The sequence below is a fragment of the Natrarchaeobius halalkaliphilus genome (assembly GCF_003841485.1).
Taxonomy (GTDB): domain Archaea; phylum Halobacteriota; class Halobacteria; order Halobacteriales; family Natrialbaceae; genus Natrarchaeobius; species Natrarchaeobius halalkaliphilus.
This window is the reverse complement of sequence record NZ_REFY01000007.1, coordinates 1-115343: the sequence shown is the minus strand read 5'-3', so window position 1 is coordinate 115343 and position 115343 is coordinate 1. Positions and strand designations below refer to the sequence as shown.

Sequence of the window (115343 nt, the reverse complement as noted above, 5' to 3'; positions counted from 1 at the left end):
CGAATTCGTTTAGCATTCCACTAATGGAATAACGAACCCACACCGTCGACACCACTCTTCGCGATTCGTCCACAGTTCGAACCGTGAACGTCCTCATCCACAGTCGACGGAGCGAAATGCCGTGCCTGTTGGCGATCGTTTCTGTCACCATTGAATCATACCCATTCGATCGATGGACAACTCGTTCCTGTCAGTGCATCCTCGAGAACGCTTCGTACGACGGCTGGATCGGTTTCGCCACCGGCGCGTGCGAGGCTCCCGACCGACTGTGGATCGAACGGTACCTCGAGTGCGTCGTACACCGGTGAGAGCACGCGTGCAATTTCTCCGTGGTCACGGACGAGTACGATTCCAGAGACGAGAGCGGCGTCGTTTCGCACTCGTTGGGCGATACCGACGAGTTTTCCATTCGCGCGAAACGAGTGCGTTCCGGGACAGAACGAGTCGTCCGGTTCGCCACGCCTGGCGTCGACTCCGAGTTCGACGAGTGCTGTGCGAACGTCGCTACTGGTCGATTCGTATCGCTCGTTGAGACCGGTTCGAGGGTCATCGATCGGCACACACCGAGCGAACGCGACGGTCGTTCCGGTGTGGGCGACGGCTCGACCGCCGACGGTTCGTTCGACGGGCTCGAACCCTTCCCGGCGAGCGATCTGACGCGCACTGTCGTACTGCCTCGCGTTTGTGTCACGCCGCCCGAAGGCGACCTGACGGTGGGGGTGCCATACTCGAACGACGGGCGTTCGGTCGTGAGCCGTTCGCTCGAGTAAACTGATCGTCACTGCCGTGTCCGCTTCGAGAGATTGTGTCTCACCGCGAATCACTCGCATGGCTGTGGATTCTCGGTGGAGTGTATTAACATCACGCTTGATTTCCCTGCCAACCAGCTTCTTTTCAGAGATAACATATCAAGTATGTCTCGTAGAATATATTCTATATATGACATTCCAGTAAAGCTATTTGAGTCGCTTCTTCGGCTGATCCATTCTCGTCGCCAGTGATTGGTAATGCTGCATACAGATTACTTTTGCTTGTCGCTGTGAGCTCGTTTCCGGTCTGATATCGGCCGATAACCGATATTCGTTGGGTATTTCGATACCGTTCCGCTCAGTTCGGATTTTATGATGGGCCGCTTCCAATCTCGTTCCGAATAGCATTTGAACCGCTTTGTAGACCTTGAAAGGTCTGATCACCCCTGTTCGCAATCTGATCGCGTCCGCAGGGACCGTCACTGTTTTCCGTTCGTGCTACTCCTCGATACACTCAAAAAATATCAAACGTAGAAGCATAATCTTTCAATTATAGATTTTGTATACGTGACCCTATCGATGAGTATGACCGATTTCCCACGCCGACTATAACGCAGATATCGACTCGCTTGGTCAGCACGATAGTGGGGAAACTGAAACTCCGATTTCTGTATCGGGTTGATGACACATGTCGTACACTGTTTGTTCAGCTTTCGTGCGCGGGAAATACCGTGGATAGTGTCTGATACTGTTTGTCATTACCCATGAACAGTGTTCTGACACTGACACACGACCTCGGTTCCATCACAGCGTGCGTCTCGTTTTTCACAACCATTCACTTGCTTGCCAATATTTATAAGGTGATGTTACCATATTACGTTCAGTATGCGTGTTGGACTGGACTTTCCAGCGGGTCGTTCGGGAGTTGATTGTAATGTGGCTCATGGGCTCGTTGGATCCTTTGATAGCCACGAACGACATCGAACAGACGCTATCGACGCGATAACTGACGTTTGCGATCCCTCCCGCGTTGCGTCCGTTTCGGAAACTCCGGAGGAGGCAGTTGAACTCGTCAGAGAGCGATTGGTCGAACGTCTCGAGTCTGAGCTGCCAGTTCGATCGCCAACCGATAATTCCCGTCTCGATACAGCAACACCTCATAACGTCGTACGACCACTCTATACGGATGGCGGGACGTCCATTGCCGACGGAGACGGGGAACCGTTGGAGCGTTCCCACGAGCGCGATCTCCCGATCTCCCTTGGGTACGCGTTCGATCGTATCGATACACCGATCTTTACGATCGGCCGTGATCGTCGCGTTATCCACTGGAACGCTGCACTCGAGCAACTCTCTGGGGTTTCCGAACCCGAGGCACAATCCAAGGAGATGGCAAGTCAGGCGATGTACCCCGACGATCGTCGCCAGAAGCTTCTCGCGGACAAGGTCCTCGAAGCCCCCAGAACGGCACACGAGCAGTTCGATATCGAACGAGCGGAGGCGAACGGAATACCGGTCTACCGTGATGAGACACAGTTCGTCGCCCAGGACGGCAGTGAACGACACATTCGGTTCAGCGCCGTTGCCCTCTATCGCGACGAGGAACTCGTGGGCGTTGCCGAGATGGTCACCGATCGAACGGAGGACGTCATGCGGGCGATCGAAATGGAAGCACTCGTAGAGGAACTCGAGTCAACGGTATCGGCCATTATGGACGGCGATAAGTCCGCTCGGGCGACGTTCAGTGGCGATGGGCACGTCGATCAGTCGCTGGTAGCTGTTCAGGACGAACTGAACGCGTTGGCCGATCAGTTCGAACAGCTCTCGACGCACGTCGTCGAACAGGTCGAGGATCTCGAGCGGTCGGCGGAGTCGGTGACCGAGACTACGGTCGGAATCAGTGATGCAGTCGTCGAACAGTCGGAGCGAATGCAGACCGTCGACGACGAGGTTGCTGACCTCTCGGCAACGATCGAGGAGATCGCCTCGACGGCCGACGAAATCGAACGGTCCGGCGTTCAGGCGGAAGAGCTGGTTGAATCCGGACAAAACGCGGCCGATCACGCACTGACTGCGATGAACGACCTCGATGAGACTACCGACGCTGTTCGAGACGATGTCGAGCAGCTTCACGATCGGATCACCGAAATCGACGAGATCGTCGCGGTGATCGACGAAATTGCCGACCAGACCAACTTGCTGGCACTCAACGCGAATATTCAGGCTGCACGATCGAACGACACGACCGACGGATTTCTCGTGATCGCGAACGAAATCAAAAGTCTCGCTGAGGAGTCGAAAGAGCACGCCGAGGATATCGAAGCGACGGTTCGTACGATCCAGAGCGACGCCAGCGGGGCCGTCGACGAGATCGCTGACGCCTCTATGGTCGTCGATGACGGGATCGAGCAAGTTGAGACGGTACAGCAGCGATTCGAATCCATCGTGGACGCTGTCCAGGAGACGTCACAGGGGATCCAAGAGATCTCTACGGCGACGGATACCCAGGCGGCCAGCACCAACGAAATCGCGACGATGGTCGATCAGGCGAGTCGAAACGCGGACGCCGTCGCGACGGACGTACGGACGATTCCCGAACTGACCGAGTCACAGCGAAACCAGATCGCCGATATCCGATCCTCGCTCGAGCGATACACGGTTTGAATGCCCCGACGATCGGTTTTTGTCGTGACCACGTGGCCGGATGGGAGTCTATCCGGTCGTCTTCTCGTCCGTTCACCGAACTGAGCTCTCCAGTGCGGTGCTGTTCAGTACCGTCGGTTTCGCTCCTGTTTGTGGTTCCCAAACACGTTGGCTGGTACCGCCCGTATGATTTTACGATAATACGAATGTAAAATACCCCGACTGATCGGCTGCAACTGGCGACTCACCCCAGAATCGACCGCGTTTGGGCAAAACAAACTTCGACGACACCGCCAAAGTACGGTAGCCTGCCGAACTACTCGGCGTGCGTACTCCTCCCAACCAGACGTGTTGTTTGCTATTAGCAAACTATTTAGCGCTGAGATCCTATACACCGATATGAGCAAACACTCGGGTGGGGGACAACGGCGGATCAAGTCCGTCGATAATGCGTTTCGAATAATTTCGGCGCTTCACGACCAGGAGGGTTCCGGTGTTACGGCGCTCGCGAACCGCGTCGACATGTCCAAGGGATCCGTCCACACGTATTTGAGTACGCTCAAGAGCCAGGGTGTCGTGACCGAGAACGACGGGGAGTACCGCCTCGGGCTTCACCTTCTCGAGCTGGGCGAGTTCGCAAAACGTCAGAATCCCGTCTACCAGTGTGCACAGGACCCTCTCGAGGAAATAGCGACTGAGACGGGTGAGCTCGCCCGTCTCGTCGTGAAAGAGCAGGGATACGGAGTGTACCTCTCCAAAGCCGAAGGGGAGAACGCGATCGAAACGACCATTCAGCCGGGCCAGCGGGAGTATCTTCACTGTACGTCACAGGGGAAAGCGATTCTCGCACACCTCTCCGAAGCGGACGTCCACGATATCGTCGAGGAGCACGGGCTTCCGGCGAGAACCGAGGATACGATCACTGACATCGACGAACTGTTCGATGATCTCGAGACGATCCGCGACCGTGGGGTCGCCTTCAGTCGGAGTGAAGTAACTCGTGGGATGCGCTGTGTGGCGTCGCCCGTCCACGCCCCGGATGGGAACGTGGTGGCTGCGATCGGCGTCTGTGGACCGATGAGTCGGCTGCAGGGCGACCGATTCCGAGACGAAATTCCCGAACTCGTCAAAAATGCGGCGAACATCGTCGAGATCAATATTCAGATGCGACACAACTCCTGAAGACTACTACCGGTCGACCGCTCGTTGGCTGCTCATCGACCGCTCACTGGCCGCTCATCGACTGTCCCCGGTCACCACGAACCGTGCACGACCTCCTGCTCGAGTTAAGCGTGGCGCTGGTCGCAGTCGAGATCAGCGCCGCTTCGATGGATGGATAGAATAATATACGCGGAGTCAGTACCATCCGATATCTCCACACTACCATGAGCCAGATCGAGCTACGGGACGTCGAAAAGGTGTACAACTCCGAGGTCGTTGCGGTCGACGGCGTTACTGCGACTATCGAGTCCGGCGAGTTCGTTAGCATTCTCGGCCCGTCCGGCTGCGGAAAGAGTACGCTCCTGTTCATGATCGGCGGGTTTATCGAGCGCACGGACGGCGACATTTTGGTCGAAGGTGAGACCGTACACGAGCCCGGTCCGGACCGTGGTATGGTCTTTCAGGAAAGCGTCCTCTATCCCTGGCTCACCGTCGAAGACAACATCGGCTGGGGACTGAAAATCCAGGGAGTCCCACGGGACGAACGCAGGGAAGCCGTCCAGGAGTTCATCTCCATGATCGGCCTCGAGGGATTCGAGGAAGCCTATCCATCCGAGCTTTCCGGTGGGATGCAACAGCGCGCGGCCATGGCGCGCGTTCTGGTGAGCAATCCGAACGTACTTCTAATGGACGAACCGTTCGGTGCGCTCGACGCACAGACCCGTGAAGTGATGCAGAACGAACTGCTGGATATCTGGCAGCGGACCGGACAGACCTGCGTGTTCGTCACCCACAGTATCGACGAGGCGCTGTTCCTCAGCGACCGCGTACTCGTTCTGACCGCTCGGCCGGCATCGATCAAACTCGAGGTAGATCTCACGGAGTTCGAGCGCCCACGCGACTCGTCGCTCAAACAATCCGAGGCGTTCCGGTCCCGCCGAGAAGAAGTCTGGCAGACGCTTCAAGAAGAAGTCGCCATCGCTGAACCGTAGCCGGCTTTCGATAGTGTCGTATCGCCGTCCGACTCGCGCGTTCGCCGGAATCGTTCTCGCTTCGATCTAGAGCGTCCGTAGGAAGTCGGCGGTGACGCCGGCCACCTCGGACTCGGCTCCCGTAAAGAAGTGATCGGCCTCGACGGGATGAACGTCGACGGACGTCGATCCGGGATACGCGTCGGCTATCTCCTCCGCTTCTGCGGGCGTTACGTTTCGATCCGCGGCGTGTGGCACCAGCAGGTTCGGAACGTCGATCTTCGGCACCCAGTCGATCGTCGCACACGCGCTTTCCGGCGATCGGTACGAGAGGAAGGCTTCGGCGGTCATCGGAATGTATTCGATATCGTCACCGACCGGTCGCGGTAACGCGACGATTTCCGTCTCACGGCCGTCTTCGACGAGCTCGCGTGCGTCCGCGACGAACGACTCGTACGCCTCGTCCGGCTCGTCCGAAATCGCCTCGAAGTAGCCGCGCGTCGATCGCTCGCGAATGTCCGCAAACGGTGCGGCCAGTACCAGCCCGTCGACGTCGTCGTCGTTTCGCTTTCCCTGGTAATATGCCGCTTCGGTCGCGCCGAGACTTCGGCCCCAGATGACGACGTCCTCACAGCCTTGATCGAGGAGCCACTCGACGCCTCCTCGGATGTCGCGATCGATCTCAGCGAAGTCCGACGTCACGTATCCCTTACCGCTGTTTCGCTTGTTGATCGTGAGACAGCGAACGCCCGCTCGAGCCAGCGGATGCGCGACGGGCGAGATGCCGGCACCGAGGGCGAATCCGCGGAGTCCGTGTAAAAAGAGGACGCCAACGTTTCGTCCCTCGAACGTGGAGACGTCGCTCGTGAGTTCGAATCCGTCGAATTCGGTTCCATCGTCGCTCTCGTAGTTGATTCCGCGAAGGGTGATGTCCTCCGGCGTCGGATTCATGACTGCCATTGTGACGTTCGATACCTGTGTGGGGAGGACAATTATACTGTCGGTCACCGATCGATACGTTCGGGCTGGGACTGGAACCGCTGGTTACTGAGTAAGTGTCTCCGAGAGCTCGGCCATCGCTCGAGCACGTTCTTCCTGGTAGACCGGACAGATGGCGTCTTTTTCGGTGGCTAGCTGTCTGATCAAGGCCTGTCGGATCGTGTGATCGCAGCCACCAGCGACCGGCTTTCGGTGCGGGCAGTGAAGGCAACATGCACCAGGTGAGAGATCTCCAGTATCCATGTGGTGTGTTTACTCGTCCCGCGTATTGAATGTGACGAAAGTGGGTCTCCGGACCGTCGTCTATATGTCCATACTGACGTCCTTTGCCCAGAACAGGAGCCGCTCGCGGATGACCGCGAGCAGCCGGTCGAAGAGGACTCCGATGGCCGAGATCACGATGACGGCCGCGAACACCGTTTCAGGTTCGAAGGACGCCTGTGAATAGATGATGAGGTAGCCGATTCCCTGTGATGCGGAGATCATCTCGGTCACGACGGTGACGATGATCGCGATCGGCATCGCCATCCGAATGCCCGAGAAGATGTACGGTAGACTTCCCGGAAGAATAACCTCTCGGAAGGTCTGTAGTTGGGATGCACCGAAGTTGCGAGCCGACCAGAGATACCGTTGTTGGACGCCGCCAACGCCGTAGTACGCCCCAAGAATTATCGGGATCAACGCCTCGACGAAGATGATCGCGATCTTCGAGGAGTGACCGAATCCAAGGATAACGAGCAACAACGGATAGAACGCGATCCGCGGCACGGGATACAGCGTACTGATGTAGGGCTCGAGGAGGTACTCGACCGTACTCGAAGACCCCATCAACAGACCGAGCGGGACGCCGATCAGGACGGCGGCGATAAAGCCGACCGCCACCCGATAGAGGCTCGCCCAGATGTGTGGATAGACCGATCGATCCACGAGAAACATCTCCCACAATCGCTCTGAGACGGCTGGAATGTCGGGCAACAATAGTGGATTGTTGACGTATATTGCGGTCGCCTGCCAGACAGCGAGAAGCAACAGCACCGAGACGAGTCCGAGCGCTCGAGAGGACCCCTGCAGCCACGAGGAGAACTGATCTAGTCCGGAAGCGGTCTGTGTCTTCGAAGACATTATTCTTCACCCCCGCTGTTCCACGACAGGATACGATTTCGAACGAGGAGCAACGCGCGGTCGTGAACGAACCCGAGCGTCCCGATTACCGCGATCGAGGCGAACATCAGCTCGAAATTGTTACTCTGTTGGGCCGACACGATGAGGCTTCCGAGTCCGATCTGAGACGCGATCAACTCGACGGAGAAGATCACGACGAACGCGAGTGCCAGACTGACGCGCAGTCCCGACAGTATCTGTGGCAAGCAACTCGGCAGGACGACCGTAAGGAAAACTCGCGTACGCGACGCGTTGAAATTGCGCGCCGACCAGATGTAGAGATCGTTGACGCCCTTTGCGCCGTCGTACGTGTATATGTACGTCGGATAGAACGCAGCCAGAAATACCACGACGACCTTCGAAGTAAACCCGAGTCCGAACCAGATGAGAAAGATCGGAAAGAGCGCGATCTTCGGGATCGGGTACGTGATCGAAATGAGCGGATCGAACAGCTTGCCGAGCGTGTCGACCCGTCCAGTGACGAGCCCCGAGAGAATCCCCAGCGCCGCTCCGCCGAAGAAACCCACGTAGACGAGTTGGAGTGAAGCGGAGGCGTTTGGAACGAGAACGCCGTCCTGTAGCAACTCGAAGATTTCTTGAACGATCACGGACGGTGCCGGCAAGTAATACGGCAACGCGTTTACTATCCCCGCGAGTTCCCACGCCACGAACAGGGCCAACACTGGCGCATAGTTCACGAGCGTGTCCCGGGTTCTCGAGCCGACGGTGGTCAGTCGCCCCGTCGACCCGAAAAGCGGGGATCGATCGCTGTCCGTTGAAGTCGTTTCTGTCATGTACGCCCTGATATACCCATTCTGGGTGGCCAATAAAAATCTAACTACTCACCGAAACCCGCTCCGATTGTCCCGACCCAGTTCGTCGCTGGAATCTCTCTGCTAATCCGGACAAACCGACCGTCGGTAATCGATTTTCACCATTCTTCGTGACTGTCATTACAGCTATCTCTCACACCGTGCGTCCTCGGTGTTCTCAGCTCCGAACCTCGTCGTGTACGGTGCTTTCGGACGGTGTCCGATGAAACGTCTCCGCACGACCGAAAGAGACACAACAATTATGTGTGCTCGCCACCGTGATTCGAACGAATTTACTCATGGTCGGTAGTGCAACACATTACGGGTTGAACGTAGCGGATATGGAAGAGGCAATCGCGTTCTACGAGGGAACGCTGGGCCTCGAGGTCGACCGGAGCTTTCCGATAAGCGAGGTTCAAAGCGATATCGTGGGCGTCGAGGGCGTCGAAGGCGACATCACGTTTCTCGATGCCGGCGGGTTTTCGATCGAGCTGATCGCATACGACGAACCACCGAACGAGAACGTCCACGACGAAGCTTCCGGTCACGACGTCGGGGTTGCGCACCTCTGTCTCGAGGTGGAGGATATCTGGAACCTGTACGACGACCTCGCTCCGGATGTCGAGTTCGTTAACGAGCCGGAGACGGTTGGCAACGGCGCACAGATCGCGTATCTTCGCGATCCGGACGGGAATTACGTCGAGTTGATGGAACCGCCGGCCGACTCGTAGCGTCCCGACACTGTCGCTCAGATCTGATCGCTTCGAACTAACGGCGATCTACGATCGCGCTCTCACTGACGAATCCGATTCCCGCGGGGAAACACTTATAAATTCACAATCTAATACCTTTGCACATGCCAGTACGATCAGGTAATGGTGGGAGGAGTCACATTTCACGGCGAGCCGCGATACTGTCCTCGGGGGCAGCACTGACCGCTGGATTCGCTGGCTGTCTCGATTCGAACGGAGAGACGGACGACGACACCGGTAACGGCGATGGATCGATTCCGACAATCACGCTCGGCCACGGTATCGCAGCGGAGGAACCGCTCTGGCTGATGGAGGTCATCTCCGACGAACTCGATCACTGGGGTGAGGCGTACGAAGCCGAGTTCATCCCGTTCAGCGCGAACGACGAACGGCTCCAGGCGTTCCAGGCAGGTGAGCTTCAGGCCGGAACCGCGGCCGCGATCACGACGATCTTCGCAACCGAAAGCGGCCTTCCGATGACCGTCGTCGCGAACGTCTCGCAGTGTCGCGAAGAGACGTTTACCGAGGAGTTCCTGGTCACGCCTGACTCCGATATCGACGGGCTCAACGAAGAATCGCTTCAGGATACCCGAATCGGCATCTGTGCGCCCCGGTCTTCCTGTGACATGTGGGCCCAGTCGGCCGCGCTCCAGGCCGGTCTCGAGGTCGGAACCGACGTCGAAGTCGTCGTGACGCCGTTCCCGTCGATGCCCGAAGCGGTCAACGGTGGCGAGGTCGATACCGCGATGTTCCCACAGCCGTTCCACCACACCGGAATCAACGAAACCGGACTCGAACCGGTCTTCGACGTCATCGATTCGACCGGGTTCGAACACGATCTGATGGAGCTGTGGTTCTCGACGCAGTTCCTCGAGAACAACGGCGACGTCGTCGAACTGTTCCTCGAGGACTACTCGACTGCCGTCGACCGGTTCAACGACGATCCCGAATCATCCCTCGAGATGATCGCCGAAGCCGGCTACGTCGAGACCCCGACGGAACTGTACGTCGACTTACCCTACTACACGTACTCGGCATCACCGATGACCGAAAGTCTCGAAGAGATCAATTCGCTCGCTGTCGACATCGGCTGGCTCGACGAAGAGGTTTCGATCGATCACCTCTGGGATCTCTCGTACCTTCCTGACTGAGTATCCTCTCGAGTCCAACCCAGTAGATCTTTAATTCTTATTGATCGTTTTGACCGCTACCAGATCCGCCCCGAGACGTACTCCGCGGTCGGATCGATTCGGACGTCGAGCACGACGTGTTCGTCAGCCTCGAGTGCCTCCTCGAGCGCCGGTCGAACCTCATCGGGTTCGGTGACGCGGATGCCGCGAACGCCGAACGATTCCGCCATCGTGGCGATGTCGACCGTCGGGATGTCGGTGGCGACCTCGGCGTGTCCCGCGCTTCGCTGGTAGTTCCAGATCATTCCGTACTTGCCGTCGTTGAACACGATCGTTACCGCATCGGTTTCGGTTTCGACTGCAGTTGCGAGTTCCATGTTGCACATCAGGAAGCCGCCATCACCGATGAGATTGACGACCTGGCGGTCGGGATCGACCAGTTTCGCGGCGTTGCCGGACGGAACCGGGAACCCCATCGAATCGTAGAGACGCGAGTGCTGGAAGCTATTTGGCTCGCGGTATTCGAAGGCGTCGTTCGGCCACGCGCCGCCGGCCGCACCCGCGTCGCCGGTCAGGAGGACGTCGTCGTCGACCACCTCGCGAAGCTCGGCCATGATCACGAGCGGATGGACCGGCGTCTGCGAGCGAACTTCCTCGAGATATGCGTCGATCTCCGCCGAGACCCGATCACTCTCTTCTCCGACCGCCCGTGCGTAGGCGGCGTCGGTCTCGCCGGCGTTCCCGTCGAGTGCCGCACGAGCGTCAGCGAGTGCCGGACCGAGATCGCCCGAGACCACCTCGGTCGCGCTCGAGGCGGGGAACTCGTACGGCGGATCGTCGAGATAAACGATGTCGGTATCGTCTGGCGTTCGATCACCGAGTACAGCCGCTTCGTGTGAGTTCGTTCGGACGCCGAGCGAAAGGACGGCATCGGCGTTCGCCAGCGCGGTGGTTGCGGCGGGGTGGTCCGACATTCCGACGGTGCCGGCGAACAGCTGGTGGTCGTTCGGAAACGCGTCGGGGTAGTGTCGTGGACAGACGACGGGGGCGTCGAGGGACTCCGCGATTTCGACGACGTCGTCGCTCGCGAACGCCCGCAGGACTCCCTTGCCGACGTACAGACAGCGTTGTTCGGCGGCTCGGACTGGCTCGAGCGCGTCCGCGACGTCGGATGAGGCGACAGCGGGCGTCTCGTGGGATTCGTGATCGAAGGCAGCCGGTGGGATCTCCACGTCGGATCGCAGAATGTCCTCGTCGACGCCGATAAACACGGGACCAGGTCGACCACTGGTCGCGATGTCGAACGCTCGAGCGACGACCTGGGGGAGCCGAGCCGAATCGTGGACCTGTGTGCTCCACTTCGTTGCCGGTTCGAACGCTTTTCGAAGGAAGTGTTGATCGTCGACTCCGTGGAGTGCTTCGGTGTGTTCGTCTTCCGGAAGGACGGCGCTGATGAGTATCATCGGGGACGCCGCGGTGTAGGCCTGTGCAACACCGGTCAACGCGTTCGTCCCGCCCGGTCCGGCGACGGTGATTGCGATCCCTGGATCGCCGGTGAGCCGGCCGTATGTGTCCGCCATCACGGCCGCGTTGTACTCGTGGCGGGCCGTAATCACGTCAGCGTCGCGTTCATAGAGCCCGTCCGCGATCGTTACCGTCTGATTTCCGAGCAGTACGTACGCTTCCGAAACGCCGTTCTCAGCGAGTACTCGCGCGACAGCGTCGCCTCCAGTTGTCATACTAGTGGAAGACTAGCCCGACCTAATAAATTTGTCGTCGTTCGGTCCGAACGCTAATGAGTGACGGAAGTTATCGGTATAAAATCATTACAATAATTCACAAAACCTATACCGATAATCACATCGTCGTCCGCTATGTTTCGAATGGTGCTCTTCAGGCATCCTCGAAAATACCTTCCTCGACAAGGATCTCACGTGCCTCCGCCATCGAGGTTACGGTGGCGTCACAGTGTGGCTCGACGACCGGCTTCGGCTCGAAACCGATCGCAAGTCCGGCTACTTCGAGCATCGGCAAGTCGTTTGCGCCGTCCCCGATCGCACTCGTCTTCGTGAGGGACGTCCCGACGGTGTTGGCGAGTTCTTCGAGTGCATCGTCTTTTGTTCCTTCAATAAGTGGTCCTTCGACCTGTCCGGTTAGCGCTTTGCCATCGTCGGTCATCGGCATCTTGTTAGAGACAATATGATCGACAGTCGCCCCTTCGCGCTCGAGTGCAACTGCAACGCCGCGTTCGAATCCACCTGTGAGAATCGCTGTGGTTACTCCAGCGTCGTTTAACTTTTCGAGGAGGTCGGCTGCACCGTCGCGGAGTTTGACCTCGCTGAAGGCTGCTGCAACATCGGTTTCTGGAAGCCCCTCAAGAAGCGCCACGCGCTCGCGAAGGCTTTCAGCGTACTCGATTTCATCGTTCATCGATCGTTCAGTGATTCTGGCCATATCATCAGCTACGCCACACCGTTTGCCGAGCAATACGGTCATCTCGGAATCAGAAAGCGTCCCGTCGAAATCGAATGCTACGACTGACATAATCCTCTCTTTGACGGGGCCGGATAAAGTAGTTTATATTTGCCAATTCTATTTACACGTTATGTGTGGGGTAATAATATTCACAGTAGCCGTGGTGACAACTGTCGACTGAGGCGTGTTTTGGATTTCCCTGAACAGGAACCGTCCTTGGTCCGGTCGTTCCTTCGAGCCGAATCCAGTACTCAATCTTGTCCGTTTAGCGTTATGTGATCAATACCGATAATCGACTCGTGAGCTTTGAGCTCTTCTTTAACACCGTTAGGAACCTCTCTATCTACATTGTAAACCGTCAGCGCTTCGCCACCAATCGTCTCGCGAGCATTGAACATCCCAGCGATATTGATTTCGTTCTCGCCCAGCACAGATCCGATGAAGCCGATCACGCCAGGTGTGTCTGCATTTCGCGTTACAACCATTTTCCCGTGTGGAATTGCGTCGACGCGGTATCCATCGATCCGAACGATTCGCGGATCATCGTCGGCGAAAAGCGTCCCGTCGACCGAAATTTCGTCGTTGCTGTTGTTCACAGTTACGGTGATCAAACTTTGGAAGTCCTCTGCCTGGCGGGTCTTGGACTCTGTCACGTCGACGCTACGCTCTTCGGCTATCTGGGGGGCGTTGACGGCGTTGACCTGCCATTTAACCGGCTCGAAGATACCTTTCAGAGCGCTAGCGGTGATGTATTCGACGTCCTCCTCGGAAATATTACCCTCGTATGTAATTTCAATACCTTCGACGCGATCGTCAAGCAACTGAGCAGCGATCCTTCCGGCGGTTTCGGAAATCTCAATGAACGGCTCGAGACGTGAGAAAGCGCTGTCATCGATCGACGGTGCGTTGAGCGCGTTCGCGACAGGTTCCTGAGAAAGCGCAGCGTTGACTTGCTCGGCCGTCGAGACGGCAACGTTTTCCTGTGCTGCTTCAGTTGACGCACCGAGGTGGGGAGTGAGGATAATTTCTTCGTGTTCGAGTAACGGCGAATCTTCGGCCACTGGTTCCTCTGCGAAAACGTCGAGTGCTGCCCCGGATATCGTTCCATCTTCAACCTTGGCCGCAAGGGCGTCCTCTTGAACAATGCCGCCGCGACCAACGTTTACAAGGTAACCCCCCTCAAGTAGCTTGAGTTCTTTCTTACCGATCATTCCCTCCGTTTCCGGAGTCAGCGGCGTGTGGATTGTTGCAAAGTCAGCACGCTCGAGGCAGGCCTCGAACTCGATGAGTTCGGCACCAATTCGTTCCGCGCGCTCCTCGGAAATGTACGGGTCGTAGGCGACGATATCCATCCCCAGCGAGTTGAGCTTTTTACTAACCTCCTGACCGACACGACCGAGGCCGACTACCCCGAGCGTTTTGGTATTCAGTTCGGCTCCGAGATAATCGCTTTTCGCCCAGTCACCGTGTTTGAGCCGAACGTGGGCCTGTGGGATTGATCGGGCAGTTGCGAACATCATTGCGACCGTGTGTTCAGCCGCCGCGCGGACGTTCCCTTTGGGTGCGTTGGCGACGATGACGCCGTTATCCGTTGCTGCGTCGATATCGATGTTATCGACGCCGATTCCGGCTCGGCCGACGATAACTAACTCCGTTGCAGCTTCGATCACGTCTGCGGTCACTTCAGTTCCCGAGCGAACGATCAGTCCATGAACGTCTGAGACCGCTTCTAGAAGCGGTTCACCCTCGAGATTATAGCCCCTTTCGACTTTGTGGCCGGCGCTTCTGAGTTTATCTAAACCTGCATCTTCGATTGGATCTGTAACTAATACCTTCATCTACAGGGCAAATCTTGTATAGGGATATAAATTAGTTTCGGTACAGTTGCTATGACAAACCACACCAGTATCGAGCTCTTCACATCTATGTCGCGAAAAACTATCCTTCGATTCCAGTAACCGAATCATTCGCTTGCTTTTCGATTGGGAACGTCTTTTGATCATCTATCATCACTGCAACCCGAATCTAACAGATTTCCCCCCCGTTTGTGTTTAGCAAACAATAGTGTCTGTTTTGAATTCTGTTTTTACAAATGTACTTGTGAAAGATATTGATCGTTACCTCCTTACGGTGTCGCCTCATCCGTCTGCTAGGCCAAGAAACACGTGACAGCGGAGGTTTACCGGTGCTAATTTTCGGAAGAAATGAGGAGGTGGCAGCTGTGCACATCGAACCCTCCTCACGTCATATTGAACGCCATCTCACTAATCATCTTCCCTCTGAAGCGCTTGAAGACCACGCCGATGTTTAATGCCATCGAACCGGTCTGGAAAACGCTCAAACAGTTCGTTACTAACACGTTCCTATACTTGTCCAATTGTATTAATTTTCCATATGATTAGATCGAACGATCCTCCGGATATCCAAAAGTTACGCTGACCACTCTAGGCGAAAGCCAAACGCTTGCGACATTCAGACGTACCTACAATTCCACTGTCGACGAGTCGCTCTCTCCGGGGGCTTCTACACGGTTGACTCCGATACTCGCATATCTCGTGACCTCGTCGAATACGGTTTCGACCGGCTGCCGGTTGTAAAGGCGGCAGCCCTTAACTTTGGCACAACTATTTATCGGTAGCAGTGGTTCGTTCAGTCAGCAGCGTTTCCGTAGGTGAAGTACTGAGAATAGTTCCCGAACTATTCTTCTCGTTCCCAGTATGGCGGAACGTAGATGTCTTTTTCGACCATCAGTTCTATCTGCTTTTGAGTAACTTCTTCGTTGTATTCTTCGTGATTAACCGGCAGGTCGTCGAGCCATAGGTTCTTCGGATACAATTCACGATCATAGATGACCTCACACAACTCCGTTCGGAGGTCTTTGATCCAGTTCATCTGTGGGGACCGCGTTCTGAACTCACGGAGCCCTTCGATATCGATAACGCCGGCACAGTACGATGATCCTGCGCCGTAATCGTGTTCGGAGATCGTTCGTCCCTTGTGATCCACAAGCATTGAGCCGCCGCCGAACGTGTCGATCGGCTCTTCTTTATCTTGTGTGAGATAGTAGGTGCCCAAGTTAGGGGCCATGAAGTACACATTGTTGTCAAGCGCTCGAGCTTTGTTTTGGATCTCCCAAGCATTGTTCGCAACCATCGGTTCGGGACATGCAATCCGGCAGACGACTTCTGCCCCATTCATTGCTAATCCTCTAACGTATTCAGGATACGCCCCCTCGATTGCGAGTGAGATACCGATTCGTCCGATGTCGGTATCAACAACTGGGAAAAACGAGTCGAGGTCTTTTCCGTGTTCCTCGACCCAGTCATCCCACATGTCATGTGGCGTTACAGACCGTTCTACCGGCAAAAGTGGCGTATTCTTCCGATGTTTGAGGATCAACTCTCCGTCAGGACTGATCACAAACGCCGTGTTATAGAACCTGTCATCGTACTCTGGTGCTTTCTCCTTCGCTGATGCAACGATGTAAATTCCAAACTCTTTGGCGTACTCCCCAAGCGTATCTGACTCTTTCCCCGGAATGTCGACAGCGATTTCGTCACGGTAGGTTTGGTGGTCCATATCAAAGACCTCATCCGTGAATCCTTGCAACGCACCTTCTGGGATAACCGCTAATTTGACCGGTAAATCTGTCCCACTTAGCCAGGTTGCGGCCGAGAGATTTTCGTGTATATGATCCAGATTCTTTTGAATGTCGCTTCGTTCCTCAGCGCCCCACACGGTTGGCGACAACCCGACGGCCATGTACTTGTCAATTCGTCCCATGATAAATATAAAGTTTAGTCCAAATGTTATAGATCTTCTGGTCTACGCTCTCCGGTAAAAGATTGTTGATACTGCTGAGCGGTAGCTACAATGATAACGACAGTCCAAATCTCGCCGGGATCGAGGGGCGAGCGCTCGAAGTACGTAGCGTCAATCGCGCCAATCGGACCGGTGTTGTGAAGCTGAGCGGACTGTTGAAGAAGAGTCCGGCAGACCGCCATCTCGATTCTATCGAACGCGAGACATAACGTGGATGGATGTGGGAGATCGGCCGGTTCGAAGCCGATCTTCCGCGATATTCGTTGCATTTCCTTCAGTAGATCAATCGTCATCCGGTAGGTTGTCTCGAGGTAAATCCGGAGACAGTGGAGGGATATCATCGCCGCATCGGTGAACCCGCCGCCCCTTCTGAGGCGGCAGGTTCGTCCCAACCATCGGCGACCCTTTTGACTGCGAAGACCACACGTTCGGTGAAGAGAAGATTTGCGTTGGCGCAAACCGCACTCTTCCGCTTCATTTTCCTTACTCTGACGACCTGATCCAACGCTGTCTAGGGATTAAACACGGCCGGAAGTACCGACTGTGCCGAACTCTATCAACAATCTCCTACGGAAGAGAGAAGACGTTGGTGTTATTTATTACGCCACTGTTCCTGAAGCCATCCGCCAACACCCTGCGGTAGATATGCTAATATGAGAATAATCAACACGCCGTAGACAATTAACCGGTATTGCTCGATAGCACGGAGGTATTCGGGGAGTAACACGACAATGCTTGCACCGAAAATGCTTCCGAAAGGGATCGATAGTCCTCCTGCAACACCAGCTAGAATAATCTCTATCGTCGTATCAAGGTCGAATACCGGTGGAGACACGAATCCATTAACTGGTGCGAATAGCCCGCCAGCCAGCCCACAAACGGCACCTGAGAGGGTAAATGAGTGGAGACGGTACCGGTGTGAATCAATTCCGATCGATTCGGCGACAACAGTGTCTTCTTTGATCGCGAGGAACGCAGATCCAATTTCCGAGTCCAGAATCCTCGAGAAGAACAAAAACACACCAATGTATGTAACCAACACGATATAGTATAGCAGTACGTCTTCAGGAAGCGCTCCAGTAACAACTTCCGGTAGCAGATCCGGACTTGTCAGCCCGACGTTACCACCTGTCACGTTGGAAAAAATCTCTAAAGCGATCACAAACAACATGTTAAATGCGAGCGTGATGATGCCGAGATAGATCCCATGGGCTCTCGTCGCAGGTTTTCCCAGCAAATACGCAACAAGTGCCGTCAGAGTAACCGCTACCACGACGCCAACAATACTGGGGACTCCACGGCTGACCAATAGTACAAACGAATACGCGCCGATCCCGAAGAACGCTCCCTGTGATAGGATTAGTTGACCCGTGTAACCAATTGGCAAAATCACGGCGAATGCAAGTATAGCAAAAATCAGCATAATTTTGAGATCGAAGAGGGTCGAACTCGTTACGATGAACGGGAGCACAGCACTGATGAGCGCGGAGATGATAATTAACTCTTTGCTGTATGGTTGAACCTGGTTCATCACCGATTTGACGAACTCTTGAATCTGATTCATGAACGGACACCTCCAATGCCCTGCGGACGAAGTATGAGGACGACAAAGAGAAGGAAGAATACTGCGAATAACCGCCACTGACTACCAATGAACGTTGATGCGAAGCTTTCAACTAACCCGACCAAGAAGCTCGCGATAATTGCACCTTGGAAGCTTCCAATACCACCAACAACGACGATCGTGAAAGCGAACAACGTCAGTAAGACCCCAAGTGTCGGGCTGAGTGTGTAGGACATTCCATAGAGAATTCCTGAGATCCCAGTGAGTGCCCCACCCAAAGCGAACGTGACCATGTAGATCCGCCCGTAATTAATTCCAAGAATTTCGGTTCCAGTCTGATCATCTGCCACTGCTCTCATCGCCAATCCTGTATACGTGTATTTAGTGAAGATATACAAACCAATGATCATGATGATAGCAAAAACGCCACTAAGAACGTTCAACAGGCTGTAGGTACTGCCCACTAGTGAGATCGTTCCTAGTTCCGGACCCTGAATTTGACGAAACCCGCCAAAAATCATTTGGTGTGCGTTTTCTGATATGATTGTCACACCAAATGTCGCGAAGAAAGTAAGAAGAAGGAACTCTTCTCGACCATAAAACCGCGCAATGACAAGCCGCTCTAATGCGATTCCAGCAACGACTGCTGCGACGATTGCGACAATGATACTCGGTACCAGACCCAGACCAAAGCCCATCAGTCCAACGACGATGAAACCCGAAAGTGTCGCGAACTCTCCTTGAGCAAAGTTTGGAACATCAAGCACACCGTAGATCAGACTCAATCCAACCGCAATCAACGCGAGGATCGATCCGAAAACCAACCCATTGATGATCGCGAACGCGATTTGTCCAAGGTCGAGCATCACGCACCACCCAAGTACTGCTCGATTACTTCGTCGCTGTCTAACATAGCACTCGCATCGTCTCGATGGACAATACAGCCATTCTCGAGCAGACAACCGGAGTCTGCCAGTTCGAGTGCCTCTTGGGCACGCTGTTCAACGAGGACGATAGAGACTCCCCGATCATTGATTTCCCGTATCTTCTCGAACAGTTCCGGGATGAGGTGAGGTGCAAGACCGATTGAGGGCTCATCCAGCAAAAGGATGTCAAGGTCGGTCATCAGACTTCGACCTAGTGCTAACATTCGAGCTTCCCCGCCGCTTAGTGTCCCGGCATGTTGACTTTGCCGTTCTTCAAGCCGGGGGAATAGCTTAAAAACACGCTCTAAGCGTTTTTCCTTTTCGTCCCCACGTGCTGTGTACGATCCCAGCTTGAGGTTTTCAGCAACTGTCATCTCTGTGAATAGGTTCTGCTTTTCAGTGACAAGGGACATACCCATTTTGACTCTTTCGTGGGTCGGTCGATCGGTGATTAGTCCCCCTTGAAGTTCTACCGATCCCGAACGAGCTGGAATAAGTCCCATTAGTACCCGCATGAGAGTAGTCTTCCCAGCACCATTAGGACCGATGATCGACAGTATTTCGCCTTCAGGTACCTCAAACGCGATCTCATCCAGAATCTCGACCTGGCCGTAGCCAGCGTCAACGTCACTGGCTTCGAGTATATTATTTGCCAATGTATGCCTCCCTGACCTTGTCGTTTTCCATTACTTTCTCGGGCGAGCCACTGGTGAGTTCGCTACCTTCGTGTATCGTTATAATTCGGTCTGAGATCGAACGGATTATACCGAGGTCGTGTTCAATAATCAGGAAGGTAGAACCGAACTCTGTATTGATTGTCTTGATTGTCGACATCATCTCTTGCTTTTCGGTTGGATTCAACCCGGCCATGATTTCGTCCAGAAGAATCAATTTCGGACCAGTCACGAGTGCTCGAGCCACGTCAACGAACTTTTGCTCAACGAGTTGGAGTTCCTTTGTTATCGTATCTTGCTTTTCCTCGAGGGAAAACAACTCGATTACTTCGTTGATTGATTGTATTGTTTCTCTCTTTTCATTGTCGCCAACACCGTATTTACGAGCGACTTGGAGGTTCTCTCTGACAGTCAGCGAACGGACTGGTTTGGGTGTTTGGAAGGTCCGACCAATTCCCTCATGACAGATCTGATGTGATTTCAAACTTGTTAATTCTTTTCCCTCGAATCGAATCGAACCTGAATCCGGTGTCAAGACACCGGTAATCACATTAAATAGCGTCGTTTTCCCAGCCCCGTTCGGACCGATCAGACCTGTTATTTCGTCTTCATTGACCGTTGCTGTAAACTGATCAAGCGCAACAATTCCTCCGAAGGTCTTGTGCACCTCCTCAATACGCAGGAGTGTTGTCGTTCCCATCACCATCACTCTGTGGACACAACGTGGCTTGTATACTCAACGTTGGGCGCTAATTCACCGTCGTCATCTTCTTGCCACTGGCCCACAATCATTTGAAATTCTGTATTGTTCCCATTCTGATCGAATCTCACGTCCCAGCCTGATGCGGTTTCATATTCAATGTCGGCCAGGCCGTTGCGAATGTCTTGTGGATCAACTGATCCCTGTTCCCCCATTACTTCTGCGATTAGATGGATGGTGTCGTAATACGGTAGGCTCAGTGGGTCCATTCTCACGTCGAACATCTCTTGCATCCGTTCGTTTGCTTGTTGGGCCTGCTCGTTTTCAAGATCGACCCCCCAGAAGTACATATCTTGAAGGTCGTCACCGAGTGACTCGTAGAACGTTTCTGTCCCGTACGAGTCGTGCCCAATAACAATGTCCACCTCGTCGAACAGCCCTTGCTCACGAGTTTGACTTATGAGTGTCGGTGCAGTCCCACCTGGGAACGGATAAAACAGTGCATCGATTTCATCGGTATCGAGGTCCCCAATTTCCGGCACGAAGTTGTCGGTCTCCATTGGAACTTCTGCTGAATGTACTAACTCCATTCCGTACTCTTCGGCACGTTCTTCGAAAAATTCAATAGAGGACTCCCCCATCGAATAGTCTGCTGCAATCACCGCAATACCGGACACGCCCTCCTCTTCTAGGAACTCGGCCATCCCCTTGAGCTTCTGAGTCGTGTCTCCGGTCATACGGAACGTATACTCGTCATCCTCATTGATGATCTCTGGATCAACCGAGATCGACGTTATAAACGGAACTTCCTCATCCTCAGCAAGGTCACTAAGTACGTTCGACACGTCGCTCGAGAACGTACCAGTGATAACTGGAATGTTATTATCATACATGTTTCTAGCAACACTAACTGCTCGATCGGGTGCTGCCTCACCGTCTGTGGCCTGTAGTTCGATCGGCTCATCCAATTCTTCTGTTAATTCTTCGATAGCAACTTCCATTCCGCGAATACCGGCAGTCCCATCCGGTTCAAGTGGTCCGGATTGGGGAGTTGCTGCGCCAATAGCTCGTTGAACTTCATCGTCTCCCACGCAACCAGCAATAGCTGCTGCACCGAGGGCTCCTGTACTAATAACAAACCGTCTTCGCGTGCTGTTGTTTGTCACGTGCCTCTTTCGTTATTGATTACACATAAATATTGGGATCCACTTAATATCTGCACGAAACACTAACTCCTATGTCATTAACATCACAGCTATTGCCGAATTGTGTGCTGTATTTTAGATATTACTGCCTCTATGGGTTATGTAGCCGAAAAAACGGTATAACGGACTATCGAAATTGAACAGTACGCTTATTCCACGAACTAAGAGTCAAGCTTTATATCCGTTTTTACACCTAACTGCTATAGTCTATAGTAATAACTAAGCGATTTGTGTACTGACCGGTCATAATTCGTGCGGTCAGGTGTACATTGACTTGCAGTGGCAACTATAGCCCAAGCGCGATACTTTCTTTGTACATGTCGCTACTCCCCATCAGATGCACTTTTCGGAGTGACAGTCCGTTCTCCGATTCGGCTGATTTCGAAAGTGCCGTCCACGTCCGGATCTGGATCAGTCACTTTCACAGGAGTCGACATCCAATCGTTCGAATCGCTTTCGCGCTGCTTTGCCGGTAAGAGGGGAATGAGTGCTGAGAGCGCGTATATTGGGAACGTCTGTTTTTCCGGAAAAACAAGATTTTCGCCGTGAACTTCGAAATAGTCTCCAACATCGTAACTGCCTTCTGCGTCGCCATTTATCTCGACACATTCGACGCGGAGGTCGTACACAGTGAACTCCGTTTCCGATGATATTTTTGCCATCGTGAGCTTATCACGATTGCCTGGTGAAATAAGTATTTCCCCAGTAGGGGAAGTTTTCGCCGCTAGGTTAGCAATAGTGTAGCATCTCATCGAGTACGAAGTTAAAAAACAACATGTATTCTCACTCAAAACTCATCGTCACACGATCAGCCGTTCGCTCAATTCACAACCCTGCAACGTCTTCGATCGCGTCAGTGAGTTCTTTGATGCTCTCGAGATCGTGTTCGCCCATGTGACCGATTCGGAACGTCTTTTCGCCAAGAGTGGAACCGTAGCCGTTCGAGAAGACCATGTCGTACTCTTCGCTCACGGCGTCAATGGTGCTGGCGACATCGATACCCCTAGTGTTTTCGATACAGCTCACCGTCTGGGACTCATAGCCCTCTTCGGGAAACATCTCAAAGTGTTCGTGTGCCCACTCGCGGGTGTACTCGGCCATCTCGCGGTGGCGTTGATCTCGTGCGTCGTGGCCTTCCCTAAGCATGTGTTTCATCTGCTTTCGGTAGGCAAGCATGATCGAGATAGCGGGGGTGGAATGGGTCTGGCCCTTCCGATCGTAGTAATCGAGCGTACGCTGGAAACCACCGTACCAAGAGGCTGAGTCTGCCTCGAGTTCGGCCTCGTAGGCATCCTGACTGACGACACAGACGCCCAGACCAGGCGGCATGGCGAAGGCTTTCTGTACGGAGGTGAAGATGACGTCGATGTTGTGCTCGTCAATGTCAACGTAATCGCCCCCTAGCGACGAGACGGCGTCGACGACGAAGGAGGTGTCCGGGTACTCGGCAACTACGTCGCCGATCTCCTCGACAGGATTCCGGACTCCAGTCGAACTCTCGTTTTTCACGCACGTGACGACATCATAGTCAGTGTCGCTTTTCTTGAGATACTCGCGGACGTCCTCGGGTTTGACTGCTTGTCCCCACTCGTACTCGAGGGTGTCGACGGTTTTGCCCAGTCGTTCGGCGACGTTTGTCTGTCGTTCACTGAAGCTTCCACAAGTCGTCACGAGGACATCTTCGTCGACGAGGTTAAGGATCGAACTCTCCATGAACTCAGTGCCCGACCCCGTCAGGATGATGATGTCGTTGTCAGTGTCGAGAAACTCTTTCGTATCCTCGACGATGGTCGTGTACAGATCAGTCATTTGATCCATACGGTGGCCGAACATCGGCTCGCACATGGCCTCGATAACGTCGTCACGTACTTCAGTTGGACCTGGAATATACAGCTTCTTGTTGGGATAATTGAATTTGTACTCGCTTTTTTTGGTCACGCAAACCACCTGGTTAGACCAGTTTGAAGCGAGACATTATGATACTTGGGGCATCTTGATAGCCGGCTGCAGGCGACACGATCGGGACTGCTGTTGCGTGAACGTTGTTATTCGGTTAACAAAGCGTCGGGCTGCTATCGCATCGGACGGTTTTTGTATGGAGATCAGACCACCAGTGAATCGATAGTTTGAATTATTTGCAACAGCTACCCTCGCTAGATAGATGAGTCAGCAGATGGACCCGCAGATGGAGACCGTCATTGACGAGATTGAAGAGATGGGGTTACCAAACTGGCACGCGATGTCAATACAGTGTGCTCGGAGAATCGAAGATGACGTCTTCTCTCGTGGCGAGGGAGCGACAGTGAAGTCAGTCCGTGACTTCGAGATAGAGGGAAAGGGCAGACCGATTCCGATTCGCGTCTACCATCCCGGCGTCGAAAACCCGCCGACTCTCGTCTTTTATCACGGCGGTGGATGGACCCTCGGCACGCTTGATTCGGCAGATAACATCTGTCGCGAACTTGCAAGTAGGAGTGATTGCCTTGTCATTTCGGTCGATTACCGTCTCGCGCCAGATCACCCGTTTCCTGCGGCGCTCAACGATGCGTTTTCCGCACTTACTTGGGCAGCGAACCATGCGAACGAGTTCGGTGCCGACCCAGACAGAGTGGGTGTAGCTGGAACAAGTGCTGGTGGGAATCTTGCCGCTGCGGTTGCGCTTCGCACTCGAGAAGCAGACGTCTCCCTTGGCGGGCAGTTCCTGTTGTATCCGATTACAGATGTCGTTCGTGGGACGGAGTCATACACCGAGCATGCTGATGAGCCACTGCTCACTCGCCGAGATATGGAATGGTTCTGGGAGCAATATCTCGAGGACCCGGTCCAAAAGTACAATCCGCTCGCGGCGGTTGGGCGCGTGGCTGATCCGTCCGGTGTTGCTTCTGCAGTAGTGCTAACGGCTGGCTTTGACGTGCTCAGAGACGATGGATTTGAATATGTTCAGAAACTTCTAGAAAACGACGTTCCAACAACCCACGAACACTATCCGACGCTTGCACACGGCTTTCTCAGCGTGACAGACTCCGTTGACGAGGCTAACGAAGCCATGAATCAATTAGCAGATCACATTCAATCGCAGCTCGGGTAACCTCAATCTGTGTCGTTGTAGATCTCGTACTCGTTTTATCGAAGCGTCTTCGAGGTCACTCCGGTATCTTTCTGCACACGCTGAATCGTGGGCCTCATACCAGCTGTGATCGATTCGGTAACTGGTTGTTTCCGGCTGAACCGCAACTTCTTTGTCCAGCTATGTTTACCTCGGATTTTACAAATGGGCAAGATACCACCGTTGGGTTAGTCATGGGCCTTTACATCTAGGAATCACAAGCGACAGTGAACAGACAGAACGACCGGTAGATCTATGTATAGGACGACATCTACTTAGTAGGTATGTCGGATCCAATGGAATTAGAGAGCCTGTATCAGGGAACAGAACTCATCAAACGCGGTTTCGCCAAAATGCAGAAAGGTGGGGTCATCATGGACGTCGTTTCTCGTGAGCAGGCCAGAATCGCCGAAGACGCCGGAGCGGTTGCCGTAATGGCGCTCGAGGCAGTACCAGCAGATATCCGCAAGCGCGGTGGCGTCTCTCGAATGGCGGATCCAGCGACTGTCCGTGAAATCATCGGTGAGGTTTCTATTCCGGTTATGGGAAAATCCCGAATCGGCCATACGAAAGAAGCCGAGATTCTCGAGGCCGTGGGCGTCGATATGGTCGACGAAAGTGAAGTACTTACACCTGCAGACAACAGCTACCATATCGAAAAACACGAGTTTACTGCTCCCTTCGTCTGTGGCGCTCGCGACCTCGGTGAAGCACTTCGACGGATCGACGAAGGGGCGGCAATGATCCGAACAAAGGGGGAAGCGGGAACAGGCGATGTGAATCAGGCTGTTCATCACCAGCGTACTATCAAAGGAGCCATTCGGGAATTAGAAGGAAAAAGCGCCGAAGAACGCACTGCCTGGGCTCGAGAAAACGACGCTCCCGCGGAGTTAGTACACGAAACAGCAGAAATGGGCCGGCTCCCAGTTGTGAATTTTGCCGCCGGTGGAATCGCGACACCAGCAGATGCTGCATTGATGATGGATCATGGTTGTGACGGTATTTTCGTCGGGAGCGGTATTTTTGGAGCCGAAGATCCTGAAGCGATGGCCGAAGCGATTGTGGCTGCAGTCAACAACTGGAATGACCCCGAAGTACTAGCTGAAATAACTGATGGGGTCGGGCAAGGAATGAAAGGAGATGCGAATGTAGATCTTCCTAAGGAAGAAAAAATACAAGAGCGCGGTGTCTAGTGACTATTTAAAAATTCGTCAGAAATAACCATCCAGCTACTTGAATTCACATGTTAGATGAACATACCCTGATCTAGTGCATTAGCTCGTCGGCACTACGAGTTGGGGCTGTTGAGTGCCCAGACAAAAGATTTCCAACGCTTTCGCTGAAGGTTCGGTCATCTTGGTGCGGATAGAGGTTGCTCGTTCCGGAACAGTAGCTCATGTCGAAGAGATAGGTATCCGACGGACACCCATCTCGATGAGTTCATCGACGAGATCGATAGCCGCCTCAACACACCGCTGAACATCTTTTTCGCAGAGTCGAAAGCCGAGTGAATACGTCGTTTTCTCGTCGGCGTAGAGCGCGTATAAGATTTTGTTTCCAGATGTAGCCAGGACGGTGTGGTCGCATAATTTCCCGGCATTCGTGATTTGTGTGGCAATCTCGTGCGTGAAGATGCCGTCAATGATGACGGCACTGTTACTGTTCTATTTCGTATCGTTGGCCTAGCTAAACAGCCCCAACCATTCTTTGGTGAATCTTCCTTTATTTTAGTTGGTATACTAGGAAATGTTCTCAGTGCTTAGGATCCGTTCGTTTTTACCGGGAGAACATTGTTCGAGATGTCCTGAACGGTCTCTTGTTGCTGCCCACAACAAGAACGATGTAACGGGAAAATTAGCGGCTCATGCTATCTCTACGCACTTCACCAGCAGAAGGTGCAAAGTCAAGTAGTGATTCAATACGTCCTCTATAACGTATTAGTCTTGCAGATACTCCTCGGCAATCTTTTCGACGTCTTTGTCACCCCGTCCGCTCAGATTCACGAGGAGAACATCGTCCTCGTCCATCTCAGCGGCTAACTCTTTTGCGAGTGCAACGGCGTGACTCGACTCAAGCGCAGGCACGATCCCTTCGTACTTACAGAGGTCTTGGAACGCCTGGAGTGCGTCCTCGTCTACGATTCCCCGATAGGAACACCGATCAAGCTCTTGATAATTTGCGTGTTCTGGTCCAACGCCGGGATAATCGAGGCCGGCCGCGATTGAGTGGACCTCGACGTCGTCATCGATCACTCGCGTTCGCATCCCCTGATACACTTCTTCTTTTCCTTCGGATAGTGGTGCAGCATGTTGGTTGGTATCGAGACCTTTTCCAGCAGCCTCTGCGCCGTAGAAGTCGACCTCGCTGTCATCGAAAAATGGGTGGAACAATCCGATTGCGTTTGACCCACCACCAACGCAGGCAACAGCGGCGTCCGGTAACTTACCTTCTTGCTCCAAAATTTGTTCACGTGCTTCTTCACCGATCACTGATTGAAAATCACGGACCATACGTGGCCACGGATCCGGACCGACGACCGACCCGACCAAGTAGTGGGTATTTTCGTTATTTTTGATTAGATCCTCCATGGCCGCATCCACCGCGTCTGCAAGCCCAGAACCACCCCGTGTTACTTTATTTACCGTGGCACCCATCTGCTCCATTCGGAAGACGTTCATCCGCTGTCGCTCGGCATCCTTTTTGCCTTGATAGATTTCCGTTTCAAGGCCCGTGTGTGCGCCTACAAATGATGTCGCTGTACCGTGCTGGCCGGCGCCCGTTTCAGCAATCAGCCGCTCTTTTCCTGCATGTTTTGCGAGTAGTGCCTGCCCAAGTGCATTGTTGAGTTTGTGAGCCCCTCCGTGAACGAGATCTTCTCGTTTGAAGTAAATGGTTGCACCGTACTCCTCTGAGAGCGATGATGCATGGTAAAGTGGTGTCGGGCGACCAGCGAAATTGCGTAGAAGCTCGTCAAGTTCCTCTCGGAACTCTTCGTCGTCTTTCAGGTGGTCGTACTCTGTAGCCAAATCCTCGAGTACTTCTTCTAGTTCGTCTGGCGCATACCGTCCCCCAAACTGTCCAAACGTCTGTGGTGAACCATCGCGTACCATACCAGAGCATTATACTCACATCCTATATAAATCTACTTGTCTACACCACTGATATCTAAAACGGTACTGATTGATACCGGCTCTTGCTTAACTATTGGGTGGAATGCACGAAAGCTCTGGGCACCGTTTGAGCGATTTTTCTTTCTCTGTTTTTGAACTTCATCTGTGATGAGCTGAAAAATTTACTGGAAGTTCCCACGCTTTCACACGGGCTTGCTATCCCTGTTTCTCCTCGTATCTGCGGGCCCTACGATCGTGCCGGAATCGGTAATCTATCTCACTTTCGTTGTGACTCTGTATGTGTTTGCAATTGCCAAACAAGTGGGGAGATAACTTATATCACGGTAGCTTGGAGAACGTCAGACGCACAGATGCTGACCATATTTTACACACATACTATTGTCTATTTTTGTGTTTCGTGTGCTTCCCGGAGAGTGTGTTTGCAATTAACAAAACATCCAGCTATTAGTTTCTTCTCTATCTTTTCACCGTAACTATGTATGGTTCTATACTATTCGTAATACTCATTCCGTGGTTCAAAGCTCTGATCGATACCAGTCTACCTGGTAGTAGCTGTTCTTCGTTTACCGAGCACGACACACTATGTTTGTAGCTGACAAACGCCAAAGTACGATCTCGACGCTGTACTGTTGTAATTGGTTATACAGGACGGTTTCGGTACGTTGAATGTCGAGAATGGTCGTTATTGTTCCTCCTCAATCAGATCCTTGATTTGGCACGAAACCACAAACGGAACAGTTGGTGATATACTCTCGTAGCTCACGTTGCTCGGTACAACGGGGACAGGTGTAGTTCATGGCCAACCTATTATCGGCAATAACTAAAGTACTACTACGACATCTGTCGTATTGTGGCAGACAAGTACCTATCAAGGGTGCAGAGTTAGAGAGTTAGATACCCACAGGAGTATATATACTGATTGCTCAAGCGCTGACAGTAGGTGAGATTCGAATTGCAGTAACGGAGTCGCCTTCAGTTCCACTCGTAGGCGCTACGGTTACTCAGGACCCCCGAAATGTGGCATGGCATCCAGAGACGATACGATCGGCGGTGGAATTGAGTCGACCAATACAGCGTATCACGTGAATCATTGGGGCTGTGAGATTGGGAGATACTCGGCGGAACAAATCGACGAACCATCCATTCACGTACCTGTAAAAGCCCATATACCTGTTAACTCGACATGAGAATTTTGTTGGGTGTTATCGATGAATTCGGTGATACTGGAGACAAGCTGAGAAGTCGATTTGGATTGCTACGAGTAGAGCGTGTCGCTCCGAAGTGACGTAGTGATAGGGATTATCGTAGGAGTTCAGAGTTTCTCCCTCAACGTACTGAGACACAGCGTCGACGGACGGGCGTCAAACTCTGCGGTTGGCTACAATAATCCCTATGAGTTACGGTCGTTTCGTGCGACAGATCGTGAACGAGGAACCATTCGAAACGAGATCAAGACAACAACTCACTCGACCATAAGGTATATGTCGGTTCTCTGTGATCCTTACAATATGTGTCAAGATGGTAGCTTACCGGTAGCGAACCGTACTAAGCGAGTAACTCGATCACCGATTCGGGAAATGTTCGACCTCGCCCGTCAGCATAGTGATAGAGACCTCGTTCACTTAGAGATAGGAGAGCCCGATTTCGACACACCGGAACATATCATCGACTCAGCAGCGAAAGCACTACGAAACGGTGCAACCCACTATACCACGAGCGCTGGCATTCCTGAACTGCGTACTGCCATCGCTACGGATCTCGACTCAGAATATGATCCCGAGTCAGAAATCATCGTCACGGCTGGCGCTGTCGAGGCGCTCGCATTGGCATGTTTGACTGTTGTTGACCCCGGTGACGAGGTGATTATACCGACTCCTTCTTGGCCGAACTATCAAATTCAGGCAATTATGGCTGGTGGAGAAATAACAAACGTCCCCCTAGATGAAGAACGAGGTTTCTCGCTCGATATCGAACTGCTGACCGATAAAATAACTGATGATACTGCTGCAGTTCTTCTTGCTACCCCGTCGAACCCAACCGGTCAAGTGCTCGATTCATCTGCGACGGCAGAGGTTGTCAAAGCCGCTGCTAACCATGATGCATACGTCATCGCTGATGAGGTGTACAAAGACATTATCTACAACCAGGAGTCAACCCCGATAGCCGCGAACACAGCATACCCAGAGCATGTAATTACGGTTGGATCCTGTTCGAAACCCTATGCAATGACTGGATGGCGTGTCGGCTGGTTCGCAGCCGATAGTGAGATTATTGATGCCGCATTGGAGTTTCACGAAAGTATAATTGCGTGTGCACCTGCCCCATCTCAGCAGGCTGCCGTCGCAGCGTTAACGGGAGATCAAGAACCGGTCCAATCGATTTTCTCTTCACTAAGCGAACGGCGCGACTATGTTGTCGAACGAGTTGAATCGCTTCCCGGAGTCGTCTGCCCAGAACCCGAAGGAGCATTTTACGCTTTCCTTGATTGTGGAGAGCTCGAGAGAAATAGTACTACGATCTCCAAGCAGCTGCTCGAAGAACACGGCGTCGTAACTGTTCCTGGAACTGGGTTTGGTCCGGGACTCGATGATTATATTCGGATTAGTTTTGCGAACAGCCTCGATCGGCTTGAGCTCGGGTTCGATCGGATCGAAAAGTACGCTGAATCGGTCCAATAAACGTCCCACTTATACGGCAAATGCGGTATATTTCTCATGCGGATCCACTTTTGGTTATTAACACTTCATAGACTACTGGTTAATAGTAACACATGGCTCTTGTGTTTCACTTCTGAACAAGGAGTTAACAGCCAATCCAAATCAGACGGCAAAAGTTGTACTACGACAACGTACATTAGCGCATAGAATTGGAGAAGCATCGATAGTAATACCCAGTACCGTATTCACTTATCCAGAAAATATTAACTTGCTTTGGGATGCGGATCCTATTGACATGGCTGAAGCAAAACTGGATGAAAGCATTGACAACCAGCGTGGGTTCTTACCAACGCCTGATCCACTAACTTCGTTTAATACTGATCAATACGATTCTATGACGAGTGAGTATCTACAGCGGTTGGACCAGGTCGGGGACAACCTCCCCGATCTTATCGAATCTGGTGAAGTGAGACCTGTTCTTCGATCTCTCGAGAAACCACCAGCTGGGTTATTAGATAAGCTCAACGACCGAGAGATGATCCGTCTATGTCAGCTGAGTGGTTTTTTTGCAAGTGCATACGTAAACTACGGTCAACTAATTGGAGAAGACGATTCTGTACTCCCAGCTGGAATGGCGATTCCGCTCTATGAAACGTCAGAGGAGATCGGGAGGAAACCCATTCTCTCATACGACCTTCTCTGTCTTCATAACTTCCAACGAAAAGATCCTGATGGTGACTTATCGGTTGAGAACTTGGACCTAATTCAGAGTTTCACACACCACGACGATGAACGCTGGTTTGTAATTATTCACGTCGCAATTGAAGCCGCCGCTGGCCCCGCAATAACTGCGTGCTCAACCGCCCAACAGGCCGTTCGTGAGGATGATCCTGAATTACTACTGAGAAAATTACATACAATTGAGGAGTCCCTCGTTGAACAAACCTCAATCATGCAGCGAATGACCGAAGGAAACGATACATCGGTATTTGCAAATGAGTATCGGCCGTATTACTACGGGTTTGACGAAATCATATTTGAAGGTGTTAACGAGCTAGAGGGAACACCACAATCGCTTCGAGGAGGATCTGGTGCACAAAGTTCCATTCTGCCATCGATAGACGCCACACTTGGTATTAAACATGACGCGACCAAGATGATAGAGAAGCTTGACGACATGCGGAGCTATATGCCACCGTTTCATCGTAATACCATTACGGAACTCGATACCGGACCTGACATCAAAGAATACGTAGCAAAACAAGGTTCAGACGAATTACGTAGGGCGTATAATAATTGCATAACAAACCTTATAACGTTCAGAAAAGTTCATTTTAGACAAATAAGTCAGTACATTCGTGAAGAAACCGGCGATACAACGGGAACTGGTGGGACTAATTATGCGTATTATCTACAGAAGATGAAAGAAGAAACAGAGGCTGCTCGAATAGACTAGTGCTCATCCCCTAGGTTGTAACCGACAACTCGCATTGACTGTGATTCGTTGACGATCAAACTCTCGAATGACAGTTGATGGGGCTTGACGAACTAGCGATCGGTTGCTACACATTCAACGGTGAGAGTGTCTTTACGCTTGCTAAGGATCAGTCAAAAGAGAACGTCTGTACGCTGTTTAAACGGGTTCTCGAGCAGAATTCAGAAACGTGGATTCTGTTCATCCTGGATACTTCCTATCACATATCTGTTAATACACGCGTAAATGTGCGCACTAACTTGGCATTTATCTCCCCTTCCCCGGTTGGCTCATCGATCTCGGCCTGCTCGAACAGATCTGAAAGATCCTCGAGCACCCTCGATCGTCGACTCTTCGAGAAATCTCTAAAAAACTCAGTTTCGCCACGCCGTGGATGATCACCTCCTCGGAAGTTATTTGCAAAAGACATTTCGATTATTACGATTTTGAACCGAACGCCGATCACGAGCTCCTAAAAGACGTGGACATCGTCGTCATCGTCCGGACCGTACGGCGTTCGCAACAGTTCGGAAAAGAACGTCTTCGGTCTGGTGACAACGGCTGCAAGGACGCGGGCGTCGATGCCGATTCCGTACCCCATCTTCGGTGCGGTAAGGGACACGCCCGCACCGTCGTCGCTTCCGCGAAGCCGTGCGAGAGCGTATTCGTTGCTGACCTGGAGATCGGCGGCAGATTTCGGACGGGGATCGACGTTGCGGTAGTCGTACTCGCCGTCGACGAGATCCGCGAAGAACGCTTCGTCCTGCCAGGTCAGCGCCTCGAGTTCGACCGCATCGAGACGGATCTGACCCAGATCGTCGTGTTCGATCTGGATCCGTTCTCCGGTCGGTGTCCGGACTTTCGTCACGTCGACGCGCGTGTCTCCCGTCTCGACGACGATGCGGTCGACGTCGGTGGTCGGGTAGTACTGGTTCGTCATAGGATGATCGAAAGCGACGGCGTACCGATGACGGTGTGATCGAGCAACACTGTTCGCTCCGTCAGCTGCCACGATCCGTCCACCCGTCGCAACGTATCGCGACGTTCGGCCGAGAGCAGATCGGGATCGGTATCGCTGGCCCGGAGCCGATGGATCAGGAGATTACTTCTGATCGACACCTCCGCATTCTCCGGATTCTCGTCGGTTACCCGGACGTTCGAGACGAACCGTCGATTCCGTGAGGGTGGATCTTCAGACCACGCGAAGTCGTTTTCCATCCGCTCGACTCGCACCTTCAACGACCCCCAGTCCTCGATCATGTGAAACGACTCGTCGCTGAACTCCGTTTCAGCGGAGCGTTCTTTGGTCGTTCGGATCGGGATTCGGTACTCGATGTCGTCGGTAATGATGGTTTCGTGCCACTCGAGTAGATCCCGGTCGTCGAGCAGCTGCGCTTCCGTGTAGAGGAACTTCTCACACGATTCGCGAACCGAGCGTGCGTCTATGTCCCACATATTAGTGGGCCTCGCTGATGGTCTGGTGCCATTTTCGGTAGAACTCGAGTTGGTTCTCGTCCGTCATTCCGCCTTCCCTGTAAACCGTCCCTGGACCGGGCCACGAGTCGTCTACTTCGGCCAGTGTGTCTTCGCCACGTCCCATCGAGAAGACCGTGGTCGCGTTTACCTGTTCTGCAAAGACGCTGTCGGCCGCTTCGGGAATGCCGTCCCAGATCCCGATGTCGTCGACCTCGAAGTTGCCCGAGAGGCTGAACGTTCCGACGCCGACCTCGTAGACTCGATCTTTGTACTCCTGTGGTGCGTCTTTGGGAGCCATAATCCAGTTCCAGGCCTCCATCTTTCCGGGTTCGATGGGCTGCCACTGACGCAGACAGAACGTCCCGACGGTGTCTTTTTCGGGATCGTCCGAGCCACCGAGGTAGATAAACGAGAGGTTCGGGAAGATGGTTCCGAGCGAGACGCCGGACTGTCGCGCGATCTGATACTGTTCGTCGGTGAGTCGTTCCGGGTGGAACGTTTCGGTTACTTCGGGAGGGTGTCCCCAGAAGAAGTCTTCCCCGGGTATCTGGTAAATGCTGAACGCGTGGCCGCCGACGTCCGAAATCGCGTACAGTTCGGATTCCTTTTCGCCTTTCGCCGTCGCGCTTCCGATACCCACGTCGATCGCTGACTTGTGGCCCATCGGGACGTGGTAGTTGTCGCCGTAGAAGTTTTCGGACGGCGTCTTCCAGTCCGTATCGATCTCCCAGCGGTGTGGATCTCCGATCACTTCCATATCGGCCAGCTTGAAGTACAGATCCAGGTACCACGCCGACGGGCCGAGGTAGGTCTCTAGGTCCGGTGCGTCCGGGTCGAGCGAGGCGAAGACGAGACCGTTGTAGCTCTCGACGTTTGGTGCTCCGTGGAGCCCCTTCTCCTCCATGTCGAGGTCCGGAAAGCCGTTGCCCTTCTGGGGAACGCCGACGAGTTCTCCCGTGTTTCGGTACGTCCAGCCGTGGTACGGACACCGAAAGTGCGTCGTGTTCCCCTTTTCGGCTCGACAGAGCTTCGTGCCGCGGTGTCGACAGCTATCCCAGAGCACCTGGACCTCGCCGTTTTCGTCCCTGACGAAGATGAACGGGTCCTTTCCGATGCTCCGCTGTCGATAGTCGCCTTCTTCCGGAATCTCCGATTCGTGGCCGATGTAGACCCAGCTTTTGGCGAAAATCTCCTCGAGTTCCCGTTCGAACACCTCGTCGTCGTGAAGGATCTCAAGGAGTGCTTCGCCCTCCTCGAGCGCGTCGGCCATTCGCTCGAGTTTCGAATCGATGGAGGAGCGACTCCCTCCCGTGCCTCCTGACCTGTTCTGTGCCATACTAGGAACAATCGCGCGCAGCTTTATCTAAGTTGTGGATATTATCGAATCACCTTCATGTCTGGCTCGGATTCTATCGATCATCCGAGCGTGATGAAAACGACGCCGAGGATGATGACGGCTGCACCGATGACGACACCGCGAGTCACCCGCTCGACGCGCTTGAGAAAGATCACGGTAAACAGCGCGGCGAACAGCGGCGACGTTCCAGCGAGTGGATCGACGACGATCACCGGACCACGACTGAGGGCGGTAAACAGCGACAGCAGTGCGAGACTCGACAGAAGGCCACCTGCGGCGAAGAGAGCGTACGTCCGCCGAGACACGACGAACAGTTTCCGTCCGTGTCGGACGAGCGCGTAGCCCATCAGGATTCCGAGCGCTGCGAACTCGTTGAGAACGAACGCCGAGAGAACGTCCGTATCCGTCGCGGTGAATCCGTACCGTCGAACGACGTTTCCCGCCCCGTACGCGATCGCAGCAAACAGCGGAAACGCGAGCTCGTACCACTTCCAGCCGCGAATATCGCCGCCGCGAGACAGCGACACGAGAACGACCCCGACCACGATCACGAGGATACCCAGACCGAGCCATCCGGTAATCGGTTCTCCGAGCAGCCCAACGGCCAAAATCGCGGCGAACAGCGGCCGAGTGTTCAAAATCGCCGTGTTGACGCTCACGCCGACCCTGTCGACGCCGGCGTAGACGACGAGTCGGCCGAGCGAACTGCCGATAACGCCGCCGAAGAGGAAGATGGCGGCTCCCGTCCGTGATACGCCCAGATACGACTCCGACGGTCCGTAGACGACGGTTGCGATCGTCACGAAGAGACCGAAACTCACCGTGGCCGCGACGACTGACGCGAGAATTGCGTTACCATCCCGCTCGAGCCCTTTTTTCATGAACACCGGATTCAATCCCCAGAGAGCGGCTGCCAGGATCGAAAGCAGAAAGACGTCGATCGTTACTGGCATCGTCTGTGGGTGCCGTTTCGATCGGTCGGCGCCGTCCGTCGTTTCCAGAGGATTACCGCGGTTGCCATTGTACCACCCTGTTGGAGCCAAGGCACTTAGAAATATCTCTTCGAGTACGTATCACCGCAATTATATTCGTCGTCGAACACCGACAGGAAGATATTTCCGGTCGACCGCCCATGAATTTCGTATGAGTTGGCTCGACAATCGTGTTGTACTGGTAACCGGTGGTGCGTCCGGTCTCGGACGTGCCGTCGTTCGACGATTCGTTGAGGAAGGTGCGTCCGTCGGCATACTCGACGTCTCAGCGGACGGTCTGGCGGATCTCTCCGACGAGTTCGGTGATTCAGTCGTCACGAGCACGGGGGACGTGACGCGACTCTCGGATAACGAGGACGCCGTCGAACGGACGGTCGACGCGTTCGGAAAACTCGACGTGTTCGTCGGCAACGCCGGTGTCTTCGACGACAACGTCACGATCGCGGAGTTGCCCGATGATGACGAGGCAATTGCCGACAGTTTCCGTGATCTCTTCGAGATCAACGTTCTGGGCTATCTCCTCGGTGCGAAAGCTGCACTGCCCGAACTTGTCGAAACGAACGGTCGAATGGTGTTCACTGCCTCGGGCGCGAGCTTCGAGCCGGACGGCGGCGGCTCGCTTTACGTTCCGTCCAAACACGCGATCGCCGGTATCGTTCGCCAGCTCGCGTTCGAACTCTCTCCGTCGGTCAGCGTCAACGCGGTCGCACCCGGCTACGTGCCGACGAACCTCTCGGGAATCGAATCTCTCGAGCGCGAGGAGGGAGGCGTTCTCGACGAGTCGGAGTTCGATCCGTCGGTTCATCCCGCCGGAATCGTTCCGACGCCGGCCGATTACACTGGGGCATACGTCCTGTTGGCCTCCGAGGAGAACTCGAGGCCGATGACGGGAACGATCGTTCGTGCAGATCTCGGACGGAACGTCCGCGGTATCGGTAACGTCTCGGGCCGAGCGCTCGAGTTCGTCACCGACGGCGTCGATACGGCGTAACTTGAGAAACGAGGTTTCGAATACGGCTCGATCTTCGAACTGACGGGACTGTCTTACTCGACGAGATCGCCTTCGAGGACGACCGGTTCGCCATCGAGATAGACGCTACAGTTCTTCTGTGCGATGTCGTAGTGACAGTTCGTATATCGGTCCTGGTGGGTGTTCGGCCCCGTACTCCAGAGCATGTTCCCTTCCCAGACGCGGCCTTCGCTCGCGCTCACGCCTGTCTCGTCGGGCTTCCGGTCCTTGATCGCCATGTTGTAGAACGTTCCGTTTTCGTTGAGTCCCCAGCCGAAGTGACTCGTGGCGAAGACGTCTCGATCGTTGTAACTTTCCATGTGGCCACGCATCAACTCGGCGTCGCCGCCGTCGCCGTTGATCTCCTCGATGAAGCCGTCCTCGACGACGCACTCGATCGACGAATCGATGTAATCACTGAACGGGACGACGTTGTAGTCGCCGGCGGCGATGACGACCGTTCCGTTGACGTTCGTCGGATAGTTCGAGACCATGTTCTGGCCCCAGACGTCCCACTTGCCGGGCTCGTCGACGAATCCGTAGGAGTCGAACGCCGTCTCCGGGCTCACTTCCATCGTCACGTCGGTGCCGTACTCGGAGGTGACCCGCATTTCGTCGGCCGATTCGAGCAGATCACGGTGTGCCTGTACCTTCTCTTTGACGGCCCGGGCCTCTTCGGGCTCCCAGGGCATCAACCGACGGAGCACGAACGGCTCGCGTGCACCGACGCGAAGGATACGGGTACCGGCATCGCGGATCTCGCCCCGTTCCGGGACGTGGATGAATCCCTCGAGGGTAAAGTCGAACACCATGTCGGCGCTCTTGCACGCTTCGACGGGTCCGCGGGGGAGTCGAAGGCTGCCACCCTGGCCGGCGGAGACTTCGGCACCGACGGAGTTGCGTCCGTACTCCGGAATCTGTACTTCGAAGACCTCGGCCCCGATATCCTGGGCCGCTGCAAAGCTCGCGGCGACGTGTTCGCGATTGCTTTTAACGTCGGTAACGACCGCGACGGCTTCGTCTTCGTTCACTTGACAGTGTTCCATCTGCCGACGGAACATCGGCACTAGTAGTCCAGCAGCTTCCATGATACAGTTGATGATTCGGGTGGAAGCATAAATAATTTGTGTGCCTGCGGCTGTTCTCGCTTGTTACTCAGCATTATTCGTCCCGGTCCCCTGTCATCAGTACTACCCGTCTCGATCCCACTACAATTATTAGTCTGCCCTCGAGAACCGGTGATATGACGCGATCGATCGGTATCTTTGGCTGTGGAACGATTGCGACCGAAATCGCGCGTGCGATCGCTGATGGCACGCTGTCGGCAGACCTTGCGGTCGTCTACGACCGACATCCGGAGAACGTCACGGCGATTCGAGACCTCTTCGACGACCGGTCCCAACCGACCGCTGCAACCCAGCCGTCGGAACTCCTCGAGGCGGACCTCGTTCTCGAGGCCGCGGGACAGACCGCCGTCGAGGAAATCGCCGCAGATGCGCTCGCTGCCGACCGGGACTGTCTGTTGTTGAGCGTCGGTGCGCTCGCCGCAGACGACCTCCGAGAGGACGTATTTGCCGCCGCAGAGGAGAGCGACGGCCGGCTCTATGCGCCGTCGGGAGCGATCGCCGGCCTCGATGCGATCAAGGCGGCGGCTCTGACAGGTGATCTCGAGTCCGTTTCGCTGACCACGACGAAGCCGCCGGCGGGCCTCGAGGGTGCTCCCTACGTCGTCGAAAACGGGATCGATCTCTCGGCCGTCGACGAGCCGACGGTGATCTTCGAGGGACCGGCGACGGAGGCTGCGGCGGCGTTCCCGTCGAACATCAACGTCGCGGTCGCGCTCAGCCTCGCGGGGATCGGCCCCGACGAGACGGCCGTTCGAATCGTCGCAGATCCCGACGAGGAGAACAACGTCCACCGGATCAGTGCTGACGGAGACATGGGACACATCGAGACGACCGTTCAGAACGTTCCGTCGCCTACGAACCCGAAGACCAGCTATCTGGCGGCGATTTCCGCGATCGAAAAGCTTCGGAGTCTCGAGACGGCGATCGACGTCGGAACGTAAGCGAGTCTTTCGGAGTCCGATTCGATGGAGCTTCCAGTTCAGGTCCTTCTCGCGCTCGGGACGGCTGCCGCGTTCGCTACCTCGTCCGTTCTCGTCCGATTCGGAGTCGAACGATCGACGCCGATGGCGGCCATGTTCGCGACGATCAGTGTCAACGTCGTCGTTCTCTGGGCGATCAGCCTCGCGCTCTACGACGTAACGGTCGATCTCTGGGCGTGGCGATACTTCATCCTCGCCGGTCTGTTCGCGCCCGTCATCGGTCGTCTCTGTAACTACATCGGTCTAGAGCGGGTCGGTGTCAATCTCACGCTGCCGATTAGCAATTCGAATCCGCTCGTTTCGGTCGTGCTTGCTATCCTCTTGCTCGGAGAGACGCTGACCCGTCAGGGCGGTGTCGGAGCGCTTGCGGCGATCGCCGGTGGAATCTTACTTGCCACTGCGGGCCGCGGTGATGGTTCTGCAGTTGACGTCCGGTATCGCGATCTACTGTTCCCGATCGCGGGCGCAGTCATCTACGGGAGCGTCCAGCTGTTACGAAACGTGGGAATGGAACTCGTTCCCGAACCCGCCGTCGGTGCCGCGGTCAACCTCACGACGTCCTGGCTCGTCGCGGCCGCATTTTTCGCCGTCGCGTCGAACCACCGAGCGGCGCTGTCGATTCCGTTTGCCGACCTTCGTTACTTCGTTCTCGCCGGAATCGCCTCGAGTCTCGGACTGATCTGTCTGTACGCTGCGTTGCGCTCGGGAACGGTGGTGATCGTCACGCCGATCCTCAATACGACGCCGCTGTTCGCACTCGTATTTACGTTCGTGTTCTTGCGCGAGCGCGAACCGTTTACGCCACAGGTTATCAGCGGCACCGTTCTGGTCGTCGTCGGAGTCGGGCTGTTGGCAACGTCGACGTGATCGTCGCTCGTGATAGTCGGCTATCAACTACTCTCCGCTGGAACCGGAAAACTCAATATACCTCGCTCGAGGGTATACTGCATGGTCGTTGATAATATGGGTCTAGACCACGTAGCGATCAAAGTACGGGATATCGAGCAGACGATCGAGTTCTACACCGACGTGATGAACATGGCGGTGTCGGATCGAATCGGCGACACGGTCGCGTTCTTGCGCACTCCTGCCGTCTCAGAGCAGGCCGACCACCACGAAATGAACATCACGCAGTACTCCGATGAGGAACTCGACGTCCTCGAGCAGCGAGGAGAACTCGAACTCGACCTTCACGAGTTCGAGGAGGATCTCCCCGAGGGCGGACCACCGATGCTCCCCACCACGGGCCCGATCTATCACATCGCGTTCGAAGTTCCGAACTATCAGTCGATCCGGGATGCTGCAGATGAACTCGAGGCTCGAAACCATCCGATTTATCGCGGACCTGGTCGACACGGTCCCGGTAACAACATCTTCCTGTACTTCCCGGATCCGGACGGCTATCCAATCGAGCTAACCGCGAAGATGGAAGAAGCACCGGAGGACGGCGGCCGCCCCGCACGACAGTGGCCGCAGTCCCCCGACACGTGGAACGTCTGGCGTAACGCCGAGGACCTGTAGACGACCGCCAGCCCGATTTCCGTCGTTTCGGTTGTCCCCACGTTGCCGCAGGGCGCTTATCGCCGCTTTTCCTGCGTGCTGTCCATCTCGAGACCAGTTATTGGGCGGGGGGTTCTGTACCAAAACTGGCGTCTACCCCATCCGCGTTACGTTCGATCCGTCATTCGGGGCGCTGATGAGTTTCCCGCCGGTTGTCACGCTGGACCCCGTCTCGATGTAGTTAGGAAAGCGTTCTCACGATGTCGTCGTCTCGTGCGTGTTTGTGTATGGCGAACGATCCTCTCGTCGTCATCACGCACGGACCCGCTCGAACCTTCTCGGTTTCGAAGGGTAATAATGGTCTGGTAACTGTAAAGTTCAGCCGGTAATTTTGTCACGTGATTGATTTTTGGGGAAAGCATCGCCGGCTACTCGTCCACCCCGTTGATTTTGTCATTGACAAACTCCCACTTTTCCGGCGAACGGAGTATCGGTCCTGCTAGATGTCCCTCTCTCATGCGCCTCCTTCCCACACCTGATACGCAATTGGTCCGGGCTGTTTGTCATAGACAAATCCATACTACCCGCTAATCCCGTTCCACTAAATTACAATAGTATGAATGTAAATAGACTGTCGTCCTCCATCGTCAGTTCGATCGTCTAAACCAACGGAAACATCGAGCGAAGCCCATCGATTCCGTCGACTCGGCCGCGCTGGATGTGCTGTTCGAGTCGACGACGGAATCAACTCGAGCCGCCGAGATCACGTCACCGCCTGGTACCGCGTCACAACGCAAGGACCGCGGGAACCGGTCTCGTCGCCCCTCATTCGAACCCTGGACCCGAACGATACTACCGACTGCCTCGAGCGCCTCGACGAACCGCCGTGTCGCTCACACCGCCTGACTCCGGCGAGCGGCGTCAGTCGTCGACGGCCGTTCCGCCGCCCGCACCGACGTCGGGCGTCCGAAGCACGTCCGCGTCGGTCTCCGGGCCGAGCGCTTCGACGCGGACGCTCGAGACCTTGTACTCGGGGATCCCCGACCGGGGGTCGAACGTCTTCTGGGTGAGTTTGTTGACCGCGCCGGCGGCAAAGTGCATCGGGATGAACAGCGTTCCCGCGTCGACGCGGTCGGAGACCCGCGCTCTGACGACGATCTCACCCCGGCGGGACTCGACGCGAACGTAGTCCCCGTCGGCGACGTCGAGTTTCGCGGCCAGCTCCGGATGGATCTCGACGAAGCTCTCCCCGACGTGGCTCATGAGCCCCTCCACGCGGCGGGTGAGTTGTCCCGTATGCCAGTGATAGAGGACGCGACCGGACGTGAGCGTGAGCGGATACTCCTCGTCGGGAATCTCGCCGGGGTGGCCGCTGTCCGCCGGGACGAACCGCGCGAGTCCGTCGTCGAAGTTGAAGTTTCCGTCCTCGTAGTCGTACAGGTACGGAGTTCCCGGGTGATCTTCGGTGGGGCAGGGCCACTGGAGGCCGTGCTGGGGCCCCTCCTCGAGTCGCTCGTAGCTGACGCCGCCGTAGATCGGCACGAGGTCGCTGATCTCGTCCATGATCTCCCGTGGGTGATCGTACGCCCAGTCGCGTCCGAGCCGGTTCGCGAGTTCCTGGGTGATCTCCCAGTCCTGGCGCGCGGTTCCGGGCGGTTCGGCCGTCGGCCGGACGCGCTGGATTCGCCGCTCCGTGTTCGTGAACGTTCCGTGTTTCTCCGGCGACGTCGCCGCAGGGAGCACCACGTCGGCGTGTTCGGCCGTCTCGGTCATGAAGATGTCTTGGACGACGAGGAACTCGAGCGCCTCGAGGGCCTCCCCCGCGTGATCGACGTCCGGTTCGGAGAGCGCCGGGTTTTCGCCGACGACGTACATCCCCCGAAGATTTCCGGCGTTGGCTTCGTCGAACATCTCCGGCACCGTGAGTCCCGGTTCTGCCGGCGGCCGCTCGCCCCAGGCGTCCGCGAACGTCGCTCCGACGTCGTCGTCGGCCGGATCCTGATAGCCGGGGAGGCTCCCGGGCAACGTTCCCATGTCACCGCCGCCGCCCTGAACGTTGTTCTGGCCGCGGAACGGGGAGAGGCCGGCACCCGGTTTCCCGACCTGACCGAGCGCGAGCGCGAGGTTCGCGAGCGCGAGGACGTTCTGCGTGCCGTGGCTGGACTGGGTCATTCCCATCGCCCATCCGAAGACGACGGTGTCGGCCGCCGCGAGCGTCTCGGCGGCCGACTCGAGTTCGTCCGCCGGAACGCCGGTCAGTTCCTCGACTCGCTCGGGCGTGTACGGCTCGACCTTCTCGCGGAGGTCCACGAAGCCGGTGGTGTTGCGCTCGACGAACGCCTCGTCGTGGAGGTCGTGTTCGACGACGTACCGAATCAGCCCGTTGATCCAGGCAACGTCGTAGCCGGGTCTGGTCCGGGTGTACTGGTCGGCGTGTTCGGCGACTCCGACCTTGCGCGGATCGAACACGAGCAGGTCGGCACCATCACGGACGTTTTGCTTGATCCGCGTCGCCAGAACGGGATGGGATTCGGTCGTGTTCGAGCCGGTGATGAGGTAGGCGTCCGCTTCGCCGACGTCCTCGTTGATGCGGTTGGTCATCGCGCCGTAGCCGACCGTCTGCTGGAGCGCGGCGACCGTCGAGGAGTGACAGAGACGGGCGCAGTTGTCGATATTTTTCGTTCCGAGGACCTGTCTGGCGAACTTCTGGACGAGATACGCTTCCTCGTTCGTCCCCTTCGATGAGGCGAGACAGCCGACGGCGTCTACGCCGTGTTCGCGCTGGATCCGATCGAGGTTCTCGGCGACGTACTCGAGCGCCTCGTCCCACGAAACGGCCGTAAATTCGCCGGATTCGGTTCGGACGAGCGGCTCCGTCAGCCGTCGTTCGCTGTTGGCGAACTCGTGGCCGAACTTCCCCTTCACGCAGGTCGAGAAGTCGTTCGCGGGTGCCGCGGACGGTTCTTCGACCGGTTCGACGCCGAGCGTCTCGCCGTCTTTCCCTACCATCTCGAACCGACAGCCGACCGCACAGAAGCCACACGTCGTCTCCTCGACGTCGATCCGATCGAGACGGACGTCGCTGACGAGATCGGCGACGTCGAAGAGCCTCCCCTCTGACAGCGACGCCATCGCGATTCGTTCGGCGGTGTGTTCGCCGGCCAGCATCGCCCTGTGGCCGTACTCGGCGGCCATATTCGTCGCCCGGTCCCTGGCGGCTTGTGCGTAGCGAGCGACTCCCGTCGATTCGTCCCCGTCCGGTCCACCGGCGGATTGGGGGCCGTCGGCTCCGCCGGGAGCGGGGGTTCGGTTTGGCGCGGTCGTCTCGTCCAGCGTCTCGACGTCGTCGGTTTCGACGACCGTTCCGATGGAATTGCGTTGCGTGAAGCCGGGAAGCGGCAGCGTTCCGACGCCGCCGATCCCCTTCTCGGTGAGCGCGCCGGTCGGACAGACCGTCGCACAGTGCCCGCACGAGACGCACTCCGACTCGGCCATCGTCTCCGCCTCCGACTGAAACCCGATCCGTGTGTCCTCGCCGTGGCCCTCGATCCGGAGGACGCCCTCCACCTGCACGTCGTTGCAGCCGTCGACGCACCGGTTACAGAGGATGCACTTGTTCCGGTCGATCTGGATGAACGAGGAAGTGTCGTCGATCGGCTCGTACTCGTCTCGGTCCGCGAACACGCCGTAGCGCGGATGGTCGACGCCCTCGTCGATCGCGGCGTCCTGCAGTTCACACCGGCCGTTCCCGTTACAGGTCGTACAGCGGAGGTTGTGGTTCGAGAGAACGAGATCGAGGTTGACGCTCCGGCTCTCCTCGGCGTTCGGGGTATCGGTCCGAACTGCCAACCCGTCCTCGGCCGGATACGAACAGGCGGGGACGAGGCCCCGTTCGTCGGTATCGACCATACAGGTCCGGCACTCGCTTCTCGGACCGATCTCGTCGGCCCCGTCGCCGTCCCGATCGTAGTAACAGAGAGCGGGAACGTCGGCTGCGTCCTCGAGTGCGTCGGTTCCCGGGCCGACGGTCACGACCCCGTCGTCGATCGCCTGTATCGCGTCGATGATCGTCGAACCGGGCGGAACGGTCACCGCCGTTCCGTCGATCGAAAGCGTCGTGGGACTGTCGCCGGCGGTGCCGACGGGTGGGTCGTTCGCCGTTCCGGTCTCGAACGTCGCCGTCACCGGCGTCCGTTCTCTCGGGTCGTCGATCGCCGGTACTCTCGGAAGTGGATCGTCCATACTCATCGGTTTTCGAAGCAGGTTCCGTTCGGACAGCGTCCGTCCGCGTGAACCCGGAACTCGGGTTCGAACTCGTTCATCGCCGATATCACGGGCCGCGGTGCGCAGGCTCCGATTCGACAGTTGCTCGAGCGCGACATGACGCGGCCCAGTTCGCGGATCTCGTCGCTCCGGAACGAACCCAGATACGTCTCGCGCAACAGTTCGGTAAGCTGTTTCGTCCCTTCACGTCCCGGAACGCATCGGCCGCTGTTCTCGAGCGAGGCAAACCGCGCCCGTTCGCCAGCGGTCGCGACCGGACAGCGGTCGTCGTTCAGCAGTTCGACGACGCCGTCGGTCCCGAGACCGGCCGCCGCGATCGCCGGTTCGGAGTCGACGACGTCCAGGTCGGCGGTTATGCCGCCGAAGACGCCGCCGACGCAGGCCATCTTGAACGCGCCGGTCATCGAGACGGCCTCGCGAACGGCCGCGAGTTCCGTCGCCGAATCGAGCTCGACGGTCGCCGGCGCGTCGACGTCGCCGGTGACGGTCACGAGCCGCGTTCCCGGATCGGGCGCGTCCGCGTCGAACGAGTCCGGATCGCGGAGCGCTCGCTGGACCTGCGCGAAGGTCCGCGGCGTGTGGACGACCGTCGGGCGGCCGTAGAGCCCGTACTCGGCGGGCGTCGGCGGCTTCCGGCGCGGTTCGATCCTGTCCGCACCCTCCATCACCTCGAGCGCGGCCGTCGGCGCGCCGGCGCGGTACTCGTCGGGACCGACGACCACCTCGGGAACGATCGAAAGGGCGTCCGCGGCCGCGTCCACGGCCCGTCGAAGGTGGCGCTCGAGTTCTTCGTCGCGTTCGTTCAGGTAGATCACCGCGTCCTCGGCCCCAACGTACGCCGCGACGGCCGCGACGCCGTCGAGGACCGCAATCGGGGCCCCCGCGAGGAGCGTTCGGTCCGCTCGGTGTCGGTCGTCGGGTTCGTTCGCGTTGACGACGACGACGGGGTCGCCGTCCGTCTCACGGGCCAGTTCCCACGCGTCAGCGGCCGGCTCGTCCTCGCGGGCGTCACCCCTGCCGCGGCCGAGTATTCCCACGTCCGCGACCGTGCCAGCGTGTCGCTCGCTCGAGCGGAGCGCGTGGTCCGCCGGCTCGAGCGGGTCGGCCCAGCCGCAGGGTCCGAGAACGCGCCGACAGCCGACCGACAGCGCGCCCGTTTCGGGGGTCGGTAACGCGGTCGCGTCCGGATCGTGGTCGACCGTCGCGTCGGTCGACGCCGCTGGAACGCCGTCCGACTCGAACGCCGTCACGAGGTCGGAGACTGCGGACGGGGCCGGATCGGGGAAGAGGACGGTCCGTCCTCCGTCGGTCAAAAGAACCAGCGGCTCTATGGCGTCGACACCGGTCGGTCCCGTGCGGACGACCGGAACTGCATCCGCGGCGTCGCGGGCGACCTCGCAGACGCGGTCGGCCCGCTGTGAGGAGACGTCCGCCGCGACGCGGACGACCGGAGAACGGCGAACGGTTCCTGATTCATCCGTCATCGATGGCAATCATTCGAGGAACGATACTAAAAACTACCCGAATGTCACTCCGGAATGCGAGATCGTGGAGTACGGTCGGCCGGCAGCCGTCTGGACATCCTCTGTGCGTGTTCAGGATCGGTTTCGGAGGGGTGACTCGAGACCAACCCTGGGATTTGTTATCGGCCTCGTCTCAAGGACAACAGCCGTTTTTTCACCGCCAGACGTGCCGATCACCCGCTGGCGACGGTCTTCGAAACCGAAGAGTATCCCGACGAACCACCGTAGGTCCCCTCGGTGCCTATCGCGACACCCCACATTTGATATAGCTAGATAGGATTGATCAATCCACATCTCGCACAGAGATCCGTTCTATCTACTACTGGTGTCAATATTCGTCCTGCAGCCCTCACTTAGTTAAATCACAGTTTAACAATGCAATCTGGTATCCGAAAATACCGTCACCGACAATCACACTCGAGAGACCGACTACGTAGGGATTTCACTGATTGTACGACCATCATTCGAACTGGTGGTCGTCGACGTGCAATAGCAATCGTTGCCTTTGCTTGTCCCTCGAGTGACGGTGAGTCGGGACGCCAAATCCCGGTCTAGAACATGACCGCGATGATCGTCACCACCGGTGTGGGGATTTCGCTCCGGCTTCTGAGTCCGGGCCGATGATTTGAGTCCCACAGTACGCGGTGGTGTATGCAGGGCTCGTTGATCTGCGTGTTTCGTACCGTGTCCTCTTTTTGTACTCAGCCCCGAATACACCTCATAGTGAGATATAAATATTCGATCGACGTGCTGCGAAGATAGGAAATAATGCATAGTCCAACAGCGACCACTTTCCGGACTGAGTGGTCACGCATACCCTTGCTCACAAGTGAATAGCCCGCTTTTATCAATTACAATGAGCCAAAGATCTGGACGTATTTGACCGGTAAAGATTCGTCCAAGTCACTATCAGTCGTTGGGACAGGACAATCGCTCTAAAGCTGGAGGGCATCGACGGTCTGATCCAGTGTACCGTTCCCAACGGCAGAAAACAACTGCAGAGAGATCACGTTTAGAGTGGGAACGCGAACGGTGATACGGTCTGTCGGACGACCATCCGTTCTAGTTTAACGGCTGCGTTGAATCACTAGACGGAAGCGGAACGAGTCAGTAAATCAAAGGAGTTGAAGCGGGAGGCTGCGAGTGTCTATGACGCAAATCTCCCGCTTCACTGGGGAAGTTGTGCCGATTGCTCAAAACGTTACTGGCGATGGAAGCGAATCCGCCGCCCCGGAAGGTGGTGGCGGATTCGCCGACTATGCCCTCGTTTCCCTGCATTGTCTGCGGATTTACCTCGATACGTCCTACCGAATGACGATTGACCTGTCAAGTAGATGTTACAAATGACCGGGGAGATCGGCCTCAGCGCGGCCGATCTCCCCACACCATCTACGTTATGTAAGGCGTTCGACCGGATCAGTATGAGCGTCTGTCGAGTGTTGCTGCGCCAGTCGGCGCAGTTACACGATCCATCCGAACACGCTGCTGTACACACTTTCCACCGGATCCCCACATTCCTAGTTACTGACGATTCTAGCTTGGCGGCTCTGGATACCTCGATCTGCTAAACTAGAACGGATGGTGGGAACACCTTGATTCGACGAGGCGTCTTGATAGCGCGGACTGAGAATCTACGCCCAAAGACTACGAAGTAGAGGGGGTCTTCACCACGAATACCGGCGGTCTCGTGGAAGCGCGGTCCTTCAATATGACGTTCAAGGAGATGGTCGACGGCGTTCTCCGTAGTTATCCGTACAGCAATAGATTCGATACGACCGATCGGCCACGCTCGAGGACCTCGTGTCCGAAGTGTCGGCGTGCTACCTTCGATTCTACGATACCTACGACCACCAACAGGGAGATCCGAAACCCTGGGAAGCAGTGTTCAGAGCGCATGTCCTCCGCTGCGTAAGGGGCTGGAAGAACGCAACGAAACTGTACCGGTACCTGAAGCAGAATCCGTTCCTCTGTACGCAGCTTGGATTCGAGGACATCCCGGACCAGTCTACGCTCTGGCGGGCGTGGGAAGATCGCCTCGGCAACGTGCAAGAGGCAGTTCGGGACGCCGCCGAAATCGTCGTCGACATCGCCCGCTACCACGACATTCCGCGCCCAAACCCGAGTTCTTGCCCAATCAACCGACCGGGACGGTGACGCGATCGAAGAGCAAGTGATACACTCGCCCGCGAGAAGGCCCGCGAAGTGTGGAAGGGTGCGAAACCGATCGTCGAGGACTGCTTCCACCTCGATCGCGGCGACAACGCCTCGATCCCCGACGGATTGTTCTGGGAGCAGCAGGCCTACCTCGGGATGGGTTCGGATCTTCACCCAAACGATGGCGCTGGAAATTTCGCACAGGACTCGACGCGAGAACGAACGCCGTCGGGTGACTCTCACCGACTTCAGACGAAGAGCCTCGGAGTCGAGCGAATCCGGACGATGCTGCGGGAGACCGCACGAACGCTCATTGCACGGGCGAAACCGAAGGACAAGATGGGCCGAAAACAGATGACAGCGCTCGACCTTACGAAGGGGACCCCGTGGGGAGGCAAGGTCACCCGCGACAGTAGCGGGGAGAATCAAGAGCCGTGGATTCTGGGGTACAAGGGCGAAGACGGCCCGTTCTTCCAGTGGGCAGTTATCAAGCTCGTCGGCCACGACGTCCCGCTCATCCTCGATGCCGTTCCAGTCGAACGTGGCCGGAATCGGGCTGATATCGTAGACGATCTCCTCGACGGCGCGACCGCTGTCGTTCCTGGGCTGGACCTCGTGATGATGGACCGCGAGTTTGCTAACGACGGCGTGAAGGACGCTTGCGAAGACCACGACGTCCACTACCTCAACCCTGGGGTCGTGCGGTCCAGCAGTGATCACGAACATCAGATCGCCAAGCTCGCCAGCGAGGACAAGGACTTCGACGTGGTCGAACAGGAGCGCCTTGACAACGGGCCAACGCGGAAGGCGGTCTATCTCCCGAAGCGTGAGTGGGAACGCGAAGAGAAAGACGACGACGGGACGGACGTGACGATTCGACAGGAGCTCATCGAGGACTTCGAGGACGTCGGCGACGCGACGCCGCTCTCGGAAGACCGCGACGGCGACTCGCTGTTAGGGAACCTCCTCAACGAGGTCGCTAACGAGGAAGAGATTGACAAACCGGTGCGGGTCGAAGCGCCGACGGTGCCCTTCGAGACGAACCTCCCGTGGGTGGACGTCGATCCCGCGGACGAGCGGGAGATGAAACACCAGATCGGCCGGTTGATGGTCCGCTACAAGCGACGCTGGGGTATCGAGAACGGATTCAAGAAGCTGAAGACGTACCTCGCGGAGACGCAATCGCCAGATCACCGATTCCGGTACTTCAACTTCGCGTTCGCGTGCGTGCTCTACAACTGCTGGCGGCTCGTGGACATCCTCGTACAGCTGGAACTGGACGGTGAAGTCGGGGACAAGCCGACGATCACGGCGAACTCGTTCCTAACGTTCGCCAAGAAGAGCTACGGTCTCGACCCTCCCGACTAACCTGCTCATTCTCTCTGGGTGTGCTCGGCCGGGAGCGGCAGCGCTGTCCTGAACGTCGATTTCTCCGACAGTTTATGAACGAAAGTCGATAGTTTTCTCAAAACCGTATCCTCAGAGGTTCTTGTCCGATCCTTTCAGCACATATAGGGTTGAAAACTGTGAATTATAGAGGTATCTTCGCAACACCACTCGATCGAATCGCCACAGAGAATCACGATATCGGGTTTCGCACCAACGTTCGAGCGTATGAGCCTACAGGGCATGATCACTACCACGTCCGTCTCCTCGTTGTCATCGGTGACGCCACTGCCCGAACTCGGCTGCGTGCATCAAAACTGAATCTTCTCTTGTTTCTATGTGCGAAAATTCCAGTATATAGGATCCGATATGAACCCCTCTCCTCTCTTTCCACCCACTTTTTTTACTAGTGTACCGATGTAACCCAACGAGGTCGTCTCCCTTGTGTTTCTCAGATAGAAACACTTCTCACAGTATTCAAGCGAGCGAGGAATTGGGTAGACCGGTGTCTGCTGTGACAATCCGGTGCGCCACTCGCACACTCGGTTCTCGAGCGCGTTGCAGCGTGGTTTTCTGCCGACAGTGTCGGACCAGCTCACCCGCCTCGTATTTCTCAGAGCGAAACTCCCGTCTCCCGTTGCGTTCAACAGAACATATATATAGCGGCCTGAATTTGTCTGTTACCAGCAATGGGAGACCGAACTGTCTACGACGATCTGGGTGTTCCCCGGGTCGTCAACGCTACCGGTACGAAAACCCGAATCGGCGGCAGTCGAATTCGTCCGGAGGCACTCGAGGCGATGGAACGCGCTGCGAACGAATTCGTGAGACTCTCTGATCTACAGGCAAACGCGAGCGATCTCATCTCCGAGGTCACCGGTGCGGAAGCCGGCTACGTAACCTCCGGTGCGGATGCCGGTATGCTTCTCTCCGCCGCCGCGGCGATGGCTGGCAACGATGTCGATGCCATGACGCAGCTGCCGGATACGTCCGGCGTGCCCGCCGAAATCATCATGCCACGGACCCATCGGACCGGCTACGACCACGCCTTTCGGGCGGCCGGGGCGACGATCGTCGACGTCGGGACCAACGATCGAGCGCTCGGAACCGGTTCGACGGCCGTCGAACTGTGGGAGATCGAAAACGCGATTTCGGACCGGACCGCTGCCATCGGTTACGTCCAAAAGTCCTACACAGAACCGCCGCTGTCGGCTGTTACCGACGTCGCGGCGAAGCACGACGTTCCCGTTATCGTCGATGCGGCCGCCGAACTCCCGCCGAAATCGAACCTATCACGGTTCATCGAGGATGGCGCGGATCTCGTCGTCTTCAGCGGCGGCAAAGCGATCCGGGGCCCCCAGACGACCGGTCTCGTCGCGGGACGCACGGACCTGATTCAGTCGATCGCCCTCCAGCATCTCGACATGCACGCCGCGAGCGAAGTCTGGGAACCGCCGGAGCAGTTGATCGATCTCGAGGAGATCGATGGCGTGCCCCGCCAGGGAATCGGCCGGCCGATGAAAGTCGGAAAGGAAGAACTCGTCGGCCTCATCGTCGCCCTCGAGTCCTTCCTCGACAGTGATCCGAACGCGCTTCGGGACCGGTGGTACAGCGACGCCGAATACATCTCGAAGGCGATCGAATCCGTCGATGGCGTCGAGACGAGACTCGTTGCGGGCGGTGATACCTCGGTTGCATCTGAGGTCGAAGTGCACGTGGATTCCGATACAGCCGCCTGCTCTGCGACGGAACTGGTCCGCGGGCTTCGATCGGAGTCCCCGCGAATATTCGTCGGTGCGGACCGCCTGGACGAAGCCGTCGTGACGATCAATCCGATGTGTCTCGAGGACGGCGAACGCGACTACGTCGTCGATCGCGTTCGCACGCACCTCGAGCGTCAGTGAAATAACCGATCCGCTGGGAAGTCGGTTACTGGTCGAATTCGAAGGAGGCTCCTCGAGTATCGTCCATCGGACCGTCGTCCGTGCCCTCCCCTCCGTTTTCGCCCCGATCCTCGTCGATATCGGGTTCAGCACCTGGCTCCGCCAGAAGCGTCGACTCGATCTCATCACCCGTCGTTTCCGTTTCGAACCGATCGAGCGCTTCGGAGAGCTGAGTCGCCTGACCGGAGAGATCGGAGACAGATTCCGACACTTCGCTCATCGCGGAGGTCTGTTCTTCGGCGGCAGCGGCTACGGATTCCGCCTCGGCAGTGGTTTCGTCGCTGATCGTCGCTGCGTCGTCGACGATCGCAACGACTTCCTGGGTCGTCGCGGCTTGCTCTTCGGTCGCAGCCGAAATTTCCTGGACTCCCTCATTGGTTTCTCGAGCGTATTCGGCGATCGCTTCGAGGGCGTCGACGGCGTCTTGAACCCGCTCGCTGGCGCTGTCGACGGCGGCGTTGGTCTCGGTGACCTCCGTTGCGGATCGTTCGGTCTGTTCCCGAATGGCTTCGAGACGGGTTTCGACCTGTTGGGCAGCGTATTTGGCGTCGTTCGAGAGCTCTTTGAACTCTTCTGCGACCGCACCGAAGCCGCCGTCCTCTTCGTTCGTTACGGACCGTGACGCTTCGATGTTGGCGTTCAGCGCCAGCATGTTCGTTTGCTTTGCGATCTCTTTGATCCAGTCGATCAACTCGTCGATCTGTTGAACCTCGTCTTCGAGCTGGCGGATTTCCGAGACCGTTCCCTCGACGTCGGTTTCGATCTCGTCCATCCCGTCGATCGCAGCCGTCGCGGCCCGCCGTCCGCGTTGGCCGGTGTCGGCTGTCCGTGCTGCGATGTCGGCCACCTGATTCGAGGAAGCGGCGATCTGTTGTGTCGTCGTCGAGAGCTGTTCGATCTCCTGGTTTGCCGTCTGCAGCGATTCGTGTTGTCGCTCGGCTCCTGTCGAGATTTCCTGGGTGGCTTGCGCAACCTGTTCAGATGCGGACCGGACCTCTTCGCTCGAGGCGGTAACCCGTTCGGATGCGGTGGCGACTTCGGCGGCGAACGCGTTGAGACGGTCGATGGTGGATTCGATCTCGGTAATCATCTCGTTGAACTCCGCAGCGATCGCGACCATCGCGTCGTTATCGCTTTCGGCGTCCATTCGGACGGTGAGATCGCCGGCGGCGGCCGACTGCATTACTGTACTGTACTGAGTCGCCGCGTGTTCGAGTTCGTCGTTCAGTCGGCCGACGCGCTTTCGCTCGCGTTCTGCATCCTCGCGTGCGGTCTCCGTCTTTTCTATCTGCTCGCGCAGCGAGACGCGCATATCGTCGAACGCCGCGTAGAACCGGCCAATCTCGTCGACGCGCGATGTGGTCAGGTCGACGTTCAGGTCGCCCGATCCCATCTGTGTAGCTTTCGACTGGAGACGGTGGAGCGGGAACACGGTCTGTCGACCCAGCACGACGCCGATGAACACGAGCGCGACGAGTGCAGAGGCGACGATCAACAGCACGTTCATTCCGACCGTCTGCTGGACCGCAAACGCCTCCGATTCGGGGATGCTCGTGACCGCAACCCAGTCCGTCCGGTCGACCGACTGATACGCCTGGACCGGATCGTCCCTGACGAACTGTCCGTCGCCTGTTTCGGCGGCTGCGGCGACCGCATCTCGGTCGAAGTCGTCGGAGGCGTCGTCTTCTGCGAGCAGAACCGGATCGCCGTCGGCGTTGACGAACGACGTCCACTGGACCCCGTCGTCGAGTTGTTGGTTTCGCAACTCGAGCGAGGCGTCCAGGACGACGATACGGTTGGTCCCCGAGACGTCCGTAGCGAAGCCAACGGCGTGCGTCTGGCCACCGCCGGGGACTTGATAGGACTGATCGGAGATCCACACGTCGCTTCGACCGGAGAACTCGTCATCGAGATTCCCTCGTGCCCACGGGAAGTCGTGATCGTCGAACGAGGCGCCGTTTTCGAGAGAGGTGCTGGCGACGATCGTTTCCGCTTCGACGTTGATTACGTGGATCCCGCTTCGATCGAGCGACGCCTGGCGCGGTTCGATCGCCGCTTCGACCGCCGACGGATCTTCGGCGGTCACTCCTTCGTACTCGCTTATCATTCGTGCTTCGAACTCGCGGACCTGGAGCCACTCGTTCATCGCGTCGGACTGCTGGGACGCTGCGGACTCGAGTGTCTCCTGTGTCTCCGTTTCGAGCGTCTGATCGACCTGTGCGTATCCGACCATTCCGGCGGCTCCGATCGCAAGCAACACTATCAGAATCGACACGGCGAACTTTACACCAAGCCGTCGCCTGATAACTGACGGGACGAGACGCGAGAAAACATTCCTTTTCATGTCTTATTTTTGCACTCTGTCCTACGGAACGTACTTAATCAGCACCCCTATAAATGTGTACTGGCCGATCCGCTCGAGGACGCAGTACCTTTATGCACCCGAGTGCGCATGTCCAGAATATGAACCGATTACGAATCGACGGCGGTCGCAATCGAGGCGGCCGATGAGCGCCCGAACCAGCTTCTGGAGCGTGATCAATACGTATCGGCCGATACTCTCGACGTTCTTCGCTATTCTCCTCGTGTTGTTCGTGTTGAATACGTTCGCGTTCGTCTCGATCGATCGAACCGCGGAGACGTTCGTAATCGTGCTGTTGAACTTCGGGATCCTGGGTGGATTGCTCGTCGCGACCGGACTGACGCTGTGGCGGTGTCGACAACACCGACTGTGACCGATTTCTCCCACGTCGCTCGAATTTTTCGCCTCGCTCGGTGAGGAAGACGTTGATTCGGGACGCCTCGAGCGAGCGTCGTGACGAACAAAGTTAAGGGCTTTCCACCGAGGATGGTACCAATGAGCGATCTCACGACCCGCTCGATGGAACTCCTCGAGCAGGCGGGAACGAACCCCGTCGCCGTCGAGGTAGACGAACTCGAGCCCCTGCTCGATCACGAAAACGGACACGTGCGACACACCGCGTTACGAACGCTGGCACTCGTCTGTGAGGCGGATCCGGATCGGGTTCGACCAGTGGTCGACTCCGTTCGTGACCGCGTCGACGATTCGTACTCGATCGCCTCGAGTACGGCGCTGGTGGTTCTTTCGCTCGTCGGGGAGACCGAACCGGATGCCGTCCGTCCGATCGCTCCGGCAATTATCGATCGACTCGACGATCCGTCTCCCGGCTACCGTTTCAGGGCGGCCTCAGCGCTGGTTCCGCTGGCGGAACCGTATCCCGACATCTTCGTCGAGCACGCGGACGATCTCGTCGATCTCCTCCGTGAAAACGCGGCCGTCGACCCGATGGGATCGGACGCGCTCGAGAGAGACAATCTCAGTCCGGATCGACTGCGAACGATGAACGAGGCCCGGACCCGAGACAGGGGATTATCGATCGCATTTCGCGAGATACTCGCACACCTTCTGGTTCACGTCGCTTCCGTAGATCCGGCCGCCATTGCCCACCGACTCGAGACGATAACGGATGAACTCGACGAAAGCGCAGATCCGGTTCGTCAGGCGCTGGTCGAGGTGTTCAGACACGTCGCAGAAGCCGACGCCGTCGACTGTGAGATCCCGATCGGTTCGCTGGTGGCGCTGCTCGAAGACGGGACGCCGACGACCCGGGCTCGTGTCGTTCGGACCCTCGGGTTTGCCGAAGCGATCGAAGCGGTCGCTCCCCTTCGTTCGCTGGCTGACCGAGCGGACGACGAGGCCGTCAGCGAACTCGCTTCCGAGACCGCAGACTGGCTCGCAGACCGGTAAGCGCCGTGGCTGGTCCTGACGGCAGCGGCCGGTGTTCGATTGGGAGCGATTCACTCGACCCGACGACCCCTGCTCGTTCCCGCTGTCACTCTCACGTCAGCGCTATCGGTTTGGAACCAGTCGGTAACCGATAGCGATTTTGTACACTCGGTCGGAACCGTCCCGATTCCATCGATATCAAGATGTTGAGTAATAAATGAGAACTTTTATATAATGACAAATCAACCACCAAGTTGTATGGTTGACAGCCAATCGCATGGGGACTACGGTGAGATAGTCTCTCGACGGAAGTTCGTGGAACTAACGGGTATCGCGGGAGCAGCAGCACTTGCGGGCTGTTCCGGTGGGGAAGAAACTGGAAACGGGAACGGGAACGGAAACGGATCGAGTTCACGCGATGAGGCACCGGATTTCTCCGAGGCCCGACTCAGAACCGCCAACTCGTTTTTCGACCCCGCCGACATTCAGTATAACAACCACCTCTGGGACGGCACGACCCACATCAACAACTCCATGTTCCCGGAGCTGGCGAAGTGGAACTACGTCACCCAGGAGTGGACGCCCCACGCGGCCGTCGACTGGAACGCGGAACCGGAGACGTTCACCGTCGAGCTCCGTGATGACCTCGTCTGGAGCGACGGAGAACCGATCACGGCGGACGACCTAGAGGACCGGCTACGGATCGGAGAGGAGATGGGCGAAGAGCTCTTCGAGTTTATCGACGACTACGAAGCCGTCGACGACACGACGCTCGAGATCTCGTATCCGGGGGGAACAAACCCATTCATCGTTGAACAGTCACTCTTGCACCACCACATCGATACGCCACGACAGATGTGGGGTGAGTTCGTCGATATGGACGACCCCGACATCGGGAACATCCAGTCGTTTACACCGATGGGTCTGGGTGGCGACGACGACGTGGACGAAGTCATCGCAGGCGGCACGGTCGTCCAGGACGAACGTGCGACCCAGAATATCTCATTCCGCGTGCGACACTCCGATGTGGAAATCGACGGTCAGGAGATCGTTCCCCACCCGGACGCCGACGAGAACATCAACTTCGCCGGCTACGAGATGGGATTCCGAGGCGGGAACAACGAGTACCACCAGAGCATGATGTCCGGTGAACTCGATGCGATGCACAGCGTCTTCGTTCCTCCGGAGACGGTCGATGCACTGGGAGACGATTGGCAGATGATTCCGACCGCGATGGGATTCGGCCCGGGACTCGTCTTCAATCACGACGACCCCCACTGGGGACAGCGAGAAGTTCGGCAGGCGGTCGCCCACATCGTCGACCGAGAACGAGCCGTCGAGGCCGTCGGAGACACGACTCAGGCACACGTCGAAACCCCGTCGGGAATCTCGACGTCGCTCGTCGATGAGTGGATCGACAAGGACCCGCTCGACACCTACACTGGCGGCGAGGACGCGGCGGAATCGCTGCTCCAGGACGCCGGATACGAACGCAACGACGACGGTGTCTGGGAGCGCGACGGTGACGCCCTCGAGGCGGACATTCTCGCACCCGGTGGCTGGACCGACTGGATCACCGCAGCCGACTCCGCGATCGACAACCTCAACGACTTCGGTATCGACGTGTCGATGGCGGTCACGCCGCGTCCGGAGATCACGGGCGAACGGCTGCCCGAAGGTGACTTCGAGATTGTCATCGAAGGATGGATTCCGGGCGGCATGAACGGGTTCTGGCCGTACTTCTCGTTCGAACACGTCTACCGAAATACGGAGTTCGCCGACGAGGAGAACCGACCGTGGAACAACCTGCCACAGGAACTCGACGGTATCGATACCCACGAACGACTCAACGACTTCGCTGGAACGCAGGATCAAGAGGAGATGGAGGAGATCGTTCAGGAACTGGCGGAACTCTACAACGAGATCCTCCCGGCCGTTCCGCTCACCGAGGGGTTCGAGCAGTCGTTCCTCAGCTACGATGGCTGGAACTTCTCCACCGACGCGGAGGACGTTCACAACCAGTGGCCACTCCACTGGCTCCCCAAGCAGGGCCAGCTGTGGGCGACCGAGTAGCGAACAGGTACACGTATATATGTTGCTTTCCGAGTATTATCTCACGAGTTGGTTGAATATTCCATGAACTGGTGGCTCAAACGGACTGGACAGGCACTGTTCACCATCTGGGCAGTGATCACGATATCGTTCGCACTTATTAGAGGGCTACCCGGCGATCCGGGCTCGCGGATCCGCGAGCAGGCCCAGCGCCACAATCCGAGCATGTCTCAGTCGGCACTCGAGCGCATGATCGAGGCGCGCATCCCGGCCAGCTACGACGATCCGATTCACGTCGCCTACTGGGAGTATCTCACGAGCGTCGCACAGGGTGATCTGGGTTACTCGACGTTTAGACAGGCCGAGGTAGCGCCCGAGATCGCAGCCGTGTTGCCGTGGACGATCCTCATCATGTCGCTCAGTATGGCGTTGATGTTCTCACTGGGGCTCGCACTCGGCGCACTCATGGCGTACAAGGAGGGTTCGAGGTTCGATACCGCGTTAACCGGTGTTTCGATCTTCTTCAACTCGATCCCGTACTACGTCGCGGCAGTCCTACTAATCGCGGTTCTTGGCTATCGCTTGAGCGTGTTCCCAGCGCGGGGTACACACTCCGATGCGACTGATCCGGGACTTTCGCTGCATTTCGTCTTCGATGTCCTGTATCACGCGACGTTGCCGACGCTTTCGTTCGTCGTTACGGGATTCGGTATCATCGCGTTGACCATGCGCGGAAACAGTATCCAGACGCTCGGTGAGGAGTACATCCGCGTCGCGAGACTCCGGGGGATTCCGGACCGGCGAATCGCTCTCCGGTACGTCGGGCGGAACGCGATTCTCCCGATGTGGACGACCCTGCTGATCTCGATCGGGTTCATGTTCGGCGGGGCGATCATCCTCGAGGAGATCTTCCAGTATCGGGGCATGGGCTGGTTGATGTTCCGATCGATCGAACACAACGACATCTACCTCATGATGGGAACGTTCCTGATCGTAACGATCGCCGTCGTTATTTCGCTGTGGATCGCGGATGCGACGTACGGCTGGCTCGATCCACGGATCAAATCGGGTGATGACAGTGAATCGTACTGACGAGTCGGCCGACGACAGAACCGGTTCCGGCGACGACGGATCCCGATTCGATGGATCGGCGCTGTACGGCACCGAAACGAGCGAATCCGACGCCACCGATGAGTATCGTGCGGACGGCGGACAGATGTTCGCAGAGTCGGAGTTCACCGAGGTCACGACGAGCCAGCGGCTGTCCGAGGTGTTCACCCAATCGATATACGAGCCGTTCGTGGTCGCCTGGGAAGACTGGCGGACGAAGGTCGGCCTGACCATCATCTCGCTGTACCTAGTGATCGGCACGATCGCCTGGGTCTCCACATCGGAGTTCCTGGTTCTCGATCGGATCACGATCATCGAACCCGCTCGCGGGGACGGGCCGATCCGACTCGCGCCGTTCCAGGACTGGAGCTACCCCCTCGGAACGGACATGATCGGGCGTGATCTCCTCGCGGCGATGATCCACGCGACCCCGCGAATGCTCCAGATGATCCTCGCCGGTGCGGTATTCGCTACCGCCCTGGCAACGGTCGTCGGGACGCTCGCCGGATACAAAGGCGGCCTCACCGAACGGTCGCTGATGACGATATCGGACGTTCTGATGACGATTCCCGGTCTTCCACTGGTGATCGTCCTCATCGTCCTCATCGATCCCAGCAGTCCCTATCTCATCGGGATCATCATCGTGGTCAACGCCTGGGCGGGGCTCGCACGAACGATTCACTCACAAGTGTTGACGATCCGCGAACACTCCTACGTCGAGGCATCGCGGACGATGGGTGTCGGAACGCCGACGATCATCAGGAAGGATGTTCTGCCGAACCTGATGCCGTACATCCTGATCAACTTCACCAGCATGGCCCGTCGCGTCATCTACGACAGCGTCGCGCTGTACTTCCTCGGCGTGATCTCCGTCCAGACTATCGAAAACTGGGGTGTGATGATGAACATCGGCTACGAGAACAACGCCCTCGTCATCCCGGAGGTCTCTCACCTCCTGTTCGTTCCTATGATCTTCGTCGTGGGGCTGTCGTTCGGGTTGATCCTGTTCTCACAGGGAACTGATAGACTGTTCAACCCACGCGTCCGTGCCCGCGGAAGCAATTCGAAGAAGACGGACGACGACGAGGAGATCACGACCGGAGGTGGTGCACTATGAGTACACACGAAACGACAGTGACGGACGAACAGTCGCACAGTGTCTCGGATCCGATTCTGGAGATCCGAAACGCCGAGGTCGTCTTCGAGATGGATCGCGGCGTCTCGCGAGTGCTCGACGACGTCTCGCTCGAGATCGAACGTGGAGAGATCCTCGGCGTCGTCGGTGAGAGCGGCAGCGGAAAGTCGATGCTCGCCTCGTCGACGCTCGACGCCGTCGTCGAACCCGGTGTACTCACCGGCGAGGTGACCTACTATCCGGAGGACGGCGATCCCGTCGACGTACTGGACCTTACGCCCGCCGAACTCAGGCGGCTTCGCTGGGAGGAGATCGCGATGGTCTTCCAGGGCGCGATGAGTTCGTTCAATCCGACGATGAAGATCCGCGACCACTTCGAGGAGACCCTCGAGGCCCACGATTATTCCCTGCGAGATGGAATGAGCCGAGCGCACGAGTTACTCTCCGATCTGTATCTCGATTCCGAGCGCGTCCTCGATTCGTATCCCCACGAGCTGTCGGGGGGGATGCAACAGCGGACGCTGATCGCCCTCTCGGTCGTCCTTCAGCCCAACGTGCTCGTGATGGACGAGCCGACGGCGGCGCTGGATCTGTTGATGCAGCGATCGATCATCTCATTGCTCGAAGAGCTCAAGTCGAAGTACGACCTGACGATGGTGTTCATCACGCACGACCTGCCGCTGGTCGCTGAGCTGGCCGACCGGTTGGCCGTGATGTACGCGTTCGAGCTGATCGAACAGGGACCGACCCAGGAGCTCCTTCACGACGCGGGCCATCCGTACACCCGTGCACTCCTGAACTCGACGCCGAACCTCGACGCGCCGCTCGAGGAGATGCGGCCGATCCCCGGCTCCGCGCCCGATCCGGTGGACGTTCCGACCGGCTGTTCGTACCATCCCCGGTGTTCGCTCGCGACCGACCGATGCGTCGCCAAAGCGCCCGCGAGCGAGCCGATAACCGCCGCTCACACCGTCGACTGTCATCACTGGAAGGATGCCGTCGACGCGATCTCGCTCAACCACCGCAAACAGGTCGGAAGCGAGACGCAGAACCGACAGCAACGACCGGAAACCAGCGACCGGACACGCACCCGAACTGAGATGAATCACCAGGACCAGACCTCACCGGAGGGAGACCGATGAGCGACGAGCCGCTCGTGTCGCTCGAGAACGCCGAAGTCCACTTCGAAGCGGAGAGCGGACTGTTCGACTTCAGCGATACCGACGTCGTTCGTGCGGTCGACGGCGTCTCGCTCGATATCGGGGAACAGGACGTCGTTGCGCTGGTCGGTGAGTCCGGCTGTGGAAAAACGACGCTCGGCAAGACGGCGATTGGTCTCCAGCGGCCAACCGGGGGCAGCGTCAACTACCGCGGGCAGGACATCTGGGACGCAAAGGACGGCTCGGGTGACGTCGACATTCCCTACAACGAGATCCGGCGCTCGCTCCAGATCATCCATCAGGACCCCGGAAGCTCGTTGAATCCCAACCGAAAGGTACTGGGGACGCTCGAGGCACCGCTGAAACGGTGGCAGCCGGACATGAGTTCGGGCGACCGGCGCCGGGAGATCGTCAAGATGCTCGAAGCGGTCGGAATGACGCCGGCAGCGGACTACGCCGGTCGATATCCACACCAGCTGTCCGGTGGAGAACAACAGCGGATCGCCCTGATCCGTGCGCTGTTGATGGATCCGGATCTCATCCTGGCCGACGAAGCCATCAGCGCGCTCGACGTCTCCTTGCGCGTCGACATGATGGACCTGATGTTGGAGCTACAGGGCCAGTTCAACACGTCGTTCGTCTTCGTCTCACACGACCTCGCTAACGCGCGCTATCTCGCCTCCCACGCGGGTGGACGGATCGGCGTGATGTATCTCGGTGAACTCATCGAGGTCGGACCGCCCGAGCAGATCATCAACGATCCACAGCACCCCTACACGAAGGTGCTTCGGTGGGCGACGCCCGATCTGAGGACGGTCGGTGAAGCCGAGGAACCGCCGGTTCGAAACATCGACATTCCCGATCCGAAGAACCCGCCATCGGGTTGTCGCTTCCACACGCGCTGTCCGGAGGCCAGAGACGCCTGTATGGGACAATCGCCCGAATCATACGATCTCGGCTCGGGCCACCGCGTTCGGTGTTTCCGGTCGGACGACGACCACGACTACTGGTCGAGCCCACCGGTGACGGACGACGAGCCGACGCCCCGGACGCCGGACCCCTCGACGTAGCGTCGAGACGGGGTCCGATTTCTGACGCTCTTCGAGTGACGGCGTTACTGATCCAAAGAGTGAAATATCTTGCATCGAATCGTGTACTCGATGCTCGAAAAAGGAACGAGTTATTTTAGCGTGCGAGATGTCGATCACGCAGAGCGGGACCTCGACCGATTTCGCGAGAACGGACTGAACGCCGTGCTCCACACCTTCAGTGAGCGTGACCGACAGTACTACGCGGAGTCGATGTCGGACATCGTCGCGGCGAGTCACGACCGTGGTTTTCGGGTCTACATGAATCCGTGGTCGATCGGACGGGTGTTCGGGGGCGAGGCGCTGTCTGAGTTTATCGGAAAGAATCCCGAGAGCTGTCAGGTACTTTCGACCGGTGATCGGGTTCCGACGGCCTGTTTCAACGATCCCGGTTTCAACGAATACATGCGTGGCTGGGTCGCAGACGCGGCGGACGTCGGTGCCGACGTCCTCTTCTGGGACGAGCCTCACTGGTACATCCCCGACTGGTTCGACCACGAGGTTCCCGAGGGGGCCTGGACCTGTCGCTGTGAGAGCTGTCAGGAGCTGTACGAACAGGAGTACGACGAGCAGATGCCGGCGACCCGAACCGACCGAATCGACGAGTTCCGCGAAGCGTCGTTGCTCTCGTTTCTCGACGAGATGATGGAACTCACCGCCGAAAAGGGCCTCGAGAACGCGGTCTGTCTGCTCCCGAGCGAGGACTCAGACCACGGTCTCAGCGACTGGGAGCGACTCGCCGCGAACGACCACCTGGACGTGCTCGTCACCGATCCGTACTGGGACGTCTTCGACGAGGAGAGCCCGGCGTTCATCTCCTATTTCACCGATACCGTCGTCTCGCTGGCCGAAGAGCACGACATCGGGAGCCAGATCTGGATTCAGGGCTTCCGGCTCGACGACGATCCGGAGACGGTCGAGGACGTCCGGAAGGCGACGCGGGCGGCGATCGACGGCGGCGTCGACAGCGTGTTCATGTGGGGGTACGACGCTTGCCGGTCGATCTCGGACATCGCCTGTGAGGATCCGGAAGCAGTCTGGAACGCGTATCTCGACGAGCTACCCGCGGAGTAACGATCGACGACTATCCCGTCCGACTCACGCATATGAACGTTCTCGTCAATCAGGCCGGATACGATCCGGACGACCGAAAACGCGCGATTCTCCGGGCCACGCCCGACGAAGTACCCGGACCCGTCAGCATCGTGGATGTGGAATCGAACGCCGTCGTGGCCGAACCCGAGGTAATCCGCCACGACACCGTCGATAACTGGCAGGACTGGGTGTTCTGGTCGCTCGAGTTCACGGCGCTCTCGAAGCCGGGCTCGTACGCCGTGGCCGTAGAGACCGGCGAAAACGGTGAAATCGGATCGGACGAAACCCAAAGCCGAACCCGTTCGCGGTCGCACGCGTTCGAAATCCGCGAGAACGTCCTCGAAGAGCGCGTTCTCTCCGACGTCATCTACTATTTCAAGACCCAACGCGCGTCCGGACGGTACGACCGGGCCGACCGGACGGTTCCGTTCGTTGGCGACCGAAGCGACACCGTCGACGTCCACGGCGGCTGGTACGACGCATCGGGTGATACGAGCAAATATCTCAGTCACCTCAGCTACGCGAACTACGTCAATCCCCAGCAGACGCCGATCGTCGTCTGGGGACTGCTCGACGCCGTCGACCAGCTGTACGCCGGCGAGCGCTCGCTCGGCGCACTGTTCGAGGAGCGACTGCTCGAGGAGAGTCTCCACGGCGCGGACTTTCTCGTCCGAATGTGCGACGACGAGGGGTACTTCTACCACACCGTCTTCGATCAGTGGTCGAAAGAAACCGATCGGCGGGAGATCTGCGCCTACGAGGGCGAGGACGGAACGAAAACCGCGGACTATCGGGCCGGCTACCGACAGGGTGGCGGCGTCTCGGTCGCGGCCCTCGCACGGGCGAGTCGACTCGACGAATCGTCGGAGGCAGCGGAGGCAGCGGCGTTCGATCTCGAGACGTACCGCTCGAGAGCGATCGACGCGTTCGATCACCTCGAGAAACGCAACGAGGCCTATCTCGACGACGGAACCGAGAACGTCATCGACGACTACTGTGCGCTGTTGGCGGCGACGGAACTCTACGGCGCGACCGGCGAGCGACGGTTTTACGATGCCGCGAGCGACCGGGCACGATCGTTGCTCTCGCGCCAGACCGGTGACAGCCGATACGCGGGCTGGTGGCGTGCCGACGACGACGAGCGACCGTTCTTTCACGCCGCCGAGGAGGGACTGCCGGCGCTTTCGCTCTGTCGATTCCTCGAGGTGCTCGGCGAGTCCGATTCGTCACCCGACGACGGGATCCTGCGAGACGATATCGCGGACGCACTGGCGGCCTACTGGGCGTTCGAACTCGAGATCACGACCGGCGTATCCAATCCGTTCGGCTACGCCCGCGCATACGTGAAAGCGGCCGACGAGCCCCAGCCGCGGGGAGCGTTTTTCTTCCCCCACGAGAACGAGACCGGCTACTGGTGGCAAGGCGAAAACGCCCGCATCGCCTCGCTCGCGGCGGCCGCCTCGAGATCGGTTCGCGCGTTAGGCGACGAGTTCGAATCCAGTAGCGACGAACTCCACCATTTCGCCGGGGCCCAGCTGGACTGGATACTCGGGTTGAACCCCTTCGATACGTCGATGGTGGAGGGAACCGGACGGAATCCGCCGCACTACCACGAGCGGTTTCGGAACGTCCCCGGTGGAATCTCCAACGGAATCACCGCCGGCGTGACCGACGAATCCGATATCGCCTTCCTCCCCGACGGAGTCGGAGACGATCACGCTCATCGCTGGCGGTGGGCCGAACAGTGGCTCCCCCACGCCGCCTGGTTCGTCGTCGCCGTCGCCTCGCGACGCTCGAGTGAATAACAGCGATCGCTTTTCCGAGACCGATACTCGATCGAATGCAATTACTTTGATAATCGAAGTATTTTCTAAGGGTGGCTAAAAACGGTATTAACGGTGTTTCGGCCTCGGGTAATACAAGTCTCGGTATCAAGTACCATCGTCGCTCTCCGAGCTTCAAAAATCGACGGTTCGAAACCCGGGCTAGTCGCCGCTTTCGAACTCGGAGAAGACGGCCGAGAACTCGCCGCCGTCGTCTTCGCCAAGCACCCACGGCGCGATGCTGTACATTCCTTTCTCGGCGGCGAAGTCGACGAGGTCACTGGCGTCGTTCGTCGTAATCTCACCGACGTACGGCGTCACGCCGACCATCCCCCACAGCTCGTCTTCGGACCGTTCGGGATACACCTCTTCGAGGAAGTCGACCGCGCTCTCGAGCGCCGAGGTGATCGTCTCGAAGTTCTCGGGTTCGTCTTCGAAATGCATCGCCATCGCTTGCACGTAGTCCAACTCGAGGCCTTTCTCGACGGCGTCCTCGATGAACACCTTCCCGGGAGAGTGTCCGGAGTCGGCGAGCCCGTCCGGACTGGCCGAGACGGTGAACCCGACGGTGACCTCGGGCCGTTCGTCTTTGAGCAACGCGAGCGCCTCGTTGCGGATTTCGTGGAGGCCGTCCGGTCGATCTGGATCCTCCGCGTTTTCGTCGTCAATATCGAGGTGGGTGGCGTCGAACGTGTCGAGCAGATCGATATACGCGTCCTTCAGCTCCTCCGGATCGTCCGCGTCGCGAGCGAGGACGGGACTCTCCCAGCCGCCGATCGTCAGTCCGACCTCGATTCCCTCGTCCTGGAGCGTCTGAATCTCGCCGGCGTAGGTGTCGAGTGACTCCTCGCCACACTCGTGGTTCTGACAGTCCGCGAGCCAGGCTGGCGAAATTTCGTCGTCCCGTGTTCCGTCGCCGATGAACGACATGATGACTCGGTCGGTGTCCCGCTCGAGGGTACCGTCGACGATGTCGTACCAGGTGCCCTGGTACGGCGAGTAAACGCCGTCGGCGTCCGGCGGCTCGACGTCGCCGACGTAGACGGTCGACCCCGTGCTATCGCTTTCGCCGTCGACGTCTTCGACGGTGAGTTCGACCTCGTGCTCTCCGTCGTCGTCGAACGAGTGGGTGACGGCCTCGCCGGTCGCCGTCTCGCCGTCGTCGAACTCCCATCCGTAACTCTCGAGATTGCCCGCCGACTCGCTCGCGTCGAACTCGACGTCGTCGCCGGGGTCGGGACTCGAGTCGCTGACGGAGAACGAGGCGCTCGGCCCCGGATCGTGCGTTTCGACTTCCTCCCAGGGGCCCCAGTCGCTTTCCCCGGGTTCGTCGCCCTGAGTCCACCACTGGGCTTCCCAGACGGATCCCTCGTGGACGACGCGGTCGCCTTCGGTGTACGTCTCGTCGGGATTCCACTCGGGATACTCTTCGGCGGTGACGGTCGCGCCAGCGACGCCGAGGCCTCCCAGTACGATTGATAGTTTCGATGCGTTTCGAAGCAGCGTTCGGCGTGTCTGTTTCATGGGTGTCTCGTATTTCGCAGTCTCGTGTATCGCTCGTTTAGTCGTTCACTCTGTTGATCAGTCCAGCAACGTCTCGGAGATCGCGCTCAGCAGTTCGTGGTCGGGCGTGTCGTGCGACAGCGCCCACAGCATCGTGCCGCCGTAGTCGTTGTCCGTGATCCACTCCATCTTCTGCTCGACGGTCTCGGTCGTCTCGTGGGAGATCATCAGTCCCTCGTTCTCGCCCCAGCCTTCGCCGGGCGAGGAGGGAACGGTCTCGTCGGGGTTGTAGCTCCAGGCGGTCACCGCCTCCTCGTCGATCGCGGTCTCCCAGCCCTCTTCGCTCAGGTCGACCTGACTTTCGCCGTCCCCGCGGATCTCGCCGGCGAGATCCCAGTACTCATAGATTCCGCTGACGCTCGAGCCACCGTCCGGATCGGGATCGGGGAACGAGCCGTCGCCGGTGTCCTCGAACTCCTGGAAGAGGCCGTCGTCCTCGCCCGTTCCGAAGTCGTCCTCGGGCGGGTCGATCCCGGCGAAACTCCGGCCGTAGAACGGAACGGCCATGTTGAGATTCTCGGAATCCCATCCCTGATCGACCCACCACTCCATCGCGTACGAGGTGTACCAGTCGTCGGCGTAGTCGTGTGGATCGTCTTCGTTCCGATGCAACGGCGAATGGTGAGCCGTGTACTCGGAGAAGCCGCCGTGGTAGTCGAACGTCATGAGCGAAACGAAATCGAGGTGATCCCGGAGCGCCTCGTGATCGAAGTCCTCGTTGTGCTCGGTGTTAGCCGAGTGGGCCGCGGTGAGCCAGTAGCGTTTGTCGTCTTCGTCCTCGGCTTCGTCGAGTTGTTTGCGACACTCCTCGAGCAAGAGAGCGTAATTCTCGTGGTCTTCGTCGGGTCGGACGACGTTGCCCTCCTCGCCCTCGAAGCCCGGATACTCCCAGTCGACGTCGATACCGTCGAAACCGGTCTCCCGGAGGATCTCGACCGCGTCGGAGGCGAACCGTTCGCGGTTCTCTTGGGTGTGTGCGGCGTCGGAGAAGTACTCCGAATCACCCCACCCACCGATGGAGATCAGGAAGACGACGTCTTCGTGCTCGTCGACGATTCCCTCGAACGAGTCCTCGTGACCGTAGCCCGCTTCGTCGGGAAACAGCAGGCGCGCCTCGTGGTCGTCACCGACGATCTCGATCGAGCCGTCCTCCTCTGGACGCATGAACGCGTACTGGAGGTGAGTGATGTCGTCGTAGGGGATGTCTTCGGGATAGTAATCGCGTTCGTACTGGGCCCACTGCATGTAGTACGAGACGACGCGCTTGTCCGCGGCACCGGCGTCCCGATCGACGACCGAAAGTTCGTCGGTAGCACTATCAGTTTCATCGTCGTCGTCGGTGACAGTGAGTTCGACTTCGTACTCTCCGTCGTCGTCGAACGCGTGAGTGACGTTCTCGCCGGTTGCCGTCCCGCCATCTCCGAACTCCCACTCGTAGTCCTCGATATCACCCGCCGAATCATCCGCATCGAACTCAACCTCGTCGCCGGGCTCCGGAACCGCAGGACTGACTTCGAACGATGCCTGCGGACCTGCCCCGTTGCCCTCGCAGGGGCCGACCGCCGTCCAAACACCCTCGTCATCGTCGGGTTCAGTCCCCTGAACCCACCACTCCGCCTCGTAGAGGTTCCCCTCGAAGACAACCCGGTCACCGTCGGTGTAGGTGTCGTCCGCGTCCCAGTCGGGGTAGTCGCTACAGTCGTCTGTTGTCGCGCCGGTGACGGTCGCACCGAGTCCGATCGCGGACAGCGCCGATGCCTTCCACAGAACGTTGCGTCTGGTTTCTTTCATGGTGGTGAGGTTTGGTACGAGAAAGCATAACCGGATGCGTGGATACCCGCCCCGTACCGTCGCACTTCTTGTGAAGCGCTACCGAATGTCTTATATCCTATCGTAATAAATCTGTACATACAGGAAATATTTAATATGCAAGTGAGCGATGTCTTAGAAGATGTGCGAAAATGTCAACGCTATTTTTAGCTGAATTGAGGCGCTAAGTCCCCTTCCTCAAGGAGCGAACGGCGTCAGCCGTGAGCGATTAGGGTAGGGTAGTTCACTGTTTTTCAACCGGTGGTCCACGCAGTATAACAACTCCAAGCACACCACTCCCGCGAGGGACTGACGACTCGCGTGCAAACCGGAGTACCTGGAAAGGGGATATTGCCACCGTTGGTGTCGGCCCGTCCGACGCCAAGCGCGTGGAAACCGCGGCGTTTACGCCGACGAGGATGTCATTACCGATCTTAGCAATCGGTGTCAGCACGGAAGTCATACCCAGATTCTGTCTTGAAAGGAAGATCAAAAGACGGAATGGCCGAGAAGCTGAACAATATATCTTGGTTGGAGGAAGAAATATGTGTTCCAAGCTCGTAGATAGACGTATGGCAGACGAAGCCCGCCGCGACGGCCCGCCCCCGTTCGATAGCCCATTCGAAAACGAGGACACGAAGCAACGCGTCTACGGTGCGGTGTTGCACGCTCGAGAGCCGATGACGGCCGCAGAAATCGCCGAACGGGCGGACTGCTCGGAAGAGTCGGCTCGGACACACCTGTCCTTTTATGCCGACCTCGGCATCGTCATCCACCACGAGGGTCGGCCGGCTAGATACGAGCGTAACGACGATTACTTCGAGTGGCGGCGGGTAAACGAGCTTGCGCGGGAGCACGCCGTCGAGGAATTGCAGGCCCGCGTATCGGAGTTCACCGAGAGGATCGAACGGTACCGTGATGAGTACGGTGCTGATTCGCCCGCCGACGTCGACGTCCTCGAATTCGACGCGACACAGGTTGACGACGTGTACGTGGATCTCGGCGATTGGGCTACTGCCATCGAAGAGCGCCGCCTGCACGAGCGCGCCCGGCAGAAGGCTACCGGCTCTACAGCTCCGTCGCACTAACGATGGTACCGGTGAACGACGGCGCGAGTCCCGCGCCAATCGATCGGTCGGTGTTGGAGCGGATGCGTTCCCGGTTCGTCGGGTGTCGGATGTTCGAGTCGGTAGAGATCGCCGAGGAAAGAAAGCTGTCACTCCGTGTCGAGCTCTCCAGCGAGTACTATCCGCGTGACGCGTCCGTCCGCTTTGAGATCCGCTGGTACCGCAACGACGATCTCAATATTCACTATCGAGAGGAGCGTCGAGACAGTGTGTGGCAATGTCGATGGGATCGACATCCGAACGATCACAACTCACGAGACCACTTCCATCCGCCGCCGGACGCCAGTCGTCCCGACGCGGAGAACGCTCGGTGGCCGGACGACCATCGCGACGTGTGTCGTCTCGTCTTCGATTTCGTCGAGGAACGCATCGAGACGCTGTGGATGGATCAGTAGACGGACGGACTTGTACTTCACCCCGTTCGCTCCGAATCGGCTTTTTCGGGACGCCAATCGAATACGTTCGTGTGGCAAAGGTTGGTGAACTAGCTTCACCGGTTAGAGAACGGCGGTATCTTTCCCGAAATTACACATAATCTCTCGAGTAATCATAAAATCGAAGGTGAGTGGTGTTACTCGGCGGTAAACGGACTGACGTTCTCCGAGAAATCGAAAGGGTCCTGCTCGATACCGCTGTGTTCGGCGTCGAGTCCGTCACCAGGGTTGTCACGTTCGATCGACCAGAACGAGAGGAGTCCAAGATCGTGGTCCTCGGCGTAGGACCTGACCTCGGCAGCGTCCTCGGGGTAGAACGGACCGCCGGAGTTCTGGACGCCGATCATCGGCGTGATACCGATCATCGTGTACAACTCCTCGTCGGATTTCTCCGGTAGCCACTCCTGGAGCTGGTCGTGCGTGCCTTCGGCACACTCGATGCAGTTTTCCGCACTGGTTCGCACCCAGCCCCAGTTCATCGTCATCAGATTGACGTAGCCGACGTCGACGCCGTTATCGATCGCGTTCGTGATGATTTCGGTGTCTGCGACGCCGTCGACGCGCGTCCGAACGGTGTAGCCGACGTGGACATCTGGACGTCGGTCCTGTAAGATCGCGATCGCCTCGTTTCGCAGGTCGACGACGTCCATATCTGGGGCTTCGTCGTCGATGTCGAGATACGGACAGTCGTACTCGTCGACGATGAACTCGAGCGTATCGGCAAGTTCGGTCGGGTCGTCGTAATCCGACGCGAGATAGTTGCCGACTGCACCTCCAAAGGAGATGATCGCCTGTCCGCCCTGGTCTTGAAGCTCGCGGATTTCGTCGTCGAACTGGCTTTCACCGACGACGTGATCGACGTCACCGTCCCAGGCCGGCGTTCCGTCGCCGGTTCCGAGAATGAACGCCAGATGGAAGTAGTCCGTCCCGGCAGGGCCGGACCACTCGACCGGTGTCGTCTCGGGATCAGTCGTCAGATGGTGATAGGGCGCGAACACCTGATCCGGAATCTCCCCCGGATCGACGGGCGGAGATTCATCTTCGGGTTCGACCGAAACCGTAACCGTCTCGCTGTCAGTCTGACCACCGTCGTCGATGACGGTGAGTTCGACCGTGTACTCTCCCTCCTCTCCGTACGCGTGAGTGACGTTCTCGCCGGTCGCCGTCTCGCCATCTCCGAACTCCCACCCGTAATCCTCGATCTCGCCGTCCGAGTCAGCCGCGTCGAACTCGACCTCGTCGCCGGGTTCCGGCGACAACGGATCCGTGGAAACAGTCGCCGTCGGACCGTCGGGTGGTTCGGGGTCCGGATCGCCGCTGTCGTCGACTTCCTCCCAGGGACCCCACTCACTTTCGCCGGGTTCGTCCCCCTGAGTCCACCAGCTGGCTTCCCAGACCGAGCCGTCGTAGACGACCCGGTCATCCCCCGTATACACTGTCTCTGAATCCCATTCGGGATACTCGTCGGAATCAGCTTTGGCGGCCCCAGCCGCGCCAAGACCGGCCAGTAGTGCAGACAGCTTCGATGCATCGCGCAGTACGTTTCGACGTGTTCGTTTCATGGATATTCGCTCGATTTACGATCGTTGTTCCGCGTTTCGTGTGTGGTCGAATCGAACCGACACTCGCTCGAATTCGGCACCGTTCTCGATTCGACTACACATGAACTTATGAATTATAATATTAAATAATTATGGGTTCTGCGAACGTATTACTCACTTCGGAGTCGGATCCGACTGGAACATCCGATCGATCGCGGCTGATCGGTCTGGTTGTTCGAGCGGGCGGATGATCGTATCGAGTGGTCGTCGTTCGAAACTCGAACCGAAAAATGAAACGACGTGATTGATCACCGTTCTCCGGGCGAAGCGGCCTCGAGAGGTCAGCTGTCGCTACTCTCGAACTCGGAGAAGACGGCCGAGAACTCGCCGCCGTCGTCTTCGCCAAGCACCCACGGCGCGATGCTGTACATGCCCCTTTCGTTGGCGAAATCGACGAGATCGCTCGCGATATCGGTTGTGATTTCACCGAGATACGGCGTCACGCCGACCATCCCCCACAGCTCGTCTTCGGACCGTTCGGGATACACCTCTTCGAGGAACTCCACCGTTCCCTCGAGCGCCGAGGTGATCGTCTCGAAGTTCTCGGGCTCGCTGTCGTAGTGCATCGTCATGGGCTGGACGTAGTCGAGTTCGAGGCCCTTCTCGACGGCGTCCTCGATGAAGACCTTCCCAGGAGAGTGACCCCAATCGACGATTCCATCCGGAGTAGCTGCCACTGTAAAGCCAACGGTGATCTCGGGCCGTTCGTCTTTGAGCAACGCGAGGGCCTCGTTTCGGATCTCGTGGAGATCGTCCGGTCGATCCGAATCGGTGGCGTTCTCGTCGTCGATGTCGAGGTGCGTGGCGTCGAACGCATCGAGGAGATCAGCGTAGGCGTCCTTCAACTCCTCCGGATCGTCCGCATCGCGAGCGACGACGGGACTCTCCCAACCGCCGATCGAGAGGCCGACCTCGATACCGTCGTCCTGGAGCGTCTGGATCTCATCGGCGTAGTCGTCGAGTGGCTCCTGTTCGCAGGACCCGACGTTACAGTTCGCCAACCAACCGGGCGTGATCTCGCCGTCTCTGGTGGCGTCACCGATGAACGACATGATAATTCGATCGGCGTCTCTCTCGAGGGTGCCGTCGACGATGTCGTACCAGGTCCCCTGGTACGGCGTGTAGACGCCGTCCGGCGTCGGTGGCTCGACATCTCCCACGTAGACGGTCGTTCCGGTGCTGTCGGTCTCGCCGTCGTCGTCTTCGACGGTGAGTTCGATCCGATAGTCGCCCTCCTCGTCGTAGCCGTGGGTAACGACTTCACCGGTCGTTTCGGTACCATCACCGAGGTTCCACGCGTACGAGTCGATTTCCCCCTCGGAACCGGATGCATCGAGCGTGATCTCCGTTCCGGGTTCCGGACTCGGATCGCTGACGGTGAACGAAGCACTCGGTCCGGGGTCGTACACGTCGATCTCTTCCCATGGACCCCACTCGGATTCGCCGGGTTCGTCGCCCTGAGTCCACCACTGGGCCTCCCAGACGTAGCCATCGTGTTCGACTCGATCGTCGCCGGTGTAGACGGTGTCTGCATCCCACGGCGGATACTCCCCGTTATCAGCGTCGTTGTCGTTCTCGTTGTCGTTATCGTCCTCTTCGAGTTCTTCCCAGGGGCCCGGCCCGGTGTCGGGTTCGTCCCCCTGAGTCCACCAGTTCGCTTCCCAGACCGAGCCGTCGTAGACGACCCGATCACCCCCCGTATACACTGTCTCTGAATCCCATTCGGGATACTCTCGAGCCGTGACGCTGGCGGTAGCGCCGACGCCGACGCTCGCCAGGACAGCGGATAGTTTCGATGCGTTGCGCAGTACGTCTCGTCGTGTTCGTTTCATGGTTTGGTAGTGAATGTGCAGTCGATGGACTCCCCGACGGACTGCCGTCCCCGGACTCGGCTGTGTTCGGAGTCCGACCGTCTGACCCCGGGGACGTTCAGTACGTTATCTCCCCACAATAATAATATTTCCTACTAGTGTTATTTGGATATAATATACATTCTCACCGTTTCGTCCGAATACTATCCGTAGATCGGTCGTGTGCCGACGAAAAGCACTCCGTGTACTGGTCCGGCGGCGAGCAGTTTTACTCCGCGTTCGATAGGTGCTCGAGCCAAAGAATCGAGGCGACTTCGGATTAGTTCCCGAAGCGGTTTTTCATATCGAGCGTTTCGACCAGTTCCGTGTTTTGCTCGATGTCGTCCATGTCATCGCGGAACTCGACGTGACAGGTGTCGAGCATCACCTCGAGCAGGTCCTCACGCGGCCAGTCGTACTGATCGGGGCCGGTGACGTTTCCGTAGGTCATCGAGAACTTCTGGTTGGGATAGAGCGTCCGGTACATGTACGGGTTGTTGTGCTGTGCCATCCGGACGCCGTACGCCGACAGCGGCGCGTCGGTTCCCTCGAATGAACCCGGTTTGGACTCGTCCGGCAGCGCCACCTCGATGACGTCGCGCTGTGGGTGACCCACCGAGAAGTTCTTGCGTTGTGCGTTGTCGTAGGAGAACTGATCCAGACCGGTTCCGCCTTTCGACGGCCCGACCCACCAGATGACCGCGCCGTCGATCAACAGCGGTACGTCGGTGGTGTTCTCGAATATCAGCGCCGTATCGAACTGCCAACCGTCCCCGTGGAGTTCCGCGGTCGCCTCGAGCGGCGCGTTCGCACTGAAGCCGTTGCCAAGGGACTCGCCCGTGAGCGGATGGACCTTATTGACTGCGGCGTCGATGATCGGATTCTCGACGTTGGTGTACTGGTCGTCGCTGACTCCACTGCTCCAGTCTTCGCGTTGGGACTGATGGTAGACGTCGTCGAAGTCCTCGCCCAACGGCCACGCGTTCTGGACGAACACCGACGGATCGTTCGTCGCCGCTACTGGTCCCGCGTCGGCCGTAAGACCACCGCCCCGTCCGCTTCCATCGTTGAACGGAATCGGTTCGGTCTCCTCGGCCAGCCCCGCCAGCCACGCCACGAGCCGCGCGGTGTTTGCTCGTGCCACGCCGACGTCGTCGAAATGCTTGACCAGCTCGAGTCCGCGGTCGCCGAGCGCGCCGAGCTCCATCGATCCGTCTCCAGCGTCGTTCTCGATCGCGTCGAGATCGGCCCCGTGCTCGCTTGCATCCTCGTGTAACTCGTTCTCGAGCAGTCCGGGAACGCCACCTTCGGTTTCTTCCGGATAGAAGTCCCTGTCGAACTCCGCGTAGAACTCCTCGAGAGCGGTGTCGGCGGTCAGGTCGCTATCTGGCTCGTCCGCGACGGTGACGGTCGTCGAATCGGTGTCGGTCGCCCCGTCGACATCGGTGACGGTCAGTTCGACCTCGTAGTCGCCGTCCTCGTCGTAGGTGTGGATGACGACCTCGCCGGTTGCCTCGGTGTCGTCACCGAGTTCCCAGTCGTAGCTCTCGATTTCGCCCCCCGAGTCGGCGGCGTCGAACTCGACCTCCTCGCCCGGGTCAGGGTTCGAGTCGCTGACGGAGAAGCCCGCCAATACGTCGTCGTCGCCGTTATCGTCATCATCCTCGTCTCCGTCGTCGTACTCTTCGATCTCTTCCCAGGGGCCCCACTCGGATTCGCCGGGTTCGTCGCCCTGCGTCCACCAGTTCGCTTCCCAGAGGTAGCCGTCGTAGACGACGCGATCACCGCCGGTGTAGACGGTGTCTGCGTTCCAGGAGGGGTATTCGCTGTCGTTGCCGCCGTTACCGTCGTTCTCATCGTCGTTTTCGTCGTCGTTGGCGTCTTCCTCGAGTCGTTCCCAGGGACCAGGACCCGCGCTGGGTTCGTCACCTAGGGTCCACCACTGGGCCTCCCAGACGGAGCCCTCGTAGACGACCCGGTCTCCCGAATTGTAGACCTCGTCCGGATCCCACTCGGGGTAGTCCCGTGCAGCGGTGCTCGCGCTGGCACCGAACAGGAGTGCGGTCATTGACGATGCTGTACCGAGGACGTTTCGTCGAGTTCGTTTCATGTGTTGGGTGTCGAATCATTCGGATACCGGACGTCGGTCCGGCTGCTTGTACTCTCTCGAAATGCGCCGCCAACGAAGGTCCGTGGCGGGCGTCGGTTCGGCCGTGGATATCCAGTCACTCGCGGTTTCGGACGGCTCCATCCGACATCGAAGCCGAGACGGTCCTCGAGAGACCGTCGTGCGACTAGGTCGTCTGTAAGATCGTATCCAGCAGCGATTCGTCCCAGTCCTGGGCGAGTTCCCAGAACATCACGCCCTGCATACCGCGTTCTTTCGCGAACTCGACCTTTTCAGCGATCGACTGCTCGTCGTCGTAGCTGATGAAGGTCTCTTCGTCCTCGTTGACCAGATACGGCACCGCACCGGGCTCGTGGCGCTGCTTCTCCCAACCGTCTGCGTCCTCGTAGTTCTCCTCCAGATCACCGAAGTCGAACGCGCCGGTCGGATCCTCGCCGTCTGCAAGGAGGTGGTGCCAGGTCCCTTCGGGAAGTGCATCCGGTCCGAAGCCGATGCCGTCGTAGGGTTCGGTCGCGTTGTTGAACCCACGGCCGTAGAACGGCATGCCGAGGACGAGTTCGTCGTACGCTGCGGGTTCCGCCGGTGGGTACTCCCACTGACCGGGCCAGAAGCCCTCCTCGCCGTGATCGCCCGCCCACAGCTCGTCGACGGCGTACTCGACGTAGTATTGATCGTGGTGATCGTCACCGTATTCGCTCGTGTCGAGGGGGTGATCGTCACCGTAGATCGGTGCGTTCAGCCCCGCCGTGTCGTGCCACTCGCCGGTGAAGTCATACGCCATGACGTAGACCGAGTCACAGACATCACCGATCTGGCCGTGTCGGAGGCCACCCGCGTTCCAGTCGGAGCCGCCGTTGGCGACCGACAGGTAGTAGTACTGGCCGTCCTCGTCGGCCGCCTCATCGAGAGCCTCGCGGAGGTCCTCGAGCAACAGAACGTGGTTTTCGTAGTCGTCCGCGTTCCCACACTGACATTGGCCTTGCTCGGGGCCCGGGTGTTCCCAGTCGATGTCGACGCCGTCGAAGTTGTACTCGCGCATCAACTCGACGCAGTTATCCGCGAACGTCTCGCGGGCGTCCGGGTCCTCAGCGATGATGTGGAAATTGTCCGAGAGCGTCCAGCCACCAACAGAGAGGTGAAGCCGACAGTCGACGTCGTCTGCCAGATTCGCGAACTCTTGTAGGTTCTCTTCGTGCGTCTGGCGCGGAATGTCGAACTCCGTTTCGTCGTCCTCGGGTGGGAAGACGTTGCCGTCCTCGTCGAGTGCGATGAACGCGTACAGGACGTCGGTTACCTTATCGAAGGGGATGTCGCTCGGATAGTAGTCCTGTTCGTCGTTTGCTTTCCAGCCGGGGTAGTAGCCGACGACTTTGAAGTCGTCGCCTGGACCCTCGATTTCGTCGGCGACGGTGATTTCGAGGGCTGCAGTATCGGTTTCACCGTCCTCGTCGATAACGGTGAGTTCGACCGTGTACTCGCCGGTCTCTTCGTAGGTGTGGGTAACGACGTCGCCGGTCGCTTCGGTGTCATCACCGAGTTTCCACTCGTAGCTCTCGATTTCGCCCGTCGAATCGGAGCCGTCGACCTCGATTTCGTCACCGGTTTCGATTCGGGTGGCACTCGTCGTGATGTACGCTTCGAGTTCCGGCGGGTCCGGATCCGGCTCGTCGTCGATAGGCTCGACTTCCTCCCAGGGTCCCCACTCGGTATCGCCGGGTTCGTCGCCCTGGGTCCAGTAGTTGGCCTCCCAAACGTACCCCTCGTAGGTGACCCGGTCATCGCCGGTGTAGACGGTGTCCGCATCCCACGCTGGATACTCTTCATCGTTGCCGCTGTTGTCGTTCTCGTCGCCACTCTCTTCAACTTCCTCCCAGGGGCCGGGGCCGGTGGCGGGCTCGTCTCCGCGCGTCCACCACTGGGCCTCCCAGACGGAGCCCTCGTAGACGACTCTGTCTCCCGAGTTGTAGACCTCGTCCGGATCCCACTCGGGGTAGTCCTGTGCTGTTGCGACCGAACTCGCGCCGAGTCCGGCGAACAGGATCGGTACCTTCGATGCGTCGTTCAGTAGGTCACGCCGTGATCGTTTCATGGGTCTCTGTTGGTCGTGTGTGTTTCGGATTGTCGGTACTGTGCAGTGATCGGACGGGGCGTACAGACGCCGGTGCCGCTGGATTCGCTCGTCATCTCACTCGTTGAGCGTATTCCAGAGCGTTCCGATGAGATCTCCCTCGTAGGTGTCTCCACCGATCGCCCACAGCATCGTTCCGCCGTACGGGGCGTCTCTGAGCCACTGCATCTTGGCCTCCATCGACTCTTCAGTTTCGTGGGAGATCATCGTACGCTCCTCGGCGTTCCAGCTCCAAGCCATGACGGCCTCTTCGTCGAAGTACGTCTCCCACTCGGAGCTCTCGAGGTTGACGTTGTTACTGTTGCCGCGCCCGTCTCCGCCGAGGTCGAACCACTCCCAGACGCCGGCGTAGCTGCTTCCCATCGCCGGATCCCAGCTCGGATAGGAGCCGTCACCGCTCGCATCTGCTCCGTCGCCTTCGTACTCCTGGAAGAGACCGTCGTCCTCGCCAGTGCCGAAGTCACCCTCTGGCGGCTGGACGTCCGTCCAGCTTCGGCCGTAGAACGGGACAGCCATGTTGAGCTGGTCGGGGTCCCAGCCCTGGTCTTCCCAGTACTGGAGTGCGTACTCTGCGTTCCAGATCTCGGCATCCTCGAAGGTGTCGTCGGAGCTTTCCATCAGCGGCGCGTGGTGGCCGGTCGTCTCGCTCCAGATGCCCCGGTAGTCGAACGTCATCACGAGGAGGAAATCGAGGATGTCGGAGAGTTTGTCGTGCTCGAGTCCGTTCATCCCGTCTTCGACGCCTTCCGCGACGTCCGGGTTCGCACTCACCGCGGCGGTGAGTTCGTACGGTTCGTCCCGATCGGGATCGTTCTCGGCGGCATCGTCGAGATGATCACGGACTTCCTGACAGAGCAGCGTAAAGCGCTCCTGATCGCCCTCGCGGACGATGTTATCCATGTCACAGACCGGATCCTCGTCGGTACAGCCACCGCCGCCGGGGAACTCCCAGTCGAGATCGATGCCGTCGAGGTTTCCTCGATCGACCCACTCCACGCAGCTTTGAGCGAACCGCTCGCGGTTCTCCTGATCCAGGGCTGCGTTCGAGAAGTACTCGGAGTCTCCCCAGCCGCCGATCGAAAGGACGAACTTGGTGTCGTCGTGTTCGGCGGCGTGTTCCGCAAAGGTGCCACCGTCGACGCCTCGCCAGTCGTCACCCTGATCCCAGAAGGCGCCCTGTCCGTGGCTGTCACCGACGAGTGTGACGGTGCCGTCCTCTTCGGGCCGTGCGAACGCGTACTGAACGTGTGTGATCTGGTCGTACGGAATGTCTCGAGGGAGGTAGTCCCGGTCGTACTGTGCCCACTGTCGGTAGTACGCGACGACGCGTTTTTCGTCCGAAGACGGTCGGCCGGCGGTGATCCTGACGGAGTCCGTATCGGTCTCTCCGTCGGCGTTTTCGACGGTCAGCGTGACGTCGTACTGCCCTTCGTCGAACGCGTTCGAAACGACCTCACCGCTCGCTTCGGTCCCATCACCGAACTCCCAGTCGTAGCTCTCGATTTCGCCCTCCGAGTCGGCGGCGTCGAACTCGACCTCCTCGCCGGGGTCGGGGAACTGCGTGCTGATCGAAAAGCTCGCGGTCAACTCCTCGTCGTCCTCGTCGTCCTCGTCGTCTCCGTCGTCGTACTCTTCGATCTCTTCCCAGGGGCCCCATTCGGATTCACCGGGTTTGTCACCCTGGGTCCAGTAAGTAGCCTCCCAGACGTATCCTTCGTAGACGACGCGGTCGCCACCGGTGTAGACGGTGTCTGCATCCCACGGGGGATATTCCCCGTTATCAGCGTCGTTGTCGTTCTCGTTGTCGTTTTCGTCGCCACCCTCTTCGAGTTCCTCCCAGGGACCCGATTCGGTATCGGGTTCGTCCCCTTGGGTCCACCACTGGGCCTCCCAGACGGAGCCCTCGTAGACGACCCGGTCACCCCCCGTATACACGGCGTCTGGATCCCATTCGGGATAGCTCTCTGCTGAAACTGCACCACTGGCACCGATTCCAGCCAGTAGGGCGGATAGTTTCGTTGCGTTACTCAGTACGTTTCGACGTGTTCGTTTCATGGATATCGTTTGTCGGTGGTTCGCTCGTTCGCATCCAATAGCCACAAACAATCGTGGCCATCATAATATTATACTTTCTCCTATAAAATAATATCGGAAATATAGACGTTATTTATATTGAAGGCTTTTTGATTGTGTACTATTCTACAATAAAAGTGAAGCTGAGATATGGTTTATATACGAACATGATCGAGCCAATCCGAGAGCGAGCCGTCGGACCCCTACACAAAACCGTAAGCGTGCGACCAGGAGTCCAGCAGTCGAACGTCACAAAGAGACGGCGAAAAGATCAACTCGACGCCAAACCGACCGTCATCGTCGAGTCGGGAGCGTAGCAGTTGATCTGCGACAGCGCAACGCCGGATGCGTCGAGACGCGGGCCCGAGTCGAAGCGCGAGACACGCTGATCCAGGTTGCAGTGACTCGAGGGGTTTTCAGATCGAAGCGGTACCGAGTACGAACTACTATTCACCGATATCGCTTTGATTATGCGGTCTCTGCGCGACCGCTCGTTTCCGTGACCGGTTTCGAGTCGATCGGTTCGTCGCTGTGTTTGACTGCCGCCCCTGATTCGGCATCGAAGAGATGAGTCTTCGTACCCGGAACGTGCATGTGTATCCGGTCGCCGGCAGCGACTCCGACGTGGCCGTCGGTCGTTACCGTCACGGACGTTCCGCCGACCTCGAGATAGACGTTCGTCACGTCGCCCATCGGTTCGGTGACGGTAACGTCCGTTTCGATCAGTCGATCAGGCTCGGCGTGGGTCTGTGGCGTCTCCGTGAGAGTGATGTGCTCCGGTCTGATTCCGAGAACGAACCTGTCTCCGTCGAGATCGGCGGGAGCAGAATCCGATAGCGGAAGCGTAAAGTTCTGATGACGGAGACTCCCGTCCTCGGGATCGGCTTCGACATCGAGGAAGTTCATCGGCGGTGAGCCGAGGAAGCCGGCGACGAACTGGTTGGCCGGTCGGTGATAACACTCCAGTGGCGTTCCGACCTGCTGTAGCTGACCGTCGTTGAGGACGACGATCCGATCGCCCATCGTCATCGCCTCGGTCTGGTCGTGGGTCACGTACACCGTCGTCACGTCCAGTTCCTTTTGCAGCTGTTGAAGCTCCGTCCGCATCTGGGCACGTAGCTTGGCATCGAGATTCGACAGGGGCTCGTCCATCAGGAACACTTCGGGATCACGAACGATCGCACGACCGAGCGCGACGCGCTGTTGTTGACCACCCGAAAGCGCTTTCGGCTTGTCCTCGAGCAACGATTCGATGCCCATCATGTCGGCAGTCTCCTCGACGCGCTCGCTGATTTCGTCCGCGGAGAGATCCGTGGACATCTTCAATCCGAAGGCCATGTTCTCTCGAGCGCTCATATGTGGATACAGCGCGTAGTTCTGGAACACCATCGCGATATCCCGCTCTTTCGGTTTCTGGTCAGTCACGTCTTCCGGTCCGAAGCGGATTGCGCCGTCGGTCACCGTCTCGAGGCCGGCGACACACCGAAGGGTCGTCGATTTCCCACAGCCGGACGGGCCGACGAAGACGACAAACTCGCCGTCTTCCATCGAGAGATTCAGATCGTCGACGGCGACGATCGACCCGCCTGGTGAGTTGTACTCTTTGGTCAGCTCATCTATGTTGACACGTGCCATTTGTACTACGGTGGTTCGCGAGGATATTTATAACTACCTAACGACGGATGAACAGATCAAACGAAAACAGTGAAGATCGACTTACTGTTTGACGCTCCCTTCAGTGAGTCCCTCGACGATCGGCTTCTGGAAGAGGACAAACAGGAGCAAAACGGGAGCCGTTGCGACCGTCGATGCGGCCATCATTTCGCCCCAGTAGGCTGTCGTCTGCGTTTCGAAGCTCTGAATGCCGATCGCGAACGGAGTCACGTCGCCGCTGGCGAGAATCGACGCGAACAACACCTCGTTGAACGCAACGAGGAAGACGAACATTCCCGTGGCAGCAATGCCTGGAGCAGCCATCGGGAGCACGACACGGACGAGTGCCTGTATTCGCGAACAGCCGTCGACCCGCGCCGCCTCCTCGACGGAGTCAGGGATCGTATCGAAGAATCCCCTGAGCATCCAGATCGCCACCGGAATGGTGAACGTCGTGTAGACGAAGATGATTCCGTGATAGGTGTCTACCAGCGGAATTGCGAAGGTATCCTGGATCCAGACGAACAGCAGGAACATCGGGATCAAGATGAGGATTCCCGGTATCATCTGCGTGCCGAGCAACGCGCCTCCAACGGCACCTTTCCCGGGGAACCGGTACTTCGAGAAGGCGTATCCGCCCAGACAGCCGACGATGAGAGCGAAGACGGTCGTCGTACTCGCGATGATGAGACTGTTGATAAAGTAGTCCAACACCGGGAACCGCCCCCACATCGTGACGTAGTTCTCGTAGTGGAGGATCTCGGCCAGGAGAACGGGATCCTGAACGATGGCCGGAATCTCTGCGAGCTCGAACGGTAAGAGCTGCGGATCTGCGGCCGTGATCTCGGTCCGGGTCCGGAAACTCGAGATGACCATCCAGTAGATCGGAAACAACGCGAACAGTAATAGAGTGCCGAGAACTCCCTTCGTCAAGAGATCGAACAGGCGCTCCGTGGCCGACGACGACAGCTGAAGTCCCGTGGGAATCATTGGTCTCCCTCCGTAAAGTCCTCGTCAAACAGATACTTGTAGTACGCAAGCGCCATCGTCATCGCGATCGCAAAGAGGACGACGCTCATCGCCGCACCGCGGCCGAACTGGAAGTTCGAGAACGCAAAGTCATAGATGTACAGGATCGAAACCTGGCCTGCTCGTGGCGGCTGTGCGCCGAGCAGGACGTACGGCGCGGTAAAGTTGATCATAGTCCACAGCATCACCAGCAACACGACCACGGCGGAAACCGGTTTTAGCTGCGGAAAAGTGATGTGGCGGAACTTCTCCCACCGGCCAGCTCCATCGATCGCTGCGGCCTCGTAGAGCTGTTCGGGAATCGACTGCAACCCGGCATACAGCATGATCATCACGAGCGGGAACTGCGTCCACGAGTGGGTGAGGACGAGCGTCCAGATGGCGTTGTCCCCGATGAGCCAGTAGATCGGCTCGTTGATGACCCCGATCGACATGAGAATGTTGTTGATGATGCCGCTCTGTTGCTGGAACATCATTCGCCAGATGAGCAGCGTGACGACGACCGGCGCGACCCACGGCAGTAACAACAGCGTTCGCGCCACGAATCGCCCCTTGAACTTCTGATTGAGAACGAGGGCTGCCGTTAGCCCGAGAACGTACGTCACCACCAGGGTTCCGACCGCGAAGATGACCGTCTGCCGGACCGAGAACCAGAACCGGCCGCCGACCACGGTACGTGGATCCAATACGTACTGATAGTTCTCGAGCGCGACGAACGGGGCTGCATGCCACCGGTAGATGTAACTCGAGTCGACGCCGAGAAAACTGATGAGCGTCCCCCAGATGATCGGAATAAAATGAATAAGAAACATCATCGCGAGCCCCGGGGCGAGGAGTTTGTATGCAAAACGCTGCTGTTCGGTCAGCCGATTGTACAGCGGGAGATAGCTCCCGAGGTGAAGATCGGCTAGTCGGCTTCGAAACTGTCTCGTCGTACGTACCATAACGGTTATGAGGGTTGAGTTGGGTTAATGTTTTTGTTCTCTCGAACGCGGTAGCGATACAGGTCAACGTCACAACGGCTGTGGATCGAGAGACGACGTATACGGCAGGGGATCGACGAGCTGATCCACCGCGAACGCATCGCAACTCGCGGGGGATAGCTGATTCGACCGGAATCGACTATAACGTCTGGTGTGCGACTTCCGCGGCGTCGTCGAGCGCGTTCTGGACATCCCCTTCCTCGAGGTCACCGGTAACGGCATTCTGGATGACCTCGGCAACGGATCTGTTGAGTTCGCCCTCGATCTCACCCCAGCCGAGCACCTGTGGGTACGTCTGTGCGACCGGGAAGACGTCATCGTTGAACGTCTGGTAGACGTCGTGTTCGAAGTACTCGGTGTCGAACCCGTCGGGATTGGTCGGCAGGAATCCGACCGTACTCGAGATTTCGGCGTTCGGTTCGGCGCGGAGCAGGTATTCGATCCACTGTGCGGCTGCTTCGGGCTCGTCGGTCCACGGGTGGATACCGAGCAGCTCCATGCCGAAGAAGGTGCCGCCGTCGCCGTCGGGGCCGACGGGCGGAGCGGAGATCGAGAGGTCGTCTAGCGACTGGCCGTCCTCTTCCTCGTACGCGCCGACGGTTCCGAGGGCGTCGATGGTGCTGGCCATCTGTCCGCCCGCAAACGCACCGTTGATGTCTGCAGCGGCCCACTCGACCGTTTCGGAGTCGAGCACGTCGTACTCGGCGTAGAGGTCTGCATAAAACTGGAGCGCCTGGACTCCCGCTTCGTTGTGGAAGGCCGGCTCGGAGTTGTCGTCGGTGAGCAACTGTCCGCCGCTCTGCCAGAGGAACATCGCGAAGTTCCGCATGGGCTCGTAATCGGATCCCATGAGTGCGAACAGGTGATTGTCGCCGTCGTATGCCTGTGCTTGATCGACGAGACCGTCCCAGTCTTCGGGGTGTCCGGCGACGTCACCAGCTTCGACCTCCTCGTCTACCTGTTGCCACGCGCGCGGACCCCAGAACCACGGGATACCGACGAGCGTATCCTGAAACGTCGCGACGTCCATCGCACCGTCTTCGAACATTCCGGTGTCCGGGATGTGATCGACGACCTCGTCGGACTCGAGGTCCATCCACCCGTTCGCATCGTACTGTTCCGGGATCCAGGTCGAAGCGATTTCTTGAACGTCCGGGCCGGTTCTACTCGTGATATCGCTCATGAGCGTATCCTGAGCTTCACCCCACCCGACGGTTTCGAACTCGACGTGGATTCCGGTCTCCTCTTCGAACGCCGCCGTGTGTTCTTCGAAGTAGTCCTCGATACCGGGCGCGTCCATGTATCGCGTCTCGATCGTCGTCCCGTTGCTTCCGTCACTGTCACCGATACACCCCGCGAGACTGAACGCGGTCGCTGCACCAGTCGTTGTAAGCACCTTCCGGCGAGTATGGTTTCTCATAGCTAAGCCTCGTCCTCGTATAGCAACACGTTGTACATAACTTTTTCCAATTGTTATCGGGAAATAGGTCGCGCTGACTTCTACTACGGATCAGATTCGAAATGCGACGACAGACCGAGGAACGCAGCCCATCGGGTGACTATTTAATGGTTCATCACGTACGCTCTCAGTATGAAAATCACCGGATACGAACTGTTCGAAGTTCCGCCGCGCTGGCTCTTCTTGAAAATTGAGACGGACGACGGGGTCGTGGGGTGGGGTGAACCGATCGTCGAGGGGCGGGCACAGACCGTCCGAACCGCCGTCGAGGAGGTGATGAACAGCTATCTCGTTGGCAAAGATCCACACACTATCGAGGATCACTGGCAGGCGATGTACCGAGGGTGTTTTTACCGCGGTGGCCCGGTCCTGATGAGCGCGATCGCAGGGATCGATCAGGCGCTATGGGACATCAAGGGGAAGAGCTTCGACGTTCCCGTGTACGAACTTCTCGGTGGACGAACCCGGGATCGAATTCGCGTATACCAGTGGATCGGCGGCGATCGTGTCACCGAAATCGGAGCCGAAGCGAAACAGCTGGCAGACGCCGGATACACCGCCCTGAAGATGGACGCCTCGAACCAGATGCGACATCTCGAGCCGCCTGCTGCGGTCGACGAGATTACAGATCGAGTCCAGCACGTCCGCGAGGTCGTCGGCGACGAGATGGATATCGTCGTCGATTTCCGCGGGCGAATCTCGAAGTCTCTGGCAAAACGCGTCATCGCTGCGCTCGAGGAGTTCGATCTGCTGTTCGTCGAAGAACCGCTGCTTCCGGAGAATCTGGAGTATCTTCCGACGCTAGCCGGTCGGACGAACGTTCCGATGGCGACCGGTGAGCGACTGTACTCCCGATGGGATTTCAAACCCCTGTTTCGACGCGGTGGAATCGACGTTATTCAACCGGACGTTTCGCACGCAGGAGGAATATCCGAGCTCGTCCGGATCGCCGCGATGGCGGAGACCCACGACGTCGCGGTCGCGCCGAACTGTCCGCTCGGTCCGATCGCGCTCGCTGCGTCACTACAGGTGAGCACGCATATTCCGAACTTGCTGGTTCAGGATCACGGGTTCGATATCTATCCGGCTCCGAAAAGCGCCGCGGATCACTACCTGCACGACTCGTCGGTCTTCGAATTCGTCGATGGCTATCTTTCGCTCCTCGAAAAACCGGGGCTCGGCCTCGAGATCGACGAGTCGGCGATCCGAAAACGATCGCGACAGGACCTGGACTGGTCGAACCCGATCTGGCGACACGAGGACGGAACGATCGCAGAGTGGTGAACACGGTATCGTAGCCGGTTGTTTCGATGGACGAAATATTCCGGAGTCGGTCGAGAGCTTCATTCCCCGTAGCGTATGTGTCTTGCTATCATTCCGGTAGTAAGGAGGGTCGCTCTTCGTATCGGTCGATCGTCTGCCATCCCGGCGTTTCTTAGAGAGAAACAGAGAGGCCGATTATTCCACTCTTCTGGAAGTTCTTCCACAGGAATTACAACAGTACACGCGTAAATTTTGGAGGATAGTTAGCTGTGTTTCTCAGGGCGAAACATCCCGTTCGAGATCAGAGATCTCGGTGAAGGTATTCTCGAGCGAAACGACAGCTGTGACGAGCCGAACGAGTCTCCGTGGCTTCGACGCAGATTGCGCTCTCGAGTCGACGACGAGTTCCAGGGGAACCGATCGCACGCGTGGGAATTGGCCGCTGTCACATGCCACATCGAACGGCGGTCCGCCGATGACGGGCGGCGCGTTTCTCGATTACCGGTCAGAACAGTGGTCGAAGCGTTGCTCAACCGAGATAGTCGTTTGCCTGCTCGTGGAGCGCAAGAAACCCCTCCGCGCTGTTCACGCCGGTTTTCTTTCCGAGCGTCGCATTTTCAGCGGCGACACCCTCGATGAGGTTGTCGAATTCCGCATCGATACCGCCGTGTTCTTCGAGGAAAGCGACCTGTGACTCGTGGTGGTCGATGGCCGCGGCCTTCCTGTTTTCGTATCCAGAAATATCGACGTACGTCGTCGGCTCGAACGTCGACGTCGGCTTTCCGAAGCAGTAGACGTTGTCGGGGTCACACGGCTCGTACTCGGTTTCGACGAGCGGAAGCGATGCCATATAATAGGCGTCGGTGACGAGCCGGGACGTGACCCGGTGATCCGGATGCATGTCTTCTCGGTAATGTGTCAGGATCAGATCCGGGTCGTGCTCGCGGATCGTCTCGACGATTTCGAGACGGTTCTCGAGCGAGTATTCGATGCGACCGTCGGGAAATCCGAGGAACGTCACGTCGGCCGCACCGAGTTCGTCACCCGAGCGACGAGCTTCCTCGGCTCGCGTCTCGGCAACGGTTTCCCGATCGGTGTCGAACCCACCGTACTCCCCTTTGGTCATGTGAGCGATCGTGACGGTATCACCGCGATCTGCATGTTTCGCGATCGTACCGCCACAGAATATATCTGCATCGTCCGGATGTGCAACGATTGCTAACAACTTCATTGGCATCCGAGATATTGCAGCGGACCTATTTTAAACTAATCGCTCGCAGGATTCCCCACTCGATCATGGAGGGAACGAAGTCGATGGGAAACCGATCCCGGCAAGCGGTATCTGTTGTGATAACCCAGCCCATCGACGGCGATCACTCGAGAGTCGATGCCAGCATACGACTCGCACTGAGAAGGAGTCCGGGAATGTTCTCCTCGAATCGTTTCCCCGACAGTTCGTCCGCCTGTCCGGAGACGTATACGGATGCGACGAACGAGTCAGTCTCGACGCTGACAGCAACGCTGTTCACGTCCGGGAACTGCTCCTGCCTGTCGAGCGAAAACCCGCGTTCTCGAATCCGGGCGAGTTCCAGGAGCAACTCGTCGGGATCGGTGATCGTATGTTCGGTCAGCGCCGTCGACGTCCGCGCGAGCGACTCGACACGTTCGTCCGGTAGCTCCGCGAGGATCGCTTTCCCTGCAGCGCTGCAATGGAGATGGCGAGTATTGTACGCGGGAAACGTACCGCTGTAGTACTGATCGGCACAGTAGACGTCGATTGCGACACCGTTTCGTTCGATAACGAGTCCGGCGACCTCGTTTGCCATCTCGGCGAGTTCATCGACCGGTTCGCGAACTGTTCGAATGAGATCGTTGTCCCATCGGATTCGCCTGGCACAGTCGAGAAACCGGATCGCCGGTTCGTACTGGCTTCCGACTTTTTCGGCGTAACCCAGCGCAACGAGCGTGTTGACGTGTTTGTACACCGTACTCTTCGTCATATTCGTCCGCGATGCAATCTCGGTAACGCCAACCGGCTGTGCGCTATCGATGAGCACGTCGAGTACGGAAAACGAGCGAACCGTCGCCTCGATCGTTTCGTCTCCCAGTTCCGTAGCCATACTCGACGCATTCGGAGTTAGAGGTTATTAGTATTTCCCACAAAGAAACGAGAGCGGAACCGAACTTTTTTATTCACTATCGAGGAAGAGAGTGCATGGACAGGGCAGGCGAAGCCAATTCTATCTACGACGAGCTAGGTGTTCCTCCCGTTATCAATGCAACGGGAACGAAAACGCGCATCGGTGGCAGTCGGATCCGTACCGGTGCGATCGATGCGATGAACCGTGCATCCGAGTCGTTCGTTCGACTCTCCGATCTACAGGCCGAAGCGAGCGCACGTATTGCGGAGATAACGGGCGCACAGGCGGGATACGTGACCAGCGGTGCAGCTGCCGGACTGCTACTCGGTGCGGCCGCAGCCCTGGCAGGTCACGATATCCAGCGAATGGATCGGCTCCCGGAGACGGCCGGAATTCCAGACGAGATCGTCATGCCACGAACCCATCGAACCGGCTACGATCACGCGTTCAGAGCGACCGGAGCAACGATCGTCGACGTCGGGACCAACGACCGACATCTCGGTACGGGCTCAACCAACGTCGAGCCGTGGGAGATCGAAGCTGCAATCACGGCCGAAACGGCCGCGATCGGATACATCGAAAAACCGTACACAGGCCCTCCACTCGGTGTCGTTACCGAAATCGCCCACGAACACGATATTCCGGTCATCGTCGACGCAGCAGCCGAGTTGCCACCGACGACCAACTTCTCCCGGTTCATCGACGACGGTGCGGACCTCGTCGTCTTCAGCGGCGGCAAGGCGATCCGCGGGCCGCAGACGACCGGGATCGTCGCGGGCCGAAAAGATCTCATTCAGTCGATGGCTCTCCAACATCTCGACATGCACGCCGCGAGTGAAGTCTGGGAACCGCCGGAACGGTTGATCGATCTCGAGGAAATCGACGGCGTTCCCCGCCAGGGAATCGGCCGGCCGATGAAAGTCGGCAAGGAAGAACTCGTCGGCCTCATCGTCGCCCTCGAGTCCTTCCTCGAAGAAGATCAGGCCGAAACGAATCGCGGCTGGCACGAACGTGCGGTTCGGATCTCCGAGGAGCTCTCCAAAATCGAAGGTATCAAAACGACGGTTACCGTCGGCAACGACGTCTCCGTAGCGCCGGAAACTATCGTCCGAATCGATCCGGACGAGGCCGGTATTTCGGCATCCGAACTCGTTCGAGCGTTGCGGTCGGAGAACCCGCGCGTGTTCGTCGGAGCGGACCGACTGGATGAGAACGTCGTGACGATCAATCCGATGTGTCTCGAGGATGGGGAGCCGGGGTACGTCCTGGATCGGATCTGGGCCCACGCTGGGCCCGAGAGTGACGAGCCCGTCAGCGAACGAGACGTGGCAAACACGACCGGTTAAAAAGCGGCCGAACCGAAATATACTTTATTCATGCGAGAGTGGTCGTAACTGGTTATGAAAGAGGTATCTACACCCAATGCGCCACCGAGTATCGGACCGTTCTCCCAGGGTCTCGTAGACGACGGAACGGTGTACGTTTCAGGACAGGGACCGATCGATCCCGAAACCGAAGCGATCGTCGGGGAAGATATCGAGGACGAAACTCATCGAACGATGAAAAACATCGGTGCAGTCCTCGAAGCGGCAGGGAGTTCGCTCGACGACGTCGTCAAGGCGACCGTTTTCATCCAGGATATGGACGATTACGACGCGATCAACGGCGTATACGAGGAGTACCTGAGCGAGCCATACCCCGCCCGAAGCGCCATCCAGGTCGAAGACCTTCCGGTGGATATCGGGGTCGAGATCGAAATCATCGCACGGGTCAGCCAATGAAAGCGATCGTCGTCGAGCGAGGGGAGAATACCCCGAGCCTTATCGAAACGCCCGTTCCGGAGCCAGCGGACGGCGAGGCACTAGTGCGAACGCTACGGGTCGGAATCGACGGAACGGACTTCGAAGTTCTGAACGGAAACCACGGTGGGTTTCCCGCGGGCGACGATCATCAGATCATCGGTCACGAGGCCGTCGGCGTCGTCGAGGATCCAAACGGGACCGGACTCGAGAACGGACAGCTCGTCGTCCCAACCGTTCGACGACCGCCGGAGGGATCGAACGAGTACTTCGAACGTGGGGAGCCGGATATGGCACCGCCTGGAACCTATCTCGAACGGGGAATCGACGGTGCTCACGGTTTTATGTCGGAGTATTTCACCAGCCCGGAAGAGTACCTGGTCACGATCCCCGACGAGTTCGCAGAAACCGGCATTCTCGTCGAACCGATGAGCAACACGGTCAAGGCGCTCGAACACGCGTTTGCCTCTCGTTCGATGTTCGACTGGTCTCCCGAGACGGCTCTCGTTCTCGGAAACGGACCACTCGGTCTACTGACGCTTGCGATGCTGGATCAGACGGTCGAGCGGTCGTACTGTCTCGGCCGCCGTGATCGCCCCGATCCGACGATCGACATCATCGACGAACTCGGCGCGACGTACGTCGATTCGCGGGAAACACCCGTTTCCGAGATCGCAGACGTTCACGAACCTGTCGATTTCGTTTACGAGGCAACTGGATACGCAAAACACGCGTTCGAAACGGTTGAGGCGCTGGCTCCGAACGGTGTCGGCGTTCTACTCGGTATTCCCGAAGACTGGACGTTCGATATCGACGGTGGTCGATTACACCGTGAGATAGTTCTCGAGAACAAAGTAATTCTCGGAAGTGTCAATTCTCATCTCAGACATTTCGAGTCAGCGAAGGAGTCGCTCGCTCGAGTTCCCGACTGGTTTACGGACGATATTATTACCGATGTCTTCTCCCCAATTAATGCTGAACAAGCGTTATCTAGTGGAAATAATCGGATTAAGACCGTAATCGAGTTCGACACGAGATAAGTTCAGTCGAACCCGGGGTACGGTTTCGAGAGGTCTACATATCGGTATTATAAAATAGACATTATACTTATGTATAATTCAGATAGAGTGTTTTGACATGTTGATGTTTGGTGATGATATCAGATTATATGAATAAGGGGATGGGATCGCGAGGAGCAACACGGTGATCGGTCCCAGTTAAGTACCGCCGTAGCGGTTCGGATATCGACCGTGTAACTGTCGTGCGCTCAGGTGTACAGCGAGGTGCAATGACCATCGTTGCCTACCAGACCAGATCACCGTCGATGCGAGCACGACCGACAATCGTTCGGCGGGGACCGCCGTGCAAGGTTCCCTGAAGATGCCGTCCTAGCCGGACACCGGATTTCCGCTGAAAACGTCGGGGTGAAGGCTCAGATCGGTCGTTAACTCGTGAAAAGAGCCTACATTGGTCGTGATTAACGGGGCGATTCGGACGGGTTCGAACGGAGCGGTCGACACCAACCAGGCCGACGTCACCGAACGATCGTGACCGGCACCGGCGCTCGTCTCGCGACCGCTTCAGCGACGCTTCCGAGCAGAATCCTCGCAACGCCCGAACGACCGTGGCTTCCCATCACGATTCGGCCGACGTCGTTATCGCGTGCATACTCGACGATCGTTCGAGCCGGCGGTCCTGTCTCGATAGCTGACTCGAGAACGATCGCCTCCGAAGCCCGTGCCTCCTCGGCCCGGGTTCGAGCCTGAGCGAGGAGTTCGTCACCTCGCTCACGTGTCCGCTGGTGGGTTTCGGGATCGTAGTAGCCACCGCCGTCGTAATCGCTGTAGACCCCGTCGGCCGGGTTGACGACGTGAAGCGCCGTGATCGCACCCTCAGCGGTCGAGAGCGCGTGATCGAACGCGGCCCACGATTGTTGTGATCCGTCGAGTGGTACGAGGACGTGCATTGCCGTGTCCAGCCACGGCTCGAACGCATAAATACCCCGACAACGCTTTTCTCAGGGACAGTCACGACCCGGTTCGGATGGTGCGTGGACCATCGCTCGAGGTATACTCGGTACCTGTTCCCGTGTCGGACCCGACGACTGGGCTGGTCTGGATCCAGACCATCGTCCCCTTCCGAGAAAAATACCTCGTAGAAGTTGAAAAATATTTAAGTTTTCGTGTTCCTTATCAATCAATAGGGAACCCCTGTCCCGGCGGACAAAAGGCAATCCGTAGCGGTCGGCGCTGAAGGCGACCGGCGATAGGTGCACGATCAAGCTTGGTTCGACCATGGACCTGGCCGGGCAGGTATCATCGGAGCCGAAAGCCCTCAGCCGATAGGAACGTGATTGTATCGTCTTCTCCGGAGAACGCCGTTCCGGGCAGTTGCGACTACGGACGTTCCGGTGGCACGGGATTGCGACGGGGGTTGTTTGAGTGGTTCTCGGTATAATCGGCTGTCTTGCCGGTTTTCTAGCCAGCCAGCTAGTAAACTAACCAGTAAACTGGCCAACCAACCAGTCAAATGATTAGTTGGCAGTTTAGTTAATCATTTCGTTAGATAATAGTCGAGCAGTCTGACGGGTATTTAATATGGACCGCTAACAAGCGGTGTGTATGGCACGCCTGTACGCCTGGTGGTCAGAAAGCGGCGGACCGGGAAAGACGACCAACTGTATGAACTCCTCGGCGGCCATCTCTCGAGATGGTCACGACGTGGTCGTGCTCGATCTCGATCCACAGCGCGGGTCGATCACCCACTACGCCGGCTACGATAATCTCACTCACGGCGAAGTCGAAACGACCGTGATGGACGTCTTCTTCGACGACGTCGATCCACGCGAAATCATCGTCCCGACGACGCACTTCGATCTCGTTCCGGGTCACGAGAGTTTAACGAACTTCGAATCCGAACTCAACAACGACGGACGGCGCGGAGTCAGCCAGTTTACCGTCGTTCGTGACGTCGTCGAAGACCTCGCAGAGGACTACGATTACGTCATCATCGATTGTCCGGCGACGCTGACGGACCTGACCGACAATGCCATCTTTGCTGCGCGAAATATCATGGTGCCACTCGAGTTGACGCCGAAAGGCGAGGCGTCCCAGGACGGGCTCGAAGACACCGTCGGCGCGATGCACGATGGGTTCGCTGATCTGGGCGTGGAGATTTCGATCGCCGGATGCATCCCCTCTCGAGTCGACCAGGCGAAAATTTTCGAGGAGTATCGAGAACGGTTCGAGGAGAAAGACGTACCAGTCTCGCCGTTTTCGATTCCAGAGCACTCGCTGCTCAAATACTCCTGGGACGAACAGATGGATCTCTTTGCCTTCATGGAGTCGGACAAGACACGTGATCTCCGTCCCTACGAGGAACACGTCCCGATGGCGTTCAAAGTGATCGGACGGATGATGACCGGCGAGTACAGCTACGACGATGCCATCGATCGGTGGGACACCGTCAAAGACACCGAGATGGGTGATGCAGATCCCGAAGCAGTGCTCAACGATCTCGACGAGACGAGGGCCAACGCATGAGCAACGGGAAAGGAACGCGGTACAACGTCGGTGGAGGCGATGACGGCCTCGATACCGACGAGGGCGACGACGATCGAACACCAGCACGGACTGAACGCGACGAACGTCCTGAATCAAGCGACACGAACGAACGTCGTCAGTCCGACGAGCCGGAAGACTCCTCGGGGTCACAGACCGCGGCGAGAGGGGCCGACGAACTCCCACACAGGATTCGATGTGACAGTCCGAAGGACGAACGCGACGAAAAAACGTTCGTCCTCGCACGATCGGATCGAAAACGTCTCCGAGAACTCGAGGACGTGGCCGAGGACGAGTTCGAGGAGTCCGTTTACAAGATGGATATCTATCTCGCCGGCCTTCGTGCGGGCCTCCACAGCACGGACGAGGCGTTTCTCGAGGAAATGCGAGGGATCGGCTACGGGTTTCTCGACGGCTGATGGCTAGAATCGCTTACGGCATACAGCAGTTCACATCTGCCAAGTGTCGCTTCAACAGTGAAGTATAACGGCAGGTTCTCTGAGCGCGTATCTTACGGAATAGGAGCGAAAAAGTACATTATTGCGCTCAGCGACGAGAATCGCAAGACGCTCGAATGGTTCACGTCCACTAGCGAAGAGCGCGAGATGTGACTTCCTCCTCGCCGTAAACGGAGAGGGATCGAAGATCTCACGACAGCGATTAATATGCTTTTGATCAACCTCCCATCCCAAAAGACGTGTTCTACGACACGCTCTCAGCAACCAAGAATGGGAGTAATACGATTAAACCATATGACTTGTGGCGAACTGTTTTACCGCCGGAGAACTAGTAATCGAATATGGGAGTCTACGCTGACGACGTGAATGAATTCACGCGGACTGACGACGAGGAGGAGGGCAGTGATCGCCCTCCACTCGGAGAACGGCTTCGGGGGCTGGCCAGCGAACTTGATGTCGATTCAGTAGCCGAGGTTCGCGAACTACGCGAACGGACATGAAGCTCTTTCTTGACACCAACGTATTCATCGCTGCAGTAACAGATGAACCCGATACTGGAGCGATGGCCGAAGAAGTCCTTGACGGTGAACATGATTTTCTCACCTCAACACTCAATCTCATGGAGTGCGGTCCGTACTGACCAAAAAGGAACGTCTCGAACTCTCGCAGACGGAAGCCATTCAAGATGAAATTACCGCTGATGTCCGGGTTGTGATCCCTGACGCATCTGACATGATGGATGCCAATCGATTGCAGCGCGAAACGCTCCTATACCCGCTTGATTGCTTGATTCTCGCTTGTGCACAGGGGCACGACGTTGATCTCGTCTCATTTGATTCGGAATTACAAGAAGCAGGAGCACGTAGCCCGGAAGGCTGCGTTTGAGTATATCCTCGTGTATGTGTCCTAGACGCAGGGGAAGGACATCCGCTCGAGACAGTTACTGATAACGTCGGGATTGACATTCTTCCCGCCCTGAAGGACGAAAGTTCGCGGGCGTTGGGATATTAAGGGTTGCAACCAACCTGTTCGCTCTGTGCGAAACGCCCCGAGATTTGATTATAAATATGTGCATTTGATCGTTTGTGCTCGAGAGTGATGTTAAGCCAATTGTTTGTGAGTGAAGATAACTGCGTGGCCGTCCGCGGAGCCGACGCAGAGATCCAATTGCTTCGAGAGGTTGAGGCTCGCCGGATTCTCCTTGCAGACGACGAGATCGTCGAACTGAGTATCACAGGCCGGACACGAAACAGCGACCGTATTCTGGTAGACCGTAATCGTCTGGTTCTCCTCTCGAGGGGTCAACGACGCCACGAGTTCGTCGAGGTCGATCTCGTCCATACGTATCGTTCCGACTCGAGGCTCATAAAGAGAGGCGACGTGAGAATCGAGTTCGCCGGTCGTACGGAGAGATTCAGGGCCCACTATCCAGATACGTCGCCCAGTCCGGCTTCCCGGGGAAGTCGACGAACGCCTCGAGGCGGTCGTACGCGTCTTTGGTCACGGACGAGCCGTGAAAGACGAGCACCGCATCGAAGTCGTACTCGAGCAGCGTCTCCAGGCTCTGTTCGGCTCGGTTCACGTTCTCGGAATAGAGCGCCGGCGGCGGAACGAGATAGCCGTCGGGGAGCCCACGGAGATCGGCACCGAATAAGGCGTCACCGGCTACGAGAATCCCGGCTTCCTCGTCCACGAGTGCGTAGTTGTCCGGCTGATGGCCGGGCGTGTGGACGGCCTCGAACGACCCGATGCTATCGCCGTGTTCGTATCGATTGTCCGGGCGTACGCGAGTGTCGACCGTAGTCTGTTCGGGAACCCACGTCTCGACGTCGTACCGTTCGACGACGTCGTCGAATCCGCCGATGTGGTCGGAGTCACCGTGCGTAATGACGAGTCGTCGGGGAGCAATCCCGAGGTCGTCGAGTTCGGTAAACAACGCGTCGGTCGTCTCCGCAAAGCCCGTATCGATCAGTGTGGGCACGTCTCGAGTCCGAAGGAACGCGCGGGTTCGACGCCCATCAGTCTCCTCGACGGTGATGTCGTAGACGTCGGGCAAAATCTCAGTGCTCATACCGGTACCTGATCGATCGACGTACAAATATCCCCATTGCCGGCCCGTTCGTATCGATCCGATCGATCACTGGACAGGGAAGACAGTCGATCACACGAGGGGCGGTGGAGCAACAAATCACGGGCAGCGAGGACGACGTTACCATAACGACTATGGTAAATCTTCACAAATATTGACGGTATGAGCGAAACGATCCGCGTTTTGCACGTCGACGATGAGCCGGACTTCGCGGATCTCACGGCGCTCTTTCTCCAGCGGAACGACGAACGGTTCGACGTCGAAACCGCTGCCAGCGCATGCGACGGCCTCGAGTATCTCGCCACTCACGACGTCGACTGCGTGGTCTCCGATTACGATATGGCCGAGATAAACGGAATCGAGTTTCTCGAGACCGTCCGCGAGGATCACCCGGATCTTCCGTTCATCCTGTTTACGGGTAAGGGCAGCGAGGAGGTCGCGAGCGACGCGATCTCGGCCGGTGTGACCGACTATCTCCAGAAAGAATCCGCGTCCAGCCAGTACGCCGTGCTGGCAAACCGGATCGGCAACGTCGTCGAACAGTCCCGGTCTCGACGGGAACTGCGGGCGAGTCAGAAACGACACTCGCTGTTTTTCGATCGGTCACCGATCGGCGTCATCGAATGGAGCGAGGGGTTCGAGTTCGTTCGTGCGAACGACGCTGCCACGGACATTCTGGGCTATTCCGAGGCTGAGCTGCGAGGAGGATCGTGGGAGCTAATCGTTCCCGAATCCGATCGTGACGCAGTCGACACCGTCGTCTCGGGTCTACTCGAGGACGATGGAGGCTACCACAGCATCAACGAGAACGTTCGAAAGGACGGCGAGCGAATCATCTGTGAGTGGCACAATCGCGTGATTACCGGCGACGATGGGGACGTCATCGCGGTCTTTTCGCAGTTTCAAGACGTCACCGAGCGAGCAGAACGCGAGCGCGAGCTTCGCCGGAAAGAACGACGCTACCAGGCGACGTTCAACGATCCGAACATCCTTTGTAGTCTGATCGAAACCGATGGGACGGTTCTCGATATCAACCAGACGGCGATGAACTACGTCGACGTGGCCGTCGAGGAGGTGGTCGGATGCTCATTCTCGGAAACGCCGTGGTTCGATCACTCCGAAGCCGCCCAGCGAACGGTCAGGGAGTGGATCGACCGCGCCGCTGGCGGAGAGTACGTCGAATTCGAGGTCGATCTCGTTCACCCGAACGGCGACCCCTACACCGTCGAAGGGGTGTTCAGACCGGTTAGAAACAGCGACGAAGAGGTCGTCTCGCTACTCATCTCCGGTCGAGACGTTACGGAACAACGAGAGCGAAAACGCGAACTCGAGCAGACGACCGCGTTGTTGTCGACGCTGTTCGAGACGCTTCCGGTCGGCGTCCTTGCCGAGGACGCATCGCGGAACGTGCTGTCGATCAATCGGCGGCTGTTGAGCCTGTTCGATATCGACGGAGAGCCGGCGGACGCCATCGGTGCGGATTGCGAAGAGATCACAGCGGACGTTAGCAAACTGTTCGTCGAACCCGACGCCTTCGTCGAACGCGTCGACGAACTCGTGGAGAGCCGTGACCGCATCGATGGCGAAGAGTTGGCGCTTCGGGACGACAGAGCGTTCGTTCGCAGCTATCGACCGATCGAGTTACTCGACGGAAACGGACACCTGTGGGTGTATCACGACATTACGGATCGGAAAGAGCGAGAACGGCGACTAGAGGCCCTCAACGAGACCTCGCAGAAGTTGATGGCGACGGAGTCTCGAGAGCGAGTCACCGAAATCGGTGTGGAAGCCGCCCGAGATATTCTCGATCTCGAGGCGAACGCGATTCATCTCTACGACGAGTCCGTGTCGGGGCTCGTTCCCGTCGCCGCGACCGACGCGGTTACGAACTCGTCGGTCAGCTGCCGACGTTCTCCGGCGACGAGAGTATCGCCTGGCGCGTCTACGAGCGAGGTGAGGCCGTCGCCCTGGACGAGATTCACACCGACCGAGACGTGTACAATCCGGAGACGCCCGTTCGAAGCGAACTCCACCTGCCGATCGGCGTGTACGGAATTCTGCTCGCGGGATCACCGACACCCGAAGCGTTCGATCAGCGAGACCTTGTTCTCGGGGAGATCCTGGCGAGTAACATCGCGACGGCCCTCGAACAGGTCGAGCGGACCAAGCAGTTACGGGCATGCGAACGCGAGTTGACGCGCCAGAACGAGCGCCTCGACGAGTTTACGAGCGTCGTCAGCCACGATCTTCGAAGTCCGCTGAACGTGGCGGACGGGCGGTTGAAACTGGCACAAGAGGAGTGCGAAAGCGAGCATCTCGAGGACGTGGCCGCATCACACGAACGGATGAACGCGCTGATAGACGACCTGCTGACGCTCGCCCGCGAGGGCGAGCAGATAAGTGAACCGGAGCCGGTCGAACTCGCGTCCCTGACTGAACAGTGCTGGAACGCGGTCGAGACCGCGAACGCAACGCTCCTGACGGAAAGCACCAGTCAAGTCCGGGCCGATCGAAGCCGCCTCCAGCAGTTACTCGAGAACCTCTTGCGAAACGCCATCGAACACGGTGGAGCGGACGTCACCGTTTCGGTCGGGACCGTTGACACCGGGTTCTACGTCGAGGACGATGGACCCGGTATCCCCGAGTCGGATCGACAGATCGTCCTGGAGTTTGGCTACTCGAGTGCAACGGAGGGAACCGGATTCGGCCTGAGCATCGTCGAGCAAGTCGCCACCAGCCACGGATGGGACGTTCGAGTGACCGAGGGATCCGAAGGCGGCGCACGCATCGAGATTACGGACGTCGAGTTCGTATCGCAGTGACTCGAGTGGCAGCGTTTCGTCCGAACCCCAATCAGTGCTCGGAGCGGGGCCTCGAGAATATTTCGAGTCCGGGATAGCCGTCTCGACGCCACATCACGAACGCGAGTGCGGCGATGACGAACTCTGAGAGGAAGTACGGGTCACCGAGCGAGTCGAACAGGAGTCCGAGTATCGTCGGCGCACCGCTTTCGTAGGATTCGACCGGGATCAGGGGCCACAACAAAAAGTCGGCGCTGGTTCCACCCCACAGCACCGGGAGCGCATCGACGAGCGCGTGCGAGATCGCTCCGATCGCGAAGGCGATTCCGTACTCCGCGCGTCCCGCGTGCCGAGCGAGAGCGTAGATGGCGAGCGAAAGCGGGACCAACAGGAGCAACGAGTGAGCGAGCGTCCGCCCCGTCGGAAGGACGCCGAGATACCACGCGAGCGGCTTGTCTACGAGGTCCGGAAACTGGCTCCCGAAGAGGACGATCAGAACGGGCAGTGGTGCGGGTGGACTATCAAAACGGGCTCGAGTCGATACCGTATAGCAGAGGTAGGCGATCGCGGCGTGTCCAAGTGGCCACATTCTTTCGGAGAGGACGGTCCAGATCCAAATAAGCAATCCTATTGGTGCTCGAACGAGGGCCATCGAGAGAGAAGGTCACTGGAGCGCGGTTCGTCAACAGCGGCCGGAAGTGAGCCGTATCGACGATCGATCGCACAGCGTTCACATATTCAGCAACCAATGTAATAACATCTGTGTGAATAAAAATTGGAGTGGAAATGGTGGAGAAAAGTCAAAAGAATTACATACTTCGGCCGAGAAGGGGTAGCTGGCGGGGGCTGGGGGTTCGTCAATAGCCACACCCATTAGATGGCTCCTACCCCGCTACTGCGGTCCACCAAGGAAGGTGGCGGCGTCGCAAACGGTCTGTACGAAAAAGTCGGCAATCGCCACAGTGTTCCACCGAAGCTATATCAGCAGGCGTGAACGTTCAATCGGCGGTAAATGAACGGAGACCCGGCTCGCCCACCGGGTTCGCCCGGACGAGGCGGTCTCCCGACACGCCAGGCTGAGCGGGTGGTCGACAGCGCTGTGCTCTCCACTGGGGGGTGGGGGATCACCGCTTTCGGCCCGCGTTTTTTGCGCGTATCGAAGTCCCCGACTCGGCGGACCGTTCGAGCCGATCACCGGCGGTCGACTCGAGAAGTAACGGTTTTTTGTCCGCCACGGTCCTGCGTCCGCTATGGCCCCCGCGATCACACACTTCCTCGTCGGTGCGTCCCTCCTATTGGTTCTTGTGACGCCGATCGCGCTCCGGTATGACATCGACCGAGAAAACGCGATCTGGCTGATTCCCATCGGCGGCGTCTGGGGGCTACTTCCGGACGTTCACCACATCACTCCGGTGTTCGAAACGCAGTTGTATGCGCTACACAACGCGGCGTGGATGGACCTCTTCGGTCTCCACTACACGCTCGATCGTCAGGCGATTCGCGTGCGATACGTAGAGAGCGTCTTCGGAGCGATCGGGCTGTTTATCGTATCCGTTGCCGTGTTCTGGCAAACGGGCCGCCTACGAGCGCGAGCCGTCGCCAGCGACGGGACGCCGGATCGACGTCTGCTCTCGCTGGTGGCGACGGCGGTCGCAGCGGGCTATGGGACCGTCGCACTCGGTATCGCGGTGAGTATTCAGAACGGATTTCCGACGGTGAGCGCACTCGTCGGACGCGACAGCGTGCTCGTCGGCGGAGCGCTGTTGATCCCCATCGGTATCGGCATTGGGCTCTTCTGTGGACTCGGACTCGAGACCGTACTGAACCTCGAGCATCGAACCCGTCCGCTGTCGGCCGCGCTAACCGGCGGTCTCCTCGGTTCAGCAGGCTGGGTCGGCGGCGTCGTCGTCGGAGTCCCGATGGTGCTACAGATCAGCTTCGCGAGCGACGCCGCACCGTCCGTGCCGTTTCTCCACTGGGGAAGCCTCGGCGGGCTGATCGTCTACGGCACGCTCTTCGGCGCGGTGTACGCGCTCGTCTACGGCGTGTTTCACGAAGGGAGTGCGAAACGATCAGTCAGCGCTCGAGGCGAGCGGACGCGGGTCCAAAAGGACTCGTAGTGCCCGCAGAGCGAACAGATCCGAGATCAGAACGGCGGTGGCTCTCGCTTATAAGAACGAGCCGGTCGACGTACTGGTTTCGGAGTAATTCGAGCGAGGGGAAAGCTGTCTCCTCCGGATGCATCGTCAGCGCTGGCAACGACTGGATGCCCCCACCCCCTCGCTATCTGAACATTTCACGGAACGGTTATAAGCTTGATGGCAGTTTTCGAACTCGATCCGGGTGGGGTAGTTCACAGCACGGCGTGCGATGAGTTGACAGACGCTACTCGGACGAGAAAGCAGATCAATCGTCGCGTACGACCGACAGCTCGAGTCCGGTTATCTCGAATCGAGCCCCACCATCCGTACCGTCGGTCACGTCGATCTGCCAGCCGTGGGCGTCGACGATCTCCGAGACGATGTGGAGTCCCAGCCCGGTGTTTCCGCTCGCAGTGGTCTCTCCAACGTCGAACAGCGAGCCGCGGATACTCGGTTCGATCCCGCAGCCGTCATCGATAACCGACACCCCCTCGTGGTGTGTTTCGACCGTCACGGTCACGTCGTCGCCGCCGTGTTCGATCGCGTTCCGAAAGAGGTTCTCGAAGAGCACCTCGAGCCGTTCGCGGTCCGCCATCACGGACACCCCGTCCAGACTCGAATCGACCTCGAGCGAAACCGAACTCTCCGTGGGTACCGTTGCCGTGGTCCAGGCGTTTCGAACGCTCGTCGTGAGACTGACTGCGGTCTCTTCGCGAACGGATCCACCGTACTGTGCGATCGCGAGGAAGTCCGTGACTCGCGTTTCGACCTGTGACAGGACCCGTTTGATCTCGTCGATGGAAGAATGAGAGTACTCGTCGTCGAGCAGTTGTGTGTGGCCCGTAGCGATCTGGAGGGGATTACGGAGATCGTGTGAGACGACGCTCGCGAACTCGGCAAGCCGCTCGCTTCGCTTTTTCAGATCGGTTATGTCGTGGAGGATAACGAGCGTGTACACTCCCGACTCGGATTTGGCTTCGATCGTTCGTGCAGTCGCGGACGCGTATCGTCTGGTACCACTGGGCGTCGTGTACTCGATCGTGTTCGAGAGGGGTTCCGATGTCGCTTCCGGCCCCTCGACAAGCGCCTCGAGTGACGGTTCGGCAACGAGGTCGTCGAACGACATCCCCCTGAGTTCCTCCGGGTCGCGTTCGACGGCGACACAGAACTCGTCGTTGACGGACGTAATGGCTGTTGAGTCGTCACAGATCGCACTCGGTGATGGCAACGTACGCGTTATCTGTTCGATATCGAGTTCCGGTCGAGACCCTCGTTTGACGGGTCTACTATCCAGTGCTGGCCTCGACGAGACGATCGGTGGTCCCCCAAACCCCGACGGCATCAGTTCCCCCCTGAACCCCGTTCAGAGTGATTTGCACGGTTCTGCTGGAGCATGGCGGAGTGTAGCACATGTTTGGTCTTAGTACTTTTGATACGAATCCCCAGCGCAATTCGTCTCGAGTACTGGTGGGGCGGGGAATCCGCCTTGCTACCTGGTTTGCCCCATCATCCCTCACAGGGTCACAAACCGTCTCGAGCGATGGAACCGCTGACAACAAGAATGAGCGAAACGCTTGTATACATTGCAAACATAGCATACGGCATGGGAACGATATCGACGCGGGTTCCGGATGATCTCGAGGGGGAACTCGAAGAATACCTCGACGAAGAGCGCCTGGATCGGAGCACAGCAGTCCGAAAGCTCCTCTCGGAAGGACTCGAGGAGTGGCGTCGGGAGCGAGCGCTCAAACGGCTCGCTGCTGACGAGATCACGTTCACGAAGGCCGCCCGATGTGCAGAGATGTCCGTCTGGGAGTTTGCCCAGCTCGCAAAGGATCGCGACATTACGTGGGTATCGGACGATCACCTCGAAGCCGATCTCGAGGAACTGTGAATGTGGGTTTTCGACGCGACGCCACTAATTTACCTCGCGAAGGTCGATCGACTCCATCTAGTCTCCACTCTCGAGGGGCAGTGTTATCTTCCTCAGCAAATTCACTCGGAGGTCGTTACCACCGGTCTTGAAGAGGGGTATACCGATGCTCGCCGCGTTGAGCAATGCATTGATACTGGGCTTTTCGAGGTCATCTCAGCCGGTGACTCTCAGCTTGTCGGCCGGTTACAGCAAAATCCGAACTTAAGCGACGCCGATGTGGCGGTCCTTGGATGTACTGCATCTCGTGATGCGATTGCGGTCATCGACGAAGCCTACGGGAGGACGGCTGCAGAAATTGAAGGAATCGAGACTCGAGGGACAGCCTACATCGTTCTGTCGCGTGCTAAGTATGGACACATCGGCATCTCCGAAGCGCGAGCGACGATCGATGCAATGATCGAGGAAGGCTGGTACTGTGCGCCAGACTTGTACACAAAGCTCGTTCGCAAGCTCGAGTCATTCGATCAATGACGACGCCTTGCGCTGTGCCGTTGTGATTCGGGAACGGAGCTAAGTAATTCGGTACAAGAGTAATACCTGTGTCGAGTAATACAAAGCCAAACGATGAGGAACGCATCGTCTCAGTTACAGAAAAAGGGCAGGCGACAATTCCAAAGCGCCTTCGAGAAAAACACGGCATCCCCGCCCCAGGTCGAGTCAAATTCGTCGAGAACGATGATGAGGAAATCGTCGTCCGTCCGGTTGGCTCGATGCGGGAATTTCGCGGCCTCGAACGAGAAAGTGACGATGAGCGTCCTGCGACGGCTATTCTCCGTGAGGAGCGCGAGCGTGAAAAGCAGCGAGCCGATGAGACAGTCGAGCGCTTTTCCGGCAAAACGGAAGAATGACGGATACGATCGTTTTCGACACAGAACCACTCATTGCCTATCTGGACGACGAACCTGGGAGTGACGTCGTCGAAGCGTGGATCGATAGGGTAGCATCCGGAGAGGTCGATGGGTACATTAGCCCGGTCACAAAAACGGAGGTACTGCATGCTGGCTCTCGAGTCGGGTTCCGCCTCGACGATGTCCGAGCGAGTCTTGACCGGCTCGAGGAACTAGGCGTTGCAGTGTTTGACCCTCGAGAGTGCTGGGAAATTGCCGCTGCGCTCAAAGAGGCGTATACCATGGCACTCGGAGATGCATACGCGCTTGCGACGGCTGACGCGACCGATGGGACGCTACTTGTTGGAGCAGACAACGATTTCGACGAGTTAGAAGACGACGTAGAACGGTTTCGGGAGAATCCTGCTTAAACACGACCGAAATCGACCTCGACTGCTACCTTCAAGCTGAAAACCAGTAGAGGAGCCGACTCTGAATATCGATCACCGGGACAAACGTCCGTCAGTACGGCCAGCGGAAGTACTTTTGACCCTGCGGTTCAGCGTAGAAGCATGATTGCGGTTGATCGGGATCGCCTTCGAGTCGACATTAAAGAGAACGCACAGTTTGGTGCGGTCGAGTCGGACTCCGGCTGTGGACGAAGCGTCCTGACGGGATCAGACGCTGATCAACGGGCACGAAAGCGATTCATCACACGTCTCGAGGACGCCGGGCTCGAGCCGCGAGTCGATCCGGTGGGGAACATCGCCGGCCGCTGGATTCCGGACGGGGTCTCCGCGGACACCGCACCAATCGCGCTCGGAAGTCATCTGGACTCCGTTCCACGGGGCGGGATATTCGACGGACCATTGGGCGTCTACGCCGCACTCGAGGCCGTTCGTGCGATCCAGGAGTCGGCAGAAACGCCGTCACGTCCACTCGAGGTCGTCTCGTTCACCGAAGAAGAAGGAAGCCGGTTCGGCGTCGGAACGCTCGGCTCTCTCGTCGCGGTAGGAGAGATATCGGTTGAAGAGGCCCTTTCCATGACGAACGACGACGGCGACACGTTCGAAGAGTGCCTTGAGCGCATCGGTTTCGCGGGTTCGTCCGAAATCGATCCGGCGACCTGGGACGCCTGGCTCGAGGTGCACATCGAGCAAGACACGGAGCTGGAATCGGCGGAGATCCCGATCGGCGTAGTGGATTCGATCTCCGGTATTACCAACTGCACGGCTGCGGTAGCTGGTGAATCGAATCACGCCGGTGCGACGTCGATGGTCGATCGACGCGACGCTCTATCAGCCGCTTCGGAGTTCGTCGTCGACGTCGAGCGCATCGCCAAAGAAGTGACAAACGATCATCCCACTGCCGTTGCGACTGTCGGCCGACAGGACGTCGAACCGAACGTTCGGAATATCGTGCCCGGTCGCGTGCGGATGGAAATGGACGTTCGGAGCGTCAACGGCGACGCGATCGACACCATCGTAGAGCGAAGTGCGGACCGCTTCGAACGTCTCGAACACGAGCGGCCGGTCGAAACCGACTTCGAACGCAACCGAGATATGCCGCCGATCGAGTTGAGCGACCGCTGTGTCGATGCGATCGAGCTGACGGCCGAACGACTCGACGTCGAGTCCACGACTATGCACTCCGGTGCAGTCCACGATACCGGAAACGTCGCCGCGAAGACCGACGCAGCGATGCTCTTCGTACCGTCGCGCGATGGCATCTCCCACTCGCCCCACGAGTGGACGGACTGGGACGACTGTGCGATCAGTGCGCGTATCCTCGCGGCTACCGCACTCGAACTCACCTGAAATGCCACAGTTCGAGCGTCTCCATCGATTGCTTCATCGGCGCGGCTCGAGCCGGCGTTCGGGTTCTCGCACGGAGACGTTCTCCGTCGATCTGTACTACTCGAGACGTTCGACCGAGCACTGGTGACGTGTCCGGTGCGCGTTGTTCCGACAACCGTCGAAACTGCACGATCACTCGTCCGTCCGGATGGTGTCGAGCTTTTCCTCGTCGATCGTGACGCCCAGCCCAGGTGCCGAGGGAACAGACAGACTCCCGTCTTCGAACTCGAACGGATCTTCAATGATGTGATCTTCCAGTGCGTAATACGTAGTGTCGGAATGGAGGTCGATTGCGGGTGTCGTCGAGATCGCGTGTAGCATCGCCGCAGTCTTCACTCCGAGATCGAACCCGCAGTGGTGTGCGAGTGAAACGTCCGCCTCCTCAGCGAGGCTGGCCATCTTCTTCATCGGTACGATACCTCCGACGGGAATCATATCGATAACGCCGACGTCGATCGCGTCTTCCCGAACCAACTCGTAAAAGTTGCCCGGGTGATAAAGATCCTCGTTCACGGCGATCGGCGTACGAAGTCGCTGTCGGAGTCGTTTGTACGATCCGACGTTATCGGTGCGAATCGGCTGTTCGATATATCCGAGATAGACCCCGGCATCCTCGAGCCTGGCTGCGATGCGTGTCGTATCGGAGACGGTCCAGCTCTGATTCGCGTCGGCGCGAAGTTCGACCTCGCCGTCCACGGCATCGTACATCGCGATGAGCCGTTCCACGTCCGAGTCGATGCTTCGTTCGTACGCAAAATCGTCCGGGGCCGTATCGGCACCGTAGCCGCCGACTTTTGTCTTGACGACATCGAAGCCCGCGTCCCGGACATCGCGCATTCTCTCGGTCGATTTTTCGATCGTATTTATCGCGTAACAGTACGAGAAGTCCACCCTGTTTGTCTGCTTTCCACCCAGTAACTGGTGGAGTGGACAATCGTTGTGCTTGCCGAACGCATCCCACATCGCCATCTCGACGCCGCTCAGAAAAACGCTGGAATCGATGTAATGAGATCCGTAGTACTCGTGTAACGTCTCGAACTTCCAGACCGGTTCGCCAACGACGATGTCGGCGACAACCGTTTCGATGATCGATTTCGTTATCGAGGGGGAGTGGACGACAGCGGTCTCGCCCCAGCCGGTGATCCCCTCGCTGGTGGTCAGTTTGACAATAACGCGACGTGCAGACTCCAGATACTCCAGACGCCCCATGATGTAGGGCGCGAGTCCGTGATCTTCCTCGAGCGGTTTGAGTCCGATCTCGACGGGAATCGCTTCGACATCTGTAATCACCATACCGCGTGTCACGCGATCACATGACGATATAGTTTCCGCTCTCGCGTTGGACGTCAGTGAAAAATCGTCTCTTGCGGTTCACCGTCTCCAATCCGGAGTCGTACGAGCAACGAACTCGCCGTGGCCGGGTTCGCCGACGAGTTGGCCGTCTCGAACGACCAACTCGCCGCGTACCATCGTGTGAATTACCTCTCCGCCGACCGTCCTCCCCTCGTAGATCGAATAATCCGCCTCGGATGCGTTATCGGTGGCGGATATCGTGTCCCGACTATCCGGATCGAAAACTACGAGATCCGCGTCCGTCCTGGGCTCGAGCGTACCCTTGCCCTCGAGTCCGAACAGTCGTGCTGGTTGCGTCGACATCGTCCGCACAACGAACGATGGCGAGCACGTTCGTCTCTTTACAGCCTCGTCGTAAAAGACAGGAAGCGAGTGCTGTAAGCTGTTTACGCCGTAGGAACTGTCCCACCAGTCATCGGCGCGCTTCGCGCTCCGGTGATAGGCGACGTGATCGGTAGACACGACATCGAGCGTTCCCCGGACGAGGTGATCGAATACGGATTCGACGTCGTCGGCCGAACGAAGCGGCGGAGCCAGCTGTGCGAGCGTTCCGATCTCGGAGTAGAGCGACCGATCGAGCGTGGTATAGTGGGTACAGGTTTCGCCCCGCACCAGCCCATCACCAAATTTTCGCCGGTAGCGTTCGATCACCGCCGCAGCTTTCTCACAGCTCGTGTGGAGACCGTAGTATTTGCAATCGGACTCCACAGCCATTCTGAGCGCGTTGTCGGCGGCCATCGCCTCGGCGTAAGCGGGTCGAGACGAGGGATAATCCGTCGGATCACCTCGTTGCTCTTGCTCGAGGACCGTCGCTTGCTCCGTACAGACCGAGTCGTCTTCCGTGTGCAAAATTGCGACGGCGCCGAGATCGGACAGTCGCTCGAAAACGCGGCCCATGAATCCGTTCGACACCCCCCAGTCGTACGCAGTGAACATCTTGAACGAGGTCACACCTCCGTCGACGACCGTCGGCAGCTCCTCGAAGAGAGCGGGATCCTCCCGCGTTATCGTCGCGTGGAGCCCGTAATCGATCAGCGACTCGTCCGCGGTGTTTTTTTGAAAGGTGATACCGTCACGAAGCGTTCCGGGTTGCTCGTCGTCACCACGGTGTGTACCTTGCCACGCAAAATCGATAACCGTCGTGACACCACCCAGGGCCGCTGCTTTGCTCCCAGTCTCGTACGTTTCTGCCGGTCCGTCGAAACGTGGGTTCGGGCCGTCGAAGTGAACGTGCGGGTCGACGATCCCCGGCATCACGAGACAGCCGTCCGCATCTATCGTCTCCGCTGCTCGGGGAAGGTTAGACTCGTCACCGACGGCTACGATCTTTCCGTCAGAAATCGCCACGTCGGCGTCGGTGGTGCCAGTGCTCGAAACGAGCGTCCCGTTCGTCACGACGGTCTCGACCGCCATATCCAGAGAGGAACCTCGTATAATATAAAACGGACGGGGAACAGCCGGTGAGCCGTCCGCCAGTACAACGCCGTCCGTGGAGGGGGACGACGCGGGCCACAGTAGTCATTCAGGTCAGTGCACACTTGACCGTACGACGGCTGTACAAGAGGCGTGTGGATCGGTGCAGTCGTTCGTATACGCGGCCGCCACCGTCAGTTCGACTCAGTCCACCACCGGACCGCGTACACGAGCGAGGCCACCCAGAACGCAGCGAGGAAAACGTATACCGCATCGCCGGCAGGATTGATCGAGTCGGTGACCGCTTCCGAGAGAAGGTAGCCAGCAGCGGCGACGGCGATCGGAACTCCGAGATACGCGACGACGGGTGGCTGCCAGTCGGCATCCGTCGGGCGAATCCGGGCGCCGTGTTGATACAGAGCTACCCCAGTGATCGGTGTCAGCACCAGGATAAGAGCGACAAGTCCGAGTCCAGACGCAAAGAACGCAGCTCCCTCCCGTGGTCCAAACAAAGCGACCCCAACGATGAGAGGAGCCACCGCGACGTATACAACGATGATAACGGGCCACCCACCTGGAAGATCGACCCGGGGACCGAATCGGTCGACGAGCGCCGGCGACAGCGGATAGCGCCACGCGGTCCCGAACGTCGCTTTGCCCATCGCGATGAGTCCAACGAGGAACGTCCAGAACGTCACGAACATCCAGAGAGATATCAGCACGGGAAGGACGACGCTAGCTGTCGCGGAGACGGGGGAGGGAAGCGTCGCGACGTCGGTGGCACCCTGTCCCGTCCCCTCGGCGTAGATGAACAGGGATCCGAACGTGAGAATCGTCAACGCCAGTACCGTGAGATGCCAATCGAGAGCGTTACGAGCGTTTCGTCTGGTGAACTCGTGAGTCGAGACGAGGTACACCAGACCGGCACCGACGACACCGGTCGGAATGGCCACGAAATGGACGAGAATCCCGCCGATCGATCGTTCCTCGAGGAGCCGGGGTCCATCGGTCGTCGACGTCGTATCGGGGGTGTGTTCGGACGGCATGGACACTCGTTATCGGTACCGCTTGACGACATCGATCGCGCCGGGATACGTCCAAATCGAGCCGAACACGGCCTTCAGCGTCGCGACGACGGCGTACACGAAGGTGAGGAGTATCGCGAGCATGAATACGATCAGCAGCAGTACGCCAGCGATCGCGAACACCGTATCGAGCGGTGCCGGCAGCAGGGACAGTTCGGTCTGTTCCCCGCCCACGGTAAGCTCGTCAGCGCCGAGAAAGAACGTTACGAACGACACGATCATCAACGCCAAAACGGTAACGTGCCAGTTCAGCGCATGCCGTGCGTTCGTCCGGGTGTACTCGTCGTCCGAGACGGCATAGACGATAGCCGGACCGAGAAATCCGGTGAGTAAGCCCAGGAGGTGAACGAGTATACCGCCGATCGATCGTTCCTCGAGCAGTTCGGGGCCGGACGCAGTGGATGTGGATGTCATGAACGTGATTGACGAGTCAGTCGGGTGAGTTTCGATGCACAGTTTCGATTACGTCGACGGCAAGAGGCTCAACGGGCCGTATCTGTCGCGAACCCAGCGGGCTGTTCGCTCCGCAAAGAGCAACAGCAGGCTCACGAACAACAGGTCGAACCCGGTATCCCACAGGACGATGTCGCTCTGGGTGCCACGGACGTCCGTACCGGCGACCGTGAGAACGCCGCCGAGAGCGAACAGAACCAGGCTCAACTGGAATCCGGCGAGTACGAGCGTGCGGATTCCCGCCGTGTCCGATAACGTGAGGAATCCGCGGGTGGAGAGCCGATCCAGCGGGGTCTCCGCATGCAGCGCACGTTTACCCTCGGGTGAGAGCGGCCACGCTGACTCCGGATGGTTGATGTAGTACAGCGTGATCGAGTCGGGATACGTCTCCGTGGCAACGACGTCGATCTCCTGAAGTTCTCGGAGTCGGTTCCGAACGGTCGCCCGGGTAACGTCGGGTTTGATGCACGCATGCAGCTGGCGGATCGAGAAGAACGGTCGGTCGGACTCGAGCATCGTCTCGACGACGTGCTCCTGAGTGAGCGTGTTGTCGAGGTTCCGGTCGATTCGTTCGTCGACCCAGGGCGGAATCGCGGACACGGTATCACGGCGTAGTTGGTGGGGGTGGTTAAAACACGTCGGGGATTTCGTCCCCGCAAACCGTCGTTTCATGGACGCAAAACGGACTGTCCAGGCGTTCTCAATGAGTGAAAACGCTGTACTCCATCGGGATATCTTCGATTTCTGTGAGCGAAGACCGGAGGCAGGGGCCCACACGTTTTCGGGATCCACTTCCGTTACAAACAAAATCGCAGAGAGTACGAGTGCTGCACTCGCCAGCGGCCTGCGGAGCGTGACAGCAGCTTCAGCCACAGCCCGCGAAGATACCATCCGACCGCGCGGACGAACGTCCCGGCGGTCACGACCGGGGTGAGCGAAGTAGGGGGGGTAGTTGACGGCACCAATTGACTGTACTACAGGTATACTGTATCTCGAGTATCGAGTTCCAGTACTCGAAGTTCGTTCTGGTCTGTGACCCAATCGATAATTGCTCGTCGTTTCCCAATGCGGAGAGAATATTCATCTCGTCCTTTGAGCGGTTTGAGATGCCGGTCTGGATTCTTTCCAGTCTCAGTCAACTTCGATCGAATTCGATCCTCAATATCGTTTGGAAGAGATTGCAGCTCCTTCTCCACATCCGGATGCAACAACACTGTCGCCATATATCGCTACAACTCCTCCCACTCGTCAGACTCCTTTCTCGAGTCAATAGTTTTGGCAGTGCTAGAATCCAGTTCAGGGGCAACCTCTGCCCACCACCCCACAGCTCTTGCACCGAGCTTTTTACGGCTTACGAGCCCTTTCTCGTCCATCTCCGCGAGCCGGTTTCGGACCCCTTCAGGGGTGATTTGCTTCCCAAACCGCCGAAGACCGTCAGCAACTTCTGGCGCTGTGAGGACTGGATCATCCTCGTAGTCAAATACCTTGAGAATATCTTGTTCGGTAACAGACTCCTCAAACCGGCCCGCGTCATCGCGTCCTTGGCTCATAGTCCTACTGACGTGATAGCCGCACATAACCGTTTGGTTCGTACAAACCGGGCTGATTGAGCGTGATAGATCTCCAGCGCAGTATACACGTTTACTGGAAAAGAGGACCCCCGTCCTCAAGGAGCGACCGAGCAGCGAGAGAGCCTCGACTGGACGAGAGACACCGTGCGACAACTCTACAACCACGCACTCCACGAATTCAACAACATTCCAGATGGTGATGGCGCGGCCCGCCGCCCTATCCGCTGAACGCGATAGGGACGCACCCCTCGACGGCGAGAGGGGTACTGGAGTGGGATGGGAACGACTGGACACCCGCCCGTTTTGGGGAACAGTCGAGTCCGTTCGACCAAACTAGCGTCGGCAACCCGCAAGTTCACAGCCGGGGTAATCTGCTGGCCGGATTGCCCACGGAGGAATCCCACGACTTCAGTCGTGTGGAGGACGTCAAGCGGTACTTGACCTCCTCCTCCGCGTGAACGCGGAGGAATCCCACCACGGGATTTCAGGCCGAGCGAGGCGGCCTGTTGGTTTCAAGACGCATACGTTCCACGCGTCGTTTGCTGGGTTTCAGCATCGACATGGCTGTCTTGTGGCCCGGTCAAACAGGCCCCATCCGTAGCCGAGTCATCGTCACCAGCCTTCTTCGGGGATCTTCTTCCCGATCGCTTCGGTGGTGACTCTCTCCACTACAGTAGCGGTCTGCAATGTTTATCGTCCCGTTCACGTCAGCTTGGTACTCACCGAGCCAGCAGTCGTCGTTCGAGCAACGGAACGTCGCCTGTCGTGGCCGGGAGCCGTGTTCACTGCAGGCGTGGCACGCCTTCGACGTGTTCCGGGGATTCACCGTCTCGACGGGAATTCCCCTCTCAGCGGCTTTGTAGCGAATCTGTGCATGCAGCTTCGCAAATCCCCAGCCGTGCAACCGTCGGTTCATGTACTCGCCGTAGTCCATGTTCTCACGGATGTACGTCAAGTCTTCTAGCACCAGCACCGGATTCTCGACAGACTCGGCGTACTCGATGACCTCGCGGGTCACACGGTGGAACACGTTGTCGATCTGGTCCCACAGCGCGTCACCGTAGGACTCTGCGATTCGCTCACTGCCACGCTTCTGAAGCCGCCTTTTGGCGGTGAAGTAGGTTTTGCGGAGCCGCCGAACAGCTTTGCCGTCGTCGGCCCACAGTTCGGGGCGAACCGGAGAACCGTTCTCGTCGCGGTAACACACCGTGACGAGACTCGCTTCTCCGATGTCGACGCCAATGGCCGTCCGCTCGTCGGCGGACGTCTCGGATTGGACCTCCACGTCGCGGGTGGCGGTGACGTGGAGATACCACGTCCCGTTGCGTTCGAACAGCCGACTTTCTCCCATCTCGGCGTCATCTGCGTACAACGCTTCGAGCCACTCCCGCTGTTGGGGGTTGGCGCGTACCGGGATCCAGAGGTTATAATCTTCGTGGTGCGGGATTTTGACGTACCACTCGAGAGCGTTCTGTGGCTGGTGGTCGAGTTGCAATCCTTCGTTGGTGAACCGTACCGGGTGGTCGTCGTGCAGTTCGTCGGCGTCGTAGCTGTTGTGGAGTTGCGGGACGTACTTCTTGAGCGCGTTTTTCGCGTAGCCGCTCAGGTCATACTTAACAACCACATCGTTGGCGGCCGACTGTGTGTCACAGCCAGCGGTGAACGCCTCCTGAAGCGCCTGCTGGTAGGCGTCCCGTGTCTCACGAAGCTTCTGTCGCTTGTGGACGGTTGGGTCCACGAGTTTCAGTTCAAGCGTCTTCGTGAGTTCACCCATTGTCGCCGTACGATATCCGTTGGCTGTGACCGATATATAACTCAGCCGTCCAGAGTGGAAGTGAAACCGTGGGAAATCCTGCACTGCAACAGAACGGTGATTGTCACAATACGGTGGCCGCTCGACCCCCGCCTGTTCGCTCTTCGGTTCCGACAGCAAGTGTCGGAACACTCGTCACTCACGAGAAGGCGGGGGTATGCGCTCGTATCCCTATCACTGCACCGATCCGACGAAGAGGTACGGATCGCCGGAATCACCACTGACATACGAGTTCACTCGAGTCGGGTGAGTGGAGACTGATTCCGAATGAACTGGCAGTATCGCTACAGCGTTCTCGTCCTGTGTACGCTTGCCTTCTTCGTCACCTACTTCGCCCGGCTGGCGGTTAGCCCGGTGGTTCCGTTCATAATCGACGATTTCGAGATTTCGAACACGCTGATCGGCGTTGCCCTGAGCGGTATGTGGCTCGCTTACGGCCTCGCACAGTTCCCGAGCGGGATCCTCTCCGATCGATACGGCGAAAAGCCGATCATACTCATCGCCGTGGGCGGAACGGCCGTCGTGAGTGTTTTGCTCGCGCTGTCACCGGTGTTCGGCGCGTTCGTGGTCGCCGCCGTCGTGCTCGGTGGCGTTGCAGGCCTTCATTACTCCGTCGCATCGGCGCTGCTGTCGGTGACGTTCGACGATCTCGGGACCGCGATCGGCATTCACTCGATCGGCGGACCGCTGGCTGGACTGGTCGCTCCGGTCGCAGCAGCTTGGGTCGGGGTTCGGTACGGGTGGCGCCCCGCGATCGCGTTGACCGCCGTCGTCGGGGTTCCGATTTTCGTCCTGGTTCTCCTGTGGATCCGACCGACCGAGCCTCGACAGCCGGACAAACCGTTGCGGGACAGCCTCGAGCTACGCACAGTCGTAGAACTCATATCCCGGCCCGCGATCGCATTTCCGCTCCTGATCGCGATCGCCGGGACGTACGTCGTTCAGGGACTCTTATCGTTCTTCCCGGCATTCCTCGTTGCGTTCCACGAGTATAGCCCGACGGCAGCCGGCGTCGCATTTTCCGCCTTTTTCCTCGTCAGGACGGTCAGTCAGATCGTCCTCGGGCGCGCCTCCGACGCCTACGGACGGGACATCGCAATCGCCGGTTCGATGATGGCGGGAGCGGTCGGCGTTCCGCTCGTCATTCTGGATTCGGGAACCGTCACGATGGCCGCCGGCATCACACTCGTGGCAGTCGCCTCGAGTTTCTTCGCGGTGATCGATCCCCGATTCATGGACGCCCTTTCGGTCGAAGAGCGAGGGTCGGGATTCGGCCTCGTCCGGACGGTGTACACCGTCGTCGGCGCGGCCGGATCGGTCGGCGTGGGTCTCACCGCCGACCTGTTCGGCTGGGGCGTCGCATTCGGAACGCTGGCGGCGCTGTTCGCGATATCCTTTCTCTCCGTCGTCGTGAATCGGATGCTCGGCCTCGGATACTAGAACGGATTGATCCATCCCAGCACGAACTGACTGACACGGATTCATCTGGTGGTTGGAGTATCAGTCACGGAGAGTTCGACTCGGAATCAGCCGTCTCGCCGTCGGAGTCTTCCCCGTCGACACCGTCGGTGGTGGACGGATCGCGGTCATCGTACTCGAGGACGGTCTCAGCGTCGTCGGTCTCGATATCGCCGTCGCTCTCGAGAGCGGTGTCGGAACCGGCATCATCCTCCTCGGTCACGTCGAACGCGTCGAGCGAGTTTCGGAGGTCGTCGGCCATTTCGGTCAGCGACTGCGCGCCGGTGGCGACCTCCGAGACCGTCGCTGTCTGTTCTTCGGCCGCGGCAGCGACGGTTTCGGTCTCCGCGTTCGTCTCCTCGCTGATCTCGGTTGCCTCATCGACCATCGTCACCACTCGGCCGCTCGCGCGGGCCTGCTCGTCGGTCGCGTCGT

At 58.0% G+C, this 115343-nt stretch carries 90 protein-coding genes and 7 pseudogenes; 46 read left to right on the top strand and 51 right to left on the bottom strand.

Annotation, left to right across the window (positions count from 1 at the left end; all coding sequences use genetic code 11):
• Positions 1–155: 155 nt before the first annotated feature.
• Positions 156–830: a lipoate--protein ligase family protein gene (locus EA462_RS16215; RefSeq protein WP_124179619.1), complete on the bottom strand. Its 675-nt coding sequence runs from the start codon at positions 828–830 to the stop codon at positions 156–158.
• 1143 nt (positions 831–1973) lie between these two features.
• Between EA462_RS16215 and EA462_RS16210 the strand changes: the two genes are divergently transcribed.
• The 3 genes from EA462_RS16210 (at position 1974) to EA462_RS16200 (ending at position 5545) form a co-directional block, all read left to right on the top strand.
• Complete coding sequence (locus tag EA462_RS16210) at positions 1974–3413, top strand: methyl-accepting chemotaxis protein (protein ID WP_165872114.1); 1440 nt, start codon at positions 1974–1976, stop codon at positions 3411–3413.
• A gap of 378 nt (positions 3414–3791) precedes the next feature.
• Entirely contained in the window at positions 3792–4574 is a 783-nt protein-coding gene (locus tag EA462_RS16205) for an IclR family transcriptional regulator (protein ID WP_124179617.1), read from the top strand.
• Between the two features lie 203 nt (positions 4575–4777).
• On the top strand, positions 4778–5545 hold the full coding sequence (locus EA462_RS16200; RefSeq protein WP_124179616.1) for an ABC transporter ATP-binding protein: 768 nt from the start codon (positions 4778–4780) through the stop codon (positions 5543–5545).
• Positions 5546–5611: 66 nt separating this feature from the next.
• Here EA462_RS16200 and EA462_RS16195 read toward each other — a convergent pair whose 3' ends face one another.
• From EA462_RS16195 to EA462_RS16185, 3 genes are all read right to left on the bottom strand, one after another.
• The gene (locus EA462_RS16195; RefSeq protein WP_243641456.1) at positions 5612–6484 is read right to left on the bottom strand and encodes an alpha/beta hydrolase family protein; all 873 of its coding nucleotides are present in this window, start codon (positions 6482–6484) and stop codon (positions 5612–5614) included.
• A 342-nt stretch (positions 6485–6826) separates the two neighbouring features.
• Positions 6827–7645, bottom strand: coding sequence for an ABC transporter permease (locus EA462_RS16190; protein WP_124179615.1), 819 nt, complete (start codon positions 7643–7645; stop codon positions 6827–6829).
• The gene (locus EA462_RS16185; protein ID WP_124179614.1) at positions 7645–8478 is read right to left on the bottom strand and encodes an ABC transporter permease; all 834 of its coding nucleotides are present in this window, start codon (positions 8476–8478) and stop codon (positions 7645–7647) included. Before EA462_RS16185 ends, EA462_RS16190 begins: the two co-directional genes overlap by 1 nt.
• Before the next feature lie 317 nt (positions 8479–8795).
• Between EA462_RS16185 and EA462_RS16180 the strand changes: the two genes are divergently transcribed.
• The gene (locus tag EA462_RS16180) at positions 8796–9227 is read left to right on the top strand and encodes a VOC family protein (protein WP_124179613.1); all 432 of its coding nucleotides are present in this window, start codon (positions 8796–8798) and stop codon (positions 9225–9227) included.
• Between the two features lie 125 nt (positions 9228–9352).
• Positions 9353–10399 carry an ABC transporter substrate-binding protein gene (locus EA462_RS16175; protein ID WP_124179612.1) on the top strand — a complete coding sequence of 349 codons (1047 nt, stop codon included), beginning with the start codon at positions 9353–9355 and terminating at the stop codon, positions 10397–10399.
• 56 nt (positions 10400–10455) lie between these two features.
• Here the strand turns inward: EA462_RS16175 and EA462_RS16170 are convergent, their stop codons facing one another.
• The 12 genes and pseudogenes from EA462_RS16170 to EA462_RS16115 all read right to left on the bottom strand — a co-directional run bounded on the left by EA462_RS16170 (position 10456) and on the right by EA462_RS16115 (position 23682).
• The gene (locus tag EA462_RS16170; RefSeq protein WP_124179611.1) at positions 10456–12117 is read right to left on the bottom strand and encodes a thiamine pyrophosphate-binding protein; all 1662 of its coding nucleotides are present in this window, start codon (positions 12115–12117) and stop codon (positions 10456–10458) included.
• Positions 12118–12271: 154 nt separating this feature from the next.
• On the bottom strand, positions 12272–12922 hold the full coding sequence (serB, locus tag EA462_RS16165) for a phosphoserine phosphatase SerB (RefSeq protein WP_124179610.1): 651 nt from the start codon (positions 12920–12922) through the stop codon (positions 12272–12274).
• 182 nt (positions 12923–13104) lie between these two features.
• Positions 13105–14691, bottom strand: coding sequence for a phosphoglycerate dehydrogenase (gene serA, locus EA462_RS16160; RefSeq protein ID WP_124179609.1), 1587 nt, complete (start codon positions 14689–14691; stop codon positions 13105–13107).
• Positions 14692–15550: 859 nt separating this feature from the next.
• Complete coding sequence (locus EA462_RS16155) at positions 15551–16636, bottom strand: nitrilase-related carbon-nitrogen hydrolase (protein WP_124179608.1); 1086 nt, start codon at positions 16634–16636, stop codon at positions 15551–15553.
• 128 nt (positions 16637–16764) lie between these two features.
• Positions 16765–17153 (bottom strand): annotated as a pseudogene (locus EA462_RS16150) (hypothetical protein); the annotation flags it as partial.
• Between the two features lie 114 nt (positions 17154–17267).
• Positions 17268–18239 carry a branched-chain amino acid ABC transporter permease gene (locus EA462_RS16145; RefSeq protein WP_124179607.1) on the bottom strand — a complete coding sequence of 324 codons (972 nt, stop codon included), beginning with the start codon at positions 18237–18239 and terminating at the stop codon, positions 17268–17270.
• Complete coding sequence (locus EA462_RS16140; protein WP_124179606.1) at positions 18236–19105, bottom strand: branched-chain amino acid ABC transporter permease; 870 nt, start codon at positions 19103–19105, stop codon at positions 18236–18238. Before EA462_RS16140 ends, EA462_RS16145 begins: the two co-directional genes overlap by 4 nt.
• Positions 19105–19821 (bottom strand): ABC transporter ATP-binding protein, encoded by a 717-nt coding sequence (locus EA462_RS16135; protein ID WP_207891690.1) that lies wholly within the window; start codon positions 19819–19821, stop codon positions 19105–19107. Before EA462_RS16135 ends, EA462_RS16140 begins: the two co-directional genes overlap by 1 nt.
• Positions 19811–20539, bottom strand: coding sequence for an ABC transporter ATP-binding protein (locus EA462_RS16130; protein WP_165872112.1), 729 nt, complete (start codon positions 20537–20539; stop codon positions 19811–19813). The genes EA462_RS16135 and EA462_RS16130 overlap by 11 nt, the downstream gene beginning before the upstream one ends.
• A gap of 5 nt (positions 20540–20544) precedes the next feature.
• Positions 20545–21705: an ABC transporter substrate-binding protein gene (locus tag EA462_RS16125; RefSeq protein ID WP_124179604.1), complete on the bottom strand. Its 1161-nt coding sequence runs from the start codon at positions 21703–21705 to the stop codon at positions 20545–20547.
• Positions 21706–22067: 362 nt separating this feature from the next.
• Positions 22068–22406, bottom strand: a complete 339-nt coding sequence (locus EA462_RS16120) for a TIGR04076 family protein (RefSeq protein ID WP_124179603.1) — start codon at positions 22404–22406, stop codon at positions 22068–22070.
• Positions 22407–22569: 163 nt separating this feature from the next.
• Positions 22570–23682, bottom strand: coding sequence for a pyridoxal-phosphate-dependent aminotransferase family protein (locus EA462_RS16115; protein WP_124179602.1), 1113 nt, complete (start codon positions 23680–23682; stop codon positions 22570–22572).
• A 223-nt stretch (positions 23683–23905) separates the two neighbouring features.
• Here EA462_RS16115 and EA462_RS16110 point away from each other — a divergent pair, with 223 nt between their 5' ends.
• A complete protein-coding gene (locus tag EA462_RS16110; protein ID WP_207891689.1) occupies positions 23906–24832 on the top strand; it encodes an alpha/beta hydrolase in 927 nt (308 codons plus the stop codon).
• A 302-nt stretch (positions 24833–25134) separates the two neighbouring features.
• Positions 25135–26043 carry a pyridoxal 5'-phosphate synthase lyase subunit PdxS gene (gene pdxS, locus EA462_RS16105; protein WP_124179600.1) on the top strand — a complete coding sequence of 303 codons (909 nt, stop codon included), beginning with the start codon at positions 25135–25137 and terminating at the stop codon, positions 26041–26043.
• Between the two features lie 744 nt (positions 26044–26787).
• On the opposite strand, the gene trpB is transcribed toward pdxS, so the two are convergent.
• On the bottom strand, positions 26788–27960 hold the full coding sequence (gene trpB, locus EA462_RS16100) for a tryptophan synthase subunit beta (protein WP_124179599.1): 1173 nt from the start codon (positions 27958–27960) through the stop codon (positions 26788–26790).
• Positions 27961–29558: 1598 nt separating this feature from the next.
• Between trpB and EA462_RS16095 the strand changes: the two genes are divergently transcribed.
• Together EA462_RS16095 and EA462_RS16090 are read left to right on the top strand one after the other, a co-directional pair.
• Positions 29559–30659: a pyridoxal phosphate-dependent aminotransferase gene (locus EA462_RS16095; protein ID WP_124179598.1), complete on the top strand. Its 1101-nt coding sequence runs from the start codon at positions 29559–29561 to the stop codon at positions 30657–30659.
• Positions 30660–30933: 274 nt separating this feature from the next.
• Positions 30934–32094, top strand: coding sequence for an indoleamine 2,3-dioxygenase (locus EA462_RS16090; RefSeq protein ID WP_124179597.1), 1161 nt, complete (start codon positions 30934–30936; stop codon positions 32092–32094).
• Positions 32095–32584: 490 nt separating this feature from the next.
• On the opposite strand, the gene EA462_RS16085 is transcribed toward EA462_RS16090, so the two are convergent.
• From EA462_RS16085 to EA462_RS16070, 4 genes are all read right to left on the bottom strand, one after another.
• On the bottom strand, positions 32585–33052 hold the full coding sequence (locus EA462_RS16085) for a hypothetical protein (protein WP_124179596.1): 468 nt from the start codon (positions 33050–33052) through the stop codon (positions 32585–32587).
• Positions 33049–33567 carry an aromatic-ring-hydroxylating dioxygenase subunit beta gene (locus EA462_RS16080; RefSeq protein WP_124179595.1) on the bottom strand — a complete coding sequence of 173 codons (519 nt, stop codon included), beginning with the start codon at positions 33565–33567 and terminating at the stop codon, positions 33049–33051. The genes EA462_RS16085 and EA462_RS16080 overlap by 4 nt, the downstream gene beginning before the upstream one ends.
• 1 nt (position 33568) lies before the next feature.
• Positions 33569–34924, bottom strand: coding sequence for an aromatic ring-hydroxylating oxygenase subunit alpha (locus tag EA462_RS16075; RefSeq protein ID WP_243641455.1), 1356 nt, complete (start codon positions 34922–34924; stop codon positions 33569–33571).
• Between the two features lie 80 nt (positions 34925–35004).
• Positions 35005–35898 (bottom strand): DMT family transporter, encoded by an 894-nt coding sequence (locus EA462_RS16070; RefSeq protein ID WP_124179594.1) that lies wholly within the window; start codon positions 35896–35898, stop codon positions 35005–35007.
• Between the two features lie 190 nt (positions 35899–36088).
• Between EA462_RS16070 and EA462_RS16065 the strand changes: the two genes are divergently transcribed.
• Positions 36089–36928: an SDR family NAD(P)-dependent oxidoreductase gene (locus tag EA462_RS16065; protein ID WP_124179593.1), complete on the top strand. Its 840-nt coding sequence runs from the start codon at positions 36089–36091 to the stop codon at positions 36926–36928.
• 53 nt (positions 36929–36981) lie between these two features.
• Here the strand turns inward: EA462_RS16065 and EA462_RS16060 are convergent, their stop codons facing one another.
• Positions 36982–38034 (bottom strand): hypothetical protein, encoded by a 1053-nt coding sequence (locus EA462_RS16060; RefSeq protein ID WP_243641454.1) that lies wholly within the window; start codon positions 38032–38034, stop codon positions 36982–36984.
• A 155-nt stretch (positions 38035–38189) separates the two neighbouring features.
• Between EA462_RS16060 and EA462_RS16055 the strand changes: the two genes are divergently transcribed.
• The 3 genes from EA462_RS16055 (at position 38190) to EA462_RS16045 (ending at position 40574) form a co-directional block, all read left to right on the top strand.
• Positions 38190–39014, top strand: coding sequence for an aspartate dehydrogenase (locus EA462_RS16055; protein ID WP_124179592.1), 825 nt, complete (start codon positions 38190–38192; stop codon positions 39012–39014).
• A gap of 24 nt (positions 39015–39038) precedes the next feature.
• A complete protein-coding gene (locus EA462_RS16050; protein WP_124179591.1) occupies positions 39039–39920 on the top strand; it encodes a DMT family transporter in 882 nt (293 codons plus the stop codon).
• An 81-nt stretch (positions 39921–40001) separates the two neighbouring features.
• Complete coding sequence (locus EA462_RS16045) at positions 40002–40574, top strand: VOC family protein (RefSeq protein WP_124179590.1); 573 nt, start codon at positions 40002–40004, stop codon at positions 40572–40574.
• A gap of 900 nt (positions 40575–41474) precedes the next feature.
• Here the strand turns inward: EA462_RS16045 and fdhF are convergent.
• Both fdhF and EA462_RS16035 read right to left on the bottom strand, forming a co-directional pair.
• Positions 41475–44801 (bottom strand): formate dehydrogenase subunit alpha, encoded by a 3327-nt coding sequence (fdhF, locus tag EA462_RS16040; protein ID WP_124179589.1) that lies wholly within the window; start codon positions 44799–44801, stop codon positions 41475–41477.
• Positions 44798–46321: an NADH-ubiquinone oxidoreductase-F iron-sulfur binding region domain-containing protein gene (locus tag EA462_RS16035; RefSeq protein WP_124179588.1), complete on the bottom strand. Its 1524-nt coding sequence runs from the start codon at positions 46319–46321 to the stop codon at positions 44798–44800. Before EA462_RS16035 ends, fdhF begins: the two co-directional genes overlap by 4 nt.
• 1188 nt (positions 46322–47509) lie before the next feature.
• Here EA462_RS16035 and EA462_RS16030 point away from each other — a divergent pair.
• From EA462_RS16030 to EA462_RS16020, 3 genes and pseudogenes are all read left to right on the top strand, one after another.
• A pseudogene (locus EA462_RS16030) lies at positions 47510–47850 on the top strand (IS5/IS1182 family transposase); the annotation flags it as partial.
• A gap of 218 nt (positions 47851–48068) precedes the next feature.
• A pseudogene (locus tag EA462_RS16025) lies at positions 48069–49882 on the top strand (transposase).
• A 707-nt stretch (positions 49883–50589) separates the two neighbouring features.
• Positions 50590–51804 carry an aminotransferase class V-fold PLP-dependent enzyme gene (locus EA462_RS16020; protein WP_124179587.1) on the top strand — a complete coding sequence of 405 codons (1215 nt, stop codon included), beginning with the start codon at positions 50590–50592 and terminating at the stop codon, positions 51802–51804.
• A 25-nt stretch (positions 51805–51829) separates the two neighbouring features.
• On the opposite strand, the gene EA462_RS16015 is transcribed toward EA462_RS16020, so the two are convergent.
• Positions 51830–54118, bottom strand: coding sequence for a methyl-accepting chemotaxis protein (locus tag EA462_RS16015; protein WP_165872111.1), 2289 nt, complete (start codon positions 54116–54118; stop codon positions 51830–51832).
• Positions 54119–54350: 232 nt separating this feature from the next.
• On the opposite strand from EA462_RS16015, the gene EA462_RS16010 reads away from it, so the two are divergent.
• The 9 genes from EA462_RS16010 to EA462_RS15970 all read left to right on the top strand — a co-directional run bounded on the left by EA462_RS16010 (position 54351) and on the right by EA462_RS15970 (position 65036).
• On the top strand, positions 54351–54578 hold the full coding sequence (locus EA462_RS16010) for a hypothetical protein (protein ID WP_124179585.1): 228 nt from the start codon (positions 54351–54353) through the stop codon (positions 54576–54578).
• 122 nt (positions 54579–54700) lie between these two features.
• Entirely contained in the window at positions 54701–55612 is a 912-nt protein-coding gene (locus EA462_RS16005; protein WP_124179584.1) for a HEAT repeat domain-containing protein, read from the top strand.
• Positions 55613–55849: 237 nt separating this feature from the next.
• Complete coding sequence (locus EA462_RS16000; protein ID WP_165872110.1) at positions 55850–57664, top strand: ABC transporter substrate-binding protein; 1815 nt, start codon at positions 55850–55852, stop codon at positions 57662–57664.
• A 63-nt stretch (positions 57665–57727) separates the two neighbouring features.
• Entirely contained in the window at positions 57728–58735 is a 1008-nt protein-coding gene (locus tag EA462_RS15995) for an ABC transporter permease (protein WP_124179582.1), read from the top strand.
• Complete coding sequence (locus EA462_RS15990) at positions 58716–59870, top strand: ABC transporter permease (protein ID WP_243641453.1); 1155 nt, start codon at positions 58716–58718, stop codon at positions 59868–59870. The genes EA462_RS15995 and EA462_RS15990 overlap by 20 nt, the downstream gene beginning before the upstream one ends.
• Positions 59867–61030, top strand: coding sequence for an ABC transporter ATP-binding protein (locus EA462_RS17830; protein WP_124179581.1), 1164 nt, complete (start codon positions 59867–59869; stop codon positions 61028–61030). The genes EA462_RS15990 and EA462_RS17830 overlap by 4 nt, the downstream gene beginning before the upstream one ends.
• Complete coding sequence (locus tag EA462_RS17825; protein WP_124179580.1) at positions 61027–62118, top strand: ABC transporter ATP-binding protein; 1092 nt, start codon at positions 61027–61029, stop codon at positions 62116–62118. The genes EA462_RS17830 and EA462_RS17825 overlap by 4 nt, the downstream gene beginning before the upstream one ends.
• Positions 62119–62208: 90 nt before the next feature.
• Complete coding sequence (locus tag EA462_RS15975; protein ID WP_124179579.1) at positions 62209–63210, top strand: hypothetical protein; 1002 nt, start codon at positions 62209–62211, stop codon at positions 63208–63210.
• 32 nt (positions 63211–63242) lie between these two features.
• Complete coding sequence (locus tag EA462_RS15970; RefSeq protein WP_124179578.1) at positions 63243–65036, top strand: glycoside hydrolase family 9 protein; 1794 nt, start codon at positions 63243–63245, stop codon at positions 65034–65036.
• Positions 65037–65216: 180 nt separating this feature from the next.
• On the opposite strand, the gene EA462_RS15965 is transcribed toward EA462_RS15970, so the two are convergent.
• Both EA462_RS15965 and EA462_RS15960 read right to left on the bottom strand, forming a co-directional pair.
• Positions 65217–66578, bottom strand: coding sequence for a PKD domain-containing protein (locus tag EA462_RS15965; RefSeq protein ID WP_124179577.1), 1362 nt, complete (start codon positions 66576–66578; stop codon positions 65217–65219).
• Between the two features lie 57 nt (positions 66579–66635).
• A complete protein-coding gene (locus tag EA462_RS15960) occupies positions 66636–68408 on the bottom strand; it encodes a glycosyl hydrolase family 18 protein (protein WP_124179576.1) in 1773 nt (590 codons plus the stop codon).
• 590 nt (positions 68409–68998) lie between these two features.
• On the opposite strand from EA462_RS15960, the gene EA462_RS15955 reads away from it, so the two are divergent.
• On the top strand, positions 68999–69514 hold the full coding sequence (locus EA462_RS15955) for a DUF7342 family protein (protein ID WP_124179575.1): 516 nt from the start codon (positions 68999–69001) through the stop codon (positions 69512–69514).
• An 89-nt stretch (positions 69515–69603) separates the two neighbouring features.
• Positions 69604–69948: a hypothetical protein gene (locus EA462_RS17820; protein WP_341538911.1), complete on the top strand. Its 345-nt coding sequence runs from the start codon at positions 69604–69606 to the stop codon at positions 69946–69948.
• A 176-nt stretch (positions 69949–70124) separates the two neighbouring features.
• On the opposite strand, the gene EA462_RS15945 is transcribed toward EA462_RS17820, so the two are convergent.
• The 9 genes from EA462_RS15945 to EA462_RS15905 form a co-directional block, all read right to left on the bottom strand.
• Entirely contained in the window at positions 70125–71549 is a 1425-nt protein-coding gene (locus tag EA462_RS15945; protein ID WP_124179573.1) for a PKD domain-containing protein, read from the bottom strand.
• Between the two features lie 320 nt (positions 71550–71869).
• Entirely contained in the window at positions 71870–73420 is a 1551-nt protein-coding gene (locus EA462_RS15940; RefSeq protein WP_124179572.1) for a PKD domain-containing protein, read from the bottom strand.
• 298 nt (positions 73421–73718) lie between these two features.
• Positions 73719–75548 carry a PKD domain-containing protein gene (locus EA462_RS15935; RefSeq protein ID WP_124179571.1) on the bottom strand — a complete coding sequence of 610 codons (1830 nt, stop codon included), beginning with the start codon at positions 75546–75548 and terminating at the stop codon, positions 73719–73721.
• 184 nt (positions 75549–75732) lie between these two features.
• Positions 75733–77655, bottom strand: a complete 1923-nt coding sequence (locus tag EA462_RS15930; protein ID WP_124179570.1) for a glycosyl hydrolase family 18 protein — start codon at positions 77653–77655, stop codon at positions 75733–75735.
• A gap of 96 nt (positions 77656–77751) precedes the next feature.
• On the bottom strand, positions 77752–79749 hold the full coding sequence (locus EA462_RS15925; protein WP_124179569.1) for a glycosyl hydrolase family 18 protein: 1998 nt from the start codon (positions 79747–79749) through the stop codon (positions 77752–77754).
• Between the two features lie 486 nt (positions 79750–80235).
• On the bottom strand, positions 80236–81402 hold the full coding sequence (locus tag EA462_RS15920; protein WP_124179568.1) for an ABC transporter ATP-binding protein: 1167 nt from the start codon (positions 81400–81402) through the stop codon (positions 80236–80238).
• Between the two features lie 81 nt (positions 81403–81483).
• Positions 81484–82410: a carbohydrate ABC transporter permease gene (locus EA462_RS15915; protein ID WP_124179567.1), complete on the bottom strand. Its 927-nt coding sequence runs from the start codon at positions 82408–82410 to the stop codon at positions 81484–81486.
• Positions 82407–83393 (bottom strand): carbohydrate ABC transporter permease, encoded by a 987-nt coding sequence (locus EA462_RS15910; protein ID WP_124179566.1) that lies wholly within the window; start codon positions 83391–83393, stop codon positions 82407–82409. Before EA462_RS15910 ends, EA462_RS15915 begins: the two co-directional genes overlap by 4 nt.
• Before the next feature lie 178 nt (positions 83394–83571).
• The gene (locus EA462_RS15905; protein ID WP_243641451.1) at positions 83572–84852 is read right to left on the bottom strand and encodes an extracellular solute-binding protein; all 1281 of its coding nucleotides are present in this window, start codon (positions 84850–84852) and stop codon (positions 83572–83574) included.
• Between the two features lie 171 nt (positions 84853–85023).
• Here EA462_RS15905 and dgoD point away from each other — a divergent pair, with 171 nt between their 5' ends.
• Positions 85024–86175 (top strand): galactonate dehydratase, encoded by a 1152-nt coding sequence (dgoD, locus tag EA462_RS15900; RefSeq protein WP_124179565.1) that lies wholly within the window; start codon positions 85024–85026, stop codon positions 86173–86175.
• Positions 86176–86683: 508 nt separating this feature from the next.
• Here dgoD and EA462_RS15895 read toward each other — a convergent pair.
• Positions 86684–87385 carry a PIG-L deacetylase family protein gene (locus EA462_RS15895; protein ID WP_124179564.1) on the bottom strand — a complete coding sequence of 234 codons (702 nt, stop codon included), beginning with the start codon at positions 87383–87385 and terminating at the stop codon, positions 86684–86686.
• Between the two features lie 142 nt (positions 87386–87527).
• Complete coding sequence (locus EA462_RS15890) at positions 87528–88274, bottom strand: IclR family transcriptional regulator (RefSeq protein ID WP_124179563.1); 747 nt, start codon at positions 88272–88274, stop codon at positions 87528–87530.
• A 95-nt stretch (positions 88275–88369) separates the two neighbouring features.
• Here EA462_RS15890 and EA462_RS15885 point away from each other — a divergent pair, with 95 nt between their 5' ends.
• The 3 genes from EA462_RS15885 to EA462_RS15875 are packed head-to-tail and all read left to right on the top strand — an operon-like array spanning position 88370 to position 91134.
• A complete protein-coding gene (locus tag EA462_RS15885; protein WP_124179562.1) occupies positions 88370–89641 on the top strand; it encodes an aminotransferase class V-fold PLP-dependent enzyme in 1272 nt (423 codons plus the stop codon).
• A 54-nt stretch (positions 89642–89695) separates the two neighbouring features.
• The gene (locus tag EA462_RS15880; protein WP_124179561.1) at positions 89696–90076 is read left to right on the top strand and encodes a Rid family detoxifying hydrolase; all 381 of its coding nucleotides are present in this window, start codon (positions 89696–89698) and stop codon (positions 90074–90076) included.
• A complete protein-coding gene (locus EA462_RS15875; protein WP_124179560.1) occupies positions 90073–91134 on the top strand; it encodes a glucose 1-dehydrogenase in 1062 nt (353 codons plus the stop codon). Before EA462_RS15880 ends, EA462_RS15875 begins: the two co-directional genes overlap by 4 nt.
• Positions 91135–91628: 494 nt before the next feature.
• Here the strand turns inward: EA462_RS15875 and EA462_RS15870 are convergent, their stop codons facing one another.
• Positions 91629–92060 carry a universal stress protein gene (locus tag EA462_RS15870; RefSeq protein ID WP_124179559.1) on the bottom strand — a complete coding sequence of 144 codons (432 nt, stop codon included), beginning with the start codon at positions 92058–92060 and terminating at the stop codon, positions 91629–91631.
• A 655-nt stretch (positions 92061–92715) separates the two neighbouring features.
• Between EA462_RS15870 and EA462_RS15865 the strand changes: the two genes are divergently transcribed.
• The 5 genes from EA462_RS15865 (at position 92716) to EA462_RS15855 (ending at position 94997) form a co-directional block, all read left to right on the top strand.
• Complete coding sequence (locus EA462_RS15865; RefSeq protein WP_124179558.1) at positions 92716–93636, top strand: ParA family protein; 921 nt, start codon at positions 92716–92718, stop codon at positions 93634–93636.
• On the top strand, positions 93633–94073 hold the full coding sequence (locus tag EA462_RS15860) for a hypothetical protein (RefSeq protein ID WP_124179557.1): 441 nt from the start codon (positions 93633–93635) through the stop codon (positions 94071–94073). The genes EA462_RS15865 and EA462_RS15860 overlap by 4 nt, the downstream gene beginning before the upstream one ends.
• Positions 94074–94453: 380 nt before the next feature.
• The gene (locus EA462_RS17415; RefSeq protein ID WP_165872109.1) at positions 94454–94612 is read left to right on the top strand and encodes a hypothetical protein; all 159 of its coding nucleotides are present in this window, start codon (positions 94454–94456) and stop codon (positions 94610–94612) included.
• Complete coding sequence (locus EA462_RS17635; RefSeq protein WP_243641450.1) at positions 94609–94752, top strand: type II toxin-antitoxin system VapC family toxin; 144 nt, start codon at positions 94609–94611, stop codon at positions 94750–94752. Before EA462_RS17415 ends, EA462_RS17635 begins: the two co-directional genes overlap by 4 nt.
• Entirely contained in the window at positions 94737–94997 is a 261-nt protein-coding gene (locus EA462_RS15855; protein ID WP_243641449.1) for a type II toxin-antitoxin system VapC family toxin, read from the top strand. Before EA462_RS17635 ends, EA462_RS15855 begins: the two co-directional genes overlap by 16 nt.
• 216 nt (positions 94998–95213) lie before the next feature.
• Here the strand turns inward: EA462_RS15855 and EA462_RS15850 are convergent, their stop codons facing one another.
• Positions 95214–95453, bottom strand: coding sequence for a DUF7385 family protein (locus EA462_RS15850; RefSeq protein ID WP_124179556.1), 240 nt, complete (start codon positions 95451–95453; stop codon positions 95214–95216).
• 73 nt (positions 95454–95526) lie between these two features.
• On the bottom strand, positions 95527–96183 hold the full coding sequence (locus EA462_RS15845; RefSeq protein WP_124179555.1) for an MBL fold metallo-hydrolase: 657 nt from the start codon (positions 96181–96183) through the stop codon (positions 95527–95529).
• Between the two features lie 180 nt (positions 96184–96363).
• Between EA462_RS15845 and EA462_RS17630 the strand changes: the two are divergent.
• From EA462_RS17630 to EA462_RS17625, 3 genes and pseudogenes are all read left to right on the top strand, one after another.
• Positions 96364–97839, top strand: a pseudogene (locus tag EA462_RS17630) (PAS domain S-box protein); the annotation flags it as partial.
• A gap of 26 nt (positions 97840–97865) precedes the next feature.
• Positions 97866–98291 (top strand): annotated as a pseudogene (locus tag EA462_RS17945) (hypothetical protein); the annotation flags it as partial.
• A 102-nt stretch (positions 98292–98393) separates the two neighbouring features.
• Positions 98394–99023: a sensor histidine kinase gene (locus EA462_RS17625; protein ID WP_243641447.1), complete on the top strand. Its 630-nt coding sequence runs from the start codon at positions 98394–98396 to the stop codon at positions 99021–99023.
• A gap of 31 nt (positions 99024–99054) precedes the next feature.
• Here EA462_RS17625 and EA462_RS15825 read toward each other — a convergent pair whose 3' ends face one another.
• Positions 99055–99591, bottom strand: coding sequence for a metal-dependent hydrolase (locus EA462_RS15825; protein ID WP_124179554.1), 537 nt, complete (start codon positions 99589–99591; stop codon positions 99055–99057).
• A gap of 661 nt (positions 99592–100252) precedes the next feature.
• Here EA462_RS15825 and EA462_RS15820 point away from each other — a divergent pair.
• The gene (locus EA462_RS15820; RefSeq protein ID WP_124179553.1) at positions 100253–101122 is read left to right on the top strand and encodes a hypothetical protein; all 870 of its coding nucleotides are present in this window, start codon (positions 100253–100255) and stop codon (positions 101120–101122) included.
• A 286-nt stretch (positions 101123–101408) separates the two neighbouring features.
• Here EA462_RS15820 and EA462_RS15815 read toward each other — a convergent pair whose 3' ends face one another.
• On the bottom strand, positions 101409–102485 hold the full coding sequence (locus tag EA462_RS15815; RefSeq protein ID WP_124179552.1) for a PAS domain-containing sensor histidine kinase: 1077 nt from the start codon (positions 102483–102485) through the stop codon (positions 101409–101411).
• Between the two features lie 261 nt (positions 102486–102746).
• On the opposite strand from EA462_RS15815, the gene EA462_RS15810 reads away from it, so the two are divergent.
• The 5 genes from EA462_RS15810 (at position 102747) to EA462_RS15790 (ending at position 105723) form a co-directional block, all read left to right on the top strand.
• Positions 102747–103037, top strand: coding sequence for a UPF0175 family protein (locus EA462_RS15810; RefSeq protein ID WP_124179551.1), 291 nt, complete (start codon positions 102747–102749; stop codon positions 103035–103037).
• Positions 103038–103550, top strand: coding sequence for a DUF3368 domain-containing protein (locus EA462_RS15805; RefSeq protein WP_124179550.1), 513 nt, complete (start codon positions 103038–103040; stop codon positions 103548–103550).
• Between the two features lie 68 nt (positions 103551–103618).
• On the top strand, positions 103619–103927 hold the full coding sequence (locus tag EA462_RS15800; protein WP_124179549.1) for an AbrB/MazE/SpoVT family DNA-binding domain-containing protein: 309 nt from the start codon (positions 103619–103621) through the stop codon (positions 103925–103927).
• On the top strand, positions 103924–104337 hold the full coding sequence (locus tag EA462_RS15795) for a type II toxin-antitoxin system VapC family toxin (RefSeq protein WP_124179548.1): 414 nt from the start codon (positions 103924–103926) through the stop codon (positions 104335–104337). Before EA462_RS15800 ends, EA462_RS15795 begins: the two co-directional genes overlap by 4 nt.
• Positions 104338–104481: 144 nt before the next feature.
• The gene (locus EA462_RS15790; protein WP_124179694.1) at positions 104482–105723 is read left to right on the top strand and encodes a Zn-dependent hydrolase; all 1242 of its coding nucleotides are present in this window, start codon (positions 104482–104484) and stop codon (positions 105721–105723) included.
• Between the two features lie 171 nt (positions 105724–105894).
• On the opposite strand, the gene EA462_RS15785 is transcribed toward EA462_RS15790, so the two are convergent.
• From EA462_RS15785 to EA462_RS15750, 7 genes and pseudogenes are all read right to left on the bottom strand, one after another.
• Positions 105895–107055, bottom strand: a complete 1161-nt coding sequence (locus tag EA462_RS15785; RefSeq protein ID WP_124179547.1) for a mandelate racemase/muconate lactonizing enzyme family protein — start codon at positions 107053–107055, stop codon at positions 105895–105897.
• 78 nt (positions 107056–107133) lie between these two features.
• The gene (locus EA462_RS15780; RefSeq protein ID WP_124179546.1) at positions 107134–108528 is read right to left on the bottom strand and encodes a dihydroorotase; all 1395 of its coding nucleotides are present in this window, start codon (positions 108526–108528) and stop codon (positions 107134–107136) included.
• 194 nt (positions 108529–108722) lie between these two features.
• On the bottom strand, positions 108723–109574 hold the full coding sequence (locus tag EA462_RS15775) for a DUF4870 domain-containing protein (RefSeq protein WP_124179545.1): 852 nt from the start codon (positions 109572–109574) through the stop codon (positions 108723–108725).
• Between the two features lie 9 nt (positions 109575–109583).
• On the bottom strand, positions 109584–110027 hold the full coding sequence (locus EA462_RS15770; RefSeq protein WP_124179544.1) for a DUF4870 domain-containing protein: 444 nt from the start codon (positions 110025–110027) through the stop codon (positions 109584–109586).
• A 48-nt stretch (positions 110028–110075) separates the two neighbouring features.
• Positions 110076–110666: a hypothetical protein gene (locus EA462_RS15765; RefSeq protein WP_124179543.1), complete on the bottom strand. Its 591-nt coding sequence runs from the start codon at positions 110664–110666 to the stop codon at positions 110076–110078.
• Positions 110667–111295: 629 nt separating this feature from the next.
• The gene (locus EA462_RS15760; RefSeq protein ID WP_165872108.1) at positions 111296–111616 is read right to left on the bottom strand and encodes a winged-helix domain-containing protein; all 321 of its coding nucleotides are present in this window, start codon (positions 111614–111616) and stop codon (positions 111296–111298) included.
• A 533-nt stretch (positions 111617–112149) separates the two neighbouring features.
• Positions 112150–113411: pseudogene (locus EA462_RS15750) on the bottom strand (RNA-guided endonuclease TnpB family protein).
• 306 nt (positions 113412–113717) lie between these two features.
• Here EA462_RS15750 and EA462_RS15745 point away from each other — a divergent pair.
• A complete protein-coding gene (locus tag EA462_RS15745) occupies positions 113718–114890 on the top strand; it encodes an MFS transporter (RefSeq protein ID WP_124179541.1) in 1173 nt (390 codons plus the stop codon).
• 64 nt (positions 114891–114954) lie between these two features.
• Here the strand turns inward: EA462_RS15745 and EA462_RS15740 are convergent.
• A pseudogene (locus EA462_RS15740) lies at positions 114955–115343 on the bottom strand (methyl-accepting chemotaxis protein); the annotation flags it as partial.

Bases quoted from the DNA above. Each gene is read 5' to 3' on its own strand.
- EA462_RS15865 (WP_124179558.1), top strand. From the start codon at position 92,716: ATGGCACGCCTGTACGCCTGGTGGTCAGAAAGCGGCGGACCGGGAAAG.
- EA462_RS15845 (WP_124179555.1), bottom strand. From the start codon at position 96,183: ATGAGCACTGAGATTTTGCCCGACGTCTACGACATCACCGTCGAGGAG.
- EA462_RS16145 (WP_124179607.1), bottom strand. From the start codon at position 18,239: ATGAATCAGATTCAAGAGTTCGTCAAATCGGTGATGAACCAGGTTCAA.
- EA462_RS15850 (WP_124179556.1), bottom strand. From the start codon at position 95,453: ATGGACGAGATCGACCTCGACGAACTCGTGGCGTCGTTGACCCCTCGA.
- EA462_RS16095 (WP_124179598.1), top strand. From the start codon at position 29,559: ATGTTCGACCTCGCCCGTCAGCATAGTGATAGAGACCTCGTTCACTTA.
- EA462_RS15940 (WP_124179572.1), bottom strand. From the start codon at position 73,420: ATGAAACGAACACGACGAGACGTACTGCGCAACGCATCGAAACTATCC.
- EA462_RS16180 (WP_124179613.1), top strand. From the start codon at position 8,796: ATGGTCGGTAGTGCAACACATTACGGGTTGAACGTAGCGGATATGGAA.
- EA462_RS16185 (WP_124179614.1), bottom strand. From the start codon at position 8,478: ATGACAGAAACGACTTCAACGGACAGCGATCGATCCCCGCTTTTCGGG.
- EA462_RS15905 (WP_243641451.1), bottom strand. From the start codon at position 84,852: ATGAGAAACCATACTCGCCGGAAGGTGCTTACAACGACTGGTGCAGCG.
- EA462_RS15810 (WP_124179551.1), top strand. From the start codon at position 102,747: ATGGGAACGATATCGACGCGGGTTCCGGATGATCTCGAGGGGGAACTC.
- EA462_RS15910 (WP_124179566.1), bottom strand. From the start codon at position 83,393: ATGGTACGTACGACGAGACAGTTTCGAAGCCGACTAGCCGATCTTCAC.
- EA462_RS15960 (WP_124179576.1), bottom strand. From the start codon at position 68,408: ATGAAAGAAACCAGACGCAACGTTCTGTGGAAGGCATCGGCGCTGTCC.
- EA462_RS15965 (WP_124179577.1), bottom strand. From the start codon at position 66,578: ATGAAACAGACACGCCGAACGCTGCTTCGAAACGCATCGAAACTATCA.
- EA462_RS16020 (WP_124179587.1), top strand. From the start codon at position 50,590: ATGGGAGACCGAACTGTCTACGACGATCTGGGTGTTCCCCGGGTCGTC.
- trpB (WP_124179599.1), bottom strand. From the start codon at position 27,960: ATGGTACGCGATGGTTCACCACAGACGTTTGGACAGTTTGGGGGACGG.
- EA462_RS15805 (WP_124179550.1), top strand. From the start codon at position 103,038: ATGTGGGTTTTCGACGCGACGCCACTAATTTACCTCGCGAAGGTCGAT.
- EA462_RS16075 (WP_243641455.1), bottom strand. From the start codon at position 34,924: ATGGCACAGAACAGGTCAGGAGGCACGGGAGGGAGTCGCTCCTCCATC.
- EA462_RS15920 (WP_124179568.1), bottom strand. From the start codon at position 81,402: ATGGCACGTGTCAACATAGATGAGCTGACCAAAGAGTACAACTCACCA.
- EA462_RS16140 (WP_124179606.1), bottom strand. From the start codon at position 19,105: ATGCTCGACCTTGGACAAATCGCGTTCGCGATCATCAATGGGTTGGTT.
- EA462_RS15860 (WP_124179557.1), top strand. From the start codon at position 93,633: ATGAGCAACGGGAAAGGAACGCGGTACAACGTCGGTGGAGGCGATGAC.
- EA462_RS16195 (WP_243641456.1), bottom strand. From the start codon at position 6,484: ATGGCAGTCATGAATCCGACGCCGGAGGACATCACCCTTCGCGGAATC.
- EA462_RS15955 (WP_124179575.1), top strand. From the start codon at position 68,999: ATGGCAGACGAAGCCCGCCGCGACGGCCCGCCCCCGTTCGATAGCCCA.
- EA462_RS15945 (WP_124179573.1), bottom strand. From the start codon at position 71,549: ATGAAACGAACACGTCGAAACGTACTGCGCGATGCATCGAAGCTGTCT.
- EA462_RS15930 (WP_124179570.1), bottom strand. From the start codon at position 77,655: ATGAAACGATCACGGCGTGACCTACTGAACGACGCATCGAAGGTACCG.
- EA462_RS15785 (WP_124179547.1), bottom strand. From the start codon at position 107,055: ATGGTGATTACAGATGTCGAAGCGATTCCCGTCGAGATCGGACTCAAA.
- EA462_RS15770 (WP_124179544.1), bottom strand. From the start codon at position 110,027: ATGACATCCACATCCACTGCGTCCGGCCCCGAACTGCTCGAGGAACGA.
- EA462_RS16035 (WP_124179588.1), bottom strand. From the start codon at position 46,321: ATGACGGATGAATCAGGAACCGTTCGCCGTTCTCCGGTCGTCCGCGTC.
- EA462_RS15925 (WP_124179569.1), bottom strand. From the start codon at position 79,749: ATGAAACGAACACGTCGAAACGTACTGAGTAACGCAACGAAACTATCC.
- EA462_RS15820 (WP_124179553.1), top strand. From the start codon at position 100,253: ATGGCCCCCGCGATCACACACTTCCTCGTCGGTGCGTCCCTCCTATTG.
- EA462_RS15870 (WP_124179559.1), bottom strand. From the start codon at position 92,060: ATGCACGTCCTCGTACCACTCGACGGATCACAACAATCGTGGGCCGCG.
- EA462_RS16205 (WP_124179617.1), top strand. From the start codon at position 3,792: ATGAGCAAACACTCGGGTGGGGGACAACGGCGGATCAAGTCCGTCGAT.
- dgoD (WP_124179565.1), top strand. From the start codon at position 85,024: ATGAAAATCACCGGATACGAACTGTTCGAAGTTCCGCCGCGCTGGCTC.
- EA462_RS16085 (WP_124179596.1), bottom strand. From the start codon at position 33,052: ATGACGAACCAGTACTACCCGACCACCGACGTCGACCGCATCGTCGTC.
- EA462_RS16010 (WP_124179585.1), top strand. From the start codon at position 54,351: ATGAGCGCCCGAACCAGCTTCTGGAGCGTGATCAATACGTATCGGCCG.
- EA462_RS16190 (WP_124179615.1), bottom strand. From the start codon at position 7,645: ATGTCTTCGAAGACACAGACCGCTTCCGGACTAGATCAGTTCTCCTCG.
- pdxS (WP_124179600.1), top strand. From the start codon at position 25,135: ATGTCGGATCCAATGGAATTAGAGAGCCTGTATCAGGGAACAGAACTC.
- EA462_RS16065 (WP_124179593.1), top strand. From the start codon at position 36,089: ATGAGTTGGCTCGACAATCGTGTTGTACTGGTAACCGGTGGTGCGTCC.
- EA462_RS15915 (WP_124179567.1), bottom strand. From the start codon at position 82,410: ATGATTCCCACGGGACTTCAGCTGTCGTCGTCGGCCACGGAGCGCCTG.
- EA462_RS16090 (WP_124179597.1), top strand. From the start codon at position 30,934: ATGGCTGAAGCAAAACTGGATGAAAGCATTGACAACCAGCGTGGGTTC.
- EA462_RS16130 (WP_165872112.1), bottom strand. From the start codon at position 20,539: ATGGGAACGACAACACTCCTGCGTATTGAGGAGGTGCACAAGACCTTC.
- serA (WP_124179609.1), bottom strand. From the start codon at position 14,691: ATGAAGGTATTAGTTACAGATCCAATCGAAGATGCAGGTTTAGATAAA.
- EA462_RS16120 (WP_124179603.1), bottom strand. From the start codon at position 22,406: ATGGCAAAAATATCATCGGAAACGGAGTTCACTGTGTACGACCTCCGC.
- serB (WP_124179610.1), bottom strand. From the start codon at position 12,922: ATGTCAGTCGTAGCATTCGATTTCGACGGGACGCTTTCTGATTCCGAG.
- EA462_RS16050 (WP_124179591.1), top strand. From the start codon at position 39,039: ATGGAGCTTCCAGTTCAGGTCCTTCTCGCGCTCGGGACGGCTGCCGCG.
- EA462_RS16070 (WP_124179594.1), bottom strand. From the start codon at position 35,898: ATGCCAGTAACGATCGACGTCTTTCTGCTTTCGATCCTGGCAGCCGCT.
- EA462_RS16200 (WP_124179616.1), top strand. From the start codon at position 4,778: ATGAGCCAGATCGAGCTACGGGACGTCGAAAAGGTGTACAACTCCGAG.
- EA462_RS17830 (WP_124179581.1), top strand. From the start codon at position 59,867: ATGAGTACACACGAAACGACAGTGACGGACGAACAGTCGCACAGTGTC.
- EA462_RS15970 (WP_124179578.1), top strand. From the start codon at position 63,243: ATGAACGTTCTCGTCAATCAGGCCGGATACGATCCGGACGACCGAAAA.
- EA462_RS17825 (WP_124179580.1), top strand. From the start codon at position 61,027: ATGAGCGACGAGCCGCTCGTGTCGCTCGAGAACGCCGAAGTCCACTTC.
- EA462_RS17635 (WP_243641450.1), top strand. From the start codon at position 94,609: ATGAAGCTCTTTCTTGACACCAACGTATTCATCGCTGCAGTAACAGAT.
- EA462_RS15880 (WP_124179561.1), top strand. From the start codon at position 89,696: ATGAAAGAGGTATCTACACCCAATGCGCCACCGAGTATCGGACCGTTC.
- EA462_RS16000 (WP_165872110.1), top strand. From the start codon at position 55,850: ATGGTTGACAGCCAATCGCATGGGGACTACGGTGAGATAGTCTCTCGA.
- EA462_RS16005 (WP_124179584.1), top strand. From the start codon at position 54,701: ATGAGCGATCTCACGACCCGCTCGATGGAACTCCTCGAGCAGGCGGGA.
- EA462_RS15795 (WP_124179548.1), top strand. From the start codon at position 103,924: ATGACGGATACGATCGTTTTCGACACAGAACCACTCATTGCCTATCTG.
- EA462_RS16080 (WP_124179595.1), bottom strand. From the start codon at position 33,567: ATGTGGGACATAGACGCACGCTCGGTTCGCGAATCGTGTGAGAAGTTC.
- EA462_RS15935 (WP_124179571.1), bottom strand. From the start codon at position 75,548: ATGAAACGAACTCGACGAAACGTCCTCGGTACAGCATCGTCAATGACC.
- EA462_RS15975 (WP_124179579.1), top strand. From the start codon at position 62,209: ATGCTCGAAAAAGGAACGAGTTATTTTAGCGTGCGAGATGTCGATCAC.
- EA462_RS16170 (WP_124179611.1), bottom strand. From the start codon at position 12,117: ATGACAACTGGAGGCGACGCTGTCGCGCGAGTACTCGCTGAGAACGGC.
- EA462_RS15895 (WP_124179564.1), bottom strand. From the start codon at position 87,385: ATGAAGTTGTTAGCAATCGTTGCACATCCGGACGATGCAGATATATTC.
- EA462_RS15760 (WP_165872108.1), bottom strand. From the start codon at position 111,616: ATGAGCCAAGGACGCGATGACGCGGGCCGGTTTGAGGAGTCTGTTACC.
- EA462_RS15780 (WP_124179546.1), bottom strand. From the start codon at position 108,528: ATGGCGGTCGAGACCGTCGTGACGAACGGGACGCTCGTTTCGAGCACT.
- EA462_RS16215 (WP_124179619.1), bottom strand. From the start codon at position 830: ATGCGAGTGATTCGCGGTGAGACACAATCTCTCGAAGCGGACACGGCA.
- EA462_RS16155 (WP_124179608.1), bottom strand. From the start codon at position 16,636: ATGGGACGAATTGACAAGTACATGGCCGTCGGGTTGTCGCCAACCGTG.
- EA462_RS17415 (WP_165872109.1), top strand. From the start codon at position 94,454: ATGGGAGTCTACGCTGACGACGTGAATGAATTCACGCGGACTGACGAC.
- fdhF (WP_124179589.1), bottom strand. From the start codon at position 44,801: ATGAGTATGGACGATCCACTTCCGAGAGTACCGGCGATCGACGACCCG.
- EA462_RS16045 (WP_124179590.1), top strand. From the start codon at position 40,002: ATGGTCGTTGATAATATGGGTCTAGACCACGTAGCGATCAAAGTACGG.
- EA462_RS16060 (WP_243641454.1), bottom strand. From the start codon at position 38,034: ATGGAAGCTGCTGGACTACTAGTGCCGATGTTCCGTCGGCAGATGGAA.
- EA462_RS15775 (WP_124179545.1), bottom strand. From the start codon at position 109,574: ATGCCGTCCGAACACACCCCCGATACGACGTCGACGACCGATGGACCC.
- EA462_RS15745 (WP_124179541.1), top strand. From the start codon at position 113,718: ATGAACTGGCAGTATCGCTACAGCGTTCTCGTCCTGTGTACGCTTGCC.
- EA462_RS16110 (WP_207891689.1), top strand. From the start codon at position 23,906: ATGAGTCAGCAGATGGACCCGCAGATGGAGACCGTCATTGACGAGATT.
- EA462_RS15815 (WP_124179552.1), bottom strand. From the start codon at position 102,485: ATGCCGTCGGGGTTTGGGGGACCACCGATCGTCTCGTCGAGGCCAGCA.
- EA462_RS15890 (WP_124179563.1), bottom strand. From the start codon at position 88,274: ATGGCTACGGAACTGGGAGACGAAACGATCGAGGCGACGGTTCGCTCG.
- EA462_RS15825 (WP_124179554.1), bottom strand. From the start codon at position 99,591: ATGTGGCCACTTGGACACGCCGCGATCGCCTACCTCTGCTATACGGTA.
- EA462_RS15885 (WP_124179562.1), top strand. From the start codon at position 88,370: ATGGACAGGGCAGGCGAAGCCAATTCTATCTACGACGAGCTAGGTGTT.
- EA462_RS16055 (WP_124179592.1), top strand. From the start codon at position 38,190: ATGACGCGATCGATCGGTATCTTTGGCTGTGGAACGATTGCGACCGAA.
- EA462_RS15995 (WP_124179582.1), top strand. From the start codon at position 57,728: ATGAACTGGTGGCTCAAACGGACTGGACAGGCACTGTTCACCATCTGG.
- EA462_RS16175 (WP_124179612.1), top strand. From the start codon at position 9,353: ATGCCAGTACGATCAGGTAATGGTGGGAGGAGTCACATTTCACGGCGA.
- EA462_RS15990 (WP_243641453.1), top strand. From the start codon at position 58,716: ATGACAGTGAATCGTACTGACGAGTCGGCCGACGACAGAACCGGTTCC.
- EA462_RS15875 (WP_124179560.1), top strand. From the start codon at position 90,073: ATGAAAGCGATCGTCGTCGAGCGAGGGGAGAATACCCCGAGCCTTATC.
- EA462_RS17820 (WP_341538911.1), top strand. From the start codon at position 69,604: ATGTTCGAGTCGGTAGAGATCGCCGAGGAAAGAAAGCTGTCACTCCGT.